The 115,343-nt window shown below is 39.8% G+C and carries 99 protein-coding genes and 1 pseudogene (1 of these 100 only partly in view); 80 read left to right on the forward strand and 20 right to left on the reverse strand.

The window, feature by feature from the left end:
* The 42 genes from T501_RS05240 to T501_RS05425 form a co-directional block, all read left to right on the forward strand.
* On the forward strand, positions 1–40 hold the final stretch of the coding sequence (locus T501_RS05240; RefSeq protein ID WP_044913712.1) for a TlyA family RNA methyltransferase. The gene continues 851 nt to the left of window position 1, outside the view; only the last 40 of its 891 coding nucleotides appear in the window; its start codon lies off the left edge, out of view; its stop codon occupies positions 38–40.
* A 4-nt stretch (positions 41–44) separates the two neighbouring features.
* On the forward strand, positions 45–899 hold the full coding sequence (locus T501_RS05245; protein WP_026510815.1) for an NAD(+)/NADH kinase: 855 nt from the start codon (positions 45–47) through the stop codon (positions 897–899).
* On the forward strand, positions 896–1,342 hold the full coding sequence (argR, locus tag T501_RS05250) for an arginine repressor (protein WP_026510816.1): 447 nt from the start codon (positions 896–898) through the stop codon (positions 1,340–1,342). Before T501_RS05245 ends, argR begins: the two co-directional genes overlap by 4 nt.
* Before the next feature lie 52 nt (positions 1,343–1,394).
* Positions 1,395–3,104, forward strand: a complete 1,710-nt coding sequence (gene recN, locus T501_RS05255; protein WP_044913714.1) for a DNA repair protein RecN — start codon at positions 1,395–1,397, stop codon at positions 3,102–3,104.
* Positions 3,105–3,294: 190 nt separating this feature from the next.
* On the forward strand, positions 3,295–3,933 hold the full coding sequence (locus T501_RS05260; protein ID WP_026510818.1) for a DUF1836 domain-containing protein: 639 nt from the start codon (positions 3,295–3,297) through the stop codon (positions 3,931–3,933).
* On the forward strand, positions 3,930–6,383 hold the full coding sequence (locus T501_RS05265) for an ATP-dependent helicase (RefSeq protein WP_044913716.1): 2,454 nt from the start codon (positions 3,930–3,932) through the stop codon (positions 6,381–6,383). The genes T501_RS05260 and T501_RS05265 overlap by 4 nt, the downstream gene beginning before the upstream one ends.
* Positions 6,384–6,525: 142 nt before the next feature.
* A complete protein-coding gene (locus tag T501_RS05270; protein ID WP_026510820.1) occupies positions 6,526–6,792 on the forward strand; it encodes a hypothetical protein in 267 nt (88 codons plus the stop codon).
* Entirely contained in the window at positions 6,789–8,204 is a 1,416-nt protein-coding gene (gene rlmD, locus T501_RS05275) for a 23S rRNA (uracil(1939)-C(5))-methyltransferase RlmD (protein WP_026510821.1), read from the forward strand. The genes T501_RS05270 and rlmD overlap by 4 nt, the downstream gene beginning before the upstream one ends.
* A 355-nt stretch (positions 8,205–8,559) precedes the next feature.
* Positions 8,560–8,742 (forward strand): hypothetical protein, encoded by a 183-nt coding sequence (locus tag T501_RS05280; RefSeq protein ID WP_044913718.1) that lies wholly within the window; start codon positions 8,560–8,562, stop codon positions 8,740–8,742.
* The gene (locus tag T501_RS05285; protein WP_044913719.1) at positions 8,730–9,533 is read left to right on the forward strand and encodes a hypothetical protein; all 804 of its coding nucleotides are present in this window, start codon (positions 8,730–8,732) and stop codon (positions 9,531–9,533) included. Before T501_RS05280 ends, T501_RS05285 begins: the two co-directional genes overlap by 13 nt.
* A gap of 40 nt (positions 9,534–9,573) precedes the next feature.
* A complete protein-coding gene (locus T501_RS05290; protein ID WP_050008151.1) occupies positions 9,574–9,864 on the forward strand; it encodes a hypothetical protein in 291 nt (96 codons plus the stop codon).
* A gap of 40 nt (positions 9,865–9,904) precedes the next feature.
* Entirely contained in the window at positions 9,905–10,180 is a 276-nt protein-coding gene (locus T501_RS22665) for a dTDP-4-dehydrorhamnose 3,5-epimerase family protein (RefSeq protein ID WP_242845486.1), read from the forward strand.
* 25 nt (positions 10,181–10,205) lie between these two features.
* Entirely contained in the window at positions 10,206–10,373 is a 168-nt protein-coding gene (locus tag T501_RS21235; RefSeq protein ID WP_155994792.1) for a hypothetical protein, read from the forward strand.
* A 53-nt stretch (positions 10,374–10,426) separates the two neighbouring features.
* Positions 10,427–11,164, forward strand: a complete 738-nt coding sequence (locus T501_RS05295) for a GyrI-like domain-containing protein (RefSeq protein ID WP_044913720.1) — start codon at positions 10,427–10,429, stop codon at positions 11,162–11,164.
* A 100-nt stretch (positions 11,165–11,264) separates the two neighbouring features.
* Positions 11,265–11,426 carry a helix-turn-helix domain-containing protein gene (locus T501_RS20655; protein WP_081843048.1) on the forward strand — a complete coding sequence of 54 codons (162 nt, stop codon included), beginning with the start codon at positions 11,265–11,267 and terminating at the stop codon, positions 11,424–11,426.
* A gap of 118 nt (positions 11,427–11,544) precedes the next feature.
* The gene (locus T501_RS20030) at positions 11,545–14,007 is read left to right on the forward strand and encodes a fibronectin type III domain-containing protein (protein WP_050008152.1); all 2,463 of its coding nucleotides are present in this window, start codon (positions 11,545–11,547) and stop codon (positions 14,005–14,007) included.
* A gap of 282 nt (positions 14,008–14,289) precedes the next feature.
* Positions 14,290–14,580 (forward strand): hypothetical protein, encoded by a 291-nt coding sequence (locus T501_RS05305; protein ID WP_044913721.1) that lies wholly within the window; start codon positions 14,290–14,292, stop codon positions 14,578–14,580.
* Between the two features lie 367 nt (positions 14,581–14,947).
* Positions 14,948–15,253: an alpha/beta hydrolase gene (locus T501_RS05310; protein WP_044913722.1), complete on the forward strand. Its 306-nt coding sequence runs from the start codon at positions 14,948–14,950 to the stop codon at positions 15,251–15,253.
* A gap of 398 nt (positions 15,254–15,651) precedes the next feature.
* Complete coding sequence (locus tag T501_RS05315; protein ID WP_044913723.1) at positions 15,652–16,332, forward strand: PBECR4 domain-containing protein; 681 nt, start codon at positions 15,652–15,654, stop codon at positions 16,330–16,332.
* Positions 16,333–16,517: 185 nt separating this feature from the next.
* Positions 16,518–17,489, forward strand: a complete 972-nt coding sequence (gene xerA, locus T501_RS05320; RefSeq protein ID WP_044913786.1) for a site-specific tyrosine recombinase/integron integrase — start codon at positions 16,518–16,520, stop codon at positions 17,487–17,489.
* 291 nt (positions 17,490–17,780) lie between these two features.
* The gene (locus tag T501_RS05325) at positions 17,781–19,655 is read left to right on the forward strand and encodes an ABC transporter ATP-binding protein (protein WP_050008153.1); all 1,875 of its coding nucleotides are present in this window, start codon (positions 17,781–17,783) and stop codon (positions 19,653–19,655) included.
* Positions 19,648–21,450, forward strand: a complete 1,803-nt coding sequence (locus T501_RS05330) for an ABC transporter ATP-binding protein (RefSeq protein WP_044913724.1) — start codon at positions 19,648–19,650, stop codon at positions 21,448–21,450. Before T501_RS05325 ends, T501_RS05330 begins: the two co-directional genes overlap by 8 nt.
* A 742-nt stretch (positions 21,451–22,192) precedes the next feature.
* On the forward strand, positions 22,193–23,047 hold the full coding sequence (locus tag T501_RS05335; protein WP_026510996.1) for a hypothetical protein: 855 nt from the start codon (positions 22,193–22,195) through the stop codon (positions 23,045–23,047).
* Positions 23,048–23,178: 131 nt separating this feature from the next.
* On the forward strand, positions 23,179–23,493 hold the full coding sequence (locus tag T501_RS05340) for a zinc-ribbon domain-containing protein (protein ID WP_049945836.1): 315 nt from the start codon (positions 23,179–23,181) through the stop codon (positions 23,491–23,493).
* On the forward strand, positions 23,477–23,911 hold the full coding sequence (locus tag T501_RS05345; RefSeq protein WP_026510997.1) for a C-terminal helicase domain-containing protein: 435 nt from the start codon (positions 23,477–23,479) through the stop codon (positions 23,909–23,911). Before T501_RS05340 ends, T501_RS05345 begins: the two co-directional genes overlap by 17 nt.
* A 148-nt stretch (positions 23,912–24,059) precedes the next feature.
* Positions 24,060–24,557 carry a hypothetical protein gene (locus T501_RS05350; protein ID WP_044913725.1) on the forward strand — a complete coding sequence of 166 codons (498 nt, stop codon included), beginning with the start codon at positions 24,060–24,062 and terminating at the stop codon, positions 24,555–24,557.
* A 141-nt stretch (positions 24,558–24,698) separates the two neighbouring features.
* Positions 24,699–25,316, forward strand: coding sequence for a hypothetical protein (locus T501_RS05355; protein WP_044913727.1), 618 nt, complete (start codon positions 24,699–24,701; stop codon positions 25,314–25,316).
* Positions 25,317–25,483: 167 nt separating this feature from the next.
* Positions 25,484–26,350 carry an Abi family protein gene (locus tag T501_RS05360; protein ID WP_044913729.1) on the forward strand — a complete coding sequence of 289 codons (867 nt, stop codon included), beginning with the start codon at positions 25,484–25,486 and terminating at the stop codon, positions 26,348–26,350.
* A gap of 126 nt (positions 26,351–26,476) precedes the next feature.
* Positions 26,477–26,851: a 23S rRNA methyltransferase gene (locus T501_RS20660; RefSeq protein WP_242845484.1), complete on the forward strand. Its 375-nt coding sequence runs from the start codon at positions 26,477–26,479 to the stop codon at positions 26,849–26,851.
* 219 nt (positions 26,852–27,070) lie between these two features.
* Positions 27,071–27,361 (forward strand): CD3324 family protein, encoded by a 291-nt coding sequence (locus T501_RS05370; protein ID WP_026511000.1) that lies wholly within the window; start codon positions 27,071–27,073, stop codon positions 27,359–27,361.
* Complete coding sequence (locus T501_RS05375; protein WP_051207475.1) at positions 27,345–27,653, forward strand: DUF1062 domain-containing protein; 309 nt, start codon at positions 27,345–27,347, stop codon at positions 27,651–27,653. Before T501_RS05370 ends, T501_RS05375 begins: the two co-directional genes overlap by 17 nt.
* Positions 27,654–27,699: 46 nt before the next feature.
* Positions 27,700–28,695 carry a GNAT family N-acetyltransferase gene (locus T501_RS22490; protein ID WP_081843050.1) on the forward strand — a complete coding sequence of 332 codons (996 nt, stop codon included), beginning with the start codon at positions 27,700–27,702 and terminating at the stop codon, positions 28,693–28,695.
* Between the two features lie 60 nt (positions 28,696–28,755).
* The gene (locus T501_RS22365; protein WP_255347420.1) at positions 28,756–28,890 is read left to right on the forward strand and encodes a hypothetical protein; all 135 of its coding nucleotides are present in this window, start codon (positions 28,756–28,758) and stop codon (positions 28,888–28,890) included.
* 220 nt (positions 28,891–29,110) lie between these two features.
* The gene (locus T501_RS05385; RefSeq protein ID WP_044913791.1) at positions 29,111–30,187 is read left to right on the forward strand and encodes an acyltransferase family protein; all 1,077 of its coding nucleotides are present in this window, start codon (positions 29,111–29,113) and stop codon (positions 30,185–30,187) included.
* A complete protein-coding gene (locus tag T501_RS05390; RefSeq protein ID WP_044913730.1) occupies positions 30,184–30,618 on the forward strand; it encodes a helix-turn-helix domain-containing protein in 435 nt (144 codons plus the stop codon). The genes T501_RS05385 and T501_RS05390 overlap by 4 nt, the downstream gene beginning before the upstream one ends.
* 47 nt (positions 30,619–30,665) lie before the next feature.
* The gene (locus tag T501_RS05395) at positions 30,666–30,851 is read left to right on the forward strand and encodes a hypothetical protein (protein WP_207641180.1); all 186 of its coding nucleotides are present in this window, start codon (positions 30,666–30,668) and stop codon (positions 30,849–30,851) included.
* Positions 30,852–30,952: 101 nt separating this feature from the next.
* Positions 30,953–32,161, forward strand: coding sequence for a condensation domain-containing protein (locus T501_RS05400; RefSeq protein WP_081843051.1), 1,209 nt, complete (start codon positions 30,953–30,955; stop codon positions 32,159–32,161).
* 335 nt (positions 32,162–32,496) lie between these two features.
* Positions 32,497–33,942, forward strand: coding sequence for an inositol monophosphatase family protein (locus tag T501_RS20035; RefSeq protein ID WP_050008155.1), 1,446 nt, complete (start codon positions 32,497–32,499; stop codon positions 33,940–33,942).
* Positions 33,943–34,183: 241 nt separating this feature from the next.
* Entirely contained in the window at positions 34,184–35,221 is a 1,038-nt protein-coding gene (locus tag T501_RS05410; protein ID WP_044913732.1) for a DUF3089 domain-containing protein, read from the forward strand.
* 44 nt (positions 35,222–35,265) lie between these two features.
* The gene (locus T501_RS20040) at positions 35,266–37,425 is read left to right on the forward strand and encodes a DEAD/DEAH box helicase (RefSeq protein WP_050008156.1); all 2,160 of its coding nucleotides are present in this window, start codon (positions 35,266–35,268) and stop codon (positions 37,423–37,425) included.
* A gap of 34 nt (positions 37,426–37,459) precedes the next feature.
* Positions 37,460–38,347: an SPL family radical SAM protein gene (locus T501_RS05420; RefSeq protein ID WP_044913733.1), complete on the forward strand. Its 888-nt coding sequence runs from the start codon at positions 37,460–37,462 to the stop codon at positions 38,345–38,347.
* 156 nt (positions 38,348–38,503) lie between these two features.
* Positions 38,504–39,124 (forward strand): methylated-DNA--[protein]-cysteine S-methyltransferase, encoded by a 621-nt coding sequence (locus T501_RS05425; RefSeq protein ID WP_044913734.1) that lies wholly within the window; start codon positions 38,504–38,506, stop codon positions 39,122–39,124.
* 140 nt (positions 39,125–39,264) lie between these two features.
* Here T501_RS05425 and T501_RS05430 read toward each other — a convergent pair whose 3' ends face one another.
* From T501_RS05430 to T501_RS05450, 5 genes are all read right to left on the reverse strand, one after another.
* The gene (locus tag T501_RS05430) at positions 39,265–40,074 is read right to left on the reverse strand and encodes an ABC transporter ATP-binding protein (protein ID WP_044913735.1); all 810 of its coding nucleotides are present in this window, start codon (positions 40,072–40,074) and stop codon (positions 39,265–39,267) included.
* A 185-nt stretch (positions 40,075–40,259) separates the two neighbouring features.
* Complete coding sequence (locus T501_RS05435; RefSeq protein WP_044913736.1) at positions 40,260–41,276, reverse strand: FecCD family ABC transporter permease; 1,017 nt, start codon at positions 41,274–41,276, stop codon at positions 40,260–40,262.
* On the reverse strand, positions 41,273–42,271 hold the full coding sequence (locus T501_RS05440) for a FecCD family ABC transporter permease (RefSeq protein WP_044913737.1): 999 nt from the start codon (positions 42,269–42,271) through the stop codon (positions 41,273–41,275). Before T501_RS05440 ends, T501_RS05435 begins: the two co-directional genes overlap by 4 nt.
* 107 nt (positions 42,272–42,378) lie before the next feature.
* Entirely contained in the window at positions 42,379–43,533 is a 1,155-nt protein-coding gene (locus T501_RS05445; protein ID WP_044913738.1) for an iron-siderophore ABC transporter substrate-binding protein, read from the reverse strand.
* A gap of 317 nt (positions 43,534–43,850) precedes the next feature.
* The gene (locus tag T501_RS05450; RefSeq protein ID WP_044913739.1) at positions 43,851–45,911 is read right to left on the reverse strand and encodes a methyl-accepting chemotaxis protein; all 2,061 of its coding nucleotides are present in this window, start codon (positions 45,909–45,911) and stop codon (positions 43,851–43,853) included.
* Between the two features lie 523 nt (positions 45,912–46,434).
* On the opposite strand from T501_RS05450, the gene T501_RS05455 reads away from it, so the two are divergent.
* Both T501_RS05455 and T501_RS05460 read left to right on the forward strand, forming a co-directional pair.
* Positions 46,435–47,874: an MBOAT family O-acyltransferase gene (locus T501_RS05455; RefSeq protein WP_044913740.1), complete on the forward strand. Its 1,440-nt coding sequence runs from the start codon at positions 46,435–46,437 to the stop codon at positions 47,872–47,874.
* Positions 47,874–49,346: a hypothetical protein gene (locus tag T501_RS05460; protein ID WP_044913742.1), complete on the forward strand. Its 1,473-nt coding sequence runs from the start codon at positions 47,874–47,876 to the stop codon at positions 49,344–49,346. Before T501_RS05455 ends, T501_RS05460 begins: the two co-directional genes overlap by 1 nt.
* 30 nt (positions 49,347–49,376) lie before the next feature.
* Here the strand turns inward: T501_RS05460 and T501_RS05465 are convergent, their stop codons facing one another.
* Both T501_RS05465 and T501_RS05470 read right to left on the reverse strand, forming a co-directional pair.
* Complete coding sequence (locus tag T501_RS05465) at positions 49,377–50,510, reverse strand: SLC13 family permease (RefSeq protein WP_044913743.1); 1,134 nt, start codon at positions 50,508–50,510, stop codon at positions 49,377–49,379.
* An 11-nt stretch (positions 50,511–50,521) separates the two neighbouring features.
* Entirely contained in the window at positions 50,522–51,964 is a 1,443-nt protein-coding gene (locus tag T501_RS05470; RefSeq protein WP_026511018.1) for an APC family permease, read from the reverse strand.
* A gap of 146 nt (positions 51,965–52,110) precedes the next feature.
* On the opposite strand from T501_RS05470, the gene T501_RS05475 reads away from it, so the two are divergent.
* The 8 genes from T501_RS05475 (at position 52,111) to T501_RS05510 (ending at position 65,579) form a co-directional block, all read left to right on the forward strand.
* Positions 52,111–52,917, forward strand: a complete 807-nt coding sequence (locus T501_RS05475) for an alpha/beta fold hydrolase (protein ID WP_044913744.1) — start codon at positions 52,111–52,113, stop codon at positions 52,915–52,917.
* 152 nt (positions 52,918–53,069) lie between these two features.
* Entirely contained in the window at positions 53,070–54,587 is a 1,518-nt protein-coding gene (locus T501_RS05480; protein ID WP_044913745.1) for a hypothetical protein, read from the forward strand.
* Positions 54,588–55,083: 496 nt separating this feature from the next.
* Entirely contained in the window at positions 55,084–56,238 is a 1,155-nt protein-coding gene (locus T501_RS05485) for a hypothetical protein (protein WP_044913746.1), read from the forward strand.
* A gap of 381 nt (positions 56,239–56,619) precedes the next feature.
* The gene (locus T501_RS05490; protein WP_044913747.1) at positions 56,620–57,873 is read left to right on the forward strand and encodes a hypothetical protein; all 1,254 of its coding nucleotides are present in this window, start codon (positions 56,620–56,622) and stop codon (positions 57,871–57,873) included.
* A gap of 226 nt (positions 57,874–58,099) precedes the next feature.
* Positions 58,100–61,135, forward strand: coding sequence for a toll/interleukin-1 receptor domain-containing protein (locus T501_RS05495; RefSeq protein WP_044913749.1), 3,036 nt, complete (start codon positions 58,100–58,102; stop codon positions 61,133–61,135).
* Between the two features lie 77 nt (positions 61,136–61,212).
* Positions 61,213–63,027 (forward strand): hypothetical protein, encoded by a 1,815-nt coding sequence (locus T501_RS05500; RefSeq protein ID WP_044913751.1) that lies wholly within the window; start codon positions 61,213–61,215, stop codon positions 63,025–63,027.
* Between the two features lie 24 nt (positions 63,028–63,051).
* A complete protein-coding gene (locus tag T501_RS20045; protein WP_050008157.1) occupies positions 63,052–64,677 on the forward strand; it encodes an alpha/beta hydrolase in 1,626 nt (541 codons plus the stop codon).
* A 173-nt stretch (positions 64,678–64,850) separates the two neighbouring features.
* Positions 64,851–65,579, forward strand: coding sequence for an SEL1-like repeat protein (locus T501_RS05510; protein WP_044913752.1), 729 nt, complete (start codon positions 64,851–64,853; stop codon positions 65,577–65,579).
* Positions 65,580–65,778: 199 nt separating this feature from the next.
* On the opposite strand, the gene T501_RS05515 is transcribed toward T501_RS05510, so the two are convergent.
* A complete protein-coding gene (locus T501_RS05515; RefSeq protein ID WP_044913753.1) occupies positions 65,779–67,044 on the reverse strand; it encodes a hypothetical protein in 1,266 nt (421 codons plus the stop codon).
* Between the two features lie 249 nt (positions 67,045–67,293).
* On the opposite strand from T501_RS05515, the gene T501_RS05520 reads away from it, so the two are divergent.
* Complete coding sequence (locus T501_RS05520; RefSeq protein WP_044913755.1) at positions 67,294–68,685, forward strand: PhoH family protein; 1,392 nt, start codon at positions 67,294–67,296, stop codon at positions 68,683–68,685.
* A gap of 60 nt (positions 68,686–68,745) precedes the next feature.
* Positions 68,746–70,350 carry a DNA polymerase Y family protein gene (locus tag T501_RS20050; RefSeq protein WP_155994794.1) on the forward strand — a complete coding sequence of 535 codons (1,605 nt, stop codon included), beginning with the start codon at positions 68,746–68,748 and terminating at the stop codon, positions 70,348–70,350.
* Between the two features lie 73 nt (positions 70,351–70,423).
* Here T501_RS20050 and T501_RS05530 read toward each other — a convergent pair whose 3' ends face one another.
* Positions 70,424–71,260 carry a class B sortase gene (locus tag T501_RS05530; RefSeq protein ID WP_050008159.1) on the reverse strand — a complete coding sequence of 279 codons (837 nt, stop codon included), beginning with the start codon at positions 71,258–71,260 and terminating at the stop codon, positions 70,424–70,426.
* An 807-nt stretch (positions 71,261–72,067) separates the two neighbouring features.
* Between T501_RS05530 and T501_RS05535 the strand changes: the two genes are divergently transcribed.
* The 5 genes from T501_RS05535 to T501_RS05555 all read left to right on the forward strand — a co-directional run bounded on the left by T501_RS05535 (position 72,068) and on the right by T501_RS05555 (position 78,164).
* Positions 72,068–74,281 (forward strand): leucine-rich repeat protein, encoded by a 2,214-nt coding sequence (locus tag T501_RS05535; protein ID WP_044913756.1) that lies wholly within the window; start codon positions 72,068–72,070, stop codon positions 74,279–74,281.
* A gap of 209 nt (positions 74,282–74,490) precedes the next feature.
* A complete protein-coding gene (locus T501_RS05540; RefSeq protein ID WP_049945844.1) occupies positions 74,491–75,048 on the forward strand; it encodes a CAP domain-containing protein in 558 nt (185 codons plus the stop codon).
* Positions 75,049–75,173: 125 nt separating this feature from the next.
* The gene (locus tag T501_RS05545) at positions 75,174–76,391 is read left to right on the forward strand and encodes an ABC transporter substrate-binding protein (protein WP_026511031.1); all 1,218 of its coding nucleotides are present in this window, start codon (positions 75,174–75,176) and stop codon (positions 76,389–76,391) included.
* Between the two features lie 113 nt (positions 76,392–76,504).
* Positions 76,505–77,389, forward strand: coding sequence for an ABC transporter permease (locus tag T501_RS05550; protein ID WP_044913757.1), 885 nt, complete (start codon positions 76,505–76,507; stop codon positions 77,387–77,389).
* 1 nt (position 77,390) lies between these two features.
* Positions 77,391–78,164: an ABC transporter ATP-binding protein gene (locus tag T501_RS05555; protein WP_044913758.1), complete on the forward strand. Its 774-nt coding sequence runs from the start codon at positions 77,391–77,393 to the stop codon at positions 78,162–78,164.
* Positions 78,165–78,329: 165 nt separating this feature from the next.
* On the opposite strand, the gene T501_RS05560 is transcribed toward T501_RS05555, so the two are convergent.
* From T501_RS05560 to T501_RS05570, 3 genes are all read right to left on the reverse strand, one after another.
* Entirely contained in the window at positions 78,330–78,767 is a 438-nt protein-coding gene (locus tag T501_RS05560) for an aspartate carbamoyltransferase regulatory subunit (RefSeq protein WP_026511034.1), read from the reverse strand.
* A 130-nt stretch (positions 78,768–78,897) separates the two neighbouring features.
* The gene (gene pyrB / locus T501_RS05565) at positions 78,898–79,854 is read right to left on the reverse strand and encodes an aspartate carbamoyltransferase (RefSeq protein ID WP_044913800.1); all 957 of its coding nucleotides are present in this window, start codon (positions 79,852–79,854) and stop codon (positions 78,898–78,900) included.
* Between the two features lie 111 nt (positions 79,855–79,965).
* Positions 79,966–80,988, reverse strand: coding sequence for a DUF5050 domain-containing protein (locus T501_RS05570; protein ID WP_026511036.1), 1,023 nt, complete (start codon positions 80,986–80,988; stop codon positions 79,966–79,968).
* Positions 80,989–81,156: 168 nt separating this feature from the next.
* On the opposite strand from T501_RS05570, the pseudogene T501_RS22670 reads away from it, so the two are divergent.
* The 8 genes and pseudogenes from T501_RS22670 to T501_RS05605 all read left to right on the forward strand — a co-directional run.
* A pseudogene (locus tag T501_RS22670) lies at positions 81,157–81,396 on the forward strand (chorismate mutase); the annotation flags it as partial.
* 63 nt (positions 81,397–81,459) lie between these two features.
* Positions 81,460–82,794, forward strand: coding sequence for an ATP-binding protein (locus tag T501_RS05575; protein WP_044913801.1), 1,335 nt, complete (start codon positions 81,460–81,462; stop codon positions 82,792–82,794).
* 117 nt (positions 82,795–82,911) lie between these two features.
* Positions 82,912–84,456, forward strand: coding sequence for a Ppx/GppA phosphatase family protein (locus T501_RS05580; protein WP_026511038.1), 1,545 nt, complete (start codon positions 82,912–82,914; stop codon positions 84,454–84,456).
* Between the two features lie 87 nt (positions 84,457–84,543).
* Positions 84,544–86,700, forward strand: a complete 2,157-nt coding sequence (locus T501_RS05585; protein WP_044913759.1) for an RNA degradosome polyphosphate kinase — start codon at positions 84,544–84,546, stop codon at positions 86,698–86,700.
* 101 nt (positions 86,701–86,801) lie between these two features.
* Positions 86,802–87,386 (forward strand): Maf family protein, encoded by a 585-nt coding sequence (locus T501_RS05590; RefSeq protein ID WP_044913760.1) that lies wholly within the window; start codon positions 86,802–86,804, stop codon positions 87,384–87,386.
* 52 nt (positions 87,387–87,438) lie between these two features.
* Complete coding sequence (locus T501_RS05595) at positions 87,439–87,693, forward strand: hypothetical protein (RefSeq protein WP_026511040.1); 255 nt, start codon at positions 87,439–87,441, stop codon at positions 87,691–87,693.
* A gap of 151 nt (positions 87,694–87,844) precedes the next feature.
* Positions 87,845–88,258 carry a hypothetical protein gene (locus T501_RS05600; protein WP_044913762.1) on the forward strand — a complete coding sequence of 138 codons (414 nt, stop codon included), beginning with the start codon at positions 87,845–87,847 and terminating at the stop codon, positions 88,256–88,258.
* A 108-nt stretch (positions 88,259–88,366) separates the two neighbouring features.
* Complete coding sequence (locus tag T501_RS05605; protein ID WP_044913763.1) at positions 88,367–88,807, forward strand: DUF3592 domain-containing protein; 441 nt, start codon at positions 88,367–88,369, stop codon at positions 88,805–88,807.
* A gap of 188 nt (positions 88,808–88,995) precedes the next feature.
* Here the strand turns inward: T501_RS05605 and T501_RS05610 are convergent, their stop codons facing one another.
* Entirely contained in the window at positions 88,996–89,802 is an 807-nt protein-coding gene (locus T501_RS05610) for a Cof-type HAD-IIB family hydrolase (protein ID WP_044913764.1), read from the reverse strand.
* A 1-nt stretch (position 89,803) separates the two neighbouring features.
* A complete protein-coding gene (locus tag T501_RS05615) occupies positions 89,804–90,799 on the reverse strand; it encodes a NifB/NifX family molybdenum-iron cluster-binding protein (RefSeq protein WP_044913765.1) in 996 nt (331 codons plus the stop codon).
* Positions 90,800–90,946: 147 nt separating this feature from the next.
* On the opposite strand from T501_RS05615, the gene T501_RS05620 reads away from it, so the two are divergent.
* Together T501_RS05620 and T501_RS05625 are read left to right on the forward strand one after the other, a co-directional pair.
* Positions 90,947–91,798 carry a PHP domain-containing protein gene (locus T501_RS05620; RefSeq protein WP_026511044.1) on the forward strand — a complete coding sequence of 284 codons (852 nt, stop codon included), beginning with the start codon at positions 90,947–90,949 and terminating at the stop codon, positions 91,796–91,798.
* 303 nt (positions 91,799–92,101) lie between these two features.
* Positions 92,102–93,523: an MFS transporter gene (locus tag T501_RS05625; protein ID WP_044913802.1), complete on the forward strand. Its 1,422-nt coding sequence runs from the start codon at positions 92,102–92,104 to the stop codon at positions 93,521–93,523.
* A 227-nt stretch (positions 93,524–93,750) separates the two neighbouring features.
* Here the strand turns inward: T501_RS05625 and T501_RS05630 are convergent, their stop codons facing one another.
* On the reverse strand, positions 93,751–94,620 hold the full coding sequence (locus tag T501_RS05630; protein WP_026511046.1) for a phosphoribosylaminoimidazolesuccinocarboxamide synthase: 870 nt from the start codon (positions 94,618–94,620) through the stop codon (positions 93,751–93,753).
* 131 nt (positions 94,621–94,751) lie between these two features.
* The gene (locus tag T501_RS05635) at positions 94,752–96,392 is read right to left on the reverse strand and encodes an ABC-F family ATP-binding cassette domain-containing protein (protein ID WP_026511047.1); all 1,641 of its coding nucleotides are present in this window, start codon (positions 96,390–96,392) and stop codon (positions 94,752–94,754) included.
* Between the two features lie 252 nt (positions 96,393–96,644).
* Between T501_RS05635 and T501_RS05640 the strand changes: the two genes are divergently transcribed.
* The 3 genes from T501_RS05640 (at position 96,645) to T501_RS05650 (ending at position 102,964) form a co-directional block, all read left to right on the forward strand.
* Entirely contained in the window at positions 96,645–97,520 is an 876-nt protein-coding gene (locus tag T501_RS05640; RefSeq protein WP_242845485.1) for a glycerophosphodiester phosphodiesterase family protein, read from the forward strand.
* A 99-nt stretch (positions 97,521–97,619) separates the two neighbouring features.
* The gene (gene ppdK / locus T501_RS05645; RefSeq protein WP_026511049.1) at positions 97,620–100,256 is read left to right on the forward strand and encodes a pyruvate, phosphate dikinase; all 2,637 of its coding nucleotides are present in this window, start codon (positions 97,620–97,622) and stop codon (positions 100,254–100,256) included.
* 296 nt (positions 100,257–100,552) lie between these two features.
* Positions 100,553–102,964, forward strand: coding sequence for a glycoside hydrolase family 3 protein (locus T501_RS05650; RefSeq protein ID WP_044913767.1), 2,412 nt, complete (start codon positions 100,553–100,555; stop codon positions 102,962–102,964).
* A gap of 109 nt (positions 102,965–103,073) precedes the next feature.
* Here the strand turns inward: T501_RS05650 and T501_RS05655 are convergent, their stop codons facing one another.
* Complete coding sequence (locus T501_RS05655) at positions 103,074–103,376, reverse strand: hypothetical protein (RefSeq protein WP_026511051.1); 303 nt, start codon at positions 103,374–103,376, stop codon at positions 103,074–103,076.
* Between the two features lie 123 nt (positions 103,377–103,499).
* Between T501_RS05655 and T501_RS05660 the strand changes: the two genes are divergently transcribed.
* The 3 genes from T501_RS05660 to groL all read left to right on the forward strand — a co-directional run bounded on the left by T501_RS05660 (position 103,500) and on the right by groL (position 106,503).
* Positions 103,500–104,396, forward strand: a complete 897-nt coding sequence (locus T501_RS05660; protein ID WP_050008161.1) for a metallophosphoesterase family protein — start codon at positions 103,500–103,502, stop codon at positions 104,394–104,396.
* A 145-nt stretch (positions 104,397–104,541) separates the two neighbouring features.
* The gene (locus T501_RS05665) at positions 104,542–104,826 is read left to right on the forward strand and encodes a co-chaperone GroES (RefSeq protein ID WP_026511053.1); all 285 of its coding nucleotides are present in this window, start codon (positions 104,542–104,544) and stop codon (positions 104,824–104,826) included.
* A gap of 54 nt (positions 104,827–104,880) precedes the next feature.
* Positions 104,881–106,503 (forward strand): chaperonin GroEL, encoded by a 1,623-nt coding sequence (groL, locus tag T501_RS05670; RefSeq protein ID WP_026511054.1) that lies wholly within the window; start codon positions 104,881–104,883, stop codon positions 106,501–106,503.
* Positions 106,504–106,824: 321 nt separating this feature from the next.
* Here groL and T501_RS20055 read toward each other — a convergent pair whose 3' ends face one another.
* Positions 106,825–107,316, reverse strand: coding sequence for a cyclic nucleotide-binding domain-containing protein (locus tag T501_RS20055; RefSeq protein ID WP_050008162.1), 492 nt, complete (start codon positions 107,314–107,316; stop codon positions 106,825–106,827).
* A 191-nt stretch (positions 107,317–107,507) separates the two neighbouring features.
* Here T501_RS20055 and T501_RS05680 point away from each other — a divergent pair, with 191 nt between their 5' ends.
* The 3 genes from T501_RS05680 to T501_RS05690 are packed head-to-tail and all read left to right on the forward strand — an operon-like array spanning position 107,508 to position 109,079.
* Complete coding sequence (locus T501_RS05680) at positions 107,508–108,050, forward strand: RNA polymerase sigma factor (RefSeq protein ID WP_050008163.1); 543 nt, start codon at positions 107,508–107,510, stop codon at positions 108,048–108,050.
* Positions 108,047–108,448: a hypothetical protein gene (locus tag T501_RS05685; RefSeq protein ID WP_044913769.1), complete on the forward strand. Its 402-nt coding sequence runs from the start codon at positions 108,047–108,049 to the stop codon at positions 108,446–108,448. The genes T501_RS05680 and T501_RS05685 overlap by 4 nt, the downstream gene beginning before the upstream one ends.
* A gap of 1 nt (position 108,449) precedes the next feature.
* Positions 108,450–109,079, forward strand: a complete 630-nt coding sequence (locus T501_RS05690) for a hypothetical protein (protein ID WP_044913770.1) — start codon at positions 108,450–108,452, stop codon at positions 109,077–109,079.
* Between the two features lie 156 nt (positions 109,080–109,235).
* Here the strand turns inward: T501_RS05690 and T501_RS05695 are convergent, their stop codons facing one another.
* Together T501_RS05695 and T501_RS05700 are read right to left on the reverse strand one after the other, a co-directional pair.
* Positions 109,236–110,453 carry an iron-containing alcohol dehydrogenase gene (locus T501_RS05695; protein ID WP_044913771.1) on the reverse strand — a complete coding sequence of 406 codons (1,218 nt, stop codon included), beginning with the start codon at positions 110,451–110,453 and terminating at the stop codon, positions 109,236–109,238.
* A gap of 369 nt (positions 110,454–110,822) precedes the next feature.
* Positions 110,823–112,166, reverse strand: a complete 1,344-nt coding sequence (locus T501_RS05700) for an MATE family efflux transporter (RefSeq protein WP_044913773.1) — start codon at positions 112,164–112,166, stop codon at positions 110,823–110,825.
* A 319-nt stretch (positions 112,167–112,485) separates the two neighbouring features.
* On the opposite strand from T501_RS05700, the gene T501_RS05705 reads away from it, so the two are divergent.
* Together T501_RS05705 and T501_RS05710 are read left to right on the forward strand one after the other, a co-directional pair.
* Positions 112,486–113,442: a glycoside hydrolase family 43 protein gene (locus T501_RS05705; protein ID WP_044913774.1), complete on the forward strand. Its 957-nt coding sequence runs from the start codon at positions 112,486–112,488 to the stop codon at positions 113,440–113,442.
* Between the two features lie 174 nt (positions 113,443–113,616).
* Positions 113,617–115,269 carry a glycoside hydrolase family 43 protein gene (locus T501_RS05710; RefSeq protein ID WP_044913775.1) on the forward strand — a complete coding sequence of 551 codons (1,653 nt, stop codon included), beginning with the start codon at positions 113,617–113,619 and terminating at the stop codon, positions 115,267–115,269.
* The last annotated feature ends 74 nt before the right edge of the window (positions 115,270–115,343 follow it).

Genomic DNA, 115,343 nt, shown 5'->3' on the forward strand with positions numbered 1-115,343 from the left:
TATTGAGGAGACGGTAAAAAAAGCACACGGGGAGCTGTAATTCTATGAAGCGGTTTTTCATTATCACCAATAAGACCAAGGATCCTGAAATGAAGGAAACTTTAAGGATAAGGGACTATCTTGAAAGTCATGGAGGCGTCTGTAAGGTCGCCGAGATGACGTTGGCCTGTGATGAGCATGGTAACAGGGATTATTATTGTGATGTTCCGGATGATGCAGAATGCTGTATTGTTCTTGGTGGGGACGGAACGATGCTGCAGGCCGCAGGCAATGTTCTGGAAAAGAATATTCCTCTTATCGGCGTGAACTTAGGAACTCTTGGCTATATGACTGAGGTTGAACTCTCAGGAGTAGAGGAAGCAATGGATAAGCTTCTTAAGGGTGAGTATGAGATTGAGGACCGCATGATGCTTCAGGGGGTTCCCTGTCAGGGAACCGGAAAAGGTGTCGGAATCTGTGCATTAAATGACATCGTCATTGCCAGATGTTCATCTCTTAAGGTTTTCAGTTTTAATGTATTTGTAAATGATCTGCCACTTACAAGCTATCAGGCGGATGGAATCATAATATCAACTCCCACAGGATCAACAGCCTATAATATGTCAGCAGGAGGACCTATCGTAGATCCTAAGGCGCAGATATTACTTCTTACACCTATCTGCTCACACAATGCCAATGCCAGGACAATCCTTCTTTCTGAGCATGACAGAGTTACGATAGAAATCGGAAAGGGAAGAGATGACAGTATTCAAAAACTGGAGGCTTCCTTTGATGGCGGTAAGAGAATGATAATGCAAAGTGGCGATAGAATAGACATAACAGCAGCGAGTCAGGTGACAAAGATTGTGAAACTAAGCAAAGAGAGCTTTTTAAACATATTAAGGAAAAAACTTGTATGAAGAAAAAACGACACAGTAAGCTGATTGAAATCATCCAGAACAATGTAATAGAGACCCAGGACCAGATTGCAGATATGCTTAACGCTGCAGGTTTTAAAGTGACTCAGGCAACAGTTTCCAGAGATATAAGAGAGCTTCGCCTGACTAAGAGAGCGACTCCTGATGGAAGACATAAATATGTTTATTTGCAGGACTCTGCATCCATGAATGATAAATATGTGGATGTACTGAGAGCCGGCTATATCAGTATGGACTATGCCCAGAACATACTTGTTATAAGAACCGTTTCCGGAATGGCGATGGCAGTTGCTGCTGCTCTTGATGCCCTTGAATTTGAGGAAGTGGTAGGTTGTATTGCCGGAGATGATACTATCATGGCGGCAATTCGAACAACTGAAGGTGTTCAGAAGGTTATGAAGAGACTGAACGAAATGATCGGATAATAACATTTCTTTCTAAGCTTGCCCGAAGAAGCAGGAAAGAAAAGAGGTAAATATGTTATACAGTTTACATGTAAAAAATCTTGCTCTTATAAATGAGCAGGAGGTTGAGTTTAAAAACGGTCTGAACATAATGAGTGGTGAGACCGGTGCCGGAAAATCAGTAATTATAGGAAGTGTGAATCTTGCACTCGGTGCAAAGGCTGATAGCGGAATGATTCGTACCGGAGCAGATTATGCGCTGATAGAATTGAGCTTTGGAATAAAGAACAAGGCACAGCTTCAGAGCCTTCAGGCACTGGATATTCCCGTGGATGAGGATGGAACGCTTATACTCCAGAGAAAAATCATGGAAGGCAGAAGTGTTTGCAAGGCTAACGGAGAAACCGTCAGCGCCAGACAGCTCAGAGATTTATCCAATATTCTCATCAATATTCATGGACAAAATGATAATCAGGAACTGTTACACAAGAAAAAGCATCTTGAGATTCTTGACGATTTTTCAGGTGAAGAGCTTTCAGCTTTGAAGGAAAAATGTGCCCTGGCATTTAAGGACTGGAAAAATGTTTTGAACAGTCTTGATGAGACCAATCTCGATGAAAGGGAAAGAGAGAGACAAAAGGATCTGGCAGGCTTTGAATTTAATGAAATAAATGAAGCAGATCTAAGGCCCGGAGAGGATGAAGCTCTTGAAACCAAGTACAAACGAATGGTCAACTCCAAGAAAATTGCGGAGGCTGTTGGAATTGCAGCCAGTGCAACAGGAGCAGGCAGTTCTGAGGAGAGCGCTGCAGATGCGATAGGAAGAGCGGTACGTGAGCTCTCAGCAGTAAGCAGCTATGATGAAAAGGCTGATCAGCTTCTTTCACAGCTTGTAGATATAGATAATCTGTTATCGGATTTCAGACATGAGATTTCATCTTACATAAATGAGCTTGAATTTGATGATGTGGATTTTGCTGAGACTGAGGACAGACTTAATACTATCAATCATCTAAAGGATAAGTATGGTGGCAGCATAGAGGCTGTTCTTAGTTACCGGGATGAGAAAGAAGCAGAGCTTAATAAGCTTGAAGATCTGGGAGCTTACAGGGATAAGCTTATCGCAGAGGAGAAAAAACTTCATGGGAAGGTTCTTGAGCTTTGCAAAAAGATATCCGAACTTCGAAAGAAAAATGCTGCAGTATTGTCTGAGCTTTTAAGAAAAGCACTGGTGGATCTTAATTTTATAGATGTAAGGTTTGAGATAGAGATAAGACCTGACGAGGAGAAGGTTTCATCCATTGGCTATGATGATGTAGAGTTTATGATATCCACTAATCCCGGTGAGAAAATCAGACCCCTTGATCAGGTAGCAAGTGGCGGTGAGCTTTCAAGAATTATGCTTGCAATAAAAACTGTTGTAGCACAGAAGGATGATATCGACACTCTTATATTTGATGAAATCGATGCCGGAATCAGCGGTCAGACAGCCTGGAAGGTATCAGAAAAACTGGGCTTCCTTGCAAAGGAACACCAGATAATTTGCATAACACACCTTCCGCAGATAGCTGCAATGGCAGATAATCATTATGAGATTGCAAAGGGAACTCATGATGAGGGCGGACAGGAGAGAACTGTTACTAGAATCCGTGAGCTCTCAGAGGATGATCGTATATCTGAGCTTGCCAGAATGCTCGGAGGTGCGCAGATAACTGATTCAACCCTTGAAAATGCAAGAGAAATGATGCATCAGGCAGATGAAGTAAAGCGTAATATTGCCTAGTGCAGCTGTTTTTTATTAACTCGACTATATGCTTGCTATAATTTGAATCTACTGCGTTGTCATCAGTTGTCGATGGAGCCCCATCGACGCCTTCTTCCGCCTTGTAGATTGCAAATTATATCTAAGCAATATAGTCGAGAAATATAAAAACAACTACACTAGTCATGAAAATAATTATCGGAGAAATTATATGACATTAGATTATGACGATCTTTTAAACAGTATAATGGCCAGCCTTGACAGGACGAGACAGGTTGACGTAGAGGAGATTCCAAATATCGACCTCTACATGGATCAGCTCCTCACCTTTATGGAGGAGAGTCTTCGCAGATCATCAAGGCACCCCGGAGCTGACAAGATACTTACTAAAACAATGATAAATAACTATGCAAAGAATGATCTTTTGCCACCTCCTATCAAGAAGAAGTATTCAAAAGATCATATTATTCTGCTGATGTTTATATATTACTACAAGAACATTCTGTCCTTCAGTGATATACAGACCCTTTTTGAGCCTCTGTATAAGCGCTTTGGCGATAAAAATGCGGAGATTAAACTAAAGGATATTTATACCACTATCTATGAGGAACAGGATGAGATTGTAGCTACATTAAAAAAAGACATTGAAAGGAAATTCAAGATCGCCCAGGAGTCTTTCACAGAGGCTAAGGGAGATGACAAGAGTGATCTTCAGACCTTTAACTTTATTTCTCTTTTATCCTATGATGTTTTCATGAAGATGCTTCTTATTGAAAATATCCTGGATCATGTGGAAGAGAAAAGACATAATGGTGATCCTCAAAGTGAAAGTAAGAAGAGGAAAAAATGAGTATTTACGATACATTAAATAGTGAACAGAAAAAAGCGGTTCTGCAGACAGACGGTCCGGTCTTAATACTTGCCGGTGCAGGTTCGGGAAAGACCAGAGTGCTTACACACAGAATCGCTTATTTAATTGATGAATGCGGGGTTAATCCCTGGAACATCCTTGCAATAACCTTTACCAATAAGGCAGCAGGTGAGATGCGGGAGCGTGTAGATAAAATTGTTGGCTTTGGCTCTGAGAGCATATGGGTAGCTACTTTCCATTCCACATGTGTAAGGATTCTGAGGCGTTACGCTGATAAGCTTGGATATGAAAACAATTTTACCATTTATGATTCCGATGATTCAAAATCAGTTTTGAAGGACATATGCAAGAGATATCAGCTAGAAACCATGCAACTGAAGCTTCGCGGAATCCAGACTGCTATTTCACATGCAAAAGATAACTGTGTGGATGCAAATGAATATGCAACTGCGGCAGGAAATGATTTCAGAAAGCAGAAAATAGCCAAGGCTTATATAGAATATGAGAATACTTTGAAGAAGAATAATGCAATGGATTTTGATGATCTTCTTCTTAATACCGTGAAGCTTTTTCAGAAAGAACCGGAAGTATTGAAGCAATATCAGGAGCGCTTCCGCTATATCATGGTAGATGAGTATCAGGATACAAATAATGTACAGTTTGAATTTGTAAGACTCCTCGCGGACAGATATAAAAACCTTTGTGTAGTCGGAGATGATGATCAGAGTATATACAGATTCCGCGGTGCCAATATCAGAAACATTCTGGACTTTGAAAAGGTATATCCTGATGCGACTGTAATAAAGCTTGAACAGAATTACAGATCCACACAGAGTATTCTTGACGCGGCAAATGCAGTCATAAAGAATAATTCCAGACGTAAGGACAAGGCACTTTGGACTGATGAAAAAGAAGGAGAACTCGTCCGCTTAAAGCAGGTTAATCAGGCACCAGAAGAAGCAGAATTTATAGCTTCAGATATAAGTAAGCTTAAGAAAACAGGAAAAGCAAACTACAGAGATATAGCCGTTTTATACAGAACAAACGCACAGTCACGTCTGATAGAAGAACGTTTTGTCTATGAGGGTATTCCTTATGATCTCGTAGGCGGAGTTAATTTCTATGGAAGGCGTGAGATAAAGGACCTGCTGGCATATCTTAAGACAATTGATTCAGGCGCAGATGACCTTGCAGTCAGAAGAATCATAAATGTACCTAAGCGGGGAATTGGTGCCACAAGTATTGCTCATGTACAGGATTATGCAGACATGGTAAACATAAGCTTTCTTAAAGCCTGTGCGGAAGCTGACATGATTCCGGAACTCAATAAAACCGCTCAGTCTAAGTGTAAAGCTTTTGCGGAAATGATCAGAGTGTTCAGAGCTTTTTCGAAGGAAGCAAGACTTGATCAGTTGCTGCAACATGTAATAAGAGAGATAGGCTTTATAGATTATCTTTATACTTTGGATGATCTTGAAAATACAGAAGATAACGAGCGTCAGCAGAACGTTGATGAACTTATATCCAAAATGGCTGCCTATGAGGAAAAAGAGGATGAGCCCACACTTACGGGATTCCTTGAAGAGGTAGCACTTGTCGCTGATATAGATAATGTGTCAGAGGATGATGATAAGGTGCTTTTGATGACTCTTCACAGCGCCAAGGGACTGGAGTTTGACCATGTGTATCTTGCGGGAATGGAAGAGAATGTGTTCCCGAGTTACATGACTCTGATGAATGAAGACAGCGACCCTGAGGGGCTTGAAGAAGAGAGAAGACTTGCATATGTTGGAATTACAAGAGCAAAGAAGCATCTCACTCTTACCTGTGCTAAAAGCCGAATGAATCGCGGTCAGCTTGAGTACAATCGCATGAGCAGATTTGTCACAGAGATACCTGACAACCTTCTGGAAAAAGTAGGATTTGCTGAGAGTTTATATCAATTTGACGGTGGTGAATCTATAGACGATGATGATGATATCGATATCGAAACAGGACGCATTTTCAAAAAGAAGATTGATTTTTCAAAGCCTGCCTATGGAATGAATACCACAAATTCACCACTTAAAAGAAGTGCCTATGCTGGAACAGGAGCAGCGGTTTTGCCCTCATACGGAAGACCTGTTGCTAAGCCGGCACCGGTGAAAAAAAGAGCTGTTCCAAAGGATAAGCCTTTTATTGCAGGGGCAGCCAGCACACACAGTAAAGCAGCACTTGGGAAGCCCGGAATAGCCGGCCTCTCAAAGGGAATGCCTGCTTCCGTAGGATTGGAGTACGGCGTAGGAGACAGGGTATTGCACGTTAAGTTTGGACAGGGAACGGTTTTAAATATCGATAAGGAACCAAGAGACTACAAAGTGACCATAGATTTTGATGAATATGGACAGAAAATCATGTTCGCTGCCTTTGCTAAACTTAAAAAAATATAAACTTTGTCAATTCGATAGAATGTATAAAAGTAAATGTTATAATATATATGATGGTAAGAGAAAAGTCATGGTGCAACGATGCTTGCACATCATATAAAAACACAAATGGTAACATAAATAACGTCCAGGAAAGGGGTAAGTAATGGAAAAGAACAGAATTGAAGATCTTCTTGAGGTGACCAGAATTAATGAACTTCTTGCAAAGAAAGAGGCAGCAAATGCTAAAAAGCCTGCAAATATAATTTTATGGTGTCTTGCAGTATTTGGAGCCATAGCAGCTGTTGCTACAATTGCTTACTTAGTATTTAACTATATGATGCCTGAGTACGAGGATGATTTTGATTATGACGATGACGATTTCGACGACTTTGATGACGACGATTTCGTTGATCTGGATATGGAGAAATGAAGAAAAAAGATATCGTAACAGGAAGAATTGTCCGGGTTGAATTCCCGAACAAAGGAATCATGGAGACACCTGATGGGAAGGTTATTGTAAAGAATACGCTTCCCGGACAAAAGGTGTCCTGTGTGATCATAAAAAACAGAAATGGCAGAGCAGAAGGCAGGCTATTGGAGATTCTCGAAGAGCCTATGGATGCTATAGAGAGTCCATGCATACATTTTGGAAAATGTGGTGGCTGCAGTTACCTTACCATGCCTTATGTCAAGGAACTGGGACTTAAAGAGCAACAGGTAAGGAGAATTCTTAATCCTATTTTGGAGAGGCAGACACAGAGTTATACCTGGGAAGGGATAAAGACTAGTCCGATCAAATTTGCCTACAGAAATAAAATGGAATTCACCTTCGGAGATGAGGAGCTGGGTGGGCCCCTCACTCTTGGCATGCACAAAAGAAACAGCATGCATGATATTGTAAGTGTCACCGGCTGCAGAATCGTTGATGATGATTATAGCCAGATACTTAGCGCAACACTTTCTTACTTTGGTGAATTATACAAGGCCGGCAAAGTTTCTTTTTACCATAGAATAAAACAAACCGGATATTTAAGACATCTTCTTGTCAGGAAAGCAGTACGGACAGGAGATATTCTGATCGATTTGGTAACCACTACTCAGGAGGATCATGATCTGTCTGATTATAAGGAGCTGCTGCTTACACTTGAGCTTACAGGACATATCGTAGGTATCCTTCACACTAAGAATGATTCTAAGGCCGACGCAGTTATTGATGAAGGAACAACAATCCTCTATGGTCAGGATTATTTCTTCGAGGAACTGTTGGGACTGAAATTCAGAATAACACCATTCTCATTCTTCCAGACTAATTCACTGAGTGCAGAAGTACTCTATGGAACAGTCAGAGAATACATTGATGGATTGTATGATAATACATCTGAGGATCCCGGAGACAAGATCATATTCGATCTGTATTGCGGAACCGGTACAATCGCTCAGATTATTGCACCTATTGCCAATAAGGTAATCGGTGTCGAGATAGTTGAGGAAGCTGTCGCAGCAGCTAAGGAAAATGCCGCAAGAAACCATCTCCTTGACTGCGAGTTCATAGCCGGTGATGTGCTAAAAGTCCTTGATGAAATTGAGGATAAACCAAACCTGATCATCCTTGATCCACCTCGCGAGGGAATCAATCCTAAGGCACTGAAGAAAATCATAGATTATGGCGTTAAGCACATGATCTACGTAAGCTGCAAACCCACTTCCCTTGCAAGGGATTTGGAGATACTTGCAGAGGGCGGCTATTATGTTCAGAGAGCTGTAGCCGTTGATCAATTCCCGTGGACGAATCATGTGGAGACTGTCGCCCTGTTAACGAAGACAAGCGGTAGCGAAGGCTGAGTGTTACAGGTGCGGTTGTTCTGGCGAGCCCCGCTTTTGGGGGGCGAGAGCAGAACTAATAATGTATTCAATTTGCAGTCCGCCCGTCTGGCGGACTGCTATAATTCTTTTTTCTATAAAATTGGCAGTAACATTTTTAGTCTATTCACTGCTAATATTTCCAGAAACCAATTTATGGCAGATGAAATTGCTGGGAGAATTCTGCTTATTTCTAGCTAAGTGGAATTATGGCAGTGTTTTTACCGATTCGCTTTTTATTGTTGCTTGCAACATCACTGCCAATTATTTAGGAACTCGATTTTCGGGCAGATTCCTGCTTGATTATTCCACTGCCTTAAATAGATGATGTCAGATATTGGCAGGACTACAGCCAATAATAGAACTGCCAGAAATTCAAGCTATTAGATATTGGCAGAGATTCAGCCAATTAAATAACACTGCAGTATTTCATATAAATCAAGGAAGAGCAGTGATCAATAATAAATACCTGATAACAAATAAAACAAAAATGAGAGGTAAAAAAACATGTATGGATTAAAGAAACTACTAACAATGGAAGAGGAGAGGCTTCAGAAACTAAAGCAGATAGTCGACCCACGACTGGATTTAGCGCCTGAAGGAAACCTTAGAATAACATCATCAGGTAAAATTGTGCAGTATATGCGATGCACAGATGAGAGTACAAAAAGTAAAACACAAGGCACGTACATTAAAAAAGAGAATAAGGATCTGATATTGAGTCTTGCTCAAAAAGGTTATGATCAGAAAATAAAGAGACTTGTAGATAAAAGACTTAAACAAATTCAAGCTCTCAATAAGGATTACGCCGATACAGAGATAGAGGCCATCTACAACAGGATGAATGACAAAAGAAAAAGCCTTGTAAAGCCTGTAGAGCCGACTTACGAACAACTTCTTACCCACTGGAAATCAGTCCCATACGTCGGGAAAGACTTTGAAGATGTTAAAACGGAAATCTACAGCAAAAAGGGTGAGAGAGTAAGATCCAAATCCGAGAAATTTCTTGCGGATATGTTCTACGACATGGGCATTGAGTATAAGTATGAATGCCCATTGCATCTAAAGGGATATGGTATAGTCTATCCCGATTTCACATTCTTAAGTAAAAAGACATATGAAGAGATTTATTGGGAGCATGAGGGAAGAATGGATGATCCTGAATATGTTGAAAAGGCCATCAGAAAAATAGACCAGTATACTAAGAACAACATAATTTCCGGGAAGCGCCTGATCCTCACCTATGAGTCATCAACATATGCACTCAATACAACTGTTGCAGAGATGCTGATCAGAGAACATTTGCTTTAAAATCGATGAGTACATGGATATAATAATGTGATATAAATTGATGTTACTTAACAAGATTCTTGTGCAAGAGCAGTTCAGGAATGAAAGGATTTCCGAGGCTACAACCAGACATCAGTTGGACGGGATACAGAGGATGTTTGCAAAGATTATCAAGGGAATGATGGATGAGGGGATAGTCGTAAAGGATGATCCGAAGTTACTTGCGGTAGAACTTACCGCACCGGCCGTTCTGCAGATTGCAAGGTCGGACAGACAACCGAAGTGTGAGAAAGAATGCATGGAATACATCGAAAAGCATCTGCGGCATTTTTGTAAGGTATATATGAGATAGGAAAAGCATAAAGGGCAGAGGGCAGGATTTTGTTGTTGATCTGAGAAAGGAATCGCCGACCTATCTTAAATGGGAGTCAATTGAACTGTCAGAAGAAAATGCTGTTGCGGTGCTGATCCCGGCGGGATTTGGGCACGCATTTATTTCTTTGCAAAATGATACGATACAACTTTATTCTGCGGACAGAAGCGGCAGCGACGCTCATTCATATCACATGAATTATAAAGACCCAATAATCGGTATTAAACTGCCAATATCTGTTTCCGAGATTTCAGATTACGATTTAAGAGCCCCTTTTGTTTCAGAAAGTTGCTAAGAATCGAAAATTGTAGGTAAGTGATGTGATAGTAGAAACCGACAGATTGATAATTAGAGATGTAGCCCCGCCGGATGGAGAGGCGTTCATTCATATGGCTTCTGATGGGAGCTTGAATGATGTAGGCTTTGACAAAGATTGTAGTTCCTGGAATAAGCCTTATGAAGAGAAAGATCTGACGGAGGGGTGCTGATCGTCCAGTGGACGATCGTTTAACACCGACTGAAACGAAGTGGAGAAAAGGCTATGGCGTTAGATTATAAGAAGGAATACAAAGAATTCTATATGCCGAAGGGCACGCCGTCTATCGTTACTGTTCCGAAGATGAATTATATCGCGGTCAGGGGCAGCGGAAATCCAAACGATGAAGACGGTGAGTATAAGCAGGCTATTGGTCTTCTGTATGGGATTGCGTTTACGATCAAGATGAGTAAAAAGAGTAATCGTCAGATAGACGGATATTTTGACTATGTGGTGCCACCGTTGGAAGGCTTCTGGTGGCAGGGAGCCGCTTCGGCGAAGCCGAATTTGAATGCGGCGACCGATATGCCGCCGACCGAAGGGAGGGGGCGATTCCTTGGAGAGGGTGTGTCCGGTATCGACTATGATCATAAAGAAGATTTTCAGTGGATATCAGTCATCCGCTTGCCTGATTTTGTATCGAAAGAGGATTTTGAGTGGGCTGTCAGGGAAGCTACAGCTAAGAAAAAACAGGATTTCTCAAAGGTTGAGCTTTTCACCTATGATGAAGGTCTGTGTGTGCAGTGCATGCATATCGGATCTTATGATGATGAACCTGCTACGGTAGAAGCAATGCACAGGTTTATGGAAGAGCAGGGATATGTTCTTGATATTACGGATCAGAGAATGCACCATGAGATTTATCTGAGCGATGCAAGGAAAGTCGCACCGGAAAAACTGAAAACTGTGGTCAGGCATCCAATCAGAAAGAACTCCGACGATACAGTAAAAGTGATGAGGTAAATGGCTATGGGCCTACAATTTGTAAAAGCAAGTACTTCTGATGCCACATTTTTTGTGATGTAAGGCTAAAAAGATAAAGGAACTGCGCGAAAGCACCGGAATGAATCACAGGGAGTTTTGTGAGTACTTTGATATCCCTTATAGAACTGTCACGGAATGGGAACGTGATATGCGCCATGCTCCGGACTATATAGTAAGGCTTTTGGAGTACTACATAAGAATGGAAAAGATGTTTAAAAAGGATGAGGACGATAAGATATAATTGGCGAGAACAATTGGCTGGAGGTAATTAGAAATCACATAGTGCCCTTATTTACTTTAATTTCGATTTCCTCTATAATATCCCCTTAAGGGGAATTTTATTAAGGGGAATTAATGGTATGAAAAAAATGTCACAACGTCACTTGGGCCTGATACTCATCATGGCCTTCTTTAGCTTGTCTGCTATGTTTTTTCCAAACAAAGCAAAAGCTGCAAATGATGGTAGAAACATCTACTGGATCGATGCCACAGAAAACAGCATTACAGTAGACTGGACCGAAGCTGCCGATTACGAATACAAGAGGAAAAGAGCTGAATACCCAAGCGGTTATTTCGATTATTTTGATGTAGTCATTTATGATCCGGATGACGGAAAATCGCACGCTTTAAATGGTCCCGGAAGTGGTGCTGTAAGAGTTGGTGGTTCTACAAGACAGTACACATTTACAGGTCTACAGTCTGATAAAAACTACTATGTAAATGTCGAATACTATTTTAGATACGCACCCGGCAGTCCGTCAGTTTCTATGTGCAATATTACTCTCGGAAGAGTTTGCACTTCCACAAAGCCGAAGGAACTTCCTGTTCTCGGCGCTACGGGAACAACCGCTACGGTGGATTACCGAGGTCTTATAAAGGAACTGAAGAATGAACTTCAGGACAAGACAAGACCCACCATCACCTATTATCTGGGCTACGGGGACCAGGCAAACGGAAAAGATAATGCCTTAAAAACCGCAAAGGCAATGATCGGAAAAAAGACGCATCGTCTGAACGATTCCCAGGGTAACTACATGCTGAGGGGTCTTTCTCCGAACCATACTTATACCGTTGTAATTGGAGCAAAGATTAGTTATACCGACGGAAAAACAGGTAAAATAATGCTTCGCTATTTTCAGAACGATGCCGTAACCACCACCGGGGAGGATGATAGCACAAAATATCAGAAAGCAGAGTATGTCCCGCTCGATACATCAACCTATGATTCTGCCGGATATAATAAGTATTTGATAAGCTCATCCTATAGTGGCGCAACTATATGGATGAATCCTACCGTAACGGAAAACTCTATTACTGTAGACTGGTCATCAAACAGTGATGAAAGCACTGTAATAAGCCCCGCTAATGGGCAGAGCAATATACAGCTCATGTGCGTTGAATGTGCAAACTATGATCCCGTCGCTGACAAACGTCAGTATGGTTACCAGTCTAATTACGGACCAAATTTCAGAGAGGCCATGAAAAAAATTGAATCCTCTCCGATAAAAGTCAAAAACGGAGACACAAGTTATACCTTTTCAGGTCTGAAAAACAACACTACATACATGATTATTATGAAATGCGGTTTTTCAAACAAATCCAGAAAAAAAGATACTGTATACGCATACACCAAAAATATCACAACACATTCAGGTGAAAAATATACTTCCATAGGAACACAGGTAAAGAATTCCTGTAACAATGCCTATATGTACGATGTGACACTATCGCGAAACGGAAAAACCGCTGAGCTCGACTGGACATCAGCACTGCAGCAGTTCCTGAATCAGGATGTGCTGAAGGGATATTATCCAAGAAGCAACTCTTATAACTACAATTACCAGACTTTGTTTTCAATAGGATATGCTGCTCTTCCTGATACTTACAGCAGAGATGCAGTGCTTCAAAGTTATAAGGCAGCGCTTAATATGGCAAAAGACTCCAGGAATTATCTGGCTTTGAATGTTGAGGATTCATATAGTAACTACAAATTATATGATCTTGATCCTGATAAAAAATATGTATTTGCTATTTCCTTCAATCCTGTTTTCTATGTATGCGGAGAATCTGTATATATCTATGATCAGGTATTTTACGCTGATGAAAAGGGCATAAACTATTACAAAGCCAAGAAGCTTGGCACTCCATATGATGAGTCAGAGGTCAAGAAGCCGGAGCCTAAACCCGAGCCTCAGCCAGAACCAACTCCGGAACCTCAGCCGGAGCCTAAACCCGAGCCTCAGCCGGAACCAACTCCGGAACCTCAGCCCGAGCCTAAGCCCGAACCGAAGCCTGAGGTAAAGTCGGAGAATCCTGAGGAAAAGCCTTCTGATACAAAAACTGAAAATGGCAGTAATGAGAGCCAGGAAAACGGCCAGGATAAACCTGCAGAAGTCACTCCCGAAAAGTCTGAATCAGGTAATTCTGAAAAAGCTTCCGAGACTGCTTCAAAAGAATCGGTTACCCCTGTGGATACCGCTTCAAATGAGTCCGTAAGCGGTACTGACAGCATTAAGAAATCAGCTAAGAAATCAACTAAGGCAATTATAACTTCAGACAAGACAATGCTTTCAGCCCGCAAGCTTAAGAAAAAAGCTCAGACAGTTACCTTGTCAGTAGATAACTCAAAAGGAAAAATAACTGTCAAAAACCTTACAAAGAAGAAGCTTGCCGATAACGCCGAAATAAAGATAAAAGGAAGAAAGATCACCATCAAATTCAAGAAGGGCGCCGCTAAGGGAACCTATAAATTCAAGGTTACAGTCGGAGCCAAAGGCAAAAGCAAAAAGACAACCTCTACTGTAAAAGTAGTCGTGAAATAAAAACGAAAGGGCGCGGCCTAAGCCGCGCCTCTTCTTTTTCGTAAACATTTTGTACTTTGATCAGCCACCGTGTGTCTGATCGTCGCATTAGAATCTCCCCCTCACCGGAAATCTTAATGTTGTAATAACTATATCACCGACTGTCCTACAAAACGTCGTCAAGATATCCTTCGGTTGCACTCGCCCAGGTATAGGAGTTCATGTACTCTCCCCTGAAGCTGTCAATTGCTTCCTTATCTTTATCCAGAAATGAGTCTCAATATATAAGAAAAACAGAAAGAGTTGTTAGAGCTTGCCCAGGCAAGGAAAGATTATTCGAAATTAGCGGAGGAGATAGAAAAGCTCAAAGCTGATAAGAAAGAGCTGATGGTTGATAAGGCAATGAATGAAGGAGTTAAGAGAAAAGTTGCAGAGATGGAAAAATTCCTTCGGGAGGTTCCAACAGAGGTCACAGAGTTTGATGATATTATGGTTAGACGCTACATCAAGGAGATCAAGATTTATGATGACAGGTTTCAGATAATCCTTAAGGCTGGAATAGATATAGATGTACCAAGAAAAAATACAAAATAAAAGGTAGATAAAGCTCAGGAAATAAGCCTCCTGGGCTTTATTTTTTTGCGAGTAAAGATTAGAATGAACATATTGTATAGACAAAACTGGATGTAAGCTTTAATTTCAGATAATATGATATTGAAAAAGAAAAAAATTGTTTATAAGAATAGAAAATCAATGAATGAGATGCATGAGTTTTATGATGAAACTCTTGCATCTTTGAATGTTCCTTACGTTGATAGCTATATAAGGACAAGTTTTGGCAGAACGCATTCTTTGCTTGTGGGAGATCCGGGGAAGCCGAGAATATGCACGATCCACGGCGGCAATGGGATCACGACACTCAATCTCAAACTTTTCCTGCCGTTGCTGAAGGATTCAGTGCATGGGCGGAAAGGGCGATGAGGACTGGCGGAGATTTTTCAATCTGATGATGTCAGGATATAAGATGGAAATGCGTCCTCCGAGGGAATATAAAAAGGATGAACTTAAATGCATCAGATCTCCGCTTCTTATTATTGCATCGGATAATGATATTTTCTTTCCGGCGGACAGGGTATTCAAAAAGGCAAAGGAAATATTTTGTAAATGCTCTGTGCACTGTGTAAGGATTAAGAGTAAGCATTTGCCATCGGAGAAGGTAATGATCAAAGTTTGCAACAAAACCACAGAATTTTTTTTGAATACGTAATACAAGTAAAGTTAACTTCCAGTTTAATGTGGTCGTTAATTGCTTCACATCCGGTGCATAAAATGTATAAAAATACATTTTAGATAACACAAAAAGGTATTCATGATCGACTAATTTTAGAATTTTTGGAGAAAATGTACATTGTTTTTATGGATGAGCCGATATATGATATAGGTAAGAAAAGGCAGAAGCCTTGGTGGGTTGACACCTAAAATCTGATATTTTTTCCGGACGTAGGTGCCGGAGGTTGGCAGGCAACGGAAAAACCTGATATTATCCAGACATAGGTGCTGGAGGTTGGCAGACAACGGAAAAATCAACCACTAAATGGGAATGTTCACTGCTGCGGCGATGACATTCCCATTTTAAATTTGTAGTATAAGGATTTGCAAGCATAGATGGACAAGAAAAAAGCAATATCAGTGATAACAAAAGCGGCTAAACTTTATCACGAGAATCTTGAAGACCAGAAGGTGCTGTTTGTATATGGTGTTCCTGCCACAATCAACAAGCAGATTGCTCAGAAGGCTGAGATAATAACAGACTTACAATTTTATGAAGTTGTGTTTCACAGATCTAATTTCCTGCATTTGACAGGCGTTATCATCAATAAGGAGACGACGGCTTCATCAATCAACTTTTATGAGAAGTGCATAGATGGAAGGTTATCAGAAGATGATTTCATGCTGTCGAGAGATGGTACTACTGAGCAGAAATTAGATGTTATCGAGAGTATGATGAATCTCAAGAAAGTAGCATCCATGATAGGAGAATTCACAGATCACGGACCTAAGCTGTATTCTGAGAAAGTAGCTGGAAACGTGTGCGCATGTATGGGCTTTGTCACAGATGGCTATACAAAGCTGAATGTGCCTAATACGCTTTTGAAGAAAGATATTAGGGACGTATCTTCCAAGCCACAACAGAAGGTATTTGCTGTAATGAGCAAGGAGTATACTGACGATAAGTACTCTGTTATCGAAAAATGTGATAAAACTCTTGAACTTATCAAGGTGAGCGGAATACTTGACTATGCAGATATAAAAAAAGAAAACTGTGCAGATGGCAACACAACTTAATTGAAATGAGTTTTAAGGAGCTTCACGATGCTGAGGTTCCTTTTTTATAGTATGAAAATGGCATTTTTGATATTTTCAAATGAATATATGAGATAAAAGTTCATATAATGGTTTTAAAATGCAGAATGGCAAATTTCGTTCCATGATTCATTATAATGACCTCAGAAGGAGGTACATTACCTATGATGAATCAGGAAACTATTAACTTTATCTTGCAGAGAATGGTAGTATTTCTGGACAATGCTCAGATGCTCAAGCTAAAGGATATCCTGGACGAGATAGCCAGGCAGGAAGATACAACTCTGTTGTCGAAGAGCTCTGAGGAGCTTCTGGAAATGTTCCTCGCTACCAAGAGACTGGAGGGCAGGTCGGAAAACACACTTTTTCTCTACCGCTTCAATATTGGAAAAATGCTTGAAAAAGCCGAGAAGAATGTTTGCGTCATGAATACTGATGATGTACGCAGTTATTTATCTTCTTATCAGGAAAACAATGGTGTGAGCAAAGCCACAGTAGACAATGTGAGAAGAACTCTATCCAGCTTCTTCAGATGGTTAGAAGATGAAAACTATATTTTCAAGAGTCCAATGCGCAGAATTCACAAGATAAAAACGTCTGTTACAGTTAAGAAAACGTATTCAGATGAGGAACTGGAGCGTCTACGGGATAAATGCAAAGCTCTCAGAAACCTTGCCATAATAGATATGCTAAACTCAACAGGGGTGCGCGTTAGCGAACTTGTTAGTCTCGATATTGATGATATAGATTTTGAAGAACGCGAGTGCATTGTTCTGGGAAAAGGCGATAAAGAACGCATAGTCTATTTTGATGCAAGAACAAAGATACATCTTCAAAAGTATCTGAAGATGCGCAATGATCCAAATCCTGCACTGTTTGTAAGCACAAGAAGCCCGCATCATAGATTAAAATCTGGTGGTGTAGAGATAATGCTGAAGAAGATGGGAAAGCAGACCAATGTAACCCACTGCTACCCTCATAAGTTTCGCCGCACTATGGCCACCACTGCTATAGATAAAGGAATGCCCGTAGAGCAGGGGCAGAGATTACTTGGTCACGACCAAATTGATACGACCATGCAGTACGCCATGGTAAAACAGAGCAACGTAAAGATTTCACATAAGAGATATATCGGATAGTGCATTGTTCTATATTAATTGGCTTTTTGTGTTGTATTAAAAAGCAGGAAGAGTATGGTATAGCGTATGGGGTTTTAAGGAGCTTCACGATGCTGAGGCTCCTTTTAGAAGCAATCGACTTGAAAAATTGATAGCAAAATATGAACATAAGATATGAAAAAGTGAGTAGAGTGCTAATTCCTTTTTGACATATAATTAACATGCGTCATTTATATATGTCTTCTTACGGCAAAAAGTGGAAAAAACCGTGGGAATCTATATTGCGATTATGGACAAAAAGGGGTAGACATCATGGAAATCGAATATAAAGAAAGCAAAGATAACCCGCTTCACAGAGAATATGGGATATGGAGCAACACAGTCTATATATTAAAGAAAATGTGGCAATATAAGCCTGGAGTTCTCTTTCTGGTTATTCTTGGAATTGTATGTAATTCCGTCTTATCGTATTTCTGGGGAATTTTTGGAAAATACGTCATCGATATTATCCAACTTGGATTAAGCAGGCAGGAAGGAATACGGCAGCTTGCTAGGCTCATGCTGGTAGCTGGAAGCATAAATCTCGTCCTGAATTTTGGAAGAGCATTATCAGATAACAGAGTCTGGTTCAACCTCATAGACATTCGAATGAGAATGATCACAGAAAGAATTGCCAAGGTACTAACGCTGCGCTACGAACTTATTGAAAGACCGGATGTACTTGATATTGCAGAGCGTGCAACGAGGGCAACTAATTCTGATGACAACGGTGTACAGGGTATGATGCAACTAATGAGGCAGGTTTTAACAAGTGCGTTTACACTTGTTGTCACTTTTGCTGCTATTCTGATTCTTGATTACAGGCTTATCATAGCGCTTATCATTCTTGGACTATTACAGTTTCTTTATTACAGAAAAATAGTCAGAGTTGATAAAGAAGAGGTGTGGGATAAGATGTCTCCCGCATCCCGCAAATCAGAATATATGACCAGGATTACTCAGGATTTTGACTTTGCCAAGGATATAAGACTCTTTGGACTGAGCGATTTTTTGTCCGGTAAACAGGAAGAAGTAAATAAAGAAACAATTGAAAAAATGGATCTTCACCGCGATCTGTGGTATAAGCATGCCTTTGTTGTTCAGATAGCTTATGTCATTATAAAGGGGCTTATTTATGCAACTCTTTTTGTGGCTGTGTTTAAAAAGAACCTCTCAATTTCTGATTTTACTATGTTCTTATCGCTGGCAATGGCTTTTTCCTCTGCGCTATTAAATTTCTTGCAGAGATTTGGCGATTATAAAAAAGCTTCTCTCGAGGTTGATGACTTCAGGTCATTTTTATCTCTTGATCTTGATATGGATGAAAGCATGTGTATTCTTATTCCTGAGGCAGATAACTACGAGATTGAATTTAAAAATGTCTCCTACAAGTATTATAAAGCAGACAATTACTCCTTAAAGAACCTGAATTTGAAGATAAGTGCCGGAGAAAAGCTTGCAGTTGTCGGTCTTAACGGGGCAGGCAAGACCACTATGATAAAGCTCCTTTTAAGATTGTATGAACCGACAGAAGGCAGCATTACTCTTAATGGCATAGACATCAGAAAATTCAAAAGAGAAGATTATTACAAACTGTTTGCACCTGTTTTCCAGAATATTGAAATATTTGCTTTTAATATAGCGGAAAATATCGCTATGCTAAGTGGCGATGACCTTGATAAGGAAAAGGCTTTAAATTGCGCAATAGAAGCAGGGCTGGAAGAAAAGATTGCATCCCTGGTAAAGGGCATCGATACGCCTCTTACAAATATCATGGAAGATGATGGCATTGATATGTCTGGCGGTGAAAGGCAAAAGCTTGCTTTGGCAAGAGCTCTTTATAAGGGCGGCAAATTTGTAGTTCTTGATGAGCCAACCTCAGCACTTGATGCTATAGCAGAGCAGAAGCTTTATGAACGTTTTGATGAAATGATAGGAAAAAAATCAGCGGTATATATCTCACATAGACTGGCATCAACCAGGTTCTGTGATAGGATTGCCATGTTTGAAAATGGCTCTCTGGTAGAGCTTGGAACTCATGAGCAGCTCATGGAGCAAAATGGAAAATATGCAGAAATGTTTAATGTTCAGGCTCAGTATTATCGTGAAGACGAGACTGCAGAAAGCGAGGTGAAAAAAGTTGGCTGATAAGAAAAAAGAAACCACTTTAAAGAAAATAATTTCTGTTATCCGTGTCTTGTTTGGTACTGCCGCCAGAAAATATCCGCTTTTCTTTGTATGGGAGAGCCTTAAGACTATTATTTCCATTGCTCAGCCGTTTATTGCCATAATGATCTCGCCCATGATAGTAGATGAGATTGTAGGAGAGCGAGATCTTAAGAAACTGATATTCTACGCAGCAGCTCTTATAATTGGCGAATTTATCGCAGCAATGCTGATTGAAAAAAGTAATGCGGTTCTTGGCAAATATCAGGAAAGACTTTCATGCTATTTCGACGTTCTTTTGGGCAAACAAACTATGGAACTTGATTTCCAGCTTACTGAAGATAAGGAAGCACTTGATCAGCTGCAGAAAGCCAAGACCGGTATGAGCTGGTACTCAGAGGGAGTCTATGGTGTAGCGGAGCAGGTATTTATGTTTGTCGGGAACCTCATCAAAATGGCAGGTCTTGTCACGGTTATAATCCTACATGCTCCTATCCTTCTGTTGATGCTGGCTATATATACTGTTTTTCATTTTGCACTTACAACCAAGATCAACAAATTTGCGGTAACTACATTTAATAAACTTTCCAAGTTTAATAACATGTTTGGATACTTTGCCTGGGAAGTGGTAGATTCCCGATATGGAAAAGATATAAGACTGTATGATGCCAAAAATCTAATGCTGAGAGCCTGGGAAGGAAATACGAAGAAGACAATAGGAATGTGGAAATGGCAAGCTGATAAGGAGCTTCCATACAGCTTTTTACTTGAAATTGCAGTATTTGCAGAGTCAATGTTTACATACTTTTATGTTGCACTTCTTGCGATAAGTGGAGCTTTCGGAATAGGTATATTCACTCAGCTTATTGCAGCAGAGGGTTCTCTTGAAAATACACTGTTTAATCTTGTATGGAATATTACAGAGCTTGTTAAGAGATGCAATTATGCTTATGAATACGTTGTTTTCATGGATTATCCTGCTGCGCTGCCTAAGGGTGATAAGCATATTGAGAAAAAAGATCATGAGATTGAATTTAGACATGTCTCTTTTGCATATCCAAAAACAGACAGGAAAATACTTGATGATCTCAGCATAAAGATAAGACCAGGCGAACACCTTTCAATAGTTGGTCTTAATGGTGCCGGCAAGACAACATTCATAAAGCTTTTGTGCAGACTCTATGACCCGACTGAGGGAGAAATTCTTGTGGATGGGGTAAACATCAAGGAATACGATTACAAAGAATATATGCAGCAGATAGCGCCTGTTTTTCAGGATTTCAAGCTCTTTGCTTTTAGCATGGGCGAGAATATTGCATTTGATAAGGCTGGTAACGCAAAAATTTCTAAATATACAGATCTTGTTGGACTCAAAGACCTATTAGGAAAACTAGATAACGGCCTAAAAACCAATATTTTCAAATACTTCGATGAAAAGGGCATAGAGCCTTCAGGTGGAGAACAGCAGAAAATTGCTATTTCAAGAGCTCTTTTCAAGGAATCTCCAATCGTTATCCTTGATGAGCCTACAGCTGCGCTTGATCCGCTGGCTGAGTATGAGGTATATAAACAGTTCCATACTCTTGTTGGTGGAAAGACTGCTGTTTATATTTCTCATAGGCTATCAAGTTGCAAATTCTGTGACAAGATTGCAGTATTCTTCGAAGGTCACATAGCAGAATATGGAACACATGATGAGCTTATAAGCATTCCTTCTGGAATTTACGCAGAAATGTTTGAAGCTCAAGCAAAATACTACATAAAGGAAAGCGCATAAAGTAAATGTTTTCGAAAGAGATTGATGCAGGAAAGAGTGCGATTCAGTTAGCGCTGTCAAAGGCGAGAAATATATGGCTATGAACAGCTGAATATTTATTCGATTTTTGAAGTAAAATGGGCTCTTTTTATACGATAAAGGAAAAAGTGTATCGTCAATTATATCGGAATTTAATGGAGCCTTCGTAAATGACCAGGTATAGTATATTGAAGAAACGGAACTTTATGGTGTTTTCAAAACTAGGTTCATTTTAAGGCCTATCGTTAAAAGGTGAAATGTGTTCAAAGCCAGTATTTATCGTGCTTTAGAGCTGCTGGATGCCATGTAGAGAATGTAGTGTTGCTCACTAAGACAACCGCATAACCATGCGGGTTTGCGGGCAATTTACAAGGAAACAAATCGACTAAAATCGAAGCAAAAATTATGTACTTTTAGCGGACGATGAAGCTAAGGGGATATGGAATAATACATATCTGCGGACGTCTCTGTTGTACGCTGATAAGATAGAATTTGAATATGTACGCTGATATGTAGGATTTAAGTCCGCCGAGAGGTTAGGATGAAAATGGTAGATATTGGCGGACGGATTATGAGCTAAAACCTGTAGGCATTGTCTACAGGTTTTTTGTATTGATGAAAGGCATAGAAATTTAATTGCTTATTATTAAAAACATAACAAGAAGGTGAGATAATAATGGTGTACTTTTATATGACCATATTTTTTGTCGAGGAATGAAAGCATATGAGACTTGAGGAATACATTTTAAAGAGAAAAAAAGAGGACGGGATTAACGAGTTTGATCGAGACAAAAGAGCGGAGAATACGCGTATTTGCGTGAACTACGTGTTTGAATATTTCAATAATTATCTTGAAACTACAGCTGGCGAGGAAAGAACCATTTTACATGATGAAAAGATTGAAAAATATGCGAGGACTTTGAGTAAGTATTCTGCTGAAATACAGGAATGGCTAGTGGATATGTATTCATCATACGGAAGATACTTGAATCAAACACTGCCTAGGCTCATAAATGATCCTTACTTTCTTATATATGATTCCGAGGCTGAGTTTAGGGCATTATCCTATGAACTGTATCCAAAAGTAATAAAGAAGTATGATTTTATGAAAACACAGTCTGAGATGCTATTTCGTTTTATAAAAGATGAACACCATGCACGAAGCTTAATTTCAGATGAAATAGCTCCACCGCATATAACGGATAGTATTGATGAATGGATTAGCAAAACATATCTTAAGTACGGTGTGAATATGTATGATTTTTGCTCTGAATACATATTTGAGTTTTTGGAGGAACCAGATAGATGGCCTAAGGCTCATAAAAAACGATCAGAATACTATGAGGAATACAGTAAGTCTGATTCGAAGTACAAGATGTCAAAGTCCTTTTTGTACGACTATGATTTTAAACAAAAAAGCAATCTGTTTGGATTAGACTCGCTTTATAGAGAAATGCCAAAGAAACCATTTGTGAAAGGCAAGAAGCAAGAGATAGAATGCGTATTTATGTACATTTATTGTCATGAATGGGCAAATGAAGAACAGTACTGGGAAGAATACTCTGAGAAGATGATCTGACAATTTGGTTGCGGAGATAGATATTGTGGCTAAGACACACCAACAGTATGAAAATGTAATAAAGCAGATTAACCCTGATGTAGAAAAAAGTTGTTATTGACACTTATAGTAGGATTAAAAAGGCGGTTTTTATGATAGAAAGAGTGGAGAAAGGTGTAAATGATTTGGCTACGGTAGCACCGGATGTTGCGGAACAATGGCATCCAACCAAAAATGGGAATTTGCTTCCTTCTGAGGTTGCGGCTGGTAGCAATAAAAAAGTATGGTGGATGTTTCCGTATGATGACCCTGTCACAGGAAAGCATTTTGATTTCGAATGGGAAGCAACGATATCCAATCGAGTTGGTAGAAAAAGTGGTTGTCCATTTTTGAAGACTAACTCTAAAATTTGGTCTGGTTTTAATGATTTGGCCACGGTGGCACCAGATATTGCAACCGTCAAATGACTGGCCTATTCCAACAGAAGAATTATCGGATAGACCAAAGATCTATAATGAGGATGAATGTCAGATAGTTGCTGACTTGGTGAAGCAGATTATTAGCGAGGGAAATCCAAATACAACAGTTGCTGTAATTGCACCATATCGTGCCCAGATATCATCTCTGCGAAAGGCGTGTATTAATTCGGATCGTGTAAAAATAGACACAGTGGATGGCTTTCAGGGAAAGGAAAGCGATGTTGTGATTTTTTCGGTTACCAGAACTAAGGGCTCATATAGATTCCTTGCTGATGATAGGCGGATCAATGTTGCGCTATCTAGAGCCAGAGATAAGATATTCATTGTTGGCAATCAAGAGTATTCTGAGAGGGACCCGCTATTGAAAACAATTATGGGAAAATGCAAAATTATAGAATGGCAATAAATAAGCGGTTAGCAGCGTAAAAAGTAATTTCAAACATATGGAAGTGTGCGAAAACTGATAATAGTTGACTAATACCTCCTTCAGAGTGACGTATAGTATGCCCATTACGTGGGGCAAACACTATATGTTCAGATAAGGAGGTATCACAATGACAGAAGCAATGGCGCGCCAGATAACGCAGTTAAGAATGAAAGGCCTTGGCTACAAATCAATAGGTATTGTAGTAGGAATTTCTCGTGAGAATGTCAGGTATTTTTATAAGACACATGGCCTTGTAGGAGATATTGAGCAGATTAAGGCAACCGTCAAAGATGAGAATGCACCTAGCAGATGCAAATTCTGTGGTAAAAGGATCGAGAGAAATCCTAAATCCGGAAAGAAGCTCTTTTGTTCAGATGAGTGCCGAAGAGCATGGTGGAAGCAACACCCGGAGAAAAGTATACATTCCCAAGAGGCTACTTATACTTTTGAGTGTGCTTACTGCAAGAGGTACTTTTCAGCATATGGGAATAAGTTTAGAAAGTATTGTAGTCATGATTGCTATGTTATGGACCGTTTTTGGAAGAATGGCAGTTTGAATCATGTGGTGCCCAAGTCGAAGATCAGGGCAGGAATTAAGGATATTGTTTTAGAAGCGTCACGATAATTGCATAATAATCGTGACAAGTAGAATAATAGATATTTGAAAAAGTCTGCATCATAAGGTGTGGGCTTTTTTACTTGCAATATATTTTGAATGGTCATATTATAAAAATGAAAATAACAATTTCAAAAACATGAGGGGATTATGGTAATTGATTATTTGATTGAGAACTTTACAGATGGTGAGCCCATTTTTCTTGAAGAAATACCTACAAATTCCAAGGATTATCTAAGGCAGGAGATGAAGAAGCTTGTTGATGAAGGCAGGTTGGAGCGACTTTATAACGGCGTTTACTATCTTCCATATGTTACAAGCCTGGGAACAAAGGGAAAAATATCTGTAGAAAAGTATATCGATAAGAAGTATCTGAATTCTGGTGGTGCTATTTCTGGATATGTTACAGGACTGCAACTGGCAAATCAATATGGCTTTACTTCACAAAATCCAGCTTGCTATGAAATTTGCAGCAATGAAGCTACTACTAAGCAGAGAAAACAGGACTTTGACGGTAATGCCATTATTGTGTACAAGCCTGTTGACACTATTACTGAGAGAAATGTATCTGCTCTCCAGTTCCTTGATCTGATGACAAATATTGACAAATACAGCGAGATCAGCGGTGGAGAGCTGTTGAAGAAATTGAAAAAGTATGTTAATACAACAAGACTGGATTTTTCGGTAGTAAAGGAATATTTACGTTTTTACCCTGACAGAGTATATAGGAACATATATGAATCTGGCTATATGAGGGAATTGGTGTGAGGACTAATTGCTTGTGAGCAGTTCGTCAGATAAACTACACAATATATCCGACGACAGAAAAATTTTATTGAAAAAAAAGTAGCTTTTGTTATAATGAAACTAACAGGAGCTCCCACACCTCTCTTTGAAGTGTCCAATGGGAGCACATTTTTATTTTAGGGGTTATTATGCAACTTAAAAAGTCTAAGACTTATAAGGAGCAGGTTGAAATATTAAGAAATAAGGGACTTAAAATTCAGAACAGTGGCAATGTTATTTCTTTTCTCAATCATGTTAACTATTATAGGTTTTCGGGATATTTTCTTCCGTTTATTTCAAAAACAGACAAAAAATTTCATGATGGTACAAGCTTTGAGCAATTAGAGAATATATATCATTTTGACTCAGAATTAAGAAAGCTGATAATGGGAACAATAGATGAAATAGAGATATACTTGAAATCTCAGATTTCGTATTACCATTCTCAGAAGTATGACGCAGAAGGTTATACAGATAGTGCAAATTACAATAGCAAACATAATCATAATGCTTTTTTGCAACGTGTATCAACCTGTATAACTGAAAACCAGCGTACTCTTGTTGTTAAGCACCATATGAATAATTATGGCGGTCATTTTCCAATATGGGTATTGATTGAGTATTTTTCTATTGGAATGCTTTCATATTTTTATCGTGATCTACCTAATATAGATAAAGCGACTATTGCACAAGATACATATGGTGTGAATTATCAGGTACTTGATAGTTGGTTTAGGTGTCTTACTGATTTACGAAATAAATGTGCTCATTATTCTAGATTGTATTATTGGATATTTACAGCGTTACCAAGGATGCCACAAGGCGAAAAATATTTACCTACAAGAAGATTATTTGCTCAGCTATATATGCTGAAACTTATGTATCCAGATCATAAAAGATGGAATGATGAATTTGTAAAACCGTTGGCGAAACTAATGAGGAAGTATAAATCGGACATAGTGAAGGCGCATATTGATTTTCCATATAAATGGAAATCTATGCTGTTGTATAAATGATGTCCGCTATTTCTTAACCCCTTCACCGCAAACTATGTAAAAAGGGGTGAACATATCAAAGCCTAGTATCTACGCAGTATGTTAAAATTGTCTGCAGTAGTATCGCATGTGGAGACGGTATGTTTATTGTCCAAACTTCATGAAGCAAAGCATCATATCAACGTAAAGGTAGATATGGACGAGCTTGATCTTACAAGTGCGGAAGCGAAAGCAACATATAAAGAGATTGAAGAATGGGTGCAGGAGTACTACGGATTCCATGTGACAAACCTGAATATAGCTCAGGTAAAGCAGAAGCATGGGATTATAGAAAGAGAAAATTACAATAAGCCAAAATCAGAAAATAGCAGACAATCGGGATGTCCGAGTGAGTCGCCCATCAGCGAAGCTGATTTAAATGCGACGAACGATATGCCGCCGACCAAAGGGAGGGGGCGTTACATCTGTGAAGAAAAGGTAAAGGCTATAGAAGAGGCTTTGAAATTTTTTAAGATGATATAAGGCCTGATTTATGGAGCAAGTTCTTTTATAATTATTGTTAAGGTTGAATCGTAAACTGTATTCAAGTACAATTTACAAAGATTTTACTTTATTTGATTGGAAAGGAGCATGATTATATGACCATCAGAGTTGTTACCGCTCAGTAGTCTGAGCTTAAATAATAAATGAATCGTAAGCTCAGATGAATCCTAAAAGAAATATCAATTTAGGAGGAGCATTATGAGCTATATTAAGGCAGAGAACGTGCTGCCACAGGAACTGATTGAAACGATTCAGCAATATGTAGACGGTAAATTGATCTATATTCCTTGCAAGGAAAAACAGGAGTGGGGAACCACGACTTCTGCCAAGGTCTTCTTTCGTGAAAGAAATGAAGAAATATACGAAAACTACATAGGCGGAATAGGAATACACGAACTTGCACACAGGTTTTCCTTGTCGGAGAAAAGCATTCAGAGAATCCTCAGGAATCAGAGGCTGGCCTTAAGCAAAGGTGCCCCTTCTGTCTGATCATACCAAAACAAGAGTGTTCTTTAGATGTGGAGGTTGTGGGAAGAAACAGGAGTTTATCAATTCCTATAGATTTAGAGTAAATGCTAACGGTAAGAGTGTTGATGTATGGCTGATATATCGATGTAAGAAATGTAAGCATTCCAAGAACCTCACAATTTATGAAAGGACTCGTCCAGGAAAGATACCTGAAGAATTGTTTGAGAGTTTTATGAATAACGATATGGAAACTGCCATGAAGTATGGTAGCGATATAGACTTTTTAAAAAGAAACAATGCTGAATTAAAATGAATTTCGGCCGGGCTATGTGTCCGGCCATTTCAATAGGGAGAATGTAATGGAAGAACAATATTTTTTTCATGTAATATCCGACATCCCCAAGAAGGTTGGTGAAACTATTATTCTGGATGACACGCATCCAAATGGTGTGCACAAGCGTGTATATGAAGAACTTGAAACGGTAAATGATATATACAGCAATCCTGAAAAATATAAGGATACAGAACTGACGCACAAGGTGGATGTAGCGCTTCGTGAGCTTGCGTTGGAAAAAGTTAGAAAAGAAAAGTATTCGGAGTACCCTTCGAGAATGGCTTCGCTATATGTGTCTAAGTCATACGAGGAAGCTGAGAGGTGGGGAGACTATTTTGCTAAGTTAGGAAGACCTACTTTCGGAATTGCAAAGATAAAAGTGACTGGAAGAGTTTTTAAAGGAGATGCCTACAAGTGTTTTGATGGAGTAACAGACGAACAAGAGAATCTTAGGATGGCTGAAATCTATTGGCAGAATGGAGCTAATGAGGATGGACATGAATCAATCGTGGAGATTCTTGCTGACGGAGATATAGAGATTGTTGAGATGGTAAAAGATATTAATGCGAATACGGAATACAAATATTTTGAGTTGAGAGAAAAACCCGACTTAAAAGATATGGCTGCAGATTGGTTTCACAAAAAGTGGGGAGTCCCCAAGGATGCTTATCTTGAATGTATGACAGCGTATCTTAATAAAGAGACCGAAAATGGTTGGTACCTATGCATGTTAGGAGATCAAATTGTCGGGGGGTTAGGTGTAATCGATAATGATTTTCATGACAGGAAGGACTTAAGCCCCAATGTTTGCGCTGTATATACTGAAGAGGCTCATCGTGGACAGGGGATAGCAGGAAATCTGCTTAATCTTGTTGTGGAGAACATGAATAAAAAAGGAATTTCACCGCTCTATCTTGTTACAGATCATACTGGTTTTTATGAGCGTTATGGATGGGAGTTTTACTGTATGGCTCAAGGGGATGATGAACCGGAGCAGACGAGATTGTACATTCATCGATGATACATTTGAAATAAACAACTAGGAAAAGACGCACTCTATACTTACTAATGGCAGGTATGAGTGCGCCTTTTTCTTGAAAAAGAAAATGTAATAGATTTCGGAAAAGCATTTGACATTGATTTATTTGGCATAATGGCAATCAACTCTCTGCAGGTCATGCAGGACTTTGGGGTTAACCTTATAAGAGAAAGTTAAAGCGATAGAGGTTGCTCTGAGACATTTTCAGATGATATAGTAGCAAATTTATTTTCCAGGATTATTGACGGCACCAATGAGCGCTTTTATAAAACTATGCGCTCGCAACCAAATTTAACAAAAAATAGCAAAATATGTAAGCTTCGCTTGGTAGACAGGTGGAGCTTACTTTTTTATGATTGAGAAAAATGTTAAAATATTTAGCAAAGGTGGTAGAAACATGAGAAAGGTATATTTGGATAATATTCGTTGGATAACAGTAGTGCTGGTTGTCATCTATCATGTAATATACATATTCAACGGTGTAATACAACATGGAATCATCGGTCCCTTCAGTGAGCATCAGCCCCAGGATACGTATCAGTACATTGTATATCCCTGGTTCATGTTACTTCTGTTTGTGGTATCCGGCATGTCAGCCCGCTATGAACTGGTTAAGCGAACAGAGAAGGAATTCATCAGAGTAAGGACGAGAAAGTATCTTGTGCCATCAACAATCGGCCTTCTGGTTTTCGGCTGGGTTCTTGGCTATTACAACATGCTGATGTCTGGTGCATTTAATTCCATGAACAACGTACCGGGGCTAATCCTTTTCCTGATAATGGCAGTCAGCGGATCAGGTCCGCTGTGGTACATTCAGATGCTTTGGCTCTTCAGCCTGATACTGGTACTGATCAGAAGGATTGAAAAAGACAGATTCTATAATATCTGTGGTAAAGCAAATCTTTTGACACTTATACTTCTTGTTATACCTGTATATGGAGCGGCGCAGATACTTAACACACCGATAATTGTGGTATACAGATTCGGTATCTACGGACTGGGCTTTATGATCGGCTACTTTGTATTGTCCCATGACGAAGTGATGGATCGACTTGGTAAAAACTGGCTGTTATTAAGCATCCTTGCCTTCGTATCCTGCATAGCCTTTGTGATTTTATATAAAGGTCAGCCTTATCCGGATCACGTAGTTCTGGACACAATCATGTGCAATGTATACGCATGGTTTGGAACTCTCGGTATACTTGCCTTCATGAAAAAATGGGGAAATTTCACGAATGCTTTCTCAAAGTGGATGTGCCGAAAATCATGGGGCCTCTACGTATTCCATTATCTGATGATAGCGGTCAGCGGATGGTATCTGCATACATTATGTCCGTTCCTTGCCCCTGTCATCGTATACCTGTTGGTTGCAATAGCAGCATTCGCAGGCTCCTACCTTCTGTATGAAATCATGAGCCGCATACCTTTCATAAGGTGGTGTGTTCTGGGAATAAAAAAGGAGAAGAAAGAATGAGTTTTGCTGACAATCTTATGGAATTAAGAAAGCTTAATAACCTGTCACAGGAGGAAATTGCAGAGAAGATAGGCGTATCCAGACAGACGCTTTCAAAATATGAGACCGGAGAGTCGCTGCCGGACATAAAGAGATGTAAGATGCTGGCTGACCTCTTTGGTGTATCCATGGACGACCTTATCTCATATGAAAAAAATGATTCGGACAACCTGGGATATGCTATACCGCCGAAAGGAAAACATATCTTTGGAATGGTCAAAGTGGGAGATAAGGGTCAGATCGTCATTCCTGCCAAAGCAAGAAAGATCTTCGATATTAAAACAGGCGACAATCTGATTGTCCTCGGAGATGAATTCCAGGGTATAGCTCTTATTAAGGAGACGGGCCTTCTCGGTCTTATCAACAGTGTGAAAGAAAGTATAACTGACTAAAATACATAAAGGTATTCTACTGCCAGGGCGGGTTTAACTATGAAAAGATGAAGACGCCATCTCGTATTGCTATGAAGATGTTTGTGTCAGCCTTAAAAAACAAGAAGGATGCCACTGAGAAAGAGAAGGTAATGGCTGAGAAGATGGCTTCATCCTATGACATCTCTGATATCAAATACATAGAGCCTATCGTTATGTATCTTGGAGAAAAAGACAATGAAAAAGCTGTTTAAGACATTTCTTACGATAGTAATCAAAGCCGCGGTCAGGGATGCGTTAAGATCAGATCATTAGTCTTTTCAGTAAAACCGATTATAAGGAGAAAGAGTGATTTATGCCAGGTAGGAAATACTTATATACGGAAAGGGCGCACTATATGTCCCCGAACATGCACTTCGGTATCATGGCGGAAATCGGATCGGAGTTCGATGCGGACGGTATCATCGAGAGCATTGGTGTTCTTAGATCGGCTCATCCGCTTATGAGAAGTCTGATAGCCGAGGAGGAGGGAAGTTCAATGATATATTATGAGGAGCATCCTGAACTTGAGATTCCGATAACGATAGAAGATGCAGACGATAACTGGCAGACTGATTATGAGGCGGTATCTTCAGCTGGATGGAATGTTCAGAAGGAAGCGCTGCTCAAGGTCTATGCTTATCCATCCGAGAACGGAACGAGAGTCCTTTTTATAACGCATCATCTTCTTTGCGACGGGAGAGGGCTTCTACAGTTGGTGCAGGAGTTTGCGGATCATTATACTAGCGGTGCCAGGCCGCACCCGGTTGATGAGAAGCTGATGGAAAGCCTTGATGATCTTCCGAATGGCAGCGACCTTAGGTTTATCAGCAGGGCGCTGATCAGAGATGCCAATAAGAAGTGGCGTAAAGAAGGGCATAGGGTCAGCTACGACGAGTATCTTGAGTTTGAACGTGATCATGATCGCAAACAGGATATAAAGCGTGAGATAAAGAGAGTTGACGGAGAAGAGCTTGATACGCTCCTGGGTTTATGCAGAGAAAACGGGGTATCGCTAAATGACTATCTTGTTGCTAAGATGATGATCGATGAGAAAACAAATAAGGTGGTCATAGCTTCTGACATAAGGGATAAGATTAAAAACTATAAGGAAGGCTCGCTTGGAAACTATGCTACAGCATTCAGCGTAGTGGTTAAGAAGAAAACCTCTGAGATCATGGAACTCGCCAGGGCTGTAGATCATGAAGTCAGGAGCATAATAAGTAAGCCGGATAGGGAGATGCTCGTTCTCTCGTGTTATTTCAATATGGATCCGGAACTCCTCGATGCCATAGCTATATCGACTCTTGGAAGTTTTGAGAGCAAGGCCGGCAGATTTGTCGGCAGCAAGATGTTCGGTTATGAAAAGCGCGACGGCCATTGTATCACGAACCTTGGAAGAGCAGAGAGCAACACTATAAGAGAGGGTGTATTCATTCCGCCGGCATCTCCCGTAAACAGGAAGGCGTGGGGTGTTCTGACGATAAACAATAAGATGAGGATTTGTTCGATACAGTCAAAGTAAGGAAGAACATATCACTTTAAAAGAATATATAAAGCGCTTTATTTATACACCTCAAAAGATAAAAACGTTCCTAATAACAGGCCTGTTCTGCATATTTAGATAGGAGGATATGAAATGGAATTGAAGGGGAAGGAACTGGAAGAACAGTATTTGAAAGCGACTGCTGAAAGACCTGATCTGATGGGGTATTCAAATCATGTTGTTCAAATATTCATCAAGAATTAAAATAGTTAGAGGATGAAAAGTGGAATACACACATTTTGTTTTTGAACCACATATCCCATGCTACAGGTTTGATGAATACTGACACATTCGGATTATAAGGAGGACTTAAGATGGCAGGGCAGATTACCCATATGGAAATCGCGCGCAGGCTTATTGATAAATTGGGGATAGACGAGGGAAAAGAGGAATTCATTTTAGGCTCTGTCGCTCCTGATTCTGTGCATTTTGATGAAGACTATCTAAGTAAAAAAATCCACTCTCATCTTTTTGAAAACTGTGGTCCATGGGGAGATACTCAGAACTATGATAACTGGATAGAAAATATCCGGACCTTTTGGACAGGATATGTAGTAAATGAAAAAAACAGCATACAGCGTTCATTCTATATCGGAATAGTTGTGCATTGTCTTACGGACTATTGGAATGATCTACTTATTTGGCGCGCTCTTCAAAAAAAGATGATTCCTCCCATGACCTACGACGGATTCAAGGAGGCTTATTCTCCCGAGTCAAATAGGATAGACAGGTGGCTCTATCAGAATATCGAAAGTGCCGATCAGATAATGAATCTGCTTGAAAACTCCCATGAAACGGATTTTGAAGACTATCTGAAAGCTGCTTGCATAACGAAGATGAAAAGACATCTCATAGACGTGCAATACAATCTCCCGGATCCTATTGATGTATCAGGTCATAAATTTTACAAGTCTGATATGATGCTTAAGTTTGTAAGTGAAGTACCTGACAGGATATGTGAGCAGATAAAAGAGTTTGAAAATACTCCTGTAGCACAGATACAGGATATAACAAAAATTGTAAAAGAAGCCGGGGACTTAATGCTAAATGCGCATCGTCCCAAGATAATGGAAAAAAGCGGGCATGCAAATTTCGTAACAGAGTCCGATGAGAAAATTCAGAGATTTATTGTGTCTAAGCTGGAGGAAGTATTACCTGAAGCCAAATTTTTAGGAGAAGAAGATGGACAAGATGTGTTTTCTTCCAAGATGAGCAGCGGATATTGCTTTGTGATAGACCCAATAGATGGAACTTCCAACTTTATCTATGAGTACAGACCATCTGTGATTTCAGTGGGACTTCTTAAGGACGGAAAACCGTACATGGCTGTAGTTTACAATCCCTATGACGATATGATGTTTCATGCTACAGCAGGGCAGGGAGCTTATATGAATGGAGAGAAGATAATGTCATCTGATGCACCTCTATCGGATTCACTTGCTGTATTTGGGACAGCACCCTATTACGAGGATCTAAGGGACAGAACCTTTGATATTGCAAAAAAGCTTCTTCCACTGTGTGTTGATCTTAGAAGATCCGGCACCGCTGCATGGGATATGTGCTGCGTGGCCCTTGGAAGATGCGGACTGTATTTCGAAATGAGAATTCAGCTGTGGGATTATGCAGCAGCTGCACTTATAGCACAGGAAGCAGGATGCAAAATTACTGATATTGAGGGCAATCCCTTATCCTATAGCGGCCCTACGACAGCGATCTGTCTTTCCAGAGGAATAAAGGATATCCCTGAGTGCTTTCTGTAAAGCAAAGGTGTTTATGGTTTTTTAAGTAATGTCAAAACATAATAATGGTATTATTGATTTAGAAGCTTGAGAAAGGCTATGAAAACCTTTAGAAGGTCATGGAGTATATGTTTGTGTTGTTTTTATGAGGGCTGAATATGAACAGAAAAAATTATGTTAGCGCAAGTAGTTTTACGCTTACGGTATCCGTATCAGATCGGACTAAGTAGGATATAAATAGCATTTATAGAGGAGGGAGCAAATGAGGAATTCTGGAAGAATGCTGGTTTCAATTTTCTTAATGGTGGCGGTAGTATTTTCAGTAAGAATCAGTGCTGAGGCAGTGAGAGTTCTGCCGTTTACAAGTCCCATGGATTATTCAATCTCAGATAACTGGCTCTATGATGGCGCATATCCGGAGAACTCTGTGGATGTCTTTATTGTTGCGCCAACAGTAGACACAGTCAGTGAGAGTAATTCGGCTATTACACCAAAATACAAAAGCTTATTCAGAAATGCCATGAACCAACAGCAGGCTATCTATGCAAAAACGGCACGCATATATGCGCCATATTACAGGCAGGCATCGATTAAGGTATATACCATGGAAGATGCTGCAGCAAAAGAGCAGGCAATGCAGAATGCATATATTGATGTGTCAGCGGCATTTAAGTACTACATCGAACATAAGAATAATGGAAGACCTCTTATTCTTGCGGGCTTTTCACAGGGGGCGGATATGTGCTACAGACTCCTTGAAGAATACTATGGCGGAAATGGAGAAAGAGCTGTAAATCTCAGGGAAAACCTGATAGCCGTTTATGCTATAGGCTGGAGCATGACACAAGATATGATCACTAAGTATCCTCAGATAGTTCCTGCAACCGGAGAGACAGATACCGGTGTGGTAATAAGCTATGACTGCGAGGATGGAACAGTAACAGATTCGTTGGTTACACCTGCAGGAACAAAGGCGCTTTCAATTAATCCCCTCAACTGGAGAACAGATAGTACAGTAGCTTCTAAGAAAATCAATAAAGGAACCGTTACTCAGGATAGTAAGACAGGGGCTATTCTTTCCGTGGAAGTAGGAAAGTACGGAGCATATATTGACCCGGTAAGAGGCACTTTAGTGGTAACTGATATTGATACCGGAAAGTATCCTAAGATTCTTGATATGTTTCCCGATGGAAGCCTGCATATTTATGATAATTTTCTTTTCTTTGTAAATCTTCAGGAGAATGTGCAGAAACGAACAGAAAGCTTTCTTCAGAAAAAGGCTGCATTAAATGCTGCCTGATTAAAAAATAAGGATGTTTTTGGATTACATAAAATAAATACTGAATGAATAAACCAAATTTCAGAGATTTAAAAAAGTTAATAAAAGCGGTTGATGATCTTAATATTGCCATTAAGAAAATATATGGTGACCGGGCTCGTCAGGAAAATAATATTAAACAGCTTTGTAACAGGATTGCAGGAGCACAGGCTAAGAAGGAGCTTTTTAATGTTTCCGTGGATGAACTTAAGAATGCAAAAGCCGGGATCCGTGTTCAGGCTCTTATGGAGGCTGGTTATAATAACCTCGGTCAGATAGCCGGGGCAACTGATTTTGAGATACAGGCTGTTAACGGTATAGGAGAAAAACAGACAGAGGCAATCAGAGGTGTTATTACCGAATTTGCCAATAGTATTGCATCCAAAGTTACGATAAGACTTGATGCTGACGCTGTTTCGGAAAATACTGCTGATAATTCAGAGCTTATTACAGAGCTTGCCAATTATATCAATAGTGAAAAAATTAGGGGAGATGCCTACGAAGGCGTTCCGAATCTTGATGCCTATGCACAAAAGATTAAGGGCAGTGGAATAATCAGGAACAGTTTTCGCTGGTTCTTTTCTTCAACCGCGTCTAAGCAGAATACTGTGGACATGGCTGAAAACATATACGAATTTTGCAGCAGCGCTTTTTTTGAAAGAATGATTCATATTGCTGATCAGTATCAGGGTGCATCTAACACCCCGCAGGCTGAGGCACTGGAATTATTCAGAAGGAGTAGCGCTGATTTCTATGCAATTTTGGAGAATCTTGGCAATGCTGTAGGAAATAAGCCCTTTGTTTATGACAGCATTCCGGCTCAGCTGGCGGAAAAGATAAATGAGACTGAGCTAAATCTTGATGGATTTAGAGGAAATCTAAGGGCATATCAGGTTTTTGGAGCAAAATACATCTTATGCCAGAAGAAAGTTCTTCTTGGTGATGAGATGGGACTTGGAAAGACAATCCAGGCCATTGCTGCAATGTCCCATATACAGATTACGGAAAATGAAAATTGCCATTATCTTATTGTATGCCCTGCAAGTGTACTGATTAATTGGGACAGAGAAATCATAAAGTTCAGTAGCATAGAAACTTTTATCTTACATGGTCAGACAATTGAAGAATCTTTTGACAGATGGCAGGTAAATGGTGGTGCGGCTATAACCAACTATGAATCAATGGGTAAGATCGTAGATCGTATAGACAATCATATGTCTTTGGCGATGCTGATAATCGATGAAGCTCATTACATGAAGAATCCTGATGCTAAAAGAACTATGTATATCAGAAGGCTTGAAAATGAGTCTGAGAGAATCCTTTTGATGACAGGAACTCCTCTGGAAAATCGGGTTGATGAAATGTGCAACCTGATTGATTTTGTCAGGCCGGATATGACAAAAGAGGTAAGGAATCTGGCGAATATCAGCCATTTGCCTCAGTTTAAAGAAAGTCTTGCTCCTGTTTATATCAGAAGAACGAGGAAGCAGGTTCTGAAAGAGCTTCCTGAGATTGATCAGGAGCTTGAGTGGTGTAGTCTTACAGATATTGATAGAAATAATTACCGTGATGCAATTCTTAATGGAAACTTTTCTGATATGCGAAGAGTATCGTTTCTTCAGGATGACATGGCTACATCATCTAAATGTATGAGACTGATGGAACTTCTTGAGCTGGCGGAGAGTGAAGGAAGAAAGGTTATCATATACTCGTTTTTTAGAGAGACAATATCTAAAGTCAGCGCTCTTCTGGGAGATCAATGCATAGGCGTGATTAGCGGAGACACTAAGATGTGTACAAGGCAGCTTTTGGTGGACAAGCTATCAGATGCTCCGGGTGGAAGTGTTCTTGTGAGTCAGATAATAGCTGGTGGTGTTGGGTTTAATATCCAGGCAGCCAGCATAGTAGTGTTCTGTGAACCTCAGATCAAACCATCTCTTGAAAGCCAGGCACTTTCAAGAGTATATAGAATGGGGCAAGTCAGAAATGTGCTGGTCTACAAGCTATTATGCCCTGATACTATTGATGATGATATGATGCTGATTCTTGAGGAAAAACAGGTAGAGTTTGACAACTATGCTGACGAATCCGTAGTTGCAGGTGCATATGATAATATCATGGACAAGGAATGGATTACTAAGGCAATAGAAAAAGAAAGACAAAAGTATTTACCGATGGCGCTTTGAGGAACGAAAGGATGGGGCAAAGGGGAAAGCGGTTATGCATTTTGTGGAAGCTAAAGGAATATTGACAGGAAGCGGTGGACATTACGGTATGAATATTTACAGAGGATGTTCCCACGGTTGCATATATTGTGATAGCAGAAGTAAGTGCTACCAGTTTACACATCCATTTGAAGATATAGAAGTAAAGCAGAATGCGCCTGAGCTTCTAGAGATGGCATTAAAATCCAAGAGAAAAAAGTGCATGATTGGAACAGGGTCTATGTCGGATCCTTATATGCATTGTGAAGCAAACTTGCGACTTACAAGAAAGTGCCTTGAAATCATACGGAAATATGAATTTGGAGTTGCCATCCAAACTAAATCGGACCGTATCCTTCAAGACATAGATCTTTTAGATGAGATAAATCGTGCAGCGAAATGTGTTGTACAAATTACACTTACGACATATGATGATGACTTGTGTCAGATACTTGAACCGAATGTCTGCAATACTAAGCGTAGAATAGAAGTGTTGGAAGAGATGCAGAAAAGAGGGATTCCCACGGTTGTATGGATGACGCCAATTCTTCCTTTCATAAATGATACAGAGGAAAATATAACATCAATTCTTAATGAGTGTGTACGTGTAGGAGTGAGGGGGATAATTGATTTTGGAATGGGATTAACGCTGCGAGATGGCGACAGGGAATATTATTATGCTGCGCTTGATAAGCATTTTCCGGGAATGAAGGAAAGGTATATCAGACAATTTGGAAATGCATATGATATTCCGAGCCCTCGCGCAAAAGAGTTGCGAAATATATTTAAGAAGATATGCAAGGCAAATGGGATTCTATCAAGTCCGGAGGAATGCTTTGAGTTTATGCACGAATTGCCGGAAAAATATGAGCAGATGAGCATATTTGATTTTATAACTTCCTGAGGGCAAAAGCATTCAGAAATTTTTTTTTTCGAATGTTTTTTCTTCTTATCGTTCAAGAAGTCAAAAATAAAAGTTTTATAATAGGCTCCCCGGGCAGGAGTTTCCGCCGCGTAAACGGGAGCATTTATACAAAATTTTAATGGGGCATTTATACAGATGAAAACCAGACAGGAAGCATTGGAATACGGATTATCTTTCCCTGATACATATAAGGAAGCGCCGTTTAGAGAGCAAAACTGGCAGCTTGTCAGGGTAAATGGTAGTAAAAAAGCATTTTTATGGACCTATGAAAAGGACGGTTATATCAATCTGAATGTAAAGGTTGATCCGGATTTCAGAGATTTGTGGAGAAAGGCTTACGCATCAGTTATTCCCGCTTATCATCAGAATAAAGAGCATTGGAACACTGTTATCCTTGATGGAACGATTCCGGATGATGAGATAAAAAAGATGATCGCTTTGAGCTATGATCTCGTTACTGATTCACCGACCAAGAGAATTTATGAGGCTGTTAAAAAAATTCCCAAGGGTAAAGTTGCAACATATGGTCAGGTGGCAGCTATGGCCGGTAATGCCAAAATGTCCAGAGCTGTAGGCAATGCTCTTCATAAAAATCCTGATCCTGACAACATTCCATGCTTTCGGGTGGTTAACTCCGAGGGGAAACTTTCAGGCAATTTCGCATTTGGTGAAGGAGTTCAGGAAAGACTTCTTAAAGAAGACGGAATAGAAGTTGAGAATGGAAAAGTAGATTTATCGAAGTATGGAATGCTATAATTGCACATGAAAAGTTTTTTTATTTGTAAAGCAACGAGAGGTCGGAATCATTCCGAGCGATATGGCAGGATTACGAAGTTATCGTGCCGGTACATATTATATGAGGTGGCGAATTTTTTATTATTGAAGTAAGGCGCCTTTTATGATGCAACACTAATGGTATCATGTGAACTCACCGGAATAATGAAAGGACTTCCTGAAAGGGGGTCTTTTATCACAACACTGTTTATACCATAAATGTCTCTTATTGTTGCCTCAGTTATGATTTCTTCAGGTGTTCCTTCTGTGAGAAGATGACCATCTTTCATAGCAAAAATATGATCCGCATATTTTGATGAGAGATTGATATCGTGTAAAACCATTACAATAGTGGTTTTTCTTACTCTGTTAAGCTCCTTTAAAAGATCCAGGATTTCAACCTGATATGCAATATCAAGATAGGTTGTTGGCTCGTCAAGAAAAAGAATATCCGTATTCTGTGCAAGGGCAAGAGCTATGAAAACTCTCTGTCTTTGTCCGCCGGATAATTCATCTATGCTTCTGTCTGCAAGATCTGTAATATTCATCGCGCACATTGCACTGTCAATTGCTTTATAATCCTCGCGGGATAGGGAACCCATGAATTTCCTGTGGGGAAAACGGCCCCTTGAAACAAGCTCTGCGACCTTGATTCCCTCAGGGGCAGTAAGAGTCTGAGGCAGAAGACCAATGGTCTTTGCAATATCCTTTGATCTCATACATTTAAGGGAAGTGTCATTTAGTGTAATGGAGCCTTCGCCAGGCTGCAAAAGTCTGCAGAAGGTTTTTAGGAGCGTTGATTTTCCGCTTCCGTTTGAACCAAGAATTACACTGATCTTGTTTTCAGGAATAGCGATATTTACAGAGTCCAAAATATTTCCATTTCCATATCCAACGCTAATATTATTTGCCTTAAGTGTATTTTTCTTCATGATATTTCCCTTTCATATAGGCTTCATCGTAAGATGAAGGCGTGTTTGGTGATTGTGGTCATAAGGGGATATCGCTTGCGGTGGATTCCTTATGACTCGTTAAAGCCTGATTTTCGTTCGGTTTTTTCCTTGCTATCGTTCGAAAGGATAAATCCTTAGTGAGGTTTATTAACATCCCGGTCCATTTATTGGAGCTTTCGCTGTGAGATGAGTAAATAAATTAAGTATGGAGCACCCAGGATTCCCGTAATTACGCCGACAGGATATCTCGTAAATAAAAGGTTCTGTCCGATAAAGTCTCCGCCAAGAACAAGTATTGCTCCTATGAGACCTGAGGTAACTATGTTTGAATGACTTCTGCCGCAGATTTTTCCTGCAATTGGGCCTGATAAAAAAGCTATAGATGAGATTGGACCTGATATTGCAGTGGAAAAAGCTATCAGGATCACGGAGCACACCATCAAAAGAGTTCTGACAAAATTAACTCTGACGCCCAGAATTATTGCAAACTGTTCTCCAAGCACCAGTGACTGCATGGCATGATTTAAGACGATTATTGTTCCAAGGCAGATAATTACCACCAATGCCAGAAGCGGAAGAGAGTCAGTCACGATTCCGTTCAGGTTTCCGTTCATCCATCTCATGGCTGTTGGGACATCGTATTCAGCAGCTTTCATAACCATCCAGTTTATAAGCGCTGTAAAAAATGCCTGAAATCCAATTCCCACAAGTATAAGCCTTCCTGAGGAAAACTTATCTAAATATGAGATGCGATAGATGAGCACTGCCACAAGGATACCGGCTACAACTGATATTACCGACACGATGTTTCTGTTTAGATTAAGAAACAAAATGCAATATACAGCTGCCACGGTTGAACCCTGGCTTACGCCGATAATATCAGGACTTGCCAGCGGATTATTCAGTAATGTCTGAAAAATGTTTCCCGCAACTCCAAAGGCAATTCCGCAAAGAACGGCGGTGAGCATTCTCGGAAACCTTAATTTTGCAATTATGTAGGTTCCCTCTTTACTGACTCCGGTTATGGTTTTGAGTACCTGCAAAAAGGAATAATTCTTTTCACCAATACAAAGATTTATAATGCAAAGCGCAATGACTATGGTAAGCAGTATCAATGCTGTAAGAATATATTTGCTTTTCCTTCTTTTTACTCCGGAAAGTGATTTCGAGTATGTATTCATAGGCTCTGTATCCTCGCCTTTCGAATAATGAATATGAAAACAGGTGCACCAAGCAGGGCAGTTATTATTCCGGATTCAAGCTCTCCCGGACGACCCAGAATTCTGCCTGCTACATCAGATAATATGAGCACACAGCTTCCATACAGTCCGCTGCAGGTAATAAGGTGCTTGTGATCGCTTCCGACTACCATTCTTATAAAATGTGGCACCATAAGTCCTACAAAAGCTATGGGACCTGCAAGCGCAGTGGTTGATGCGCACAGAAGAACTCCGCAGAGAGCTGCCATTAGTCTTACGCGATTTATATTAAGTCCCAGAGAAACTGCTGATTCTTCTGCAAGAAGCAGGATATTAAGGTTGTCAGAGGATAAAAGACTGACGATCACCGATATCAGAAAAATCGGAAGTATCAGCAGGATATCGTCAAAACCTGTCCCTCCGATGCTGCCTATCTGCCAGAATCTGTAGGTTGTCATAACACTTGAATCAGGCATAAGTACAATATTAATAATAGAAGACAGGGCGATACTTGCTGCAGATCCGGCAATAGCAAGCTTAATTGGTGTCGGACCGCTGTAACCTGATGAAGCCAGTTTATAGACAATGAGAGCTGTTATCATGGCACCTGCAAATGAAAGTCCCATGTAAGAGAGCTTTGACTGAATATTGAAAAAAGCTATACCGATTACAATAAAAAGTGAAGCTCCTGTATTTACTCCAAGGATACTGGGATCAGCGATGGGATTTCTGGTAATTGTCTGCATCAAAACACCTGAGATTGCAAGAGAAGCTCCGGCAATGACTCCAAAGATTGTTCGTGGTATTCTTGCCTGAACAACATTTACATTGAATGACTCAGTATTCCTGCTTAAAACTGCATCGATAACGTCAGATAAACCTACGTATTTTGTTCCGTAGGTTATCGACAACGCCATTGATATAAATATGAGTATTATTCCTAAAATATAAATTGTTCCGATTTTCTTAGTATTCATCTATTCCGATTAGTGCATTATGAATTAAAGCACTTTCTTATTATTTATTAGTTTATTGGGTGCAGCATAGCAAACTGCACCCTTTATTTGAACAAATTACTTAATTATCACTCAGTTACCTTGCTTGCAGCTTCATCGAGAAGTACCAGATAATCATCCAATGCATAAGGTATTGAAAGAATTGACGGGTTTGCAGATGCTGCAAGTGAACTTGTTGAATCTATAAGTACCACAGCGCCATTCTTTACTGCAGGGATCTGGCTCATAAGAGGATCTGCCTGCATTGCTTCAAGTAGTCCCTGATCACCATATGCAACCAGGATATCAACATCATTTAAGAGTTCAGTATTTTCACGTGATATTGTAACTGAGAAATCATCAGTGCTTGTTGCAAGATTCAAAATGCTCTGAGGTGTTGCAAAACCTAAATCATTGAGGAAGGATGCTCTGGGATCGCTGGGAAGATATGCATAAAAAGTGCTCATATCATCCTGAGAAATCCAGAAATATCCGGCTGTTTTTCCTTCTAATGAGGGATATTCTGCAAGCTTTTCCTTAATCTGGGCATCAGCTTCTGCAACTAAAGCTTCGCCTTCAGCTTTTTTACCGATTGCAGTAGCGTTGGTGATTGTCTGCTCGCGCCAGTTTGTTTTCCATGCAGTTTCAAGATAAGGAACCACAGGAGCAATCTCTGATAAAAGGTTATATTCTTCTTCTGTGAATCCTGAGTATGATGCGATGATTACATCCGGCTCAGAAGCAGCTATAGCTTCATAATCCCAACCTGTCTCATCATTGAATACGTTAGGAGCAGTCTCACCTAAAGCATTGAAAGCATCATCTGTCCAGGGATGAAGCTTGTTTTCAGTCATAAGTCCAAAGTTGGCAGCAGAGACACCTACAGGAACAACACCAAGGGCAAGGATAGGGTCCTGATTACCCCAGGAGAGTGTTACGATGCGGGTGGGCTCTGATTCAATAACAGTTTCACCAAAAGCGTGCTTTATTGTAATAGGGAACTGCGCTGCTTCGTTAGAGTCAGAGGCAGCTTCTTCAGATTCTGTCTCTGCAGCACTGCTGTCTTCAGAAGTGGAATCTGCTTCTTCATTATTCGTGTCATTATTTTCTGCTTCTGCTGTCTCTGCAGCTGTTTCATTTTTAACAGCAACTTCATTATCAGAACTTCCGGTGCTTCCGCATCCTGCAAGTACTGAACCTGCTACTGTAATTGCTGTAATAATAGATAGTAAATTTTTCTTCATTGCGTATCCTCCAGTCGTTTTGCGTTAGTTAAGTCTAACGGAAAGTTAGCATAGCACAACATTAAGACGTGTGTCAATTAATTTCGCAAAATATAATAATTTATTAAGAAAATATGGAGAGTAGCATAAGAGAGGTCAGATCATTTCACTCCTATTGTGTTTAGCAATAGAACAAGGAAAAATTCTGCCACTATTGCAGAACGCAGATAGTGGCAGAAGAAAATCTAAGTTTTTTTGAAGGAATTTCAATATTGAAATATTTTGTCAATTATAAAAACAACAATTTAACTCAGAACATTATTTTACAGGTTACTCCATTATCCGATGGTGAAGCGTTCAAGGTTGTTATTTATGGTATCAACCGCATCGGAAACAGATGAAGCAGCGGTAAGTACAGTTTCTGAAGATGAAGCAACGCCCTGTGCGGCAGCGGTTACCTTTTCAACATTATCCGCAATTTCCTGGGTAGAAGCGGACTGTTCTTCTGATACTGAAGCCATGTTGGTGGCAACATCATTAACCTTATTCATCTGCTCGGCCATTTCTGACAGAATATCATTTGCTTCAGAGAGCTCCTGAGTGATTTCTTCGAAAGTAGTAGCAGCTACGTTTACGGTTTCAGCGCTGTTGTTGATAAGAGTAGTATTTGTCTCTGATTTTTCTGAAAGCATGCGAACCTTCTGAGACATATCCTTTATGATCTCGCCAATCTGATTGGTTGCATCTGCAGAGTTCTGGGCGAGAGTACCTATTTCAGCAGCAACTACCGCAAAACCTTTACCTGCTTCGCCTGCTCTTGCTGCTTCGATGGAAGCGTTAAGAGACAGGAGATTGGTCTGTGAAGAAATGGAGTTGATAAGATCAATGATCTGATTGATCTTGTCAGCAGCTTCGTCAACGTTCTTAACCGCTTCAGCCATATCCTTCATGGAGGATACGATATCTGACATACCGGATGCAACGCTGGACATATCATGCTGTCCGCTGTCTGCTTTCTTTACCAGTTCATTCATCGAAGACTCAATTCTGGACTCCTGATCCGTAACATTAGCTACGGTCTGGGCAAGTACAGTCGCATTTTCAGCAACCTCATTAACAGCATTTGCCATGTTCTCGATATTCTCTTTGATCTGTGACATGCTGGCTGACTGATTGCTGGCAGCTTCTTCGAGGTTCTCGGCTGTACTCTTGGAATTCTGGGCATCTCCCATAAGCTTTCCTGAGACATCTTTTATTTCAGTGAGTGAATCCTTCATACCATGAATGAATTCGCCCATTGCCCTGTTCATATAGGCAATTTCATCGTCACCATTGGAAGTGATATCAACTGTAAAGTCACCGCCGGAAATTTTTTCAATATTTTCTGTAAGGGCTGTGACAGGTTTCTTGATCATTCTCTGAAGAACTTGAGACATGATGATTATTACTATAATTATTGAAATAACTGATACAACTATAAGTGCGATGACAAGTCTTGTGAGAACTGCCAGTACTTCACTCTGTTTAGCATAGATTATTACTCTCCAGTCAACGCCGCTTACCTGAGATGTTACGGCATAATAGTTTTGACCGTTGGATTTAAATTCATGTACTTCGCCTGTTTTGCTTTCACTTTCAATGGAATTATCCAAAGCCACAATTTCGGCAATCTTTGTAAGGAAATCGTTATCACCTAATTCGGAGACATTCTTTCCACAAAGTGAAGGATCATCTCTGTATGTAAGGATAAGTCCGGAAGCTGTAAGCATCATAGCGCCACCGGTTTCATAGAGTTTAACATCATTGAGGCTTTTCTGGGCATCGTCCAGGAACAAATCAGCTGCAAAGCATCCCTCACGACCATCCTTTAAATGTATGTGTCTGATAACTGTAGCGCACAGTTGACCGGTTACTGTGTCAAAATATGGCTGATCATAGAAATAGAACCAGCTATTGTCGTAGCCCATCGCCTGCTTGTACCAGCTCTTTTCCGTTATTGCATCCATCTGAAAGTCTGGTGCACTGGGATAAATGAAAGTCTCATCGTTCAAAGCAATGTAAGCTCCTGTTGGAAGCATTGCATATCTGCCAACGGTTCCTGCCAAATATTCAGCAAGTTCTTCATTGCTTGCATATTGATTCTGCTCTACAGCATCTGCCACGCCGTTTAGATAATAGAATGTTGAGTTCAGGTCTCTATTGATCTGCCCTGCATCACTTGAAACTTTGTTTGTCAGTGTGGAATTGATCAGATCCTTTATAAGACCATAACCCATACTGACTACAATTATCTGGGTGACCAGAATACTAATGATAAGTAAGATGACGAACATAACTGATAGTCTTACGCTTATAGCCTTTACGGCACCCTTTTTCTCGGAATTAACTGCACTACTCATAATGAAATTAACCTCCTATATGATTTCCGTGAACTGATGAAAAAAAGACTTTTTGCGGGCGAAGCAGAAACAGTCCGCAAAATTCCTATGCAATACCACTGTTTATCATATAGGAATATGTTGTACTTCATATGAACAATATATTTACGTAAAATAAAAAAAATATAATTTTTTGCAATTAATTTATTACCTATTTATTAATGCGCGCGTCTATTTGACGCATAATGCCTTTTCGGAGCACTTTACAATAAATAAGATAAAAACAACTCCGGGAACTTATTGCTCCCGGAGTCGTCTTTTTGTTCGGCAATTTTGCTTGCTTGTTCAGTTCATATAGAGGTAATGGCTTTATTTAACTACAACCTTTACTGTCTGAGTTGTTTTTTTCTTGCCGCCTTTTCCTTTTACGGTAACCTTGAATTTATAAGTGCCATTCAACTCCCATTGAGGTGTTGCCCGGCCATGCAGAAACTTGTTATAATCAGCAGGAAGTTTAGAAAAGTTTATGGGGTGATTTTGAAGTATGATTTACATATCTCTAAATTATTACTTGCTGGTGCTTGCGGCACTGGTTCTTTATTATGTCTTTCCTGTAAGGCATAGGTGGGTAGCACTACTTGCTGCAAACGTTGTATTCTATGCCTTTTTTTATAAGGCAGGTATCTGGATTTTCCTTGGAACAATAATTATAAGTTACATAGACGCCAACGTGATGGCAAAGCTTCAAGATGGTGCAAGGAAAGCGACCTTTATAGCAGGTATTATTCTTGTGACAATTCCATGGCTTCTTATCAAGAATTCTAACTTTGTCCTTGAAGCTATCATGAAAAAAGATCCGATAAACCTGGTAACTCCACTCGGAATATCGTTTTACACGCTTCAGCTCATCGCTTATCTGGCTGATGTTTATATGGAAAAGATTAAGCCTGAAAAAAATATCGCCAAGTATATTCTGTTTACAAGCTTTTTCCCACAGGTCATACAGGGGCCGATACCCAGATTCGGACAGCTCCATCCTCAGTTGACAGAGGGACATCTTTTTGATGAAAAGAACTTTATCAAAGGCTTTCAGCTGGTAATATGGGGATTTTTCCTAAAGCTTGTGATCGCAGACAAGGCAGCAGTCATTGTAAATACAGTGTTTGATAACTTCCCGGCCTATTCCGGAGCATACATTTGGGTAGCATCCTTTTTATACAGTATTCAGCTTTATGCGGACTTTCTTGCCTGCACAACCCTGGCAAGGGGCGTATCACGAATGTTCGGAATAGAGCTTGTAAATAACTTTAAACGTCCGTATTTTTCAACCTCCATCAAGGATTTCTGGAGAAGATGGCATATTTCCCTCAGTGAGTGGCTTAGGGACTACATTTATATTCCTCTTGGCGGAAACAGAAAAGGGAAAACAAGGAAATATATAAATCTGGTCGTGACATTTCTTATAAGCGGAATGTGGCATGGGGCAGGACTCAAATTTCTTGCATGGGGACTTATGCATGCGCTTTATCAGATAATAGGTGAATTTACCTATAAAGCCCGTGAAAAAGCGTACACATTTTGCGGTATCAGTGCTGACTCCAACAAAAAGCGATGGATCAAGATAGCAGGTACTTTTTTACTGGTGAATTTTGCCTGGATTATTTTCAGAGCGAATTCGCTCGGAGACGGTGCAAAGCTTTTATTGCACATGTTTACAGACTTTAATCCCTGGGTTCTTTTTAACGACAGAATATTTACACTCGGGCTTGACTGGAAAGAAGTGGTAGTGCTCATAGTTTCGGTCTACATTCTAAGAAAAGTTGGAAAGTATCAGGAAATGGGAAAATCTCTTGGGGAGAAGATATATACCCAGCCGCTTTTAATAAGGTGGGGAATATATATCGTGGCCATCATTTGTGTTCTTCTCTTTGGAACCTATGGTTATGGCTTTGATGCCCAGGATTTTATATATGGAGGCTTTTAATGAAAAAGCATTTAAAATTCGGAGTAAGGGCAGTGGTGTTCACCCTGATACTTATTACCGTGACAGTTATGATCAACTACATGATCACGCCCAAGAAGTATTTTGAGGATTCCTGGTCCACAACCTCAACCTTCAGAGGCTTTTATAAAATGAAAAAGAATTCCATAGACGTATTGTTCCTCGGAAGCAGCCATGGTGGAGCGGCATTTACACCCCAGGTTATCTACGACAATAACGGGATAAGAAGTTATAACCTCGCCTGTGAGCAGCAAAACCTCCTTGTTTCCTATTATTGGTTAAAGGAAGCATTGCGCTATCAGACTCCTAAGACAGTGGTTGTGGAGCTTTATATGTTGTTTGATTTTAGCCCAAAGGACCCGCTCAATACTTCGGAAGCCTTCACTAGAATGGCAATTGATGCTATGAACTGGTCAGAGGTAAAGTGGGAAGCCATAAACGATATATGTAAATATGATGAAAGTCAGACGATAAACAGTTACCTTTTTACTAATGAAAGGTTCCATACCAGATGGATGAATCTTTCTGAGACAGATTTTGAATTCATAACTCTTGAGAATCATTATGAGCTTAAAGGGTATGCGCCTCTTGCAAAGCGTGGTGGTGTGTATCCTGATTATGAGCCGTATATGGAGTATGATCACGAAATGATGGCAGATACACATCCGCTTATGGCAGAGTATCTGGACAGGATTGTTTCGCTGTGCGATGAAAAGGGAATAGAACTGATTCTTACTAAAACGCCTACAACCGGTTGGGATACCTCAAAGCATAATACCGTGGCAGAATATGCTACGGATAATGGTCTGGACTTTATCGATTTTAACGAGAGCGCCTATTATGAAGCTGCCAAGTTTAAATGGAAAAAGAACATGAGCGATGACTGGCATTGCAATATCTGGGGAGCAAGAAAGCTTTCAAAATATATGGGAGTGCTACTGGCTGATGAATATGACATTGCAGGTGTTAAAGATGAGCAGTGGGACAGTACGGAGGACTATTATCAGCAGACACTTGGAGACTGCGAGCTTCAGAATATCAGCGATTTGGAAAAATATCTGGAAATGCTGGATAGCCCCAGGTACACAGTATTTTTGGCAGGGCAGTCTGATATATCCGAGTATCTTGATGAAGATGCTGTAAATGCCTTTGCGGGTCACGGGTTTGAACTGGATATTCCTGAAGGAAACGGATACTATGCAATAAAAAACGGCGATAAGATAGAACAGGTTACTGATTCAGAGGAAGTCAGAAATATAGGAAGTATCAGAAATTCTAAAGTCGATTATGTAATTATGTCTAATGGAAGTGAGTCAGATGGCTACAGCCAGATAATAATAGATAACGAAGATTACTCGCCTCACTGCGATGGGGTAAACATTGTAGTTTACTGTAATGATACCTGGAGAGTAATAGATAAGGCTACCTACGTAGGAGCTTTGTACAGGCAGTAGAAAGCTATCTACGCAGGAACCTCATAATTCTTAGAGAATTATTGTCAAAATATATTTAAAACATGAAAGCGCAAGCAAAAATACTACGTTCACAATAGTGAATACGAGGATATATTTTCCTTTATTATCTTTGTAATCATTGCCGTAAGCTTTAAATGATATAAGACTTGCCATGGAAGCAATAAGAGTTCCGAGTCCGCCGATATTGACGCCGATGAGGAGCTCTTTATAGTTTGTAACAAAACCTGATAACATAAGTGTTGCAGGAACGTTACTGATAAACTGGCTTGCAATGATAGAAATCAGATACTCCCTTTCGGAGGCTGCACTCATGAGAAAATCACTAACGGCAGGGATTCGTCCCATATTTCCTGTAAAAATGAAAAATCCTATAAATGTAAGCAGAAGAATATAATCAGCTCTCAGAAGTATCTTTCCATCCATAACGGCAACTGTGGCAAGGATTATCAATGCCATCACATACCAGGGGATTACTCTTAGTACGGTTATAAGAGCTATGATAAAAAGAATGCTGTAGACAATTACCTGCTTCTTACTTCCAAAGCTCTTTACTATCTGGTAATTATCGCTTCTGTCCTTCAGGGCGCTGGCTCCGTTTTTTATGAAAAGAAGTGAAATCATAAGAAGCAGGAGAGAGAACAGGCTGTAGGGCAGCATACATACTACAAAATCCGGAAGTGTCATTCCTGTAAGTCCGTACAGATAGAGATTTTGCGGATTACCGATGGGAGTCAGCATACTACCAAGATTGGCAGCAACTGTCTGCAGAACTATCACCGGTATCATCATATCCTCACGCCTGCAGCTGTGCAGAGTCATAAGAGCAAAGGGAACAAATGTTATAAGTGCCACATCATTGGTGATGAACATACTTCCCAAAAAGCACATAAGGATAAGGACGGCAGCTAGCTGCCGTCCCGTCTGTACTTTCTTAAGAAGGATCTCTCCAATCTTTTCAAATATGGAATTTTCTCTAAAACCCTGAATTACAATCATGAGACCCCAGAGAATACCAAGGGATCTGAAATCTATGTAAGAGAGATATTTACTATCAGGTCTTACTAATACTGAAGATATGATCGCAAGTACCCATGCTGCCATAAGTACCGGATCTGATTTGATCTTTCTAAAAAAGTTCTTCATGCTGGTATCCTTTAAGCTGCCTTTTTAGCAGACTCTCCTGACTTCTCTCTCTTGGCAATGATAGGAAGGATTACTCCAAGTCCTGTAAGAACAAGAGGTGTTATTACATTAAGTGCAAAAGTAAACGGATCAGCATCATACATACCAAGGATGCAGCTTGCTGCAGTTACGATAAAGCACCATGCACCAAAGAACAATGCAACACCCTGATTCTTCACGAAACGGTACTCTGCAGGGAACTTATCGCCTGCCTTGCGAAGTGCCATGTAAGCGAAGAATACCCAAAGGTAACGAAGAGGCATGCATACAGAGTTGAGCTTTGTAAGCTGTTTAAGAACTGCTGCTGCACCGGGTACAAATGACTGGATAAGGATGATGGATCCTGAAAGAACCGCTACCATCTTAATACCATTTACATAAGCACCTGCATCATTCTTCTTAAGAAGACCTGAAGGAATGAACTCTCTTGCATCCTCGTTATCAAGAAGCATGCGAAGAGGAGCATCGATACTAAGTACAAGTGTTGAGAGCTGACCGATCATGTTGCATACAGCGTAGATGATAAGAAGGCTGTCACCAACATGATAGTAGTTACCAAGCTTCTGGAATGCCCAATAGCTTCCGTTTGAATTGTATGCGTTAAAGCTTTCTGTTGAAGCATTGATCTCAGCGGGATCAAACATCATACCCATTGAAATTGTGCCAAGGATCGCACATACAACTACCATGATTGCAAGTGTGATCATTGCTCTGGGGAATCCCTTGCTGGGATTCTCTACCTTATTAACATAAGGAGAAATCTTTTCACATCCGCCAACTGCAAATACGAGAATTGAAAGTGATGTGAAATACTTGACATCAAACTGAGGAACAAGGCTCTTCATGGTGAAATCCATTGATACGAAGCCTGCACCGGGGTTGATGGCAGGTGCTGCAAACATCATAAGTATGTAGAGAATAGACATAACAAACATACTTGTTCCTGCGATGGTTGCGAGCTTTTTAAGAGGATTAAGACCTCTTGAAGCAACCCAGCAGAAAATAAGAAGAATTGCAAAGGTTACAAGCTGAACGGCAAGAGTAGGGAATGTATCATATGTCTCACCATTTCTGAAAATTGCCCAGCTAAGTGCCTTAAGACCGCCTGATGACTTGGATGCGATATAAGTAATGTGGCATGCCCAATATGTCCAGCCAGCGTAGTAAGCAAGCTTGGGACCTGTGGTACTTAAAATCCATGAGCTCACACCACCGCCTGATGTCTTGAATGCTGAACCAAGCTCACCGACCATAAGTGCATAAGGAATAAAGTAAAGTGCAAACATCAGTATCCAGCTGAAAATAACCTGAATACCATTAAAATAAACGAAACCGTTAAGAACGTTTCCAAATCCCCAAACAGTGGAGAAGGCAATGAACGCCAATGTACTCCATTTCATACGTTTTGAATCCATTTTTCTAATACCTCCTAAAAAACTGAAATTTTAAAATAGATTCGCTTTAAGCGCAACTTTTATATTTTAATACATAAAAGCGTAAAAGTCACGTCTTTTTTAAGGGGACTGTGTAGGCTTACATTAAAGGAAAAAAGGAGGTTTTTATGGCTATAAATATTGAAACAATTAAGACTGAAAACGTCACAATGAATTACTTCAGATTTGGGAAACAAGGCGGAAGTCCATTGGTCATAATCCCCGGCTTATCAATTAAGAGTGTTATGGAATCTGCAGAATTTATTGAAGTTGCCTACAGTATTTTTGTGGACGAATATGACGTATATGTAATGGACAGAAGACAGAATTTACCGGAAGTTTATTCTATCGAAGAAATGGCTGTGGATACAGCTGAGGTCATTAAAAAGCTTGGTCTGTCCAAAATAAGTATAATCAGTACTTCTCAAGGCGGCATGATATCAATGCATATGGCATTAAAATATCCTGATCTTATCAGTAATCTCATAATTGCATCCAGCAGTGCTCATGCAAATGATAAATCACTGGCTGTAATTAAAAAATGGATAAGTCTTGCAAAGAGTGGAGATAAGCAGGCACTGATGCTGGATTTTGCCGATAAGTGCTATACCAGAGAATATGCTTCAAAATATCATGATGCCTTTTTGAAAATAGCCGAAACGGTGACGGATGAAGAGCTGAAGAGATTCATAACAATAGCGTCAGATCTTAGTGCCATGGATATCTCGGACAAGATTAAGAACATAAAAAGCAGAGTCCTGGTTCTTGGCGCAGACAAGGATGAGGTTTTTGGCATGGAACCCACTTTGGAACTGGCAAAAGAACTTAATTGTGAGTCCTATATCTATAAGGATTATGGACACGCATTCTATGATGAAGCACCTGACTGTACCGGGAGAATATATAAGTTTTTGAAGGGAAGTTCAAACACATAAACGAAATATAAAACAGAATATCAAGTGTCTGAAAACGCAGAAAATGTCAGAAGTTTCGCTGATTGACAAAAGATTACAGGGTGTTAGAATTAGAATGTCACGATTAATCGGTTTTCTAAAAACCGTCTAATTTTTCTGGAGGAGGTATTGATATGTTAAAAGTATCAAAACTCGGTGCAACTGCGCTTGCTCTTGCACTATCTGTAACTTTTCTAACCCCGTCTACTGCCTTGGCAGCATCAAAACCCAGTGCAACAGTAAATCTTGACAAGGTCGGTACTAACACTTTACGTGTTGATGAAGATGTAAAGTCGATATTTACTCAGTCGGGCGAGAGAGATGCAGTTGAGGCTGCTGTTGTAAAGGCTGGTATTGCAGGTGGCTGGCTCAGTGCTACTGAAGTAGGTGAATTTGAAAATCCAATATATCTTTATGATGGGGAGGGCTATAGCACCTATTACTATAAGGATGGATATCAGTTTAATTTTAAAGATTTAGACACTTACTCTGATGATACGGATAATGTAAAGTATACTGTAACTCAAAGAGTGTATATTAACCCAACTACCGGTAAGACAAGCGTAAAAGAAGATGATGTTTATGTTAATGACGAAGCTGCAATGCAGAAATTCGTATCTGGTATCAGAATTGCTGCAGGTGAGACAACATATCTTTCAGTTCCACTTATAAACGGAGATATTAACATAACCAATGTTAAGTCTTCCAAGAAAAAGATTCTTAAGGCTAAGCGCTTTGAAAAGAAAGACGTAGTACTTACTTCAAACGCTAATGTGATAGTAAAGAGTGAGGTTGTTGGAGGAAAAACAGTACATTATTTCTACACAAGTGCAGGTGAGAAGGTTGTTCTTGCAGATGATTATACGAAGGATCCAAAATATTTGGCGGCAACCAGATCTAATGCAGTAGTATATATCAAACTCACACCTGTTAAGACCGGAAGCTCCAAGCTTTCATTTGATATTGTAAATGAGCAGGGTACGGTTACAGGTAAAGTTGAGACTACAGTTTATGTAGTATCTGATCAGGATATGCTTAAGACATTTACATTTGCCGGAAAGTCTCTTCTTGATGATTATAGTAATCCTAAGAATTTCTGGTATGGAAAGAAATCATCAGATACAGACTATAATGTTTCATCTGCTAACAGTGGGAAGCTTGTTGTAAAAGCAAATAAGAAATATAAGGTAGTTGAGATTAAGGTTGGTACAATTGGACTTACTCCTTATACTTCAGAAATTGCGGCTAAGGAAGGTCATGGGAATTATGGCTATACATACAGTAATATATCCGGAAATGCCGTAGATGCCGGTATCGATTTAAATGGTGATGGCGATACTGATGATATTATAGATGGTGTAAGTGAATCCAATGCCAGATATAAGTTTACAACAGTTAAGTCCGGCAAAAAGATTAAGCTCAGCAAGGTTGGCGTTGATCAGTCATATTCCTATGAGGTGAATTCAAGAACAAGGGATAATGGTAAAGATATATATGCTAAAAACGTAGCCGGAAATGCTGTTTCTGAAAAGTTTACTAATAAGGGATATGCTTTAGTTGCTCCTACAGTAATCAAGGTAGTTGTATACGACACACTTGCTCAGGAATATCACACAATTGAGAAGACTATTTATCGTACAGTAAAGAAGTAATGGAGTAAATTCCTTACTTAAGATATTAGTCAGGTAATATGAGTGAACACAAAACTGTCACATGGGATGAAAAGTCCTATGTGGCAGTTCTTTTTTTTTGAGCAGAGCAACTTAGCGAGGTATTTCACGAGCTTAGTGCGAGCCATGGAAGTCCACTTAATGAGGTATTGTCGAATTTAGTGGAGCTTCCAGAGCAGAGCAACTTAGCGAGGTATTTCACGAGCTTAGTGCGAGCCATGATTATCAAAATATAATAATTATAAAATATTGCATATGCGGCGAGTAATATGATTGCTAAACAATATGCGCAAATGCAGCTATTGTCTTGCTTTATATATTTATCGAAATTATAAACATTTAATAAAGTTTATAAAAACTCTATAAAGCCAGTATTTGAGCGCCTTGACAGCTTTTTATATAGTGCTAAAATCAGTATAGTCACGGCAACGCGGTTCGATATACCGTAGAAAGAATTTTTATGAAGGAGGGTCTCTTTATGAAGGGATTAAGAAAATTTGGAGCAATGGCTCTTGCAGCAGCTTTGTCACTTACGCTTATCGCTCCTGTTAACGCTAATGCAGCTTATCAGGAAGCGGCAGGACCTAGTTTTTCACAAAGGTATTCTGGTATTTCTGAAGTAGATCAAATCAAGGAGAATAAAGATGCATCAGGTAAGGTTGTCTCCTATACAGATATCACTACTGGAGCTACTGCTGCTGAGAGTGCAGATTTGATTGATTATACTGCTCCTAAGAAGATGCAAATTGAAGTAAATGATTGGCAGACTCTTCATGTATATTTAGGCAATGGAAATTGCGAGATCAGAAATGTGAAGTCCTCAAATAAAAAGGTTATAAAAGCTAATCTCAGTAAGACTTTTAGTAAACATACAACAACTGATAAGATATATGTACATGAAGAAAATGGACAGTATTATTACTATGATGGGGTAACAGATAAAAAGATTATAGTTGCTAACAAAGATGCAGCACCTAATGCATCATGGGGCAGATATCATATTACGTTGAAGGCTTCGAAGGAAGGCAAAGCTACAATATCTTATGATGTGTATGACAATACAGGAAATAAAACAGAAACTGTTAAAATTAAGGTAACTGCAAAGGAGGTTGCTCCTTTTGCATCCGTAACTTTTGCAGGTAAATCTCTTCTTCATGATCGTTATATTGGTGCTACAAATGCAAATGCTCTTGGAATTAAATATGCTAGTAACACTACGACAAAGAAGTCTGGAAAAGTTAAAATCAAGATGAATAAGGGCTATAAGCTTGTAAAGGTTATTACAGGTACAGAGAATGGATATGTTGTAAAACCTGATGATGTGCAAGCACCTTATTATGGAGAAGATGCAGAGCAGATTAAGAGTGAGTTCAAGAGTGATTTTGGTACCTTCCCAAATTACTATACCTGGACTGACCGCGGAGCATCAAAGAGCTTCAAGCTTGCGCTTAGTACAACACCTAGTAGTTATGGCTATTCAAAATCTGGAAAGACCGGGGAAGAACCTTATGAACATTTGTATTCTAATGAGGGCTATTCTTCTTCAACACCTATTTATATTTATTTTGTTGATAAGAGCACAAATAAGCTTTACAGATTCAACACAACTATTACAAGACGTCTTGTAAAATGAGAAATATTTTAGATATTTATATGTCCTCCATCCAATTTCCGGATGGAGGACATTTTCTATGCAATTCATAATGGTTTTATCGCAATAATGAAAACAAAAAAAACTCTGTGGCAGGGCATAAAATTTGAAAATGATTCCCAATGTAGAAAGAAATTAAAAATTTCGAAGAATAGATATATAAACCTCAAATAACTGTTAAAACAAAGAAAGTAGAAAGAAAATAAATAATTTCTTCAACAGGATAAACGGTTGTAATTTTCTGAAAAAGAGTTGAATAACAATTGAAATAGGTGTATATTTTGTAATTGTCACGGGTAATTGGACTTGTTCAATTATCAAAAAAAAGAGGGTGACCAATTATTTTGTTGGAGGAGGATTCACATGAAGGGAATCAAAAGAATTGGAGCAATGGCACTTGCTACAGCAATGATTATTTCACTTGCAGTGCCCGGCAGCGCAAAGGCAGCTGTTTACAGTTCAACAACGACGGTATATGACATAGATCGTCAGGGGACTTCTTCTATTGAGAATGGTACTGTAAAAGAGAACGTAACAGGAACCATTTACAGAAACAGAATTACAGGTGCTGCTTATGATACAAGCACAAAAAATGCTGATGCAGAACGTGCTGCAACACATTATGTTCAGGACGTGAAGAAGATTGAGGTTGGTACTGATAGCTATTATGGCCTTTCTATCAATCCTGAGGTTGGACAGACACTTGACAGCGTAAAAATCAAGAGCGGTAAGGCTAATATTTCAATTAAGCAGTCCTACAAATATGAGACTACAGTATATCCCAGCTATGACTCAAAGACTAAGGAAGTATATTTTAAGAAGAGTGATAACACAAGAGAAGTAATTGCTACTTCTGAAAGTTATCCTACAGAGGAGCAGATGAAGGCTTGGAAGCGTGTAGATACTAATTATACATATCGTATCTTTGGTAAGAAGCCCGGTAAGGCTAAGATTGAGTACACTGTATCAGGCAAGAAGACTAAGGTAAATGTTACAGTATCTGATGATGCAAGAGTATTTAAGGCTGTTTCATATGCAGGTAAGAAGCTTACTCGTGATCTTGACAGAAACGCAACAAATGCAAATGTATGGACTTCAAATACCTCTAATAAAGCTGGTATCAACTATGTTACCAAGAAGTCCGGTAAGTTCAAGGTTACTATGGGTAAGAACTATAAGTTTGTTAAAGCATTTGTTATTAAGAGTACACCTTACGAGGTAAAGACAGATGCAGATTCTTATTCATACAATAGCAAGTATTGGTCATATTCACGCAGTTGGTCAAAATCTCAGACAGCAAGACAGAAGACTACAGGTATTGACCTTAATGGTGATGGTGATACACTTGATACAATCTATGGTATAAATGAGAATGACTACTCAGAAGATACAGTACAGGTTATAGGTAATAACAAGAAGATCACACTTGATACAACACCTATTAAGGATGAGTACACATACACAGAAAATGATAATGGTCGTGAGTATTCAACAGTTCGTTCTTCACAGAGCAACATGGCTGAGGACACAAGAATTATTGTTGTTTACCAGAACAAGATCACTAAGACATTTGGCACAGACCACTTTGATATTACATACAGAACATCTAAGAACTAATTTAATTAGTTTATAGCGATAAATCCTCCGGAAATCATTTTTCGGAGGATTTTTTGTATTCAGGATTATATAACTAATGCAGCCAATTGCCGCATCCGATTTTGCCAATACAGCAATTGAATAAAACATCCATAAATAGTAAACTAAGACCTGGATTTAAAATCATTATCTATTCTTGGATATTAAATCTATTTGAGGGGAAATATGAAAAGGGGAGTTTTTTGGGATGAGATATGATGCATTTATAAGCTACAGACATGCACCTCTTGATATGGAGGTTGCAAAGAGAATTCATACAGGGCTTGAAACTTATAAGATACCGGCTTCTGTGCAGAAAAAGACAGGAAAAAAGAAGATGGGCAGGGCCTTCAGAGACCAGGAAGAATTGCCCATTGGAAGTGATCTTGATGACAATATTTCAGGCGCTCTCGCCGAATCTAAATATCTGATTGTCATTTGTTCTCCACGAACACCTGAATCCTATTGGGTTTGTAAGGAAATTGAAAATTTCATAAAGATGCATGACAGGAATCATGTACTTGCTGTTTTGATAGAGGGAGAGCCATCAGAATCTTTTCCTCCGCAGCTTCTTACTGATGAGGAAGGTAATCCTGTAGAGCCTCTTGCTGCAGATGTAAGAGGTGCTGACAAAAAGGAGCGAAACTCTAAGTATAAGACGGAACTTCTTCGCCTGGCTGCTCCGGTTATTGGTTGTACCTATGATGAACTCAGGCAGCGCCACAGAGAGAGGATGATAAGGAAGACCATAACTCTTGCGTCATCAGCCGCAGCGGTTATTGCCGTTTCGGGTATGGCATTTGGTATTTATAATGCCGGAGTCGCTTCTAAGATGAAGCAGCTTGCTGATGAGAAGAGCAGACTTGCTGATGAAATAACTGTCCAATATAAGGGTAAGCAGGAAAATCAGTCCAGATTCTATGCAGAGGAATCACTTTCACTCTTTGATCAGGGAAACAGAGAAGATGCTGTTCTTGTTGCTATGGAGGGACTGCCTTCGGAAGAAAATGACAGACCTTATGTTCCTGAAGCTGAATACGCGCTTTCAAAAGCACTTTATGCCTATGACAGCGGCAATGATTTATCTTTTGACAGAAATCTGACCCACAGTTTGCCTTTGGCATTTATGAAAAGGTCAGATGATGCAAGATTACTCGTAACCTTTGATAAAGGGAACAAGGTGTACGTATGGGATACAGAGAACTGGACGCTTAAGACTACCATTGAACCAAGTGTTAATGAATTCAATTATTATGAAAATGTAAATACGGCAGATGCTGACGCTTCAGGCGTTTATATAAACACAGACTATGCGCTCACCAAGTATGACTATGATGGGAATGTCATATATTCGAAGGAAACGGATGATATGGTTGTGGAATGTGAAGTCTGTGAAGATAGCAATAAGGTGATTCTCGTTTGCCATAATTCAATTTCTATACTTGATGCAGGTTCAGGTGAGGTACAGAAAACTATCGAAGAATCCACAGGAATTACCTTTAAAAAGGGTGGAAAGTATATTGCTGATAAAGGAATTTATGCAGCACAGCATTACAGTGATGATGAAAATGCCGATAATTATTTTTCACTGATAAATATCGGGGATGGCACAAAAACTGATACAAAATTGTCTGAAGGTTTTAGCCTTGATTTTGGCATTACTGATAATGGAAACTATGCGGTTTTATCATGTAATGGAGATATTTTGCATAATGGACTGACCCATACTGTTCTGGATTTGATTGATAAAAACGGCAATTTAGTGTGGTCAAGAGATCTTGACGCTGATGCCAGCAATATACTGAGTTTTGTTGCTATAGTCAAAGCACACCAGTATGAAAAAGACGGAGTTACGAATTCAGATATAGTAGTTACAGTTGAATCAGATGCTTTTACTATAGATGAATCTACAGGTGAGATAAAGGCAGAGTTCAATCTTCCCGGAGATGCAACCATGCTTGCTCTTTCTGTTGGAGTGCCCTATGGAAGAGTTGGATATAATCAGGGAAACATTGATTTTGTAGATTTTTCTACAGGTAAAATTCATTCAGAATTCAGTTTTGAAACAAATGCTTCCGTCAGAGAAGCAGTAGTCTTGCAACATGGACTTGCGTTTAATTCTTTTTCATCTCCTGATGTACATGTTCTGTCATGGCATGAAGCTCCTGATGCAAAAGAGTTTATGGCTTTTAATGATGATATGAAAGTATTTTCCGTATCAGACGATTCAAAATATCTGGCTATGGGCGCCAGTAGGGAATATGGTAAAGTCTCTATCTATGACAGAGAAGGAAATGTGATTTATTCCTATGATCAGGGTGATTCGATTAAGAATGTTGTTTTCAGAGGCAATGCAGCATTTATATACGATAGCGGAATTATTGTAAAAATCAATCTTACATCAAAGAGTGCTGAGGAATACCGTCTTCAGGATTATGACTTTGACATTAATTTTTTTGATGTGAATTTATCAGCTGATGGCAATACTGCTGCTATATGGAGTGGTAGGAAACTGCTGATGCTTGATCTGGTGAAGAAGGAAAAGCTTGCACTTATTGAAACAGAGAATCAGATAGGAGCTGCGATTCCTGCGGCAGATAAAAACACCGTCTATATAATCGAGGGAGGAAAAACACTTTATAAAACAGAGATTGCTACAGGTGAGAATACAATTCTTGGTGATGACAACCTTCGAATGGTGATAAACAGCTCTAACATGAACTATATGACGCTTAGTCCCGATGGAAAGTATCTTGCCATTACATGCATGGATGGAAATGTAAGAATTGTTGATATTAAAAGTCTTGCAACAGTTGAAGTTATTCCTATGGATGCTTATTACCAGGCATATGTTTCATTTACAAGCGACAATAAACATCTTGTGATGCAGGGCGATGATTATAAGGTTCGCATATGGGATATGGACAGCAGGGAAATTGTAAATTCTGTTGATACGGGCGTAAAGGTAAGATGTATTGTCTGTGATGAAGACAGTAAGCTAATGGCTGTCTGCTCAGGATATGGAATGCTTTTGTATGAAACGGATACCTATGGCTGCGTAGCTGATATTGATAGAGGAATGGCATATTTTTCTGATGATGATTCCATACTTATAAGCAGTGACAGGATGGATTTGAAATGCACTCAGTATAAGAACTATAAGCAGCTGATAGAGGAAGCAAAGAAGCAGTTTGCAGGAGCAGTACTCAGTGCTGAGAAAAAGGTTAAATACAACATTAATTAAGTTTTATATGTAATGTACTTATCTGGCTGAAAAAAGTTAACAATAAAAGATATGGTATCAATAAAGGAAGAATTTAAATGGAAAGTATTTTGATAATTCTGATTTCGGCTGCAATCTTTTTTGCAATAGCATTGTGGCTTGCGATAGATAGTGAACATATAGCCAAATGGACACAGATAGCTTTTTTCATAGCTATTATAGGCGGACTATTTATATACGGCTCCATAAATTCGTTTATATACGGTGCTGAGCCTCTGAGCGCTGTTCTGAGGACTGTTGTTGACCTTGGAAAAATGTTTGGTAATACAGGTGGCGATAATTTTGAGAAGTTCAAAAATGCTGTCGGTATAAATCCGGGACTTTCGGTTTTTTACTGGCTCATACACTTCTTTGCTTACTATTCACTGGTAAGCGCAGTCATTCTTCTTATCGGTGATAACGTACTTAGGAAAATGCGTATATTTTTCCTCAAGATCCATGACATTGAAATCATCTATGGTATCAATGAGCACACCATAAATACAGGAAGAGAACTTGTAAAAAATGACAAGGCCTCCGTGGTATTTGTTGGAAACGGAGCAGGGTATGAATCAACTATCAGATGCATGGGAGGAATCTGTTTTTCTGATAATGATGCGAAAAAGCCTACGAAAAAGTTTTTGAAAAGATTATCTCTTAAGAGATATAAAGGGAAAATCCGCATAAGTGCACTGTCAGTCAATGAAGATGCGAATTTTGATTATGCTTCAAAGATGATGAAATGCCTTCAGGAATTCGGAATCAGCCCGGTTCAGACTGAGCTTGTACTTTTTGGCAGGGAGGATATAGAGAATAATTATTTTCAGGCGCTGGGGAACACCTATGGTTATGGAAGTGTTTTTGCTTTTAATTCTCCGGAGCTTACAGCTAGAATTCTTCTTAGGAAATATCCTGTATGTAACACGATTCCCTTTAATTCAAAGGCAAAAGCTGAAAGAGATGTGAGCGCCCTTATCATAGGTTTTGGACATGTAGGGCAGGAGCTTCTTAGAAGAATTGTCTCAGGTGGCCAGTTTGAAGGAAGCGAGTTCAAGGTTTGCGTTTTTGATCCTAATGTTCATAAAAAGGACGGTTTTTACAGAGTCCGCTATGAAGCGATGCTGGAAAATTATGATATTTCTTTTATGCCTTATGACGGCAGGAGCTCTCAGCTCACTGATTATGTAAAAGAAAATGCGGCTAATCTTACAAGCATATACATCACAGTTGGTAATGAATCCGCAGGTCGCGATATGGCATATGGAATACATGAGATATTATCAAAGGCAGGATGTCAGGCACCTATTTATCAGTGCTGTGACGGCTCGGTTATTTATTATAAGGAAGATATGCATTGTGAGATAACCGATACTTTTGCACCTGAAATTATTTATGACAGAAATATCGATCAGCTGGCGAGAGAAATAAATCATTTTTACAGGGGAGATTCAGAGGCTGCAGATGAGCAGTGGAAGGACTGTGCATACTTTGACAGAATGAGCTGCAGAGCCAGTGCGGACTATTTATCAGGGCTTATCGGCAGGCTGGGAATTTCAGGCTCTGAAGAAATCACTCCGGAATGTATGGAGAATCTGGCGAAATCTGAACATGAGAGATGGTGCGCTTTTCACTATTCCATGGGCTACAGATGCATGACAGAGGACGAGATCAAAGCCAGAGAAGAGCAGTATAAACAGGATAAATCCACCAGAATCACCAAAGATAATGCTAATAAAATTCATGCGTGCCTGATACCATGGGACGATTTGGATGAGCTTTCCCGTTATGAAAATTCTGTAACAGGAAAAAATCTTGATTATAAACAAATGGATAGGGATAATATTGTGACAATGGTTAAGCTATTATTAGATTAACAAAAAAAGAGGGGGATCATTATCATGGATATTATTAAGAAAATCACATTGCTTGGCGTGACTCTTACCAGTGCATCTGCACTTTTGGCATGTTCTTCAATAAGTAGTGAAGGTGCATCTGAATCAGATTGGCAGACGGAAAATGAAAACTATGAGAATGAGAACAGTAGCCAGGAAGATTCTGAAGGAGAATCCGGTTTTGCTGTAAGTAAAGACTATGGAGATAAGACGCAGGAAGCTCTGTGGGATTTGAGCAATGTTTTCAATGATTACAGGGAGAGTGCCATGGCAGATTCTGTGAGGCAAATGGAAGTAACTCCGGTATCTAAGACACTTTCAACTACAAGTGGTGAGAGTGATCCTTATGATATCTGTACCATTGAAATGAATGGTCGCAGGATGCAATATACCATGGAAATAATAGGTGAGCCTGATGATGAAGGTATGTATCCTTTGTACATCACTATGCACGGCGGCGGTGAATCAACAGCTGAGGAAAATAATGAGCAGTGGATAGCAATGATGAATTATTATCGCGATTCAGTGCAAAATGGGATTTATGTAGCTGTAAGAGGTATGGAAGATGTATGGAATATGCATTTTTTGGAAGATTCGTATCCTATGTATGACAGGCTTATTGAGGACATGATACTTCTTGAAAATGCTGATCCCAACAGGGTTTATCTTCTGGGATTTTCTGCAGGAGGTGACGGAGTATATGCTGTTGCTCCAAGGATGGCAGACAGATTCGCTGCAGTTAATATGTCATCCGGACATCCAAATGATGTAAGTCTTCTTAATTTATCAAATCTTCCTATAGAGATTCAGGTGGGAATAAGGGACTACTACAGTGCTTCTGCAAAAAGGTCACTGCGTGGTGCAGAATTCGAGGATATTCTTAATGGATATAGTGAAGCTTTTGGTTTCGGCTATTCTCACAGAGTGCTGGTTCATGTTCCTCAGGGTCATGGAATCAATGATAATTATGTAGTAAATGATGAATTTATTGAGGAGTATGGTCTGCAGGATGAGGATCCGGCAAAGCTTTATCCTCACGTTCTTAAACATCCCGAAGAATTTGCAAGAAGAGCAGAGGATGAGGACTGGTTATCTGCTTTTATGAATATTCTTGAAGAGGTTTCCGGCAAAACATCCTGCTCAGAGCTGTCTTATGAGTCTCCGGATGGACTTGATGACAAACTATTTGAGTATGTGACAAACGACCTGAATATGGAAGTTGTAGAGGAAAGAGATACTGATGCGGTTCACTATGTGAACGACTATCAGCGTGAACCTTTACCACAGTCATTTATCTGGGATCTCGGTACGAGAGCGGATAGTAGAAACGATAATGCTTTTTACTGGTTAAAGGCAGATAAATCCGTGAATCAGGGAGTAATTGAAGCGGTTTTTGACAAAGAGAATAATACAGTATATTTGGATGAGATTGATGACGTTAACGGAGAGATTACCATTTTAGCAAATCCTCTGATGATGGATTTTGACAGACCTTTGACAGTGCAGACTCCGAATGAAGAAATTACTGTTGACTTAAAACCGGATAAAAAGATAATGGAAGAATCAGTTAAAGAAACAGGAGATTTTAACCTTGCGTGGGCAGATGAAGTAACTGTTTCATTAAACAAATAAAAATGTATCTATGCCACAAAAATCTTGGTTCATCTAAAAGATTTTTGTGGCATAAATTTTGCTGCTTTTTATCCGGGATGATTATTTTTTATGGAATAAGTAATGGTTACAGTAAAAAATTAGTGAAAAATCATTATATTCCATAATTTTGGATTTATGTTATTATATGGGTTATGAAAGAAAGAGATGAAAGCAGAACTTACGTCAGAAGAGAAGTTCGTGCGGGTTATAGGAAAGAACTTAAGAAATTTATAAGCGAAGGAAAAGGTCATTACAAGTGCAGATTTGCTGAGCTTGCCTATGAGATGGGTGATATGTACCGGAAGGGTATAGGAGGTCCGGTTGATACAGCTAAGGCATATTCTTACTATCTGCAGGCTGAATATGCGATGCAGTTGAGACTACAGGTTAAGAGAAGAAGTGAAGACGAGGCATTTCTTGCCAAAGTCAGACTTGCTCTTACCAAGCTTCGGAGAAAACTGGGTTATGGCAGTGAGAAGCTTTATTGCAGTACACATCCCTTTGTACTCTATCAGGCACTTGATGAAGGTCATGACCTTATGGTTTCCTTCAGACCACTTAAGAGCGGACGTATCAAAATAGTAGGTGCGAGAATTCCCAAGGCAGGAAGAGAAGAGAGCAAAAATTCAAGAATGCTGATCACATACGACAGATTTCATTACTGTGAGCTCAGAGATTTTGTAATAACCTATGCGCAGAATGTTCAGGGCTTATGGTTTGAGGGAAATGAGGACTGTATCAGGGTGGATTCTATAACACTCACAATTGATGAGATGTTTGGAAATAGGTGCGAATTCTATTATCGTGGGAAACTGGTTGCTTATATATTTGCAGAAGACTATGTTGTTAGTTCGGGTAGACCGCGATATATGAGATTTTAAATTGGAAACTATTTGTAAAAAATCTGAAAAAAAGCCATAAAATATATTGTATTATGGGTTTGGTGTGATAAAATCTAGATATATTAAGAATGATAAGTTCAGAGTGCACATTTTAGTGTACGAAATATAAATCGTTCTGCGGTTTATAGAATTATGAGGGAGAAAGAACCGGTGCCAATATCGCGCCGGCTCTTTTGCTTTATTCATTTTCAGCATCTTCAAGCACATTTTCAATTTTGTTTCTAAGCCATACGATATCCTGATCAAATGCTTTCAATAGTGCGTCAGAGTATTTGGATTTCCGTACAGCATCAGTGCGCCTTAAAGCAGATAGGGAATCCTGAAGCTCTATTATTTTTTCAAGAGTTTCCTTCATCTCATCACTAAGTGACCTTGCGCCTCTAATGCACCCATCCAGAACACTTCCGATTCTGCTCCCTTTATAGGTAATCTGTCTGGCAGAATTCATGATTTCAGATCTGAAAACCTCCAGGGCTTTTAAATAGTTTTCCTGAAGCGAATCCTGCTTTTTCATGGCAGCGCGAAAATCCTGATTAAGAGTGGACAGGCTTTTTATCAGAATATTCGTATAGTTTGTACTTTGCCTGTAATATTCGTTGCATACGGAAGAATACATATCAGCGTATTTCGTGGAGTCCCGATGAGCAGATTCAATCGTATTGAGAGATGACCGAACGGTATTAAAGCCGTTTTCAAGGGTTCCCAGCTCAGCGTCCAAAGCCGCAGATATATCGTGGATTTTTCTTGAAAGATTTCCTACCTCGGCAGCGATCCTGGTTGAAAACTCCCGGCATTCTTCATTCATATGTGTAGCTTCTATTGTGGTGTGTAGCGCAAAAAGATCTGCCTCGGATGCAAGGGCTTCGAGCATATCTTTCTTTTCCGAAAGACTCTGCACCTGCTTGTGATACTGCTCCAGGCTGGACAGGGTGTATGATACTGATTTTTTCAGAATATGGGAAAAAGAGGAGTAACTTCTTATCTGCATGATAAGTTCCTGGTCCGGCATATATTCATCAGAAAGCTTTTGCAGATTGATCTGAGGAATTTCAATATTCCCTGCAAGATCGGAATTAGCCGGAAGCTCCGGAAGATTATCGGTAGATTCTCTGATTGAGGAAAGGGCATCGCTTATTTTTACCATGGTTTCCCCAAGAATATTTACATCATCAATATGACCGCCTGAAGCAGCAATGATTTCAAGCAGCATATCAGAAAGATTGTCAAAGGCTTCGTCCTGATCAGATGCAAAGGAATTAAGATCCCCCTCTATCTGATCGCGTCTTCCTTTTAAAGCGGTGGGAATATCGCGGATCGGTGCGATGAGGTCAGAAAGGCGTTTCCTTTTTACAACCTCCTGCCTGCTGATTGTAGGAGCATACTCTTCAAGCGGCAAGTAATTATTATCAAGTTCATCATCAAAATCTCTGCCAAATAATGCCAAGATTACGCCCCCTCCCCAAGAATATTGTAAGGTAAAAGTGATTAAGAATCATACCTTCATAAAAGTCTATATATAGTAAAATTATACCATAATAGCTCGTGAATTTCCGCAGAAATAAAAGTTACAATAAAAAAACAGTTACCACAATTTATTGCAAGTAATGTATTTTAAAAACACAATATATGGTATAATTCCTTTATAAACAACTTTGTTTCAACCGACCAAATTTCATAATCGGGGGGGAAGTGCATGAAAAAAATCTATGTACTCGATACTAACGTCCTCATTCAGGCACCACATGCTTTAAAGTGTTTTGATGATAACGATGTTATCCTGCCACTGGTGGTACTTGAAGAACTGGATTCGCACAAGCGCGACGAGGGTGAGCGGGGTGCCAATGTCCGTGAAGTGATTCGTCTGCTTGAAGAGCTGCGGGAGAAAGGAGATCTTACCAAGGGAGTTGAGCTGCAGGATGGCGCAATTCTCAGGATTGAGAAGAATTTTAAAGACGTAGAATTGCCAAAGGATATGACGGAGTATAAATCCGATAATCGTATCCTCAGAGTATGCAAAGGGCTTTCCGATACATCCAAGGAACAGGTTATTCTGGTAACGAAGGATATTTTGATGCGTATAAAGGCGCAGCTTCTAGGAATTAAAGCTCAGGATTTTACAACTGAACAGGTAGTATCACATGGAGAACAGTATGCCGGACGCATAAGAGTTTATGCACCCGAGGAGAATTTTAAGGAGTTTAGAAGAAAAGGAGTTCCGGTGGACGTAGTTTATACCTGCGATGGAGCGGGTAAAAAAATCAAGCCGGAGCTTTATGAAAATGAATTTGTTGTACTTCAAAGCGATCAGGCCACTAATAAGACTCAGATGGGCAGGGTTGATCATGGAGTGATTAAGAAGCTTGAATTTGAAAAGGCACAGCCCTACGGGGTCACCCCTAGAAATGCCGGGCAGTATTTCCTTCAGGAGGCACTTATGCAGCCTGCTGAGAAGGCACCTTTGGTTATTGTAAAGGGAATGGCAGGAACTGCAAAGACATTTTATTCGCTGGCTGTTGGCCTTGAGAAAATGGTTAATCGTCCCACGGGAGAATACAGAAGAATTCTGGTCTGCAGACCTAATTCGCAGTTTGATGATGATATTGGTTTCCTCCCCGGCGATGAACAGGAGAAGATCGGGCCTCTTATGAGACCTATAATAGATAATCTGGAGCAGCTGATTGATTCCAGTGAAGAAGAACGATATCAGGATGAAAAGGAGCTTCAGGATAAAACAGAAGAGATATTTGAGAGGGGAATTGTTCAGACTGAAGCGCTGAATTTTATCAGAGGGCGTTCCATTTTAAAAACCTATCTCATTATTGATGAAGCTCAGAATATGACACCGGCTCAGGCAAAAGGTATCATAACCAGAGCAGGTAAGGACACTAAGATAATTCTTTTAGGCGATCCGAACCAGATCGATCGTCCATTCCTTGATGAGAGGACAAATGGCTTGTCCTACGCGTCCGAGCACATGAAGGGCTCAGAACTGTGCTGGCAGATAACCTTGTCTACAGAGGAATGTGAGAGATCAAGACTTGCAATGGATGCTATTGGAAGAATGAGAGATAAAGTGATAATGTGATTTATAGTAAATACCCTCGTGAGGTTGAGTCTTTCGAGGGTATTTTTGTGGGCTATAGTTATGAATGGTAATAGTAGAAGAAAGATAATTTTTCATATAGATGTTAATTCTGCATTTCTCTCTTGGACTGCGGTGAAACGCCTGAAAGAGGATCCGGGTTCCATAGACCTCAGGACTATTCCCTCTGTAGTAGGAGGAGATATTAAAACGAGGCACGGGATAGTGACAGCAAAATCTATCCCTGCCAAAAAGTACGGAATTAATACCGCTGAGCCAATCACAAGTGCTCTGCAGAAATGCCCAAAGCTTGTGGTTGTTCCTTCCGATTTCAAGACCTACAGGGAGTATTCTCATGCATTTATCGATATTTTGAGGAACTACTCAGAGATCCTTGAGCAGGTTTCTATCGATGAGGCATTCCTGGATGTAACCGGGCTATCATCATTTGATGTGAAGAAGCATTTGATGGATGTGTTTTCGAGTGAAGCAAGCACAGATGAAGACGTATATACAGATAAAACCAGTATTGAAGAAGCACATGCGGATAATATGAGTTCTGCAGGTGAAAAGTATACTAAAGGGACTAATGATGTAGAAGAATCCTATGCAGATGGAACTAATCATGTAGAGAAATCATATGTTGAAGGTACTAAACATGAAAAAGAATCCTATGTTGATGGACCCGGGAATGGGGCTGAATCCTATATTATTAGAAATAATCATGCAGAAGATCTTTATGCAGGAAGAAAGCGGTTGCAGAACGAAATAGACTCAATCGAAGGAATTAATGAGCCGTTTCCGATATGTCTTGCCGCTGCCATCAGGTATGAGATCAGGACGAAGCTTGGATTTACTGTAAATGTGGGAATATCTACGAATAAACTACTTGCTAAGATGGCAAGTGATTTTACAAAGCCTGACAAGACCCACACCCTCTATCTTGAAGAAATACAGGATAAAATGTGGGGGCTCGATATAGGCGACCTTTTCGGATGTGGCAAAAAGAGTGCTGAAAAGCTCCGTGGAGTAGGAATTCGAACAATTGGTGAAGCCGCCACAGCTGACATGGATCTTCTAAAATCTCAGCTTGGAGAAAAGTCAGGGGATTACATAAAAAGAAGTGCTAACGGAATCGGATCGGATACTGTTCATCCTGAGAGAGAGGATGCCAAGAGCTATTCAAATGAGACCACAATGACCTACGATATCACTGCTGCAAATTATGACCAGGACATGCCTCCGGTAGTCAGGTACCTTTCTGAGAAAGTATCCGGCAGACTTAAGCGCGATGGCGTATATGGTGGAACAGTGACAGCGCAGGTTAAAACCAATGATTTCAAGCGCTTTTCAAGGCAGATAAAGCTTTCAGAATCCACTGACAATGCAGATGTCATCTATGACAATGCCATGTTCCTTCTGGGGAATCTTCTAACCGGAGAAAATGGACTTTTTGAAGATGACATTGGAATCAGACTGGTGGGGGTCGGAGTCGATAATCTTGATAACGGAGAATACCGACAGGTGAATCTCTTTGACTGGGCAACCACCGGACAGGCTGAAATCAAAAAAGAAAAGGAACTTAATGAGAAGCAGGAAAAGCTTGTGGAAATGGAGCGCTTAATAAAGGGCAAGTTCGGAGATGACGCTATTAGCAAGGGACTATAAGAATCAGGAATTCGCGAATGTATCAACCCTCACTGAATGTATGACAAATCTGAATTCACGAATGTATCAACCTTCACTGAATGTCTGTCAAATCTGAATTAACAAATGTATCAACCTTTACTGAATGCACGACAAATCTTCTTCCGCTTCCGGATTGCCCCTGGCACGTGGACAAGGTGAGAAGAGAAGGGTAATCCTCAAAACTAATATCGTTTGGAATATCCATCATGGAATTTCTTTTAACAAATTTCAGATATTCATCATAGCCTTCATGGTCCTTCACTTCGGTATAGCTGTAGGAACCGTCAGTTGTGATGTAATAGGAAAAAACTCTGTACTTAAGTATTTTATCTTTAGTATAGATATATATGAAAGGATCCTTTTCAAGCGGATTCTCATCTCCTGATTTGTATAGAGATTTGAGAGAACCAAACATTGACTGATTTTTCATGTTATGTCCAAAAATCATATCGCTCAGGCCGCAGAAATTCTCATCACTAAGGACATCCATAAAGATTGCGCCGGCCTTATTATTTTTTCCATCAAAGGTCTTATAGAGATACTGATTTATGCTCTGCTCCTTAACAATAGGATAGTTGATTTTGGAAAATGCCGGAAAATACAACCATCCGATAAAATCTGAATTAATTTCCTCTAACGCAGCAAAATTGATGTCGAGCTTCGGGTAGTCCTCCGGACTTTCGGAATAGGCATCACCTGGATCTGTTTCTGCAGGCTTAACATAAGTATCCTTGATCGAGTCGTATTCATTAACAGCTGCTGAATATTCTGACTGATCCTTGTAAATCATAACAGCTTCGTATATGACTACTCCAAGTAGTGCAATTATAATTATTACATGAAAAAATCTGTATAACGGACTAGTAGTATTGTTCTTGTTTTTACTCATAACTCTTGTTGGTATTCTCCTTTAATACTCTTATTGGTATTCCCTTAGAAAATTCGAAAAAAGTCCTGTGAACATCTTAGTTTATACAAAGCAAAATTATCAGTTTAATTTCGCTTTATGTGTGTATCGTTCGTGAGGGGTAATTTCATCCTTTCATTATCCTAGTAAATTGAATCTAATTTTGCAACTTTCCTAAGGAATAATCGTTATTTGTAATTTGATCAAATATTAAATAGAATCAGACTTTGTATCTTTCCTGGGAATATTCATTCTTTGTGATTTGGCAAAAATCTGTGCGTAAATGCACGGAAGAGTCAATATATGAAAAAAGAAGAAAGTGACTGCACAATTACACTATATACAGATAAAATATAAACTATAATATGAATATGTTCAGTCACTTATGAGATAAACAAGATTTAGACTGAAATATATATCAAAAAAGTGATAACTACAAAATGTTATTATGAATACTGAGGAGTCTGTTTTCAATTTCTAATTGTTGTGACTGTAGGCAACCGAAATACCACAAAATTATACCCCAAAAATAGAACCTAATTCCCGATAAATGATTTTATCGATATGGATAACGAAAAAATTTATATTTATTTTCCTTGAAATGTTTTTTGCAATGCCATATTTTAAAATATAAGCCTTGGATGAAGTTTATAAGGTAGATACAGACTTTTTTATACAAACCATTAGTGCTACTGTCATCAAATACCTCGACTTTATACTTCGTAAAAAGTCGAGGTATTTAATGACAGCAGCACTAGAGCAAAAAAGTAAAAGAAGCAGGGATACAAAATGAAATTTATAAGAAAGAAAAGAACTTATTTATCAGCGTTTATCTTTGTGCTGACATTCTTTATGATAGGAATGATCCGGGTAAATGTAAGTGCAAAAAATGATACTCCTGTAGGAGGAATGTGGATTCCGGAACGTGAAGAAATTGAGACTATCGTAATAGATGACACGGAAAAAAGCTTAGATGATAATCCCAATCTTCTCAGAGGAAGTGCAGTTTATCCTTTGGATGCTGTTCCGGTAGAAACCGGGCCTCATTATGAATATCTTTCACAAGAGGAGAAGATTCTCTATGAAGCTATCTACTCTTTGATTTCTACAAAAAAATATATTCCATATAGCAAAAGAAATAATGTAAACGCAAGTGACGTTTATTCAAATTATTCTTATGTGATTTATTCAGGAAATAAGTCTTTTAGTGAAGTTTATGGCATAAGTAGTATGAACAGTATTCTCAACAGAGTTCAGGAGGCGCTTTATTTTGACCATCCTGGTAATGTTGAGTTTTATATGTGCATGGCTAACTATGGAATCGTCACTCGGGGAAATGGCACAGTGGAGTCCTATGTGTACACAAAAGCATATTTTGATGATACTCAGTTTGCAAAAATAAATACTACAATTCAGAACTCTTTAAATACAATTGTTGCCGACATACAAAGTAAGAACCTTGCGGATGCTAACTGGCCTGCCATTACAGAGCTTAATGTTCATGACTATTTTTCCAAGATGGTTTCTTATGATAATGATGCTGCAAATGACTCAGGGTATTCAGGTTATTTCAACGTTGCACACACCGCCTATGGATCTTTATATAACAAAAAAGCAGTATGTGACGGGTATTCTACAGGCTATCAGATGATTTTGGAAAAGCTTGGAATAGACGCCATGGTTATAGCAGGAAAAGCTACTACAAGCAGTTCCGGCTCTGGAGGCGGGCATGCCTGGAATATTGTAAGACTTGATGGATTATGGTATGAAGCGGATACTACGTGGGCATCAACATCAAGTGGCGGAACTGTATCACACGATTACTTTAACAAAACCACCTCTGAATATGCTAATGGAATAAAAAATCATAAGCATATCAGAACGGAAAATCAGGGTTATGTAGGCTATCGCATGCCTGTTGCGACAGGAACACACTATACCTATTCATACATTACTCAGAATAGTAGTGCTATGCAAAAAGATTCAGATTATATTGCTGTTCAGGGAATAGGTATTTCAGCTGAAGCCATGGAAGTTGATGAAGGTACAAACTTTACCATTAAGCCTACTTTTACTCCCGAAAATGCGTCTATAAAGGAATATACCTATGAAAGCAGTGACCAGAATGTAGTTAAGGTTAACGGCAAAATGCTGTATGCAAATTCTGCAGGAACTGCCAATATTACGATAAAAGCAACTGATGGAGGCTTCACGAAAACATGCGCTGTCACTGTTAAAGCAGTTCAGAATCAGACTGATGATACAGAGCAGAATAATGGTAGCGGACAAAAGGATAATAGTGGTCAGAATGGTGGAAACCAGAATGCCGGAGGAAGTGGCTCAGGCGATAATAGTCAGTCCGGAGATAATGGTCAGCAGGGCGGCGGACAAAGCGGAAATAGTGACCAGCAGGGCGGCGGACAAGGCGGAAATAGTGACCAGCAGGATGGCGGACAAAGCGGAAATGGTGATCAGCAAAGCGGTGGCCAGTCAGATAATAATGATCAGTCACAAGGCAGCAGCAATCAGGAAGCTCCTTTGCCCAAAGCTGCAGGTACGTACATAAGTTATTCAGTTAGTTCTGAAAACGGAACCTATTTTGTTAATGATGAAGAGGCTACAGTCACCTTACAGAAGGTAGGGAAGAAGAATGCATCAAGTCTTACAATACCTCAGGTCATCACAGATGAAAATGGACTCTCCTACACTGTCACACAGATTGGTTCTAAGCTTAAGAAGGGAAATAAAAAGCTCAAAAAGCTTGTCATTCCGAAAACTGTTACTACAATAGGTAATAACGCATTTGCAAACTGCACTAAACTAAAGACAATCAGAATTTATGCGGATAATCTTACGACAGTCCGGAGCGGTGCATTTAAGAATATAAACGGCAAATGTAAGATAACAATAATAGCTGCAAATAAGAAACAATATAATAAAATTGTGAAAAAGCTGAAAAAAGCCGGTGCTAAAAATGCGACTTTTGCTTATAAAAAGGGTTGAGAAGGCTTAATCGATTTGTCCGAATAATGAAAATTTCATAAGCACTGCGTATAGCGCTTCTGTATGGATACATATTTTGAAAGAAAATAATAATAGCATCAATCATAAATGAAAAATTTTATGATTATTTAATTGACAAATATGATAAACATGCTATTATTATGCTATGTAATTATCCATAAACTATTCTTTAATTTGGAGGAACGGAAATGAAGAAGTTTAGACGCGCTATTGCTACATTAGTTGCAGTCGTTTTCTCATTAAATGTAATGGCATGCGGTGAAAAGCAGGTAGCTACTATTGACGATGTGGCTGCTCTCAGAGGGATCAATGAGGATATTGAGAATATTTATATTGATGACGAGGCTATAGCTCTTGCAGGTGAGATCACTTCAAGTGAAGGTGCTGTGGCAGCAGCTCAGGCAGCGTTCGCACTTGTTAATCAGAAGCGAGCTGCATCAGGACTTGGACAGCTCCAGTGGAGTGATTCACTTACTCAGGCTGCTTTGGTACGAGCACAGGAGATTGTTGGAACATTCTCACATAACAGACCTGATGGAAGTCCCTGGTACACTGTAAACAGCAACATTATGTTTGGCGAGAACCTTGCTAAGCTTTACAATACCGGCGATTCAGTAGTTGCCGCTTGGATGGCATCTCCCACACACGCTGCTAACATTATGGAGGCAGGATTTAAGACAGTGGGAATTGCAGTTTTTCAGGCTGGTAACGGCAATTGGTACTGGGCTCAGGAGTTTGGATATTAAAAAGAATAAACGTGTTTTGGAAGGTCCTGTGACGTTGCGTCACAGGACTTTTTGTTGTATTATAAAACAGTTACTGACTGTGTTAATTTACAGTAGTGAAGTGCAAACGCACTAAGGAGGGATTTATGAAAAAGAAAATGCTGGCAGCTATTTTGGCTGCATCCATGATGGTGGTTTCAGTCACTGGTTGTGGAGACAATCGTAAGGTAGCAGAGGACAACAGTGTTGCAGAGGACACTTCAGAGGAGACTGCGGAGGATACTTCTAATGCAGAAGATACTTCAGCTGCAGAGGCAGAAAGCTCCGAAGAGACTACTGAAGAGGCTGCAGAAGAGGCATCAGATGATGCTACTGAAGAGACTTCAGATGACGCTACAGAAGAAAAAGAAGAGGAGACCGATGCCACAGATGTTTCTGAGGGTGCTGAGGAGTACGTAATCGGTATCTCACAGTTTGCAGAGCACGGTTCACTTGATAACTGCCGTGTAGGTTTCCTTCAGGGACTTGCAAATGAAGGAATCGTAGAGGGTGAAAACCTCACTGTTCATTTCCAGAATGCTCAGGCAGACACAGGTACTGCAAGCCAGATTTCAGATGCTTTCGTTGCTGACGGTGTTGACCTGATCTGCGGAATAGCTACACCCAGTGCCATGAGTGCATACAATTCAGCGCTTGGCACAACAGTACCCGTTATTTATTCTGCTGTATCAGATCCTGTTGCAGCTGAGCTTGCAAAAGAAGATGGAACTCCAGTAGGTAATATCACAGGTACTTCTGACGCACTTGCAGTTACAGAGCAGCTTGATATGATCCGTAAGATGCTTCCTGATGCAAAGAAGATTGGAATTTTATATACTACAAGCGAGACTAATTCAGAGAGCACAATTGCCCAGTACAAGGAGCATGCTTCTGAATATGGCTTTGAGATCGTAGAAAGCGGTATCAATACATTAGCAGATCTTGATATGGCAGCAGCAGACCTTGTTACAAAAGTTGACTGCATCAACAACCTCACAGACAATACAGTAGTTTCAGGTCTTCAGACAGTTCTTAGCTATGCAAAAGAGCAGAAGATTCCTGTTTTTGGTTCAGAGGTTGAGCAGGTTAAGGTTGGTTGTGTAGCAGCCATGGGACTTGATTATATCCAGCTTGGAATTCAGACTGGTGAGATGGCAGCCAAGGTTCTTAAGGGTGAGAGCAAGGCTGAGGAGATGCCTTTTGAAGTTATCAACGAGCCCAGCCTTTATGTAAATACAAAGGCTGCTGAAGAAATCGGCATGACACTTGATGATGCTCTTGTATCAAGTGCAGCAGAGACTTTTGACAGTATCGCATCCAACTGATAACAGGCTGTATAGGAGACAGGTAACGTTAGTGCATATTCACAGAGTGCTTACGGTATTTGTATCCCACCGGATTTAATCAGATATAAACTATTGTTTATCTAGGAGGAAATATGGCACTGATAGTAAGTGTGCTGGAGCAGGGATTGTGTTATGCGATCATGGCTCTTGGAATGTACATAACATATAAAATATTGGATTTCCCGGACATGACCGTCGATGGTGGCTTCCCTTTTGGAATATGCCTTGCGGTGGTTATGATAAGGGCAGGAGTTGCTCCCATACTTACGCTTCCCATCTGTTTTGCGGCAGGCTGCCTTATTGGTGTATGTACCGGTATTATTCATGTGGTGTTCAAGGTAAGGGACCTTCTTGCAGGAATTATCATGATGACAGGATTGTATTCTGTTAACTTAAGGATTGCAGGAAGAGCAAACCTTCCCATGTATGATTACTATACTATTTTTGACAATAGGACCATGAATTCATTATTTGGTGTAGTTCCCGGATTGGATAAGTTTCAGTCAGTCATAATACTTCTTGTTATAACTGTAGTTGTGAAGCTGATACTTGACTGGTATCTGAAGACAAGATCAGGTCTTATGCTTCAGGCGGTAGGTGATAACGATGTGCTTGTAACATCTATGGGTGTTGACAGAGGTAAGGTTCGCATCACAGGTCTTGCAATTGCAAATGGCCTGGTTGCCCTTTCTGGTGCTATTTACGCTCAGCAGCAACGCTATTTTGATGTATCCATGGGAACCGGAACAGCAGTTATCGGACTTGCCAGTGTTATTATCGGAACAGCACTTCTTCGTAAGATATCATTTTTCAAAATAACAACAAGTGTTGTAATAGGAGCTATTGTTTATAAGGCGTGTGTTGCAATCGCTATTAAATGCGGATTACAGTCAACAGACCTTAAGCTCATCACAGCTGTTCTTTTCCTTGTGATTCTCATTATCACCAGGGATAGAAAGCGGAAAGTAGAGGCCTGATATGCTGGAGCTTAAATCAATTTATAAAAACTATAATCCCGGCAGCGTCAATGAGATGTGCCTTTTTGATGACTTCAATCTGGTAGTTCCTGACGGTCAGTTTGTGGCAGTGGTTGGAAGTAATGGATCAGGAAAAACCTCAATGCTTAATATCATCTGCGGATCTATTCAGGCAGACAGAGGCGAGGTTTTGGTAAATGGTGTAAATATAGCCAATGAGCGCGACTATCAGAGACATAGGACGATTGGAAGAGTATATCAGGATCCTTCCAAAGGAACCTGTCCCTCTATGAATATCCTTGAGAATATGTCAATAGCTGACAATAAGGGAAAAAGGTTTGGCCTTCAGCCCGGTGTCAACCACAGACGCAAGGACTATTACAGAGAGCTTCTTAAAAGTCTGGGTCTTGGACTCGAGGACAAGCTTTATACCAAGGTTGGTTCTCTTTCCGGCGGACAGAGGCAGGCAGTTGCACTTCTTATGAGCACCATGACACCTCTTGAGTTTTTGATTCTTGATGAACACACAGCTGCACTTGATCCTAAAACAGCTGATATAATAATGGAACTCACTGAGAAAATCGTAAGAGAGAAGAAGGTTACGACCATCATGGTTACACACAATCTTCGTTATGCCACCAAGTATGGCGACAGACTTCTTATGATGCATGAGGGTTCGGTTATTCTGGATAAGTCAGGTGAAGAAAAACAAAAGATGAATCCTGATCAGATAATGCACCTGTTCAATGAGATAAGTGTTGAATGTGGAAATTAAGATAAGTCTGTTAGCAGGCTTTTCTAAGCTGGTGAAAAATGACGATGATGTACCTGGAGTACTACTAAATAACGCACCTGTGATTTTCTTAAACGCATTAAGGAAAAAGCGTTCAAGAAGTCATAGGTGCGTTTTGATAAAGTGCAAAAGGCGACGGTCTTTACTTTAGTTTTGGTCGCTTTCGGTATATTTCTCATCGCAATATTTGCAACGATAGATTTCTTTTTCTTCATCAGCAAGATAGAAGATATGAGGCAGTCCCTGCTCGATTGATGAGATACAGCGGGGATTATGACATTTAATGACGTTCTTTATCTCGTGAGGAAGGAAAAGGGCTCTTTTTTCAACGATTTCTCCGGCTTTTATAACATTGACGGTGATATTGTGATCTATAAATGCCAATACATCCAGATCCAGAGTATCGATATCGCATTCAACCTTCAAAATATCTTTCTTGCCCATAACATTACTGCGGGCATTTTTTATTATGGCCACAGTACAATCAAGTTTATCAAGCCCTAAATGGTGATATATCTGCATGCTTCTCCCGGCCTTTATATGGTCTAAAACGAAGCCTTCTTCAATTTTACCTACATTAAGCATAGCTTATCCTTTCAAAAGTATAATGATTTATGAACTGCTTTTCTTATAAAATCCAAAACTCTGATATTAGCATGGTCATCATATGGCAAGATTATTGAATTTCTTATGAAATATAATAATCTATAAGCGCTTAGAATACCCTAAGCAGTCCGTGGTTCATATGCGCATCTGTCTTATCAAGTAGGGTCAGAATCAGTGCCATTCTTACGTATAGGCCATACTGAACCTGCTTGAAATATGCAGCTCTCGGATCCTTATCAACCTCGACAGAAATCTCATTAACTCTCGGAAGAGGATGGAGGATATGCATATCCTTTTTAGCTAAAGTCATCTTCTCTTCATTCAGGATGTAGAAATCACGCAGACGGATATAATCCTCTTCATTGAAGAAACGTTCCTTCTGAACACGAGTCATATAAAGTAGATCAAGTCTGGACATTACATCTTCAAGTTTAATTACTTCTTCATATGATATGCCCTTTTCATTAAGAAGTTCCGTAATGTAGTCAGGAACGCGAAGCTCTTTAGGAGATATGAAAATGAAATGGATATCCTTATATCGAACTAAAGCATTGATCAAAGAATGAACGGTTCTGCCAAATTTCAAGTCACCGCAAAGACCAATAGTAAAGCCGCCGAGTGAACCGTGAAGTGAACGAATAGTTAGAAGATCTGTAAGAGTCTGAGTGGGGTGGTGATGACCACCATCACCTGCATTAATAACAGGAATAAGTGAATTTGCAGCTGCTACCATAGGAGCACCTTCTTTGGGATGGCGCATAGCACAGATATCAGCAAAACTGGAAATAACACGGATAGTATCTGCGACGCTTTCTCCTTTTGAAACGGAGGAACTGGAAGCATCGGCAAAACCAATGATCTGACCACCAAGTCGCAGCATTGCTGTTTCGAAGCTGAGTCTTGTTCGTGTACTTGGTTCATAGAAACAGGTTGCGAGGATATTACCATCGCATTTATGAGCGTAGCTGCTCATGTTCTTTTCGATATCGGCTGCTGTATCAAAGAGTTGATCCAACTCCTCGATGGAAAAGTCGAGCGGACGCATCATGTGTCTTAGATTGTTCATCATAGATTGTGCACTCCCATATATAAAAATGATGTAAGGAACATAGCTTGGTTGCTTTGACCCTTACATCATTATATATGTTTGAAGCGCTTTGTCTAGAGCGAATTTGAATTACTTTTGAGGACGAAAAGTGCTTGGCATTTCAGAGCCGTCAACCGGGACATGAAGCATGACATTATCTACACCAAAGGGCTTAAAATACAGATATTTTGATGTAAGATTAAGGGCGTGATAAATGCCTTCTGCTATTACTGTGTTACCGGAACCGTCAAGTCTTGTGACCCTAAGGGTCTGATTTCCTGCTTCTGATGTGGCATAAAAAATGTTGTACTCATTCATGTTGTAGAAATCGACTCTGGAATTCGTTATTACATCTGTAGTTCTGCTTATCAGATTGGTTCTGCAAAGTCTGTAGTGGTGGGCTGCATCAATATAATAAACATAATCACCCTGTATGATCGGCTGCCAGATATTTCCACTGAGTATTATGCTGGATGAGTTTTCTGAAAGGGTGTCCATCACATGAAGGTCGTGATCAAGATCAATGCCACTGTAATAAATCTTGCCGTCCAGTGCGCAGGATGGATCCAATAATTCGCTGGTTATGGTCTTTTGATTCTGCTTGTCAATTCGGATGGAATTAAGTCCTGCCTTAGAACCTGTGTCAACGCGATAATAGAGATTACTGCCTACAAGCTGTACAGCAGAAATAGATTCTCTGTCAAGAAGAGTCTGATTATCTCCATCATAATCGCATCTGTATAAGCCATAAAAAGTTGAAACTCTTCCAAGTCCTTTTAAATCACCGGATAGATTTGTTTTAGAATAGTCCAGGTAGTAGTAGACATGTTTTCCTGCTCCGACAATACTGCGGACACCCATTGATGTCAGCTCTTTGAGATTGGTTTCATCAGGGGACATGGTATACAGACAGTCGTTTTCCAGAGGATTGGAAAAATAAACTGTATCGCCCATCTCCAGAAAAAGTCCTCCATTATACAGATTACCCGGATTGTTTCCAACTACAGTTTCATCATTCATGGGGACACGTTTTGAGAGAGTATATATTAAAATCAGTGCTGAAAGCGTTACAACTATTACTGAAAAAATAATGAGAAAGATTCTATTACGCATAAGAGATACACCTCATCATTAACTTATATTATCAGTATGAAATATTGACTTTATTTTATAAATTATAACACGGTTTTTAGCTATGATACTATTAACTTTCCCTTAATTTATCCGCAAAATGTGGTATATTTAATAATAAAGATTTGCTTATAGATGAGGAGATAATTAATGGATTTAAATGAACTTCGAGGGGATATAGACAGAATTGATTCGGAGCTTTTATCGCTTTTTGAAAAAAGAATGAAGATAAGCGAGAAGGTAGCTGAGTATAAGATAGAGACAGGAAAAAGTGTCTTTGATAAAGACAGGGAGAGGGAGAAAATTGAATCCTTTAAAGCCCTTGCAAGTGATGAAGACAATAAAGATGCTGCCGGTGAATTCATTGAAAGAATCATGGAGATAAGCAGGAAAAGGCAGTACGAAAGACTAAGTGAAAATGGGGTTACAGATCTGGGAGCAATCGATGACCCGATACTTGCTAAAAGCGGCGCGGGTGATTTTTATGATGTCGATGATGATTCACTTATTTTATACAGGAATGCCACAAAGCAGCAGATTGACTTAAGAGACAGCCTTGTGATTCTGTCAGACAAAAAGGCAGCAGATGCTCTGTTTGACATCAGGGAACAAAAAAAGCTTATACATAAATGCATGAATATTCTTATAGATGAATCAGCAAGAAGAGGCTTTAACGGCAACCTATGGCACACCTTTCTGGCACTTCTTCTGGTATCTGATGAGAATGCCTTCAGCATGGCAGATGAAATGAGGGGCGACACCGGAGGAACCATAAGAGAATTGGCACTTCATGATCTGAAATGTTTCAGAAGATGGTTCGACATCGATTTTTCGGAGATGATTGAAAGGCTTCACGTGCCTGAATTTTCCGCACTTTTCTCATTTGAAGTAAGCTCCACCAAAAGTAAGGTGTTTAATACCAGGGTGAGGGACAGAATATGCGGCCTTGCCAAAGATCTTGCAAAATGCAGCGATGCTGAGGCGATGCTGGATGAACTTGCACTGTTTTACAAGCACTACGGAGTAGGTAAGTTTGGCCTCCACAAAGCCTTCAGGGTAAGACATGAAGAACCTCAGGCAGTCGTTGAACCAATTAGAAATATCAGACATGTACAACTCTCGGATCTTGTGGGATACGAAATTGCCAAGCAGAAGCTCGTTGAAAATACCGAAGCCTTCGTTGCAGGTAAAAAGGCAAACAATTGTCTGCTCTACGGTGATGCCGGAACCGGCAAGTCTTCCTGCATCAAAGCAATTGCGAATGAATACTTTGAAAAAGGTCTGAGAATAATTGAAATTTACAAGCATCAGTTCAAGGATTTGAATGATGTCATTGCTCAGATAAAGGGAAGAAACTATAAGTTCATTATTTACATGGATGATCTTAGTTTTGAGGAATTCGAAACCGACTACAAATATCTGAAGGCTGTAATAGAGGGCGGACTTGAGAAAAAGCCTGATAATGTCCTTATCTATGCAACCTCTAACAGAAGGCATCTTATCCGTGAGAGCTTTAAGGATAAGCCTGCTGTACTTGATGATGACCTTCATAGAAATGACACTGTTCAGGAAAAATTGTCCCTTGCGAACAGGTTTGGCGTAACTATATATTTTGGTGCACCGGAGATGAAGGAATACGATGAAATAGTAAGTGTACTCGCTGAGAGGAATCAGATAAAAATGCCAAAGGAGCAGCTGATAGCAGAGGCGAGAAAATGGGAGATGAACCATGGCGGTCTCTCCGGACGTACAGCCCAGCAGTTTATCGATTATTTATTGGGGAAATAAACGATAATTTGAGAAACGTCCTGTTACTGTGAACACCTTATGGTATGAACAGCAGCAATGCGCCCCAATGATTTTGGTTAAAACTGTTATTTGCAGATGAGGAGGGAATTATTATTTATGGCGACAGATGTTTTTGCGGCTATAGATCTCGGCTCTTACGAGCTTGAAATGAAAATCTATGAAATGTCACAGAAAAAAGGCGTTAAGCAGATCGACCATGTAAGGCACAGAATCGACCTGGGAACAGAGACCTACGCTACCGGGCAGATTTCAGCTTATCACATGGACGAGCTTATCAGAATCCTTACGGATTATAACAAGATCATGGAAGGATATGGTGTGACACGTTATCAGGCGTACGCGACAAGTGCCTTGAGAGAGACCAGGGATAACGACACGGTTCTGGAGCTTTTGCGTCAGAGAACCGGCATTGAGATTGACATCATTAGTAACTCTGAGCAGAGATTTCTGGACTACAAATCTGTTGCACTAAATAATGAACGATTCTTCAAATTCCTGGAAAAGCCTACGGCTATCGTGGATGTTGGAGGCGGTAGTATTCAGATATCTCTTTTTGATAATGATACTCTGGTTACAACTCAGCAGCTAAGACTCGGAGTTCTGAGGCTTTATTCAACCATGCAGCATATCCAGCCTCCCCACAGCAAATATCCGATGCTTGTCCGGGAACTGGTAGAGTCCCAGCTGAACGTTTTTGCTAAGATGCATCTTAAGGACAGAAAGGTAGAGAACGTTATTCTTCTGGATGATTATGTATCGCCTGTCCTTCAAAGAGTTAATCTTGGCATGGATGAAAAGTCCTACGCTTCAGCGAGAGTATTTGTGGACTACATAGGGACTCTTGCAGGCAAGTCCCTGACGGATACAGCGAAAAAGCTTGGACTTGCGCAGGACAATATTATGCTTATGTATGTTTCCGGACTATTGTTGAGTAATATCCTGTCAGTTCTTAACGCAGAGACTATATGGGCTCCCGGTGGTACACTTTGCGATGGTATTGCATTCGAATATGCTGAGAGGAAAAGGTTTCTCAGGAGCTCTCACAATTTCGAGCAGGATATAGTTGCATGTGCACAGAATATTTCCAGAAGATATATGGGCAGTAAGTCCAGAAGTGAAACCCTTCAGACAATTGCACTTAATATTTTTGACAGTATGAAAAAAATACACGGTCTCACCAAAAGAGATCGTTTGCTCCTTCAGATATGCACGATATTACATGATTGCGGAAAATATATAAGCATGGTAAATCTTGGAGACTGTTCCTATAACATAATAATGTCAACCGAGATTATAGGACTGTCCCACCTTGAGAGGTCAATAGTTGCCAATGTTGTAAGGTTCAATCATGATGACTTTGAATACTATAAGGACGGCGGCTATAGATTTCATGGAATAGATCATGATGCTTATCTGACGATAGCCAAACTCACTGCGATTTTAAGAATTGCCAACGGCCTTGACAGAACCCATAAACAGAAATTCAAAAATGTAAAGGTTGCTGTTAAGGATAAGGAGCTTGAGATAACGGTGGACACCATGGCTGATATATCCCTTGAAAAGGGCTTGTTTGGTCAGAGGGGAGGCTTCTTCGAGCAGGTTTACGGACTTAGACCGGTTATCAGACAAAAACGTTTCTGATATTTTTTCTTGAATTTTGGAAACAAATAATAATTTGAACACCCTTTTAGAGGGAATTTTAGCAAAGCAAAGGGATGAGGGTTACCTATGTCAGCAAAAAAGAAAATTGAAACAGTATCAAATAATATAAATTTTTACAATGATGAGTATTACATTAACAGAGAGCTTAGTTGGCTTCAGTTTAACAGCAGATGTCTCTCTGAAGCAAAGGATAAAGCAACACCGCTTTTTGAAAAGCTGAAGTTTTTAAGCATCACTGCGAGCAATCTTGATGAGTTTTTCATGGTCAGGGTCGCATCATTGAAGGATATGATAAATGCAGGCTATAAAAAGCCTGATATAGCAGGCATGTCTCCTAAGGAGCAGCTTGATAAGGTTACGGAAGCCGTTCATGAATTCCAGAATGAGCAGTACAGGGTATATAACCACATGCTGCTTCAGGAACTGGCAGATAACGGGATTCAGATAGTCAGAGAATATGACAAATTAAACAGTGAAGAAGCGGACTATATTGACAGGTATTTTGATGACTTTGTTTATCCGGTTTTGACACCGATGGCATATGATTCATCAAGACCGTTCCCGCTCATAAGGAATAAGACACTTAATATCGGAGCTCTTGTAAAAGGAAAAGAGAGCAACGAAATGGAATTCGCCATGGTTCAGGTTCCTTCGGTTTTGCCCAGAATCATGGAAATTCCGGAAGTCAGCGGTGTAAGGAAAATCATGCTCCTTGAGCAGATTATTCAGAGAAATATCCGCAAGCTTTTCCTTAATTATGATATTGTGTGCTGCTATCCGTTTAGAGTTGGACGTAACGCCGACCTTTCCATTGATGAAGATGAAGCTGAGGATCTCTTAAAGGAGATTGAGAAGCAGCTAAAGAGGCGCCAGTGGGGACAGGCTATAAGGCTTGAGATTGAGAAAGGTTTTGATAAGCGCCTTCTTAAAATCCTTACGGATGAGCTTAAGGTGGAGCAGCGTGAGATTTACACTATAGATGGTCCGCTGGATCTTACATTCCTGATGAAGATGTATGGAATAGAAGGATTTGACTATTTGAAGGAGCACGGTTATAATTCTCCTGCTCCGGTGATACAGCTTCCTTCTGACAGGGATATTTTCGAGTGTATAAGAGAGGGTGACATTTTAATGCATCATCCTTATGAAAGCTTTGATCCGGTTGTAAGATTCGTTGAAGCAGCAGCATCAGATCCTGCAGTTCTGGCTATCAAGCAGACTCTATACAGAGTAAGTGGTAATTCACCTATTATTGCTGCGCTTGCGAAGGCAGCAGATAACGGTAAGCAGGTATCTGTACTTGTTGAGCTTAAGGCCCGTTTTGATGAGGAAAATAATATTGTCTGGGCGAAGATGCTTGAGAAGGCAGGCTGTCATGTTATCTATGGACTTAAGGGCTTGAAGACCCATAGTAAGATAACACTCGTGGTGAGAAAAGAAGAGGACGGCATAAGGCGTTATGTTCATCTTGCTACTGGTAACTATAATGATTCTACTGCCAAGTTATATACGGATGTGGGAATGTTCACATGTGCAGAGGCTTATGGTGAGGACGCAACGGCGGTATTTAATATGCTGTCAGGTTACTCTGAGCCGGCAGTATGGAACAAGCTGACACTTGCACCATTGTGGCTTAAGGACAGAGTCCTTGATCTCATTAAGCGTGAAGCTGATCATGCGAGAAATGGTGAGCCTGCTCATATTATTGCCAAGATGAATTCCATATGTCATAAAGATGTCATTGCTGCCCTCTATGAGGCCAGCAGCGCAGGAGTAAAGATTGATCTGATCGTAAGAGGAATATGCTGTCTAAAGACAGGAATTCCCGGTGTCAGCGAGAACATAAATGTTCGCTCAATTGTTGGTAATTTCCTGGAGCACAGCAGAATCTTCTACTTTGAAAATGGAGGAAGTCCTGAGTATTATGCATCCAGTGCAGACTGGATGCCCAGAAACCTTGAGCGAAGAGTTGAGATTATGTTCCCGGTTGAGAATCCCGGACTGAGGGAAAAGCTGTGGCATATACTGGACACGGAGCTTCATGATAATGTCAAAGCACATATCATGAACAAGGAGGGACAGTATGTGAAGGTGGCTAAGAGAGGCGATCTGATCAATTCGCAGAAGATTTTCGGCAGGGAAGCCACAGAGCTCAGTAAGCCAAAAAACATCGCAGAGAGCAGAGTCTTTGAGCCTGAATATCGCGATGATCATGGCCTGTAATTTAGTTTTGGCAGAGCACTTAGCATGGTGTGAGCCATTAAAATCCATCTGGTCAGGTGTTTTTGAATCTGGCGAAATTTTAACTTAGTTAGGAATTAGATATGCGTTATATACTTGCTTCCGGCTCTCCAAGGAGGCGTGAACTTCTTGGAAGCCTCGGTTTTAAATTTGAAATAATCCCTGCAGAAGGTGAAGAGATTATTACAAGTGAGGTACCTTCTGAGGTTGTCACTTCATTGGCAAATCAGAAGGCTAAAGAGATTTTTCATAAAGTTTTAAGAGATAATAAAGATACCCTCGTTGTAATTGGTTCAGATACCGTTGTATCATATAAAGAGAAAATACTTGGTAAGCCCAAGGATAAGGATGATGCCAGAAAAATGATAGAATCTATTTCAGGCGACACCCATGAGGTATACACAGGAGTATCGGTAATTTATGGTACTTCCGGTGAAGAAAAAGAATTCACTTTTTATGAATGTACCAAGGTAAATGTTTATCCCATGGATGAAGATGAGATAGAGGCTTATCTAAATACTGACGAACCTTATGACAAAGCCGGTGCCTATGGAATCCAGGGACTTTTTGGAAAATTTGTCCGTGGAATAGAGGGAGATTACAATTGTGTTGTTGGTCTTCCGGTTGCACGACTTTATTTGGAAATGAAGAAACACAGAATAATTTAAACAAAACGCATGTCTTTTAATGAAATTTGGACATGGGAGAAAGAGAGTATCTATGCACGAGTATGACGATGCCGTACTAAATTGCTTTTTGGAGAATCAGGGACAGCTTTTTTCTGAGAATGTTGCCGAGAGCCCTGAAGAGGCCGAGGCTTTTCTTGAGGACTGCATGGCAGTAGTTGTTAATTCACCTGAGGAAGTAGAAGAGTACTTTGAAGAAGCAGGTCTTGATCCTGGGGATGGAGACGTTATGGAAGCTTCAGAAGTATTTGATGTAGGTGACGGAAGATATCTTATAGTTGAAGGATAATGGCTGTGATTTGAGAAGAATCATAACAAGGATTTGATAAGAATCATGACAATAAACTTTATGCTTCATATTTTTATTTGAACAGAACACCAATGAGGTTTCCGTAGGTCTTTACTAATCCTGGTGAAGTACTACGAGTTAGCAGGTGCTTATGAAATTTAAGTATTGCAGAATTCAGGGAAAAGAACTTGCGGCAAATACCAGAACCGGAAAGGGCATATTCAGTATGCTCAATCAGATGGTGACAAATGGTGTTATGGATGAAGAAGATATTGGTCTTTTTAAGGAGATAGACTCCTGGTTTGCAGAAGAGCTTCCCTGGCCACCTCAGTGTAAAAGACAGGAAAAAGTTATATGCTACTTTAAAATGGAAAACGCCGAGATGATGATGAAGATGGTAAATCCGCTTCTGTGGCTGCTTGAGCGTTATAAGCATCCATATTATGTGGTATATACCAATTTTCCCGGAGAGATAGTTTATGAGGACGAGTATCAGATTGTAGTAAAGGTCGATGAAAATGTAGTTATTGAAGACCTTCAGTCTAACTGGTCTCCAGAGGATTAATCGAATTATTCGTAGCATGGTTTGCCTGCAGAAAGCTTTAAATAAATGCAAATAATCAGATTATTCTGATTAAATAAAACTATGTAGTAAATAAAAGGGGGATTTGCTATGGTAGGAATTGCACTTATTATTCTTGGAGTAGTTTTTTTATTTGCCGGATTGTATCACGTATTTATAAAAACGCCGAGAACAAGGGCACAGTTTGAGCGAAGAACAGCAAAAACAAGTGGTACAATAAGTGATGTGATTGTCAAAACACACAGAACCAAAAAGAGAAACCGTCCGGGGTATAATGAGACACACACTTATAAGATATCCTGCAACTATACAGTTAACGGCAAGGATTATATACTTCACAATATACCTGCTGTTTCACAACCAACTGTGGGAGATGGAGTGGACATCTCATATAATCCTGAAGAACCGGATGATGCTCATGTTGATCAGTATACTGCAGATCCTGATGCGAATAAAAATGGCGGACTGATAATATTAGGATGTTCAGTTGTCATGATAGTATTAGGAGCAATAATCCAATTTGTCAAATAGTAAAGTAAAACAGGGTAACGCCATATGATAATGGTATTACCCTGTTATTAGTTTTAGTGGAAAACATAGCGAGGCTTTATCAAGTCTGTTGGAGTTTGTTTAATAGTAAATCTTAGAGAGACTTTATCGAGCCTGTTGTAGCTTGTTTCATAGGAAATCCCATAGGATTTCATGTCTTAAAGAAAAACTCAAATATTATCAAGTATAATCGGTACAAGTCCGTCATGATTGTTATCAGATTTTGTTATAACATCAGCAACATCCTTAACCATTTCAACGGCGTTTAGCATTGCTACGCCGAGGCCTGCAGCTTCAATCATGGAAATATCATTTTCCTCATCACCTGCTGCAATTGTGTTTTCAATAGGAATGCCAAGGTGATCGGCAAGTCTCTTAACCGCACTTCCTTTTCCTGCTTCGGAGTTGAAAATCTCAAGGTAATATTGATTGGAAAAAAGAAGAGTAAGTCTGTCGCCGGCCAGTTCCATGACTGCATCCTTGAATCTTTCTATTTTAGCTCTGTCATGAAGCTCTATTCCTATGATTTTGCAGGGAACATCACTAAGAGCAGAACATATATCCTCTGTTATGATATATGGCGTTTTTATGACATGCCTGTAAAACTCCAGTTCATCATCCTCTGCAGGGCTTACAAGATGTGTATCATTGTATGTGTGACAATGGATACCATATTCTTTTGCAAGTGAGAAAATCTTAGGCACAAGGTCGAAAGGGACTCCTGTTTTGTAAACATCTTTTTTGGCATCACAGTCGTAAATCAGTGAACCGTTATATGCAACCAGATAGCTTCCGGGGAAGAAGAGGTTATTTTCCCTTTGGGCAAACATTGCACTGTCCAATCCACGCCCTGTATTAATTGCAAAATGATTACCTGCAGCAGTGAATTTTACAAGCGCATCCATTGTAGCAGGAGATACCTTTTTGTCATTTGTTAATAGAGTTCCATCCAAATCTGTGAAAAAAAGCTTACTCATTTCAGACTACTTCCATAAGTTCAATCTTAAAGTTCAATTCTTTTCCAGCCATCTCATGATTTGCATCAAGAGTTATTGTGCTGTCAGTTTTTTCTGTTACAACTACAGGAATCGGTCTTCCAAACATATCCTGAAGATATACCTGCTGACCTACTGTGAGGTCTTCAGAACCGGGGAGCTCGGAAATCTCGGTTGTCATGATGGCATTGGGATTTCTCTCGCCATATGCTTCAGAAGGATCAAGGTGGATTTCAATTGTTTCACCAACCTCCATATTTGCAACGGCAGCATCAAAACCGTGGATCATCATACCTGCTCCGCATACAAATTCAAGAGGCTCGCCTCTGTCGTAGGAAGAATCAAACTGGGTACCATCATTAAATGTACCTACATAATGAGTACGGCAGGTTTTTCCGACATTTTTACCTTCAATGGCAGGAGCAGAGTGGCAACCATGGCATCCGCCGCATCCGCCAACGCAGCCTTCCTCATCATCGCCGCAATTACAGGATTCATTATCACCACAGTCGCAGGATTTTTCATCATTGTTACTATTGGCTGCATCATTTGCATCTGACTCGGAATTATGGCCACCGCAGGAATGACCTTCACCGTGACCTCCACAGGAGTGTCCATCCTCATGATCGTGACAGCTATGGCCTTCACCGTGATGGTTACAATTGACACCGGTGCTTTCAAGTTCACCATTAAGATAAGCTGTTACGACTTCATCAGTATCTCCTGAAGCACCTGCAACAACCTCGATTCCGTTATCATTTAAAGCCTGCATAGCACCACCACCGATGCCACCGCATATAAGAACATCAATTTCTTCACTTGCAAGAAGACCTGCCAAAGCGCCATGGCCCTGTCCATCAGAACCGATAACCTCTGATGATTTTACGTTGCCTTCTTCAACTTCATATATTTTAAACTGCTCGGAATGTCCAAAATGCTGGAACACTTCACCATTACTATATGTCACTGCTATTTTCATAATTTCTTCCTTTCTGATAGTTCACAATTACAAGATATTAACATATTTGAAATGTTTAATCAAATTTGGTTTTTGTTTGAACAGAGCATTTATAAGGTATTATAATAATGCTAAACTGATAACCTTAATTCGAAAGAGAAAATGCTTATGAAAATAGTAGATTTACATACTCATTCAACTGCTTCTGATGGAACCTATTCTCCCACAGAGCTGGTAGATTATGCTGTTGAAAAGGGCTTGTCAGCCCTTGCTCTTACGGACCACGATACAGTATGGGGATTATCTGAAGCCATGGAGAGAGGAGAGATGTATCCTGATCTTGAGATTATTCCGGGCATTGAGTACTCCACAACCAGAAACGGGAAAAATGTTCATGTTGTTGGACTTTACATTGATTACCAGGATAAGAAATATCAGGCTAGTCTGAAAGGATTTATTGATTCCAGAGTAAACAGAAACCGCAAGATGTGTGAGAAACTGACTGAAGCCGGTTTCCCTGTTACATTTGAAGAATTGGTTGATATGAATCCTGGTGCTGTTATTACAAGAGCACACTTTGCGAAATTTCTTTATTCCAAAGGATATGTAAGTAGCGTGAAGGAGGCCTTTGACAGATATGTTGGAGACCACTGCCCATGCTATGTTCCCAGAGAAAAAATCACGCCGCAGATGGCGGTGGAGCAGATTTTATCTGCTAATGGTGTGCCTGTTCTGGCTCATCCGGTTTTGTATGGACTTGGAAAGGATGAGATGGATAAGCTTGTTCACGAGCTTAAGGACGTTGGACTTGTAGGTATTGAGGCACTTTATGGCACGTATACTGCCCAGGATGAGCGTGATATAAAGGCCCTTGCAAAAAAGTATGACCTTCTGATCAGCGGTGGTTCTGATTTCCATGGTGCTAATAAGCCGCACATTGATTTGGCTGTGGGCACCGGAAGAATGGTTGTACCAATGGAGGTGTTGGATAAAATCAAGGAATATGCGGGGAAGAACTAATCCTGAAAAAGCAAAGCCTGGCAATAAAAGTCAAAAATGAAATTAACAGAAATTGAAAGGTTTTTAAGTATTAGATTCTGGCAATAATAAGATAAAAAATAAAATTCATAAATGAGATTAGATAAATAAAATCAGATAAACAAAATTAGATAAATTAAATCAGATAAACAAAATTAGATAAATAGAATCAGATAAATAGAATCAGATAAATAGAATCAGATAAGAGGATAATTTTTGGATAAAGATTTGGGGCATATTTTTATCCAGGGGATAGAAAAAAAGTTTTTTGGGGGAAAATCTATAATGAAATTGAATTATAAGAGAACAATACTAATCGGATTGGCTTTCATGTCGATCTGTTCATTCTGGCAATTCTACGATAACGAAATCCCAAAGATTTTGACATATCATTTTGGTCTCGGCGAGACCTGGACAGGCGCTATTATGGCACTTGACAATATTCTTGCTCTTTTCATGTTGCCTGTTTTTGGTTCCATTTCTGATAAAGTGGACACGAAAATAGGAAAAAGAATGCCTTTTATTCTTATTGGAACATTTTTTTCATCAGCACTGCTCATATTGCTTATATATGTTGCACATGTAAGCAGCAACCTGGCGCTTTTTATTGCAATTCTGTTTTTTCTTCTGTTATCAATGGGAACCTACAGGTCACCTGCGGTTGCACTTATGCCTGAACTGACGCCGGCAGTCCACAGAAGTAAGGCAAATGCCATTATCAATTTAATGGGAACACTTGGGGCAGTATATACCCTGGTTATGATAAAGATGCTTCTTAAGTCTGCTGAAAATGAAGCGGACACCAATTACATTCCGCTCATGCTGTCGCTTGTAATTTTTATGGTTCTTACAGTGATGATCCTCTTTATCACAATTCCTGAAAACAAGCTTATAACAAAGGTCAGAGAGGGAGTTGATGACTTTGATGGAGAGGGCGGAAGGCTAAATGACAATGATCCTGAAAGGATAAAGGATTTAGAGTCTGTTGATGCAAGTGATTCTGATAGGGCTACAGTAAGTAATTCGGTCAGTGCCAGGATAAGTGATGCTGAAAAAAATACAGAAAGTAATTCCGTTAATGATGCAAAAGGCGATTTGCTTACAAAAGATGTTAAGAGAAGTATGCTCTTTCTTCTCCTCTCGGTATTTCTATGGTTTACGGCTTATAATGCTGTGACCACTGCCTTTTCAAGATATGTGGGTGAAGTCTGGGGACTTCGTAACGGAGCTTATGCCGATTGCCTTATGGTAGCAACTGTTGCCGCGGTACTGGCGTATCTTCCTATTGGTAATCTTTCAGCAAAAATAGGGCGAAAGCTTACAATTCTTATGGGTGTGGCTTTAATGGTTTTGTGTTATCTTGCAGCTGCACTTATGCCTCAGTACAATCCGATAATGAATTTTTATTTTGGATTGATAGGAATTGGCTGGGCAGCGATTAATGTTAATTCATATCCAATGGTTGTTGAGATGGGCAGAAGCTCAGTAATAGGAAAATATACAGGTCTTTACTATACCTTTTCAATGGCAGCACAGGTATTTACTCCTATTTTCTCAGGATTTCTGTTGGAACATGTGTCTTATAGAACATTGTTTCCTTATGCAGTGGTATTCTCAATGCTTGCATTTATTACCATGCTGATGGTCAGGCATGGGGATACTAAACCCTTAAAACGCAGGACACCTATTAAGGTTGAGAAAATCTGACGGATGAATTTTAGTGGTTCATTTCCTTTTTGATTATAAAAAAGACATAGGATTCATCGTAAGATGAAGGCGGGATTTTGAATGTTTTTCCTTAATGCGTTCAAAAGTCATATTTCCACTTGTCTTCATTTATATTCGAAACTGTAACGTATAAAAAATACCCTCCTTACCGGTTTTGCCCGGTAAAGAGGGTATTTCAATAATTATAATGTTTTTTCTATCAATAATTATAATGTTTTTCCTGTCAATAATTCATATGCTTCTTCATATTTGGCAATTGTCTTATCGATTACATCTGAAGGAAGATTGTAGTCACAATCAGGATTAGCCTTGAGGTAATCTCTGACAAATTGCTTATCAAAGGAAGGCTGAGATTTTCCAGGCTCGTAACCTTCTACAGGCCAGAAGCGGCTGCTGTCAGGTGTAAGCATCTCATCTGCAAGTACAACCTCGCCATTTTCATTAAGTCCAAACTCGAACTTGGTATCAGCGATGATGATTCCGCGTGTAAGAGCGTAATCTGCACACTTTTTATAAAGGGCTATAGTGTAATCGCGAAGTTTCTCTGCATATTCCTGACCATGTCCGGGGAAGTCTCTTTCAAGAACTTCTACAGATCTCTCGAAATCAATGTTCTCGTCATGATCACCGATTTCTGCTTTGGTAGAGGGGGTGTAGATAGGTTCAGGAAGCTTGTCACATTCTTTAAGCCCTTCAGGGAGCTTAATACCGCAGACAGTTCCGTTCTCCTTATAACTATTCCAGCCGCTACCTGTAATATAGCCACGAACAATACATTCAATGGGAAGCATAGTAAGCTTTTTGCAGAGCATACTGTTACCGGTAAACTGTGGACTTCTGAAAAACTCAGGCATATCAGCTGTATCTGTGCTGATCATGTGGTTGTTAACAATATCTTTGGTATAGTCAAACCAGAACTTTGACATCTGTGTGAGAACAGTACCTTTTTTCTCAACTTTGTTCTTGAGAATTACATCAAATGCGGAGATTCTGTCAGTTGCTACCATAATAAGTGCATCACCAACATCATAAATCTCACGAACCTTACCTTCTTTTACCGGACTATATTCCTGCATAATTATCCTCCCTTTGGCTTTAACTGTGATTTACAATTTAATGATTTATGAATGATAATGAAAATCTTTCATAAATCTTTAGATTCCTGAACGCATATTATTTGTGTTCATAAATCTTAGATAAAATGATATTAATCATCATTATCTTCATCTTCATTAGTACTGTATACAGTACGCTTTCTTGCCATAGCATCACTTTCAAGATACTCATCGTAAGTAGAACGCTTGTCGATAAGTGAGCCGTCAGGCAGGATCTCCATTATTCTGTTAGCTGTTGTCTGAACAACCTGGTGATCACGGCAGGCAAATAGCTCAACGCCGGGGAACTTGATCATACCCTGGTTAAGTGCCGTGATTGATTCCATATCAAGGTGGTTTGTGGGCTCATCGAAGATAAGGCAGTTGGCACCGCTAATCATCATCTTACTGAGCATACATCTTACTTTTTCACCACCGGAGAGGACTTTGACCTTTTTAACACCATCCTCACCTGCAAAGAGCATACGGCCAAGGAATCCGCGGACATAAGTTACATCCTTTATTTCAGAATATCCTGTGAGCCATTCTGTGATTGTATAGTCATTATCAAATTCTTTAGTGTTGTCCTTGGGGAAGTAAGCCTGTGATGTTGTTACGCCCCATTTGTATGTTCCCTCATCAGGCTCGATTTCACCTGTAAGTATCTGGAACAGAGTGGTTTTTGCAAGCTCATTACCGCCTACAAATGCGATCTTGTCATCATGCTGGACAACAAAAGAAATGTTATCAAGAACTTTTTCACCATTAATAGTCTTGCTGATGCCATCTACTGTAAGGACTTCATTACCGATTTCTCTGTCAGGTCTGAAGTCGATGTAAGGATATTTTCTTGAAGAAGGCTTGATGGTATCAAGCTCGATTTTTTCAAGGGCCTTCTTACGGGAAGTAGCCTGCTTGCTCTTACTTGCGTTAGCGGAGAAACGAGCGATGAACTCCTTCAATTCCTTGATCTGTTCTTCCTTCTTCTTATTGGCTTCCTTCATCTGACGGATCATCAGCTGTGATGACTCATACCAGAAGTCGTAGTTTCCGGCATAAAGCTGCATTTTGCCATAATCGATATCAGCAATATGTGTACATACTTTATTCAGGAAGTAACGATCGTGGGATACGACGATGACTGTATTCTCAAAGTTAATGAGGAATTCCTCAAGCCATGCAATAGCGTCCATGTCAAGGTGGTTGGTAGGCTCGTCCAGAAGAAGAATATCCGGATTACCGAAAAGTGCTCTTGCAAGAAGTACCTTAACCTTCTGATTACCGTCAAGCTCCTTCATAAACTTGTAGTGAAGATCGGTATCAATACCAAGACCATTAAGAAGGCTCTCGGCATCTGACTCAGCTTCCCATCCGTTCATCTCTGCGAACTCGCCTTCAAGCTCGCTGGCGCGGATACCATCTTCATCAGTAAAATCTTCTTTTGCGTAAATAGCATCCTTTTCCTTCATTATTTCGTAGAGGCGGGCATTACCCATGATGACAGTATCAAGTACTGTGAACTCATCATATTTAAAGTGATCCTGCTCAAGGAAGGAGAGACGCTGACCGGGAGTTATTACTACATCGCCGTTTGTGGTCTCAAGTCTGCCGGATAATATCTTAAGAAAAGTTGATTTTCCGGCGCCGTTGGCACCGATGATACCGTAGCAGTTACCCTCGGTAAATTTTATATTTACATCTTCAAACAGAGCCTTTTTTCCGACTCTTAATGTGACATTGTTTGCACTTATCATGCTTAGGATTCCTCCAAATGTGTTTCTACTATAATTATGTAACCAACATGGTATTATATTTGATACATTTGAAAAAAGCAATTAAATAAAAATAATTTACATTTTATAGCAAAAAGGTGGAAAAACATCGAAAAAATTGTGAAAAAAGCCTTGACATTTTATTTTTTTATACTTGTAAAAATTTGCGTTAGATATTAAAATACTCTAGGCGTTTTAAATAAGAAATGTATATTAGGAAGTCAGGTAGTTACTTTGAAGGTTTTGCTTATAGTTGTTATTTTACTAATTCTTTACCTATTGGCCATTATGCCACGTATGTTTGGAAGACCTTCTGCGGACAGACTTCTTAAACAGAATCTTTATGCGCACAGAGGATTGCATGATAACAGGACTACAGCTCCGGAGAATTCCATGGCTGCATTTAAAAAGGCTGTTGATGCGGGGTATGGAATAGAACTTGATGTTCAACTCTCTAAGGATGGGGTTCCGGTTATTTTCCACGATTTTACATTGGCAAGAGTTGCCAGATATGAAGATGAATGCATTCCTGAAGATGCAGTACGCAATGAGGATGGCAGTATAGGTGTTGCCGGTAAGGTAATTGATTACACCTATGAGGAGCTGCAGCAATTTCATTTACTTGATTCAGATGAGAAGATCCCGAAGTTTGAAGATTTTCTGAGAATGGTAGATGGGAAGGTTCCGCTTATCATCGAACTGAAGATTGAATTATTTGATACAACAGTTTGTCCTGTAGTTGACAATATGCTTCGTAATTATAAGGGAGTTTATTGTATCGAATCCTTTAATCCTTTAGGACTTTGGTGGTATCGCCGGAATCATAAGGAGGTATTCAGAGGTCAGCTTTCAGAGGAGTTTTTCAGAGAGCCTGAAACACTTTGGCATACACCGCTTTATTATTTACTGGCGTTTCTTATTTTTAACTTTCTGACTAAGCCGGATTTTGTTGCATATAATCATAAATATGCTGGGAATCTGTCAAGAATGATTTGCCATGGCTTATATAGGAATACTGCTGCAGCCTGGACTATTAAGTCCCAGGAAGAGCTTGATAATAATCGCGGCAGATTTGAGATTTTTATTTTTGAGGGATTTATCCCTGCATAATTTTTGGTAATTGCTATGCTATTCATAGTTAATTATAAATTTGTAACATAAATGGAAAGGGTTTTACCGAATCGAATAATCGGTAAGAAAGGTAGTGAAATGGCGAAAAAATACGTTTACATGTTCAGCGAAGGCGACATGACCATGAGAAACCTTCTTGGCGGTAAGGGTGCTAACCTCGCTGAGATGACATCAATCGGACTTCCTGTACCTCAGGGCTTCACAATTTCTACAGAAGCTTGTACACAGTACTATGAAGATGGTCGTAAAATCAACGACGAGATCATGGCTCAGGCTATGGAAGGCGTTAAGAAGATGGAAGAGATCAACGGCAAGAAGTTTGGTGATCTTCAGAATCCTCTTCTTGTATCAGTTCGTTCAGGTGCTCGTGCATCAATGCCTGGTATGATGGATACAATTCTTAACCTTGGTCTTAATGACGAGGTTGTAAATGCAATGATCAAGGGCAATCCTGATCCTGCATTCGAGCGTTTCGTATATGATTCATATCGTCGTTTCATCCAGATGTTCTCTGACGTTGTTATGGAAGTTGGTAAGAAGTACTTCGAGCAGCTCATCGACAAGATGAAAGAGCAGAAGGGTGTTAAGTTTGACGTAGACCTTACAGCAGCAGATCTTAAGGAACTTGCTGAGCAGTTCAAGGCTGAGTACAAGAATCAGCTTGGTACAGATTTCCCTTCAGATCCTGTAGAGCAGCTTAAGCTTGCTATCGAGGCTGTATTCCGTTCATGGGATAACCCTCGTGCTAACGTTTACCGTCGTGACAATGATATCCCTTATTCATGGGGAACAGCTGTTAACGTAATGCCTATGGTATTCGGTAACCTTAATAACGAGTCTGGTACAGGTGTTGCATTTACACGTGACCCTGCAACAGGTGAGAATAAACTTATGGGTGAGTTCCTTATCAACGCTCAGGGTGAGGACGTAGTTGCTGGTGTTCGTACACCTATGCCGATCGCTCAGATGGAGAAGGAATTCCCTGAAGCATACGCTGAGTTCATCAAAGTTTGTGATACTCTTGAGAACCACTATCACGATATGCAGGATATGGAGTTCACAGTTGAGAACAAGAAGCTTTACATGCTTCAGTGCCGTAATGGTAAGAGAACAGCTCCTGCTGCTCTTAAGATCGCTTGTGACCTTGTTGATGAGGGACACAAGACTCCTGAAGAAGCTGTAGCAATGATCGATCCTCGTAACCTTGATACACTTCTTCATCCTCAGTTCGACGCTGCTGCTCTTAAGGCTGCTACTCCTATGGGTAAGGGTCTTGGTGCATCACCCGGTGCTGCTTGCGGTAAGGTTGTATTCACAGCTGATGACGCTGTAGCATGGGCTGAGAGAGGTGAGAAGGTTATCCTTGTTCGTCTTGAGACATCACCTGAAGATATCACAGGTATGAAGGCTGCTCAGGGTATCCTTACAGTTCGTGGTGGTATGACATCACACGCTGCCGTTGTTGCTCGTGGTATGGGTGAGTGCTGCGTTTCAGGTTGTGGCGACATCAACATGGACGAAGAGAACAAGAAGTTCACACTTGCTGGTAAAGAGTTCCACGAAGGAGACTTCATCTCAATCGACGGTACAACAGGTAACATCTATGATGGCGTTATCAAGACTGTAGATGCTCAGATCGCAGGCGAGTTTGGCCGTATCATGGATTGGGCTGACCAGTTCAGAAAGCTTAAGGTTCGTACAAATGCTGATACACCCGCTGATGCTAAGAAGGCTCGTGAGCTTGGTGCTGAGGGTATTGGTCTTTGCCGTACAGAGCACATGTTCTTCGAGGAAGACAGAATTGCTGCATTCCGTGAGATGATCTGCTCAGATACAGTAGAAGAGAGAGAAGCTGCACTTGAGAAGATTCTTCCTTATCAGCAGAACGACTTCAAGCAGCTCTATGAAGCACTTGAGGGATGCCCTGTTACAATCAGATTCCTTGATCCTCCGCTTCATGAGTTCGTTCCTACAACAGAAGAAGAGATCAAGAAGCTTGCTGATGCTCAGAACAAGAGCGTTGAAGACATCAAGGCTATCATCGCTTCACTTCATGAGTTCAACCCTATGATGGGTCACAGAGGATGCCGTCTTGCAGTTACATATCCTGAAATTGCTAAGATGCAGACAAAGGCTGTTATCCGTGCAGCACTTGAGGTTCAGAAGGCTCATGCTGATTGGAATGTTAAGCCTGAAATCATGATCCCTCTTGTATGTGAAGTTAAAGAGCTTAAGTTCGTTAAGAAGGTTGTATGTGAGACAGCTGATGCTGAAATCGCTGCAGCTGGTGCTAAGCTTGAGTATGAGGTTGGTACAATGATCGAGATCCCGAGAGCTGCTCTTACAGCTGATGAGATCGCTAAGGAAGCTGATTTCTTCTGCTTCGGTACAAACGACCTTACACAGATGACATTCGGATTCTCTCGTGATGATGCTGGTAAGTTCCTTAACGCTTACTATGATGAGAAGATCTTCGAGAACGATCCTTTCGCTAAGCTTGATCAGACAGGTGTTGGTAAGCTTATGGATATGTCACTTAAGCTTGGTAAGCCCGTTAATCCTAACCTTCACGTTGGTATCTGCGGAGAGCACGGTGGAGATCCTTCATCAGTTGAGTTCTGCCACAAGATTGGTCTTGACTATGTTTCATGCTCACCTTTCCGTGTACCTGTTGCTAGACTTGCAGCAGCTCAGGCAGCTATCGCTAACAAATAATATTCGCGTTAATCGCGTTATGTACTCGGCTTAATAAAGGTCGGACACTATTCATTATGGATATGTGTCCGGCCTTTCATACATTAATCAATCTTATTAAATGCTACTCAAAATTTAGAGATATTTTTATGTTTTCTAACTTTTTTGATATAGAATACAGGTAAAACAGATATAATATTGTTATCGTTAAAATCCGATAGGTACTTGTTTGGAAAATATGGGATTTCTGGCATTTTACACTTTCAGATGGGAAGCGATAAAAAGATATTTCATTTTTAAAATTGGAGGGTTAATACATGGAGAAATGGACACGCGTTAAGTATCATCCAAATCTGCCACTCAGAGAGGATGGTTGCAAGGTTACTGCATCTAAGGAGCATATTGAGATATCCAAAAATGCAGCTAAAGAGGGTATGGTCCTGTTAAAAAATGATGGTGAAACATTGCCGCTTAAAAGAGGACAGAGGATCGCTCTTTTTGGAAAAGCTACTATAGATTATGTTAAAGGTGGTGGCGGAAGTGGTGATGTCACTGTTCCTTATGTAACAAATCTTGCAGAAGGGTTTAATAAGTTGCCGGGACAGGTGTCGTTATTTAATGATTCCGTTTCATTTTATGAGGATTATGTATCTGCTAAGTATAAGAACGGAATTCTTCCGGGTCTTATAGCAGAGCCTGAAGTTCCACAGGATCTTTTTGCTAAGGCCAGAGCCTTTACAGATACAGCAATTGTTTCGTTTAGCAGATATTCCGGAGAGGGCTGGGACAGAAAGAGTGATAAGGTTATTGACCGTAAACTCAAAGATGTTGACCAGGAGCTTATTGATATAACGGATAAGCTTTTTGAGCGCGGAGATTTTTATTTATCCAAGGCAGAAAAGAAACTACTGGATGACGTAAGAAAATCCTTTGATAAGACTATCATAGTACTTAATATTGGAGGCATGTTTGATGTTTCCTGGATCAAAGATAGTGAAGATATAAGTGCTGCGCTCATTGCATGGCAGGGAGGCATGGAAGGCGGACTTGCAACAGCAGAGCTTCTTTGCGGACTTGGCAATCCCAGTGGTAAGCTCTCGGATACTTTTGCAAAAGATTTGGCGGATTATCCCGGAACAGAGCATTTCCATGACTCTGATGATTATGTAGAGTATGAAGAAGATATTTATGTGGGCTACAGATATTTTGAAACCATGAAGGATGCAGCTAAGAAGGTAGTTTATCCTTTTGGCTATGGACTTTCATATACCGAATTTAGTTTAAATCACATCAAAGTCAGTGATGATGACGGTAAGATATCGGTTAAGCTGAATGTTACAAATATCGGTAACTGCGCCGGTAAGGAAGTAGTTCAGGTTTATTTTAGTGCACCTCAGGGTAAACTTGGTAAGCCTGAAAGACAGCTTATAGGCTTCAAGAAAACGGCAGAGCTTTTGCCAGGGCAGACACAGAGAATAATTATCGAGTTTTCAGCAGATGAAATGGCTTCCTATGATGATCTTGGAAAGGTTAAGAAGTCTGCTTATGTGCTTGAAAAGGGTAAATATAAATTCTATGTGGGCACAGATGTAAGAAATGCTAAAAAGGTAGATACCGAGTATACTTTGGATGATAACAGAGTAGTCCTTCAGCTTACAGAGAGAATGGCTCCTGCAGCTCTTACTAAGCGTCTTCTGGCTGATGGTTCCTATGAGATGCTTCAGCAGAGAGATATTACAAAATATAATGAGAATGTGCTTAGAGATATGCCATGTGAAGAGCCTGATTTACCGACTCCCAGAGTTCGACCGGAAGGACCAAGATGCTGCTTTAAGCCATCAGAGAAACCTCAGCTCATCGATGTCTTTAATGGTAAACTTTCACTTGATGAATTTGTGAAAGCACTTTCTGATGAGGATGTTGCATGGCTTGTAGGAGGTCAGCCTAATGTCGGCGTAGCCAATACCTTTGGATACGGTAACAACAATGAATTTGGTATTCCTAATGTTATGACAGCAGATGGCCCTGCAGGTCTTCGTATTCAGCCACAGGTCGGGGTGAAGACTACTGCATTTCCTTGCGCAACACTTCTTGCCTGCACCTGGGATCCGGATATAACCGAAAAGGTTGGTATCGCCGGAGGTGAGGAAGTAAAAGAGAACAATATTGGCGCATGGCTTACACCTGCTATAAATATTCACAGATCACCTCTTTGTGGAAGAAATTTCGAGTACTATTCAGAGGATCCATATCTTACAGGAAAGATGGCTGCAGGAATGGTCCGCGGAATTCAGAGTAATAATGTTGCAGCTACAGCTAAGCATTTCGCATTGAATAATAAAGAGACCAACCGTAAGAACAGTGATTCCAGAGCTTCTGAGAGAGCTATAAGAGAAATATACCTGAAGGCCTTTGAGATTGTTGTAAAGGAATCACATCCCTGGAGCATTATGACTTCCTACAATATTATTAATGGAAGACGTGCTTCTGAGAATGAGGATTTGCTGAATGGAATTCTTAGAGGTGAGTGGGGATTTGATGGAATGGTTACAACTGACTGGTGGACTTTTGGTGAAAACTATAAGGAATGTAAAGCCGGAAACGATATAAAAATGGGCTGTGGCTATCCTGATAGAATATTGGCAGCACTTGAAAAGGGCGCTATATCCAGAGATGAGCTTAATACAGCAGTTAAAAATATCCTCACACTTATATTGAGAATTGATTGATGCTGAAGTGGTATGCATGGCATGATGAAAGTCTTTTCCAATAAAAGCTGCGTTCGATAAATTTATTATGATACAGAAATCCCCGGGCATATGCCCGGGGTAATATATTTTACGATTGATCTTTTACCACTACTTTTCCTCCGTTCTTCACACTATCCTGTTGAAGAAGCTCAATGGCGGAGGCTGCAATTTCGTAATACATTTCTGCATTATCCTTCAATTCAGCCATTTTTTTCATATTATTTTCGCAGAATTTTCTGGCTTCTGATATATCAGTCTGAGAGAAAACTTTACTGCCGCAATAAAGAGTTCCTGTAGTTGAATCGAAGTGTGAAGCTTCCTTCTTTTTTTCTCCACTCATGCCCATAACACCTGCGAGTGAACGAATCAAATCTTCACGATTACCAGCCATAGTTATCCTCCATATAAAAAATATCCGAATAAAACTTTAAATATATTTTCGCACAGAGGGTTTTATTTGACTATAAACTACTTATAATAAAATTATTAAAAACTTAAGAAAAGGGGAAAAGTTTTGGATATAGCTGTATTTAGCGACATTCATGGAAACAGTGCGGCGCTTCAGGCATGTATCGACTACTGCATGGGGAAGGGGATTACAAATTATATTCTGCTGGGTGATTTTATTTCTGATTGTCCAGGTGTAAAAAAAACCATGGAATTAATATACGTTTTAAAGCAGTATTTTACTTGCTATATAGTTAGAGGAAACCGAGAGGAATACATGCTTAATTATAGAAAAAACGGCGAAACTGGGTGGGAGAAAGGATCCGGGAGTGGAAGTCTTTTGTATACATATGAGAGGCTTACTGACAAGGATTTTAACTTTTTTGACAGCTTACCTATATATGGAATCTGGAATCCCAAAAAGACCATGGGTTTTGAATATTGCCACGGCTCACCGACTTCAGCATCTGAGCTTTTATTTGGGGATAAACGTAATACGAAGAAAATAATGAATAAATTGAAGACGGATATTCTTTTTCATGGGCATACGCATGTGCAGGAAAGTTTTTTATATAGGGGAAAAAGGGCTGTTAATCCAGGCGCTCTCGGGCTTCCAAGAAATAAGAATTGTTTTGCTGAATTTGCCATAGTGCACAGTGGAAGAAGTGGCTGGGAGGAAGAACTCATTCAGGTAAAATATGACAGGCATGCGTTAATAAAAGAGTTTCAGACGAGTGGGCTTATGGAATACGCACCTGCCTGGGCGGCAGCAACAATGCATACCATAAGGACCGGTATAGATTTAAGTGAAGCAATTCTCTTGCAGGCAATGCGATTATGTGAAGCAGAAAGAGGAATAGTCAGATGGCCGGTGATTCCGGAGAAGTATTGGGCAGAGGCATTAAAGCAAAATTTCATAGATCTTGCAGGCAAGGATATACCAAAACCAAGGAATAATGATTGATGTTTTTCAAATTATTGCTGTCAGGGGTATTGATTTTTTTAATGTGTGTGGTAATATTATGTCTAGTGATTAGCACTCAAAACTAATGAGTGCTAACAATCCAAATAGCTTATTAGAGAATGATAATATAAAGGAGGCAATTGTAATGAAGTTAGAACCACTTGCAGACAGAGTCGTACTTAAGGCACTTGAAGCTGAGGAGACTACTAAATCAGGAATCGTACTTCCAGGTGCTGAGAAGGAGAAGCCCCAGCAGGCAGAGGTTATTGCTGTTGGACCCGGCGGTATCGTAGATGGTAAGGAAGTTAAGATGCAGGTTAAGACCGGTGATAATGTAATTTATTCAAAATATGCTGGAACAGAGGTTAAGCTTGATGATGTAACATACATCATTGTTAAGCAGAATGATATCTTAGCTATCATCAAATAATTAGATTTATATAGAGCCTGATGAAGGTAATATAAAAAACGGAGGCAAATAGAAATGGCAAAGACAATTAAATATGGCGCTGATGCCCGCACAGCTATGGTTGAAGGCGTTAATAAGCTTGCAGATACAGTAAGAGTAACAATTGGTCCTAAGGGAAGAAACGTAGTTCTTGATAAGAGCTATGGTGCTCCTACAATCACTAACGACGGTGTTACAATCGCTAAGGAGATCGAGCTTGAGGATGCTTATGAGAACATGGGCGCTCAGCTTGTTAAAGAAGTTGCTACTAAGACTAACGATGTAGCAGGTGATGGTACAACAACAGCTACAGTTCTTGCACAGGCTATGATAAATGAAGGTGTTAAGAACCTTGCTGCAGGTGCTAACCCCATCGTACTTAGAAAAGGTATGAAGAAGGCTACAGATGCTGCTGTTCAGTCTATCAGCAAGATGGCTACTAAGGTTAAGGGTAAAGATCAGATCATGAGAGTTGCAGCAGTTTCATCAGGTGATGATGAAGTTGGTCAGATGATCGCTGATGCAATGGAGAAGGTTTCAAACGATGGTGTTATCACAATCGAGGAATCAAAGACAATGCTTACAGAGCTTGACCTTGTAGAAGGTATGCAGTTCGATCGTGGATATATCTCAGCTTACATGGCTACAGATATGGACAAGATGGAAGCTAACCTTGATGATCCTTATGTTCTTATCACAGATAAGAAGATTTCAAATATTCAGGATATCCTTCCTCTTCTTGAGCAGATCGTTAAGACAGGTGCTAAGCTCCTTATCATCGCTGAGGATGTTGATGGTGAAGCTCTTACAACACTTATTGTTAATAAGCTTCGTGGTACATTCAATGTAGTAGCTGTTAAGGCTCCCGGCTATGGTGACAGAAGAAAGGCTATGCTTGAAGATATCGCTATTCTTACAGGCGGTAAGGTAATCAGCTCAGATCTTGGTCTTGAGCTTAAAGATACAACTATGGATGATCTTGGTCGTGCTAAGAGCATCAAGGTTGAGAAGGAAAAGACAACAATCGTTGATGGTCTTGGCGAGAAGAGTGAGATCGAGGCTAGAATCGCTCAGATCAAGAAGCAGATTGAAGATACAACATCTGATTTCGATAAGGAAAAGCTTCAGGAGAGACTTGCTAAGCTCGCTGGCGGTGTTGCAGTTATCAGAGTTGGTGCTGCTACAGAGACAGAGATGAAGGAAGCTAAGTATCGTATGGAGGATGCTCTTAACGCAACCAGAGCTGCTGTTGAAGAAGGTATCATCTTTGGTGGTGGTAGTGCATATATCCACGCTTCTAAGGAAGTTGCAAAGCTTGCTGATACACTTGAAGGTGATGAGAAGACAGGTGCTAAGGTAGTACTTAAGGCTCTTGAAGCTCCTCTTTACCACATTGCAAACAATGCAGGTCTTGATGGATCAGTTATTGTTAACAAGGTTAAGGAATCTGAGCAGGGTATTGGTTTCAATGCATATTCAGAAGAGTATGTAGATATGGTTAAGGATGGTATCATCGATCCTGCTAAGGTTACAAGAAGTGCACTTCAGAATGCTACATCAGTAGCATCAAGCTTCCTTACAACAGAAGCTGCAGTAGCTACTGTTAAGGAGCCCGTACCTCCGATGCCTGCAGGAAACCCTGGAATGGGCATGATGTAATCTGACATTTAAATAGAAATTATTGAAGACGGCCAGCTTATTTGTGATAAGTTGGTCGTCTTTCTTTATATCTAGTGCTACTGTCATCAAATAAGTCGACTTTATTACTTGTCTAAATTGTCTTCTGCTGCGTTGGCATCAATCGCCGTACCGCCCGGTACGACTCATTCCTCCGCCTTGCAGAAGAACAATTTATACTTCGTAAAAAGTCGAGGTATTTAATGACAGCAGCACTAGCAAAAATTCATGAATATATTCTGCTTTTTGTCGGCATGAAGTCACGCGCTGCTTTATGGATAGAATGGTTACTTATAGAATAAATCAGGTCTTAAGATTGAATTCCGAAACGGCTCTTGTTAAGCCCATGTTGTATTTAAGGATTTGTTTTGTCATTTCCTTTGCCATATCTCTGGCGATAATAGTATTCTCAGATTTATTTACATTGTTAAATTCATTTAATTCTTTTTGCATATTGTCAATCATGTAACTGATACTATATACAGAATCAGCCATGTTATGCATTAGCATTATGGCATCGTCTATATTATCGAGAAGATATCTGCGCATATCCAATATTGGTATCCTGTAAATGATACAATCATTATAAGTAACTGCAGTATATACGGACGGTTTTTGGGTGAAAAATCCGAGTTCTCCAACAAAATTACCCTTTGATAGTATGCCCAGAAGACATTCATTTTTTGTGCCATAACCGGTATAAATCTCCACATTACCACTTACAATTTTATGCAGATCTTTATTTTTTTCACCTTCCTTTATTATGATTGTTCCCTCTGGCACAGATATATTCATAAGGACCTCCTCTTAGAAATACAATAACTATAATAAAATTATACATGAATCAGTATATGCGAAAGCAGAATAATGTTTATTTAAAAATAAATATTATATAAAATAAAAAATTGAAGACTTTATGATTTTTATCTCGTTATATTATATGAGAGACGAAAATAAGATTTTTCTGGTGATATTGGAGCTAAAGGGTGAAAAAAGTAGAGGCAAAGGACAATTTAATACGCTGGATGGACCAATATAAGAAGCTGGTTTTTTCCATCTGCCTTAGAATGACCGGAGATTATTTTACAGCAGAAGATATTGCTCAGGAAACTTTCCTCTCGGCATATATGCACATGGACAGCTTTGATGGAGAAAATGAAAAGGCCTGGATTTGCAGAATTGCGGCAAATAAATGTACAGATTATCTGCGTAGTGCTGCTGTAAGGGCTCTTCCGACTGCAGAAGATGAGATGCCTGATTTGGATGACGGTTATTTGGGCGGAGGTATTTCTTCAAATAATCCGGCAGAAATATACGAATCAGAAGCAGTTATGAGTAGCTTCACAAAATGTTGTAAAGAATTACCGGATGGCTACAATGAAGTGGCTCTTGAGCATTTCGTGAATGGAAGGACAGCAAAAGAGATTGCAGAAGAAAATGGATCAAACATAAAAACAGTACAGACAAGAATTTATCGTGCGAAAGAAATGCTGAAAAAATCTTATGGAGAGGAGTGGCTTCGTGCATGAATGATGATTTTAAATATTTAAGCGATGATGATTTGAATAGTCTTATCGAATCAACTGAAAAAGCAGGCCTTCTTGAACCTCCGATTAATTTTGAGGCAGAAGTGCTAAAGAGACTTGAAAGAGCAGAAATGAAAAGCACTGTTTCTTTTGAGGACAAAAAGAGAGAGTACAAGAAATTCAGATTTCAGGTATGTATGGCCATGGCTGCTGCGGTTCTATTTCTGATAGTTTCGCCATTTATATCGGAGAGTGACAGCATAAATGCTATAAAAGCTCAGGTAGTTGAAAAACAGACTTCAGAAAGAATAAGAACAAATTACGTGTCAGCAATTTTAGGAAATCACGTAATGAGTGAGACGATGACCGGATGTCATTTTGATAAGGACAAGGAGGATTGATATGAAAGCACAGAAGAGAGGATTTTTTAATTTTATATTTGCATTTATGCCGGGGGCTGCTGAAATGTATATGGGGTTCATGAAAATGGGAATAAGCATTATGGGCAGCTTTATGGGAATGATAGGAATCATAGGCTTTTTAGGATTAAGTGATGCGTTTATGATTATACCGGTTGTACTGTGGTTTTATGCCTTTTTCCATGCAAGAAATCTTGCAACCTGTAATCCTCAATTTTTCATGACAGTACAGGATGATTATTTTTGGAATGAGCTTTTTGGTGAGAAAAAGATAAATATTCAATCATCAACTGCAAGAAAGATTGTTGCCTGGGTTCTCATTATCGCCGGCTTATCAATAATATGGAATATGATAATGAGCCCTATTTCTGAAGGCTTGAATTATATCGCGGATTTAACCGGACTGGCTATCTTCGAAATTATAAATAATGCATTTTATTTTTTACCTACATTCATATTCGCAATTGTAATCGTATATATCGGAATAAGACTTATTATTGGAAAAAAGAAAGACCTGTATATTACTGATAAATATATGGATAGTACACCCATTTATACTCAAAATGAGTTTACCAAGAAAGATGATCAGGAAAAAGGTCAGGGTGTTATTTGATTTTGAGAAGAGCACCTAGAGCCATACAAGTCCACTTAGGCAGACTTTATCGAGCTTAGTGGAGCGAGGAACAGAATAGAAATTCAAAGATACCTTGTCAAATACTAAAAAAGAAGGTGGATCACAATACGGGTCCACCTTCTTTTTATAGTTTATTTAGAAGTCAACTTCTGTGTCGTAGTAGCAGCACTTAAGAAGTTTTTCCATCTCTTCCTGACTGGGCTGACGAGGATTTGATCCTGTGCAGGCATCAAGGAGAGCGTTGGCAGCAATGTCATGAAGTCTCTCAAGGAAAACATCCTCAGGTACAAAGCCCTGTTCTGCCGGAAGGCCATCAGCACCGTAATGATTGATGCTGTGAGGAATATTGAGGTCATCATTCATCTTACGGAGATACTTAATAAGAAGGTCTACCTTCTCGTCATCAGTTGATCCTCCAAGATGCATGTAATCAGCAATAACACCATAGCGCTTCTTAGCTACAGGATCCTTTGCGTTGAATGCAACGACCTTAGGAAGATACATAGCATTTGCAGCACCATGAATAATGTGAGCGCCGAGATCAGCGAAAACAGCACCGGTCTTGTGAGCCATAGAGTGAACGATACCAAGGAGTGCATTAGAGAATGCCATACCTGCAAGGCACTGAGCATTGTGCATAGCATCTCTTGCTTCCATGTCTTCGTTATATGACTTAACAAGGTTGTCCATGATCATTTCGATTGCGTGGATAGCAAGCGGATCTGTGTAGTCACAGTTAGCTGTAGAAACATAAGCCTCAATAGCATGAGTAATAGCATCCATACCTGTGTGAGCAACAAGCTTTTTAGGCATTGTGTGTGCAAGCTCGGGATCAACGATAGCTACATCGGGAGTAATCTCAAAGTCTGCGATAGGATACTTGATACCCTTCTGATAATCAGTGATGATTGAAAAAGCTGTAACCTCTGTTGCTGTGCCTGAAGTAGAAGAGATAGCACAGAACTTAGCTTTTGTGCGAAGCTTCGGAAGACCGAATACTTTACACATATCTTCAAATGTGGTGTCAGGATACTCATACTTGATCCACATAGCTTTAGCTGCATCAATAGGTGAACCGCCGCCGATAGCAACAATCCAGTCAGGCTGGAATTTCTCCATGGCTGCTGCACCCTTCATAACAGTTTCAACGGAAGGATCGGGCTCAATACCCTCATAGAGCTCAACTTCCATTCCTGCTTCCTTCAAATACTCTTCAACCTTCTGAAGGAATCCCCCTCTTTTCATAGATCCGCCACCTGTGCAGACCATAGCTCTTTTGCCCTCAAAAGTCTTTAACGCCTCAAGAGCACCTTTTCCGTGATAGATGTCTCTGGGCAATGTAAAACGTGCCATACTAAAAAACCTCCTTATTGCTTATTGAATTTGTTAAAAATGTTAAACAAATAACGTAACCCTAAGGATTATTATAGTATAAAACGTCAAAAATAAAAAGCAAAATAAGTATTTATATGTGAAATATGACCTTCTTAACAAAGAGATGAAAATGCGTTCAAGAATCCTGCCTTTGGCAGGATACACCCCTTACTTCGCGAGGACCTGCCCCATACGATTCCCGTTTTCATGAAGAAAAATATGAAACTATGCATATCAGCAAAACTGTTACTTGATTGAATTACACTTAATTTACTATTAGTACTATACTTTAATCTCTATTAGTACTATATTTAGAAACTTTCTTAATACACTGTTTTAGTACTATATTTAAGATACTTTTTTAATACACTGTTTTAGTACTATCGTATATAAAATCCATGAGAATACTCCGGTAGTGAACCATGCCAGTGCATCACCTGCTACTGCGATGGCATAACTGTGAAGTCTGATTGAAACATAGGCTGTTAAAAGCCTTGATGCCAATTCCATAAAACCAAGGGTTAGAGCTGTTTTTCCGTATCCACAGGCCTGCATGGCATTTCTGTATATGAAAATCATACAAAGCGGGATATAGAATAGGGCAGCTTCTGTAATATATATTCTGCAATAAGGCATATATTCTGCAAGATTTACACTACTGTCAAAGAACAGAGAAACAATATAAGGCATAAGAACAACACTTAAAATACCGGTTATTATAGAATACACCACAGATATTTTCATAGCATCCTTTGTACCCTGGTGAACTCTGTCCAGATTCCCAAAACCGTAGTTTTGTCCTACATAGGCAGCTGTAGCCTGACCGATTGAAGGCATGCCTGCTGTCATTAGATTTACAACTTTTCCGGCAGCCGTAAATCCGCCAATTGCAACAGACTGATATATGTTGATTGATGCCTGCATTACCATTGTGCCTGATGAAGTTATTCCGAATTGAAGTGCCATGGGAATGCCGATATTCAGCTGTTTTGCTGCAAAATTGGCATCCATCTTCCAGCAACCTTTCTGGGGCCTTAGAAGATCAACGTTCTTATAAATGTATATTGCACACAGGATAACAGAAATTCCCTGCGAGAGATCTGTAGCAAGGGCAGCACCAAAGGTTCCAAGACGGAAAACTACGATAAATAATAAATCCAGCAAAATGTTTAAAAATGCTGAGAAAATCAAAAAGTACAGAGGTGTTTTACTGTTACCTATTGCTCTTAGTGAAGATGCGAGAAGGTTATATCCTATAAGTGCTATACTGCCTGCGCATATTGTAATTATGTAGGAATAAGCATCCTTGTATATGTCATCAGGAGTATTCATTATATGTAGCAAAGAAGGCATGACCAAAATAGCTATAACAGTTACAACGAATGTACTTATGATGCCAAGTAAGATTGCATTGATGAAAGCCTTTTTTGTTCCGGCATCATCACCTGCACCGAATTTATGGCTGATAAGCACTGTGTATCCTGTGGTAAGACCATTGGCAAGTCCCATGATCATGAACATGATAGTTCCTGTGGATCCCACCGCTGCCAAAGCTTTTGGTCCAACGAAACGTCCGACTATAACTGTATCCACCATATTATAAAATTGCTGGAATATGAATCCTAAAAATATCGGTATAACAAATCTCAATAAAATATTAAGAGGCTTTCCCTCGGTCATTTTTCCGTTCATAAGTACATTCTCCATAGACATACGAAATTATTTATATGATTTTATGCTCTAAAAAAATCATTTTCAATATAGCTTTTATAAAAAACTTGAAAATTTTAGATAATAATAATATAATTTAGGAAAATATAAAATAGTTCAGAACAAATTAAAAATAAATCAATGTCTAAGATTAACTTATAACCTGAACTATTGATCAAAATTCTTTAAACCATTAAGGGATTAGTAGCTGTCAGCATACTTCTTTTGGAGTGCTTACAGTATCCGTATCCTGATGGAATGAGTTAGATTAAAGCTACGTTTATCAGAGGAGCTGGTTATTATGAGTAATGAGAAAGACCTTAAATACAATGAACCATGGATACTCCAGAGAGCAGATCCTTATGTTCTCAAGGCAGATGATGGTTTTTATTATTTTACTGCATCTGTGCCCGAATACGACAGAATTGCACTTAGAAGATCAACTACTCTTCAGGGACTTAAAGATGCTGAGGAACATACAATCTGGACGAAGCATGACTCAGGGGTAATGAGTAAACATGTCTGGGCCCCGGAGCTTCATTATGTGATGGGAAAATGGTACATCTACTTTGCTGCCGGAGATGTCGATGACATATGGGCGATTCGTCCATATGTGCTTGAATGTCAGGGCGATGATCCCATAAACGATGAGTGGATCGAAAAAGGTAAAATAACAAGAGCTACTGATGATGAGTTTTCATTTGAAGCATTTTCGCTGGATGGTACAGTGTTTGAGCATAAAGGTGACTGGTATTACATCTGGGCTGAGAAGGTAGGAGTCGGAAAACAAATATCAAATCTCTATATTGCAAAAATGAAGTCACCCTATGAACTTGAGACTGTGCAGGTGCTTCTTACAACACCTGACTATGATTGGGAAAGAGTTGGTTTCTGGGTAAACGAAGGCCCTGCGGTGCTTAAAAGAAATGGCAGGATTTTTGTCACATATTCAGCCAGCGAAACAGGAATTGCATACTGCGTTGGTATGCTGACTGCTGATGAAGATGCTGACTTACTGGATCCAAGATCCTGGTCAAAAGAGCGCTATCCTGTTTTGAAGAGTGATGCAGATGCTGTTGTTTATGGCCCAGGACATAATTCATTTACTGTAGATGAGGATGGCAATGACATAATGGTTTATCATGCCAGAACCGAGACAGAGATAGTCGGAGATCCTCTTTACAATCCAAATCGCCATGCGATGTTGATGAAAATTAAATACGACGAAAGCGGTCGTCCGGTTTTTTCCTGTAGATAATAATCGGTTATTAGACTTAAATCCCTGTCTTTCGTATGAAAGATGGGGATTTTTTCCACCTTAAGGGTAATTACACTTGATTTCCTTTAGGATAAAAAACGATGCGCTATGGATGTGCCTCATGCGCAGATGAATTTTGAAAGTTAAGTTTAGTGCTGGTGCGAAAGGAATGATATGAGAAGAAGGAATTTTTATAAGAGGACGCTGGCTGCAATCTGTACTTCCCTTATGGTTGGGACTCTTTCAGGATGCGCAGGAAATGCAGCAAAAAACAATGAAGCAGAAGTCAGTGATACTCAAAGCGAGAATGCCACGAACAATAATAATGAAAGTGCAGATGCTGCACAGGGAGATGACGAAGTGAATCAGAATGAACTGAGTGAATCTGAAATAAAAAAAGGTGTATACAAAAATGCTGTGAGTTGCCATGATCCACAGATTATTCTTGCTGATGGTACTTATTATATGACAGGCAGTCATCAGATACTTGCAAAGTCAGATGACCTAAAGGATTGGAGTTATATCGGTAATGGGAACAATGTCTTTGACAACTTGTTTTCGGGCAGTCTCCCGGCTTTTTCTTATGTCGGGAAAAATGAAGAAGGTGGATATTCTGTCTGGGCAGCTAACACCTTTTACAACGAGATAATGCAAAAATATGTCATGTATTTTTGTACGACTTCTTCCTATATAAAATCAAATTTGTGCATGGCAGTGTCTGATGAACCTGGTGGAAAGTATACATATACGGATACGATTCTTTACTCCGGATTTACCAGTTCACATGCAGCTGAAACAGACATATATGATGTATTGGGAGAAGATGCGGATATAACGCCCTACTTAAAGCTTGGCGGGTATGATAACGAAAAGTGGCCAAACTGCATAGATCCCGCAATTTTTACGGATGCAGATGACAGAATGTGGATGGTTTATGGATCATGGTCAGGCGGAATTTTTCTTCTGGAACTTGATCCTGCCACAGGAAAACCAATTCATCCTATTGAAGAAGCTGAAAAAGGTGGAGAGGATGCTCCTGACCCGTACTATGGTTACAGACTTGTAGGCGGTGGACATCATGCAATTGAAGGCCCATATATTACCTATTCAAAAGAGCCAGGCTACTACTACCTTTTCCTTTCATATGGCGGACTTACAAGTAATGGAGGATATCAGATAAGGCAGTTTAGAAGCGAGAATCCCACAGGACCTTACGTTGATGCAGCGGGAAACAGGCTTGGCAACGAAGAAGATTACATGAGCTACGGACTTAAAATGATGGGGAATTATACACTTCCCAGCTTATCCGTTACCTATATGGCACCGGGAGGACAGTCTGTATTTCAGGATGAAAATGGAGAGTACTACATTGTTTATCACCAGAGATTTGATGATGGACAGGAATTCCATGAGCCCAGAATTCATAAGCTTTTCATGACAGAGGACGGATGGTTTACGGCAGCACCATTTGAATACACAGGAGATGAGAGCATTACTTCATTAGGGGAAAATGCTAATGTGACAGATGACATGCTGAATGGAACCTTTTACCTTTTATGTCATGGACTAGATGTGAATGACATAGTAAATAAGCCTGTTAAGTGCAAATTTGAAGCAGGCAGGATCGAATCATATGAAGGTGAAGATGCTCTGCAGGGAACTTATGCATTAAGTGGAGGTAAGACCTATGTGGATTTCACAATTGACGGAATCAGTTATGATGGCTGCGCTTTTACAATGACGGATGAAGCAGGTAACAATACACTATGTATATCTGCAAAAGGCACTGACAATAAGTCTCTGTGGGCAGTTAAATATCTGAAATAGAGCACGAAAAAGCAATTTTGTAAAGACAAGGCAGCAATATTTGATAAGTTTGTTTATTTACACAAAAAGTATTT

Source organism: Butyrivibrio sp. WCE2006, assembly GCF_000701985.1.
Classification (GTDB): Bacteria; Bacillota; Clostridia; order Lachnospirales; family Lachnospiraceae; genus Butyrivibrio.

Coding starts and splice junctions, on each gene's coding strand:
- T501_RS05245 (WP_026510815.1), top strand. CDS start 45: ATGAAGCGGTTTTTCATTATCACCAATAAGACCAAGGATCCTGAAATG.
- argR (WP_026510816.1), top strand. CDS start 896: ATGAAGAAAAAACGACACAGTAAGCTGATTGAAATCATCCAGAACAAT.
- recN (WP_044913714.1), top strand. CDS start 1,395: ATGTTATACAGTTTACATGTAAAAAATCTTGCTCTTATAAATGAGCAG.
- T501_RS05260 (WP_026510818.1), top strand. CDS start 3,295: ATGACATTAGATTATGACGATCTTTTAAACAGTATAATGGCCAGCCTT.
- T501_RS05265 (WP_044913716.1), top strand. CDS start 3,930: ATGAGTATTTACGATACATTAAATAGTGAACAGAAAAAAGCGGTTCTG.
- T501_RS05270 (WP_026510820.1), top strand. CDS start 6,526: ATGGAAAAGAACAGAATTGAAGATCTTCTTGAGGTGACCAGAATTAAT.
- rlmD (WP_026510821.1), top strand. CDS start 6,789: ATGAAGAAAAAAGATATCGTAACAGGAAGAATTGTCCGGGTTGAATTC.
- T501_RS05285 (WP_044913719.1), top strand. CDS start 8,730: ATGTATGGATTAAAGAAACTACTAACAATGGAAGAGGAGAGGCTTCAG.
- T501_RS05290 (WP_050008151.1), top strand. CDS start 9,574: ATGTTACTTAACAAGATTCTTGTGCAAGAGCAGTTCAGGAATGAAAGG.
- T501_RS05295 (WP_044913720.1), top strand. CDS start 10,427: ATGGCGTTAGATTATAAGAAGGAATACAAAGAATTCTATATGCCGAAG.
- T501_RS20655 (WP_081843048.1), top strand. CDS start 11,265: ATGAATCACAGGGAGTTTTGTGAGTACTTTGATATCCCTTATAGAACT.
- T501_RS20030 (WP_050008152.1), top strand. CDS start 11,545: ATGAAAAAAATGTCACAACGTCACTTGGGCCTGATACTCATCATGGCC.
- T501_RS05310 (WP_044913722.1), top strand. CDS start 14,948: ATGGGCGGAAAGGGCGATGAGGACTGGCGGAGATTTTTCAATCTGATG.
- T501_RS05315 (WP_044913723.1), top strand. CDS start 15,652: ATGGACAAGAAAAAAGCAATATCAGTGATAACAAAAGCGGCTAAACTT.
- xerA (WP_044913786.1), top strand. CDS start 16,518: ATGAATCAGGAAACTATTAACTTTATCTTGCAGAGAATGGTAGTATTT.
- T501_RS05325 (WP_050008153.1), top strand. CDS start 17,781: ATGGAAATCGAATATAAAGAAAGCAAAGATAACCCGCTTCACAGAGAA.
- T501_RS05335 (WP_026510996.1), top strand. CDS start 22,193: ATGAGACTTGAGGAATACATTTTAAAGAGAAAAAAAGAGGACGGGATT.
- T501_RS05340 (WP_049945836.1), top strand. CDS start 23,179: ATGATAGAAAGAGTGGAGAAAGGTGTAAATGATTTGGCTACGGTAGCA.
- T501_RS05350 (WP_044913725.1), top strand. CDS start 24,060: ATGACAGAAGCAATGGCGCGCCAGATAACGCAGTTAAGAATGAAAGGC.
- T501_RS05355 (WP_044913727.1), top strand. CDS start 24,699: ATGGTAATTGATTATTTGATTGAGAACTTTACAGATGGTGAGCCCATT.
- T501_RS05360 (WP_044913729.1), top strand. CDS start 25,484: ATGCAACTTAAAAAGTCTAAGACTTATAAGGAGCAGGTTGAAATATTA.
- T501_RS05370 (WP_026511000.1), top strand. CDS start 27,071: ATGAGCTATATTAAGGCAGAGAACGTGCTGCCACAGGAACTGATTGAA.
- T501_RS22490 (WP_081843050.1), top strand. CDS start 27,700: ATGGAAGAACAATATTTTTTTCATGTAATATCCGACATCCCCAAGAAG.
- T501_RS05385 (WP_044913791.1), top strand. CDS start 29,111: ATGAGAAAGGTATATTTGGATAATATTCGTTGGATAACAGTAGTGCTG.
- T501_RS05390 (WP_044913730.1), top strand. CDS start 30,184: ATGAGTTTTGCTGACAATCTTATGGAATTAAGAAAGCTTAATAACCTG.
- T501_RS05395 (WP_207641180.1), top strand. CDS start 30,666: ATGAAGACGCCATCTCGTATTGCTATGAAGATGTTTGTGTCAGCCTTA.
- T501_RS05400 (WP_081843051.1), top strand. CDS start 30,953: ATGCCAGGTAGGAAATACTTATATACGGAAAGGGCGCACTATATGTCC.
- T501_RS20035 (WP_050008155.1), top strand. CDS start 32,497: ATGGCAGGGCAGATTACCCATATGGAAATCGCGCGCAGGCTTATTGAT.
- T501_RS05410 (WP_044913732.1), top strand. CDS start 34,184: ATGAGGAATTCTGGAAGAATGCTGGTTTCAATTTTCTTAATGGTGGCG.
- T501_RS20040 (WP_050008156.1), top strand. CDS start 35,266: ATGAATAAACCAAATTTCAGAGATTTAAAAAAGTTAATAAAAGCGGTT.
- T501_RS05420 (WP_044913733.1), top strand. CDS start 37,460: ATGCATTTTGTGGAAGCTAAAGGAATATTGACAGGAAGCGGTGGACAT.
- T501_RS05425 (WP_044913734.1), top strand. CDS start 38,504: ATGAAAACCAGACAGGAAGCATTGGAATACGGATTATCTTTCCCTGAT.
- T501_RS05430 (WP_044913735.1), bottom strand. CDS start 40,074: ATGAAGAAAAATACACTTAAGGCAAATAATATTAGCGTTGGATATGGA.
- T501_RS05435 (WP_044913736.1), bottom strand. CDS start 41,276: ATGAATACATACTCGAAATCACTTTCCGGAGTAAAAAGAAGGAAAAGC.
- T501_RS05440 (WP_044913737.1), bottom strand. CDS start 42,271: ATGAATACTAAGAAAATCGGAACAATTTATATTTTAGGAATAATACTC.
- T501_RS05445 (WP_044913738.1), bottom strand. CDS start 43,533: ATGAAGAAAAATTTACTATCTATTATTACAGCAATTACAGTAGCAGGT.
- T501_RS05450 (WP_044913739.1), bottom strand. CDS start 45,911: ATGAGTAGTGCAGTTAATTCCGAGAAAAAGGGTGCCGTAAAGGCTATA.
- T501_RS05455 (WP_044913740.1), top strand. CDS start 46,435: ATGATTTACATATCTCTAAATTATTACTTGCTGGTGCTTGCGGCACTG.
- T501_RS05460 (WP_044913742.1), top strand. CDS start 47,874: ATGAAAAAGCATTTAAAATTCGGAGTAAGGGCAGTGGTGTTCACCCTG.
- T501_RS05465 (WP_044913743.1), bottom strand. CDS start 50,510: ATGAAGAACTTTTTTAGAAAGATCAAATCAGATCCGGTACTTATGGCA.
- T501_RS05470 (WP_026511018.1), bottom strand. CDS start 51,964: ATGGATTCAAAACGTATGAAATGGAGTACATTGGCGTTCATTGCCTTC.
- T501_RS05475 (WP_044913744.1), top strand. CDS start 52,111: ATGGCTATAAATATTGAAACAATTAAGACTGAAAACGTCACAATGAAT.
- T501_RS05480 (WP_044913745.1), top strand. CDS start 53,070: ATGTTAAAAGTATCAAAACTCGGTGCAACTGCGCTTGCTCTTGCACTA.
- T501_RS05485 (WP_044913746.1), top strand. CDS start 55,084: ATGAAGGGATTAAGAAAATTTGGAGCAATGGCTCTTGCAGCAGCTTTG.
- T501_RS05490 (WP_044913747.1), top strand. CDS start 56,620: ATGAAGGGAATCAAAAGAATTGGAGCAATGGCACTTGCTACAGCAATG.
- T501_RS05495 (WP_044913749.1), top strand. CDS start 58,100: ATGAGATATGATGCATTTATAAGCTACAGACATGCACCTCTTGATATG.
- T501_RS05500 (WP_044913751.1), top strand. CDS start 61,213: ATGGAAAGTATTTTGATAATTCTGATTTCGGCTGCAATCTTTTTTGCA.
- T501_RS20045 (WP_050008157.1), top strand. CDS start 63,052: ATGGATATTATTAAGAAAATCACATTGCTTGGCGTGACTCTTACCAGT.
- T501_RS05510 (WP_044913752.1), top strand. CDS start 64,851: ATGAAAGAAAGAGATGAAAGCAGAACTTACGTCAGAAGAGAAGTTCGT.
- T501_RS05520 (WP_044913755.1), top strand. CDS start 67,294: ATGAAAAAAATCTATGTACTCGATACTAACGTCCTCATTCAGGCACCA.
- T501_RS20050 (WP_155994794.1), top strand. CDS start 68,746: ATGAATGGTAATAGTAGAAGAAAGATAATTTTTCATATAGATGTTAAT.
- T501_RS05530 (WP_050008159.1), bottom strand. CDS start 71,260: ATGAGTAAAAACAAGAACAATACTACTAGTCCGTTATACAGATTTTTT.
- T501_RS05535 (WP_044913756.1), top strand. CDS start 72,068: ATGAAATTTATAAGAAAGAAAAGAACTTATTTATCAGCGTTTATCTTT.
- T501_RS05540 (WP_049945844.1), top strand. CDS start 74,491: ATGAAGAAGTTTAGACGCGCTATTGCTACATTAGTTGCAGTCGTTTTC.
- T501_RS05545 (WP_026511031.1), top strand. CDS start 75,174: ATGAAAAAGAAAATGCTGGCAGCTATTTTGGCTGCATCCATGATGGTG.
- T501_RS05550 (WP_044913757.1), top strand. CDS start 76,505: ATGGCACTGATAGTAAGTGTGCTGGAGCAGGGATTGTGTTATGCGATC.
- T501_RS05555 (WP_044913758.1), top strand. CDS start 77,391: ATGCTGGAGCTTAAATCAATTTATAAAAACTATAATCCCGGCAGCGTC.
- T501_RS05560 (WP_026511034.1), bottom strand. CDS start 78,767: ATGCTTAATGTAGGTAAAATTGAAGAAGGCTTCGTTTTAGACCATATA.
- pyrB (WP_044913800.1), bottom strand. CDS start 79,854: ATGAACAATCTAAGACACATGATGCGTCCGCTCGACTTTTCCATCGAG.
- T501_RS05570 (WP_026511036.1), bottom strand. CDS start 80,988: ATGCGTAATAGAATCTTTCTCATTATTTTTTCAGTAATAGTTGTAACG.
- T501_RS05580 (WP_026511038.1), top strand. CDS start 82,912: ATGGCGACAGATGTTTTTGCGGCTATAGATCTCGGCTCTTACGAGCTT.
- T501_RS05585 (WP_044913759.1), top strand. CDS start 84,544: ATGTCAGCAAAAAAGAAAATTGAAACAGTATCAAATAATATAAATTTT.
- T501_RS05590 (WP_044913760.1), top strand. CDS start 86,802: ATGCGTTATATACTTGCTTCCGGCTCTCCAAGGAGGCGTGAACTTCTT.
- T501_RS05595 (WP_026511040.1), top strand. CDS start 87,439: ATGCACGAGTATGACGATGCCGTACTAAATTGCTTTTTGGAGAATCAG.
- T501_RS05600 (WP_044913762.1), top strand. CDS start 87,845: ATGAAATTTAAGTATTGCAGAATTCAGGGAAAAGAACTTGCGGCAAAT.
- T501_RS05605 (WP_044913763.1), top strand. CDS start 88,367: ATGGTAGGAATTGCACTTATTATTCTTGGAGTAGTTTTTTTATTTGCC.
- T501_RS05610 (WP_044913764.1), bottom strand. CDS start 89,802: ATGAGTAAGCTTTTTTTCACAGATTTGGATGGAACTCTATTAACAAAT.
- T501_RS05615 (WP_044913765.1), bottom strand. CDS start 90,799: ATGAAAATAGCAGTGACATATAGTAATGGTGAAGTGTTCCAGCATTTT.
- T501_RS05620 (WP_026511044.1), top strand. CDS start 90,947: ATGAAAATAGTAGATTTACATACTCATTCAACTGCTTCTGATGGAACC.
- T501_RS05625 (WP_044913802.1), top strand. CDS start 92,102: ATGAAATTGAATTATAAGAGAACAATACTAATCGGATTGGCTTTCATG.
- T501_RS05630 (WP_026511046.1), bottom strand. CDS start 94,620: ATGCAGGAATATAGTCCGGTAAAAGAAGGTAAGGTTCGTGAGATTTAT.
- T501_RS05635 (WP_026511047.1), bottom strand. CDS start 96,392: ATGATAAGTGCAAACAATGTCACATTAAGAGTCGGAAAAAAGGCTCTG.
- ppdK (WP_026511049.1), top strand. CDS start 97,620: ATGGCGAAAAAATACGTTTACATGTTCAGCGAAGGCGACATGACCATG.
- T501_RS05650 (WP_044913767.1), top strand. CDS start 100,553: ATGGAGAAATGGACACGCGTTAAGTATCATCCAAATCTGCCACTCAGA.
- T501_RS05655 (WP_026511051.1), bottom strand. CDS start 103,376: ATGGCTGGTAATCGTGAAGATTTGATTCGTTCACTCGCAGGTGTTATG.
- T501_RS05665 (WP_026511053.1), top strand. CDS start 104,542: ATGAAGTTAGAACCACTTGCAGACAGAGTCGTACTTAAGGCACTTGAA.
- groL (WP_026511054.1), top strand. CDS start 104,881: ATGGCAAAGACAATTAAATATGGCGCTGATGCCCGCACAGCTATGGTT.
- T501_RS20055 (WP_050008162.1), bottom strand. CDS start 107,316: ATGAATATATCTGTGCCAGAGGGAACAATCATAATAAAGGAAGGTGAA.
- T501_RS05685 (WP_044913769.1), top strand. CDS start 108,047: ATGAATGATGATTTTAAATATTTAAGCGATGATGATTTGAATAGTCTT.
- T501_RS05690 (WP_044913770.1), top strand. CDS start 108,450: ATGAAAGCACAGAAGAGAGGATTTTTTAATTTTATATTTGCATTTATG.
- T501_RS05695 (WP_044913771.1), bottom strand. CDS start 110,453: ATGGCACGTTTTACATTGCCCAGAGACATCTATCACGGAAAAGGTGCT.
- T501_RS05700 (WP_044913773.1), bottom strand. CDS start 112,166: ATGAACGGAAAAATGACCGAGGGAAAGCCTCTTAATATTTTATTGAGA.
- T501_RS05705 (WP_044913774.1), top strand. CDS start 112,486: ATGAGTAATGAGAAAGACCTTAAATACAATGAACCATGGATACTCCAG.
- T501_RS05710 (WP_044913775.1), top strand. CDS start 113,617: ATGAGAAGAAGGAATTTTTATAAGAGGACGCTGGCTGCAATCTGTACT.